Origin of the sequence: Streptomyces thermoalcalitolerans (assembly GCF_039525155.1) — a bacterium.
GTDB classification, from domain to species: Bacteria; Actinomycetota; Actinomycetes; order Streptomycetales; family Streptomycetaceae; genus Streptomyces; species Streptomyces thermovulgaris.
Map to the genome: position 1 here is coordinate 115,343 of NZ_BAAAHG010000001.1, position 115,343 is coordinate 230,685.

The following is a 115,343-nucleotide window of genomic DNA, read 5'->3' on the forward strand; positions in this document are numbered from 1 at the left end:
GCTTCGGCCGAGGCCGGCGCGCCGCCCGGCACGACGGCGCTCCGGTTCCTCGCGTGGGATGACGCGCTGTGCCCCTGACCGCGGGGCAGAGGTCACATACGGCGCAGACCCACGTACTGAACGGTCGCCATGGCGCCCACGACCAGGCCCTGCAGCACGATCCATGCCGTGCCGACAGCCGTGCTGCTCAGTGCGTCGGTGACGGCCGTCAGGATGCTGGCCACGGTCCACAGGGCGTTCAGGGTGATCACGACGCCGACGGCGCCACGGCTGATGCGCTCCTGTCTGAGGACGAACAGGATCCACAGCGCGTACACCGTGAGGAACGCGCCGATGGGGTACTGCACCGAACGCTCCACCCCCAGGACCGGGTCCAGGACGGTGGCCAGTGCGAGATAGCCGAGGCCGTTGACGCCGGTGAGAACCACGTCGACCGCCAGGGCCAGGCGCAGCAATCCGTCAGGGCGGGCGCTGTTCCTCACCGGTGCGGTGTCCGCGGTCCGGGGTGACGTCATGGTGCCTTCCTTTCGTTGTACGCATGCCGTTGTCCAGGGCGTGCGCTGAGCGGATGCGAAGAGACGGGAGCGGCCCGCCGGTACGTGTGCCGGGAGTCGAGGACGGCCCGGGTCGCGGCATCCGCGGGCAGAAACGACTCCAGGGCGATTCGGTCGAGCGCGCCGCGGTCGGGGCGGGGCGAGGGACTGCCGGACCGTGCCGGACGGGTCGACGCCCTCGAAACCCCCGTCATCGATGCATCGGCGTCCTTTCAACCGAATAACCCCCGCTCGCGAGAAGCACTGTCCGGCTCCGCGACCGTAACGACGAGTCTGAAGGCCCCTCAATTACCTGCCAGGTAATGGAGAGCTGAAGGAGACCGCGGTCCGGCAGTGGGTTTCGGTCACCATCGGTGCAGCCGTTCGCCCGTAAGGTCCTCTGTCGCGCCTGCCAGGACGAGGCCCGGTTCTTCCGCGGTGACGTCCCGGTGGACGAAGCCCGGGGCGGCCGGGCCTGCTCCGGGCGGGCGGCCTCCTCCCGGTCAGGGCCGGCACACAGGACAGTCCCCGTTCCTCAGGGCCGAGCCGGAAAGGGGCGCCGGCGCCGTAGCCGGCATCGGCGACCACCCCCGGAGCCGTTCCACCTCCCCCCGGCCTCATGCCAGGACGATGCCCACCACCAGCAGAGAGCACCCAAGACAACGAAGCACTACTGGCCGGCGCGACTGGATTCAACGGCCAAAGGAGCGGGATTCCATGACCAATCGGCGTTGAACAACATCGCGTCACTCCCGCCCCCGGTCAACGGATGATGGCCGAAAGACATCGGGATCTTGTTACCCCCTCCTGCGTACACTCCACGCGGACAGGGACCAATCACACACGTCTCACAAGAGATGAAGAGGCACAATCCTTCACTACGTCATCAAACGGAGCCGGAAGCGGAAGGGAACACCGTCGACGAAAGGTTGCGGAACCTTGTCTGCAAGACGAATACCGGCCTCCACGGAATCTTCATCTCCGCAGGCAGGAGCCCTGGGCGAGCCTGGCCGCCCGCCGATCCTCGCGGAATCTCCGAATGGGTGGCTACGGTTGTGCTAGCCTCACCAACAGCTCGAAGGAGAGCGATCAGAAACGGGGGATGATCGTGCCACGGGGGCGTGTACTCGTTATCGGGGACAGCATTCGATTAGTTTCCAAAGCGAAATCAGCCGGCGTAGACGTCGTCTATATGCAGAAGCCGTCGCAATTCGATCCGGCGTTGATTCCGTACTGCCGGCAGCTCGTTCTGGTGGATTACCAGCATGTGCCCAGTGCTGTCGCGATGGCCACCGCGCTGCATCGGATCGCACCGATCACGAGGATCGTCACACAGACCGAGGCGGCACAGCTGGTGGCCGGTCATCTGACCGACGTCCTGGGGATTCCCGGCACCTCGGAACGCTGTGCCCGGCTGCTGCACGACAAGTCCGCGATGCGGGCCCTGTTGAACGAGAAGGGCATCGGGGCCGTTCCCTACGCGGTCAATCCCACCCAGGAGCAGCTCCGCGCATTCGTCGCCGCGCACGGGGCGTCCATCGTCAAACCGACCAAGGGCTCGGGCAGCCTCGGAGTGCGCCGGATCGAGTCGGTCGAGAACGTCGACGAGGTATGGGCCTGGTGTCAGTCGTTCGAGCTCGGTGAGTTCCAGGTCGAGAAGCTTCTGGTCGGCCCCGAGCTGAGCGTGGAGGCTTTCTCCGAGTCGGGCCGGCACACGATCATCGCGGTGACCGCCAAGGACACCGGGGGCGGCACCGTGGAACTCGGACACGTCATCCCGGCACCCTTGACGGAGGAGCAGTTCGACCGGATCCGCGAGGTGACGGTACGGCTGCTCGACGCGGTCGGCCTCGAGGACGGCCCGTCGCACACGGAGATCATCCTCACCGCCGAGGGACCGCGGATCGTCGAGTCGCACACCCGCCGCGGAGGCGACCGGATCAACGATCTCGTCAGGATGGTGTACGGGGTCGACATGGAGGAGGCCGCCTATCGCCTCGTCGGCGAGGGCGCCCCGCTCGACGGTCATCTGCATCCCGCCCGCGGCGCGGCCGCCATCCGTTTCCTGACCGCGGCCCCGGGGGTCGTCACCTCCGTCACCGGCGTGGACAAGGCGCAGGCCGTCGACGGAGTGGTCGAGGTGTCGGTGAGTGTGGAGGCGGGTTCGGTGGTGCCCGAGCTCCGCTGGTCGGACGACCGCTGCGGGCATGTCATCGTCCACGCCGACGACGCCGACACGGCCGCCCGGCTGGCCCGCACGGCCGCCGACCACGTCTCGATCAGCACTGAGCCCGTCACGGACGACTGTTCGGGTGCGCACACGGCGCCGGACACCCTGAGTTCGGTCCTGCGCCCGTACGACGAGGTGTTCGACCCGTTCCACGAGACGACCGCTTCCTAGCCGCGGTCCGGGTCCGGTCCGCCCTGCCGGGCCCACGGCATCAGTCCCCTGTCGTCGCAAGAACCGGAAAACCCGGGCTCGTCGGCGTGCCGGGACACGGACAGCGACGCCCCACCCGGCCTACCGGACAGGGCACGGCCCAAAGCCGTGTCCGGAGCATCCGGGTGCCCCGGATCTCCCGCGGCGGGGCGCCGATCCCTTGCAGCTCCAGCACATCCCAGCGCACCCCCATCGCCCGTGCAGAGCACGGCACATCAACGGTCAGGTTTCGTTCCACGTTTGGAGTGCGGTATGGCCGGGGAACCGGACACAGGCGCAAGCATGCTCTCGTACACCCAGGAAAGCCTCTGGCTCTTCCATGAACTCGCCGGCTCCGACGAGCCCGCGTACAACGAATCGGTGGCCTTCGAAACATCCGGCGACCTCGATCCGGACGCGTTGTGCCGCGCCATCCGGGCCACCGTCCTGCGGCACGACGCACTCCGCACGACGTTCCACGAGACCCCCGACGGGCCGCGGGCCACGGTGCACCCCGTCGACGACACCCTCGCGGACAGTACGGCCGTGGTCGACCTGCGCACCCTGCCCGCCGCCGAGGCCCGTCTGAGGGCGGAGGAGGTGCTCGCCGAGCACCACCGGCGGCCGTTCGACCTGGGCACGGCTCCCCTGCTGCGGGCGGTCGTGGCGGCGCTGCCCGGCGGCCTCTGGCTTCTCGGCCTGACGGCTCACCACATCGTCATCGACGACTGGAGCCTCCGCCTGGTCCTGGACGAGATCGCGGAGAACTACCGCACCCTGGTGGCCACCGGACGCCTGCCGCAGCGGCCCGTCTCCGGTGCCGCGTTCCGTGCCTTCGTCGCGGAGAGCCGGTCGGAGGCCGCGGCCGAGAAGCAGGCGGCCGCCGTCGAGCGCTGGCGCCGGTCGCTGGCCGATGCCCCGGAACTGCTCGGCATGCCGCTGGACCGCCCACGACCCGCGGTGCAGACCTTCCGCGGCGACAGCACGGTCATCACCGTGCCCGGCGCGGACGTCGAACCGCTGCTGAAGGAATGCGCCCGCAGCTGCCGCAGCACCGCGTTCCCGGTGTTCCTCGCCGCCTATGCGCTGCTGCTGCACCGCTACACCCGTCAGGAGGGTTTCGTCATCGGCACCACGGTGCTGAACAGGCCGGGCGCCGATGACCTGGAACAGGTCGGCTGCTACGTCAACACCCTGCCCCTGTTCGTGCCGGTGGACCCGGACGACACCTTCCGCACCGTGCTGTCCGGCGCCCAGAAGGCCGCCGAGCGTCTGCTGGACGACGGCGACGCGCCGTATCCGAAGATCGTCGAGGCGCTCGGGGCCAGGCGGGCACAGAACCACAACCCGGTCTTCCAGACCATGCTCACACTGCTCGACGGCCGTCCCTCGCTCGACCTCGGACCGGAACTGGTCTGCCGGTACCACCCCGTCCGCCGGACCGCCGCCAAGTTCGACCTGATGCTGTACGTCAACCGGGCCGACGACACGTACGAGTTCGAGCTCGAGTTCAACACGGACCTGTTCACCCGGGACACCGCGGAGCGGATCCTGCGCAACTACGCGCGGCTGCTGGCCTCGCTGGCCGACGCCGGCGTCGACGCACCGGTGGGCACGGTGCCGATGATCCGCGACGAGGAGCGGGAGCTGATCCTCGGCGACTGGAACGACACGCGGGTCGCCCACCCGGACGGTACGGTCGTCGACGTCATCGAGGAGCAGGTCCGGCGCAGCCCCGGCAGTCTGGCCGTCGAGTTCGAGGGCACGACGTACACGTACGACGAGCTGAACCGGCGGGCCAACCAGGTGGCGCACCGCATCCGCGCCCTCCTGAAGGAGACCGGGGCCGGTCCCTTCGTCGGGGTGTTCATGGAGCGCTCCGCGGAGATGGTGATCGCGCTGCTCGCCATCGTCAAGGCGGGCTACGCGTACGTGCCCATCGACCCCGAATACCCGGCCGCCCGGATCGAGTTCATGATCCAGGACGCCGATGTCCCGCTGATCCTCACCCAGGAGCACCACCGCCACACCCTCGACGGCACCACCGCCCGGCTCCTCGTCCTCCCCGACGAGTCCCTGGACCGCGAGGACGACACCGATCCCGTCCGCGACCTGGAGCCCGGCTCCCCCGTGTACATGATCTACACCTCCGGGTCCACGGGGCGGCCCAAGGGCGTGATCAACCGTCATGACGCGCTGGCCAACCGGCTCCACTGGATGCAGTCCGCCTTCCCGCTGACCGGCGGTGCCGGAGGGGACCGGGTGCTCCAGAAGACCCCGTACAGCTTCGACGTCTCGGTGTGGGAGTTCTTCTGGCCACTGATGACCGGGGCCGCCATCGTCGTGGCCCGGCCCGGCGGACACCGCGACCCCGACTGCCTCAAGGAGGTCATCCGGTCCCGGGCCGTCACGACCGTGCACTTCGTCCCCTCGATGCTGAACGTGTTCCTGGAGGCGGAGGAACTCGCCCAGTACTGCGGCTCGCTCAAGCGGGTCGTCTGCAGCGGCGAGGCACTCCCCCGCAAGACCATCGAGGTCTTCTCCGCCACGCTCCCCTTCTGCGAACTGCACAACCTGTACGGCCCGACCGAGGCCGCGATCGACGTCTCGCACTGGCCCTGCCGGACCGACTACCCGGGAGATCTCGTCCCCATCGGCAGGCCCATCCACAATGTGCGGCTGTACGTCCTGGACCGGAACCTGCAGCTTCAGCCGATCGGCGTTCCCGGGGAGCTGTGCATCGGCGGCGTCGCCGTGGCGACCGGGTACCACCGGCGCGACGACCTCAACGCCAAGGTGTTCCTCTCCGACCCCTACGGGACGGCTCCGGGAGCCCGTCTCTACCGCACCGGCGACCTGGCCCGCTTCCTGCCGGACGGTCAGATCCAGTACCTGGGACGCATCGACAACCAGGTCAAACTGCGCGGTCTGCGGATCGAGCCCGACGAGATCGCCGCGGTCATGCGCGACCTGCCCCACGTCCAGGACGCGGCCGTCGTCGTGGACACCTCCGGTCCCACGCAGGCGCTGGCCGCCTATGTCGTGAGCACCGCGTTCGACCCCGACGACCTGCGGGCCCGGCTGCACAAGCTGCTGCCCGAGTTCCTCGTCCCGCAGTACATCGTCGAGGTCCCGCAGCTGCCCACCACTCCCAACGGCAAGCTGGACCGGCGTGCCCTGCCCTCACCGGCGGCCCACGCGGCCCCGGCCGACCGGGCCGGCCGCCCGCCCGCCACGGCCGCCGAGCGGGACGTGGCCCATGCCTGGCAGGAGGTCCTCGGGCTCCGGGCGCCGGTCGGCGCGGACAGCAACTTCTTCGCCCTCGGCGGGGACTCGATCATGGCGTTGCGCGTCAGTTCCCGGCTGCGCGCGGCCGGATACGCGGTCAATCTGCGCGATGTGTTCACCCACACCACGGTCGCGGAGCTCGCCGCCTCGCTGAGGCGCGGGGACCCGGCGTCGCCCGAGCCGGCCGCCACCGAGGCGTTCGGCCTGCTGACGGACGACGACAAGGCGGCGCTCCCCGCGGAGGCGGAGGACGCCTGGCCGCTGACGAAGCTCCAGTCGGGCATGATCTACCACTCGCTGCTCGACGAGGACTCCCCCGTCTACCACGACATCTTCGACTACGAGTTCACCGGTGTGGCCGATCCGGCCGACCTGGCCCGCGCCGTGCGTCAGACCGTGGCACACCACGCCCAGCTGCGCTCCTGCTTCGACCTGGAGCGCTACAGCGAGCCGCTCCAGGTCGTGCTCCGCCCGGACGCGCCCGGCGCCGCGCCGTCCCTGGAGGTCGTGGACCTCACCAATCTGCCCTCCGACGCACAGGACCGGGCGATCGAGGAGTGGATCGACGCCGAGAAGCGCCGCCCGCTGGACCTCGCCAGGCCGCCCCTGCGCTTTTGCGCCCACGTCCGGGGCAACGGCCGTGTCAACCTGGCGTTCTCCTTCCACCACCTGATCCTGGACGGGTGGAGCGTCGCCCTGGTCGTCGAGGAGATCCGGCGCCGCTGCGCCGGGCTCCCGGCCGGCCGGACGGCGGGCGCCGCCCCGGAACCCCGCTACGGCACCTATGTGGCGCTGGAGCGCGAGAGCGCCGGGCGCCCGGCGGAGCAGGAGGCCTGGCGCGGGCTGCTCGACGGCTTCTCCCCGACGCTGCTGGCGGACCGCCTCGGCTCCACGGCGCCGGGGACGATCGAGACCGCGGTGCTGGAGCGGGTCGTTCCGGCGGAGCTGGAGGAGCGGCTGCGGCTGCGCGCCGCGGCCCTCGGGCTCCCGCTCAAGTCGCTCTATCTGGCCGCGCACTGTGCGGCCCTGGCGGCCCTGACCGGCAGGTCGCGCGTGATCACCGGGCTGGTCGGCAACGGCCGTCCGGACGTGCCCGGCGGCAGCGAGATGGTCGGCCTGTTCCTGAACACCCTCCCGCTGCCCGTCGAGGTGCGCGAGGCGGACGACGCCAAGCTGCCGGTCTCGGTCTTCGAGCGCGAGCGGGAACTCGTCCCGCTCCAGCGGCTCCCCCTCGCCGACATCGAGCGGCAGCGGGGCGGGGCGCTCTTCGACGTGGTCTTCAACTACACCGACTTCCACTCCTACGCGGCGGCCGGTGACACCGACGCCGCCACGCGGGGCACGGTGTCGATCGAGAGCGCCCGGTACTTCGAGGTCACCAGCTTCCCGATGACCGTCCATGTGCACCGGGACCACTTCGCCGGCGCGACGCAGCTCGCCGTGTCCCACGACCGGGGGCGGATCACGGCCTCCACCGTGGAGCAGTTCCTGGGCGAACTCCTCGCCGCCCTGGAACGGTACGCGGGAGAAGAAGCCTCCGACGGCGGCCGGGACGCCGCGGAGCGTGCCGTCGCCGCGGTCATCGCGAAGGCGGTCGGCCGCGAGACGCTCGGGGCGGAGGAGAACTACCTCGACGCCGGCGTGGACTCGATCAGCTCCATCCGCATCCTCGCCAAGCTGCGCAAGCAGTTCCCCGGTGCCGCACTGCGCGACGTGATGGAGGCACGCACGGTCCGGGCCCTGGTCCGCAGGCTGGCAACGCGGACGCCCGAGTCCGGGACCACGGAGTCGACGGGCAGCACCGGGGAATCCCCGGACACCTCGCCCGACGGGCTTCCCCCGGGAGTCGTCGACGCCTATCCCCTCACCGCCACCCAGCTCCGGATGATCCAGGCGACGCGGCGGGACCCCGCCCAGTCCGCCTACCACGACGTCTTCGCCTACTCCGTCGCGCTGCCGCTCGACGCCTCCCGGCTGCGCGCCGCGCTGCGGCGGATGATCGCGTCCTGCGAGACGCTGCGCGCCGCCGTCGACCTGGCGTCCCCCGTTCCCCGGCAGCTCGTGTACGCCTCGGTCGAGCCCGATCTCACCGTGGTCGACGCCGTGGACGACCCCGCGGCGGCCGACGAGTGGTTCGAGCAGGAACGCGGTTCGGGCTTCCGCTGGGAGCGGCCCGGCCTCATCAGGTTCGCGGCGCACCGCACCGCGGCGGACCGCTTCGTGCTCTCGCTGAGCTTCCATCACGCGGTCATCGACGGCTGGAGCCTCTCCCTCCTCGTCCGGGACCTCCTCCTGTCGTACGCCTCGGACATCGGCGCATCCGGCGCCTCCACCGCCGGTGCCGCAGCAGGAGGCGAGACCGGGCCTGCCCCCTCCGGCGCCAGGGCCGGCTCCTTCCGCGACTACGTCATGGCCGAGACGGCCGCCCGCTCCTCCGCCGAGTCGCGGGCGTTCTGGCACGACGTCCTCGCGGGCCACCCCGGGGCATGGCAGCCCCGCTGCCCGTCCGACGGCGGCTCCCGCTGGGCCGAGGCGACCGTCGTCCTCCCGCCCGACCGGGAGGCCCGGCTGCGCGAGGTCGCGCGTCGCACCGGGCACCCGCTCAAGCACCTCCTGCTCGCCGCGCATCTGCGGGTGCTGGCCCTGGCCACGGGCGAGCCCGACGTGCTGACCGGGGTGTTCACCCACGGCCGCCCCGAGACCGACGACGCGCAGGAACTGGTCGGGATGTTCCTCAACTTCCAGCCGCACCGGGTCCGGATCGAGGACCAGACATGGCCCCAGCTCATCGAGCAGGTGTTCCGGTTCGAGATGCGTGCGCTCGCCCACCGCCGCTGCGCCGCGGCCGGCGACGGCCCGGACGAATGGCCCCGCTACTCCGCGCTGTTCAACTACACGGACTTCCCCGCGTATGCGGACGCAGTCCACTCCGGCGGGCACCTCACCGGTGTCCGGTGGTTCGAGCACACCGACGCGCCGTTCCTCGCGACCGTGGGCCGTGACCCGAACCGTTCCACGCTGGAGATCACCCTCAACGCCGACGGCAGGCTCCTGCCGCAGGGCGTGGTGGACGACCTGGCGCGCCTGTACGAGGCCGTCCTGGCGCAGATCGCCGAGAACCCCGACGGCTCCGTCCGCGACACCACCGACCGGATCACGACGTGTGTGGACGCCCTCGCCCACGCCGGAACCCGTCCGCTCGAACAGAGCCCGTCCGCCTGACCGAAGCCCGCCCGCCCGAACGGAACCCGTCCATCCGAAAGGGAACAGAGAACCTTCGTGAAGACCTTCCGAAATCCCCGGGGGATCGCGGCACCGCTCGCCACGTACTCGCATCAGGCCGAGATCACCGGTCCGGTCCGGTGGCTCGTGCTCTCCGGCCAGATCGGCATGACCCCCGCCGGTGAGATCCCCGAGGACCCGATCGAGCAGCTCGGCATCGCGCTGGACAACCTCACGGCCAATCTCGAGGCGGCCGGGATGCGCCAGGAGGACCTGGTCAAGCTGACGTTCTGCTTCGCCGGCGAGGTCGACCTCCAGCGCCGGCGCCGGCTGCTGAGCGAGTGGCTGGGCGATCTGCGCCCCTGCATGACCGTCATGACGGTGGCCGCACTGGCCACCCCCGCGCTGCGCGTCGAGGTCGAGGCGCTCGCCTGCACCGAGGACAACCCGGCGCCACAGGACAACCCGGCGCCACAGGACATCCCGGCGTCACAGAGGAGGGAACAGCAGTGATTGCCCAGACCGCCCTGGAGGGCGTGCACACCTTCGAGCAGCCGGACGGCTATGTCACGCACTACCGGCTCTGGGGCGCCGAGAGCGCCGCGGACCTCGTGGTGATGCTGCACGGCGGCATGAGTCACGCGGGCTGGCAGGCACCGCTCGGCACCCGGCTCGCCGGACTCGGCGACGACATCGCCTTCCTCGCCGTCGACCTGCGCGGCTCGGGACTCAACGCAGGCCGCGGCCACATCCCGAACGGCGACCTGGCCGTCCAGGACATCGCGCTGCTGCTGCGCGGCCTCAAGGAGGCCCGTCCCGGCGCCCGTGTCCATCTGGCCGGCTGGTGCTTCGGCGCCCAGGTGGCGACGGTCGTCGCGGCCGAACTCGCCGACCGCGGGATCCTCACGAGCCTGCTCATGGTCTGCCCCGGCTTCTTCTTCAACGACCGCTACTCCGACGTGCTGGACCGCTCGATCGACGCCGCCCTGGGGGTCGTCGAGGAGCTCGGCATCACCGTCGAGCCGACGCGTCCCTTCATCAGGGTGCCGCTGCGTCCGGCCGACTTCACCGACCGTGCGGAGTGGCTCGCGGCCATCGAGGACGACAAGCTGAAGCTCTCCCATGTGACGGTCGGCACGATCGACTCCTGGGAGGCCATCGCCGTCAAGTCGGAGACGGACTACGGGCGCATCGGGTCGCTGCCGGTACGGGCGGTGTTCGGCACCCGGGACAGGCTGGTCGACAACGACCGCGTGCGCGCCTTCCTCCGGAGCCGTCCCGACCTGGAGACGCACGACCTCGACGCCGGTCATGCCGTCCACTTCGAGGAGACGGACGCCCTCGCACGCCTGGTCGCGGGCTTCGTGGCCGAGTCGAAGCGATGACCTCGGGAATCGCGCGCTACCGCACGGTCCTGTCGGTCCCGGGAGCGTGGGGGTTCTTCCTTCCCGGCATGCTCGCCAGGTTCCCGCTGGGCATGACCGGTCTCAGCATCCTGCTCTTCGTCTCCGCGACACGGGACGACTACGGCACCGCGGGTGCGCTGTCGGCCGTCTCCGCGGTCGGGTACGCGGTGGCCGCGCCTCAACTGGCGCGCGTGGCCGACCGGGTGGGGCAGTACAAGGTCCTGCTCTGCTGCGCGGCGCTGTGCGCGGCCGGCGGCGGCGCGTTCGTCGTGAGCACGTTGAACGACGGGACACCGCTGTGGGTCCTGTTCGTCACGGCGGCGCTGACGGGTGCGGCGACCCCCGCGTTCGGCTCGATGGTGCGGGCACGCTGGAGCGGGCTGCTGGAGGGCTCGTCCCTGAAGGGGACGGCCTTCGCCCTGGAGTCCCTGGTCGACGAGATCGTCTTCATCGTCGGCCCGGTCGTCGCCACCTCGCTCGCCGTCGGGGTGAGCCCGGCCGCGGGCCTCGTCTGCGCGCTGGCCCTGGTGTGCGGCGGCAGTGTCCTGCTCTCGCTCAGCCGGCGCACGGAGCCGCAGCGCAAGCCCGGCCCCAGGGCCGGGAAGAGCGCCCTGTTCCTGGGACCGGTGGCCCTCGTGGGGGCGCTGAACCTGTGCTTCGGCGGCATGTGGGGCTCGATCGACGTGGCCACCGTGGCGTTCTCCGACGAGAAGCACCAGCCCTTCATGGCAGGGGTCCTGCTGGGGATCTACGCGATCGGCAGTTCCGTGGCGGGAGTGGCGTACGGGGCGCGGGAGTGGTCGGCTCCGCTGCCGCGGATCCTGTGGGTCTCGGCTTTGATCATGGCGGCCGGGATCCTGCCGATGCTCGTGGTCCACCACGTCGCCGGAGCCGGTCTTGTGCTTCTGCTGGCGGGGGCGAGCTCCAGTCCCGCCATGATCGTCGCCATGATGCTGGTCGTGGACGGCGTGCCCGCCTCCCACCGCACGGAGGCGCTGGCCTGGCAGTCCACGGCTCTCTGGCTCGGGGTGTCCATCGGCTCCTCGATGAGCGGCCACCTCGTGGACTTCCAGGGCTCGCAGGCCGCCTACGCCTTCGCGGCCCTCTGCGGCGGCGCCGGCTTCCTGGTCGCCCTGGCCGGCGGCCGGCGGCTGCGGCCGGCACCGGCCGAACCCGCGGATGCCCCGGCCCCTGATGACCGTCCGAATCTCCCTACTGAGTCAGGTACGCGATGACTTCCCTCAGCATCACCCGTCCTCCTGCCCCTGCCGCCTCTCTCCCCTGGGTGGCCGACCGGATCGCCGCGACGGCCGAGCACCCGGACCCGGCGGTCCGCGAGCGCGTCGCCCTGCGGACCGCCGACACGACCGTCACCTACGCCGAGTTGTGGGAGCGTGTGCAGAAGGCCGCCGGCGAGTTGTCGGCACTCGGAGTCGGCGTCGGTGACGTCGTCGGGCTGAGGCTGCCCTCCGGCCCCGGCGCGGTCGTCGCCATGCTGGCGTGCTGGCACGCCGGCGCCGCCTTCCTGCCCATGGACGCCGCCGCCCCCGATGTGTACCGCGACCGGCTGCTGAGCCGTTCGGGCGCCCGGGCCGTCGTCGAGGCCGACGGCCCCCGGGCACTCGCGGACACGGTCTCCTCCCCGCGTGCGGTGACCGGCGGCCCCCAGGACCGGGCGGCCTATGTCATCTACACCTCGGGGTCGACCGGCACCCCCAAGGGAGTGCTCGTCGGCCAGGACGCCCTCGCCGACCACACCGCCGGCATCGGCGACCTCCTCGAACTGCGCGACACCGACACCGTGCTCCAGTTCGCGGGGCTCGGCTTCGACGTCGCCCAGGAGGAGATCTGGCCGACCCTCGCCGTCGGCGGCACGGTGGCCTTCCTGGACTCCGCCGACCGCGCCCTGAGCCCGGCGGAGCTCGCCCGCCGGGTGCGCGACCTGGGGGTGTCGGTGCTCCAGCTCCCCACCGCCTACTGGCGTCTGGTCTGCGCCCAGATGCAGGGAGCGCGGGGCGCCGGCCTCTCCTTCGACGGCGTGCGCACCGTCGTGATCGGCGGCGAGGGGGCGAGCACGAAGGACGTCCATGTGCACCGGAGCGGACCGCTGGGCCACTGCACGCTGGTCAACGGCTATGGGCCGACCGAGACGGTGGTGACCTGCACGGCCTTCGTCCTGCGGGCGAACGAGCCCGTCCCGGCCACGGCCGGGCTGCCCATCGGCGGCCCGGTGGGCGACCGCCGGCTCTACGTCCTCGACACCGACCGGCGTCCGGTCGAGGACGGAAGCCCCGGTGAGCTCTGGGTCGGCGGGAGTCCGCTCGCCCACGGGTACCTCGGCGACCCGGAGCGCACGGCCGAGCGCTTCCGCCCCGACCCGTTCGCCGCGACGGCCGGTGCGCGGATGTACCGCACCGGCGATCTGGTCGTACGCCACCGGGATGGCGCGCTGGAGTTCCTCGGCCGCCTCGACAACCAGGTCAAGGTCCGCGGCTACCGGATCGAACTCGACGAAGTGGACCGGCACTTGATCGCCACACCGGGCGTCACCGCGGCCGCCGCGGTGGCCCTGGACGACGGGACCGGGACCGGCGGGCGCGTCCTGGCCGCCGCGCTCTCGGTGACCGCGGACGGCCCGACGGCCGAGCAGATCCGCGAGGATCTGCGCACACGCCTGCCCTCCCACCTGGTCCCCGGCCTGATACGGGTCCGCGACGCGCTTCCGCTGACCACCTCCGGCAAGATCGACCGCCGTGCCGTGGCAGCGATGCTCGCGGAGGAGTACGCGGGACCCGCGCCGAAGACCACGGCTCAGGAAGCCCCCGCACCCGCGGACGACGCACCCACGCCCGCTGCGACGCCCGCGGCCGGTGCCGGCACCACGGACAAGGCCGGCACGGCGGACGGGGCCGGCACGACGGACGAGGCCGCGGAACTCACTTTGCTCCTCGACCTGGTCCGCACCCTGCTCCGCGCCCCCGACTTCGGCCCCGACGACGACTTCCTGGCCCACGGCGGGGACTCGCTCGTCGCCCTCCGGGTGAGCGGCGCGCTGCGCGAACGCGGGTGGCGCCTGCGGCCGTCGGACCTCCTGACGGCGGGTGACGCACGGTCCGTGGCGACCCGCATCGTGCCGTGCTGAAGGGGAGCGCCGCGCTGAAGGAGAACGAAGGAGAACGAAGGAGAACAAGGAGAGCACGGTGCCGGGGCGACGGGAAGCGACGAGCGGCGACAAGCAGCGCCGCGCGACCGGCCGAAAGGCATGCAGCCGAAAGGCACGCAGCACAACCGCACCGCACAGCACACCGGCCGGCATACCGAGGAAGAGCTCCGAGGGATCTGAGGGAGAGGTCTTATGACAGCCGTATCCGTCCATGACCAGTTGACGGCCTGGATCGAGAGCGAGGAGTTCTCCTGCCTGGGGGCCAAGTCGGCCCTGCACCGCGGGAGCCTGCGCCAAGCCCATGTGGGGGTCATGGGCACCGAGAGCGCGACGACCGCGCTCCACGGCGCCCTCACCGAGTTCGTCTCGCGCGACCTCCACCCCGAGCAGAACTTCGCCACCCTCGTCGCCGTCTTCGAGGGCCCGCTGGGGCTTTCGGAGCCCGAGTTCCACACCCTGCTGTGGAAGCAGCTGTCCGCTCTGCACGCCTTCGACGCCGACCGCGGCTTCGCCTGGGCGGAGGGCGCGGACCCGGATCCGGACTCCCCGAGGTTCGGCTTCAGTGTGGCCGGACACCCGTTCTTCGTCGTGGGCCTGCACGAGAACGCGTCGAGGATCACCCGGCGCTTCCCGTACCCGGCGATGGCGTTCAACTCGCACCACCAGTTCCGCCGGCTGGTGGAGAACGGCGTCTACGCAAAGCTCCAGCACCGCATCCGTGAGCGCGAGATGCGCCTGCAGGGCTCCATCAACCCGAACCTCGCCGAATTCGGCGAGGCGTCCGAGGCGCGTCAGTACTCGGGGATGCCGACGGACGAGCAGTGGCGCTGCCCCTTCGCTCCCCGGACCACCACTCCTCGGACCCCATCGGCCGCGGGCTCCGAGACGACAACACGCCGGTCCGACGCGTGAACGGCTCGCACGACTCGCACGGCCCGCACGGCTCCGTGCTCAGCGTCAACGTCGGCCGGGCCCGCCCGGTGCCCTGCACGGACGCCCCGAGCGGCACGACGGGGATCGACAAGCGGCCGGTGGACGGGCCGGTCCGGGTGGCCCCGGCAGGGCCACCCGGCCTCGCGGGCAGCGGAGTCAGCGGCGACACGGTGTGCGACCTGCGGTTCCACGGCGGCGCCGACCGCGCCGTGTACGCCTTCGCCCGGGAGGACCTGGACGACTGGCAGCGGGAGCTGAACCGGACGCCGGCCAACGGCTCCTTCGGCGAGAACCTGACCACCCTGGGCCTGGACCTCCGCCACGCGCTGATCGGAGAACGCTGGCGGGTCGGCCCCGACGCCGTCCTGGAGGTGACCGGCGGACGCATCCCCTGCCGCACCTTCGCCGGCTGGCTCGGCGAGAAGGGCTGGGTACGCCGCTTCACCCGCGCCGCGTCCCCCGGAGCGATGCTCCGCGTCCTCGAGGCGGGCGACGTCAGCGCGGGCGACCGCATCACCGTCGTGCACCGCCCGGACCACGACGTGACCGTGTCCCGCCTGTTCCGCGCGGTGACCACGGAACGGGAGACGCTGCCCGACGTCCTCGTGGCCGCCCCCTGGATGGAACGCGAACAACTGGAGATCGCCCAGCAGTACACCGCCAAGTACGCCGCGGGCAACGGCCGGTAGCCGCTTCCCCTGTCCTTGGTCTCCCTGTGCCCCGAGCTCCCCGCGTCCGGGTCCCTGCGCCCCTGGGCCACATCCGCCGAGACGGTGAAGGCCGGCGGCCCGTGCCGAGCGGCGTCCACGGGGCCGCGGCTGTGGAGAAACTCGGTCTCCAGGGCGTCCAGGACATGCGCCTCCGGGTCTTCACCGCGCCGGCACCGGACCGCCGGGGTACCGGGACCGCCCGCTCACCGGCCTCGTGTTCCGGGGCCGAGCCGTTCCCCCAAGCCGTTCCCCCGAGTCGTTCCCCTGGGCCTTTTCCCCGAGCCGGGGCACAGCCGGTCGTCCAGTTGGCTTCCACTGCCGCTGGAGCGGCACCTCCGACACTCGCGGCGACACCTCGGAAAGGGCACTTCATGTCGGACTCAGACATTGTCAGGACGCGTCATGCCATCGATGTGGCAGCCGAACCCAAGACTGTGTACGAGCTGATCGCGGCGGCGGAGAACTGGCCGCACATCTTCCCTCCCACCGTGCACGTGGAGAGGCTCGACGGGGACGGCCGGTCGGAGCGGCTGCGGATCTGGGCGTTCGCGCATGGGGAGGTGCGGTCATGGACCTCCCGCCGCACCCTCGATCCGAGCTCGCTGCGGGTGACATTCCGTCAGGAGATCTCGTCCGCGCCGGTCGCCTCGATGGGTGGCGAGTGGATCGTCGAGGCCGCGCCGGGCGGCAGCAGCGTCGTACTGCTGCACGACTTCACCGTCATCGACAACAACGCAGCGGCCCGCGAGTGGGTGGAACGCGCGGTCGACGACAACAGCGGCTCCGAGCTGGCCGCGCTGAAGGCAGCGGCCGAGTCCCTGGCGGTGGAGCCGAGGGTGCTGCTGTCGTTCGCCGACCATGTCGACATCCCGGGCCCGAAGCGGACGGTGTACGACTTCCTGTGGCGGGCCGACCTGTGGGAAGAGCGGCTTCCGCATGTGAGCCGGCTCGTGCTGACCGAGCCCGGCGAGGACCTGCAGACGGTGGAGATGGACACCCTCGCCTCCGACGGTTCGGTGCACACGACGAAGTCGGTACGGGTCGGTTTCGCGCCGGACCGGCTTGTGTACAAGCAGACCGAGACACCGCCGCTGATGGCCGCCCACACGGGTCGCTGGACCATCGAGGAAATCGAGCAGGGGGTGCGTGCCACCTCGCACCACACGGTCGTCCTGCGCCCCGACCGGGTACGGGAGCTGCTGGGTCCGGACGCCACCCTCGACACGGCCCGCGACCTCGTACGCACATCCCTCGGCAGGAACAGCACGGCCACCCTCATGCTGGCCAAGCAGGCCGCGGAACGAGCCCTGTCCCGCTGACGCCGGGCGAACCGGGAAGGCGGGGCCCCGGAGGTCCGGGGCCCCGCCTTCGGTGTTCTCGTTCAGCTTCCCGACAGGGCCGCGTTGACCAGGTCGACGAAGGCCCGGGGAGTCTCGGCGCCGTCGAGGACCTCGTCGGGGAGAGCGACCCCGTAGTCACGGGCGATCCGGCCGGCCACTTCCAGCAGAGCGAGGGAGTCGTAGCCGAGGTCCGTGAACGGCAGGTCGGCGATGTCCCCGCTCAGATCGACCGCCTCGTCCTCGCCGGCCGACTCGCGCAGGATGCGGGTGAAGTCGTCGATGCTCAGCGCCGTGGCTCCGTTCGTGCTCATGGTGGTTTCCTTTCCCTGGGTGCGTACTCGTCGATGGGGGTGTGCCGGTCGTTACCGGTGGTGCGCGCGGCCCCGTGCCTTTGGAGCCGGGTGGTTCAGTTCGTGCTCGTGACGACCGCGGCCGCGTTGAATCCGCCCTCGCCGCGGGCCAGGACCAACGCCGCGTCACCGGTGAGCGGACGCGCCTCGCCCATCACCAGGTCCACCGGGCAGTCCGCGGCCAGCGAGGTGACGTGCGCGGTCGGCGGGACACTGCCGTCGCGCAGGGTGAGCAGCGCGGAGGCCAGGTCGAGCGCCGCCCCGCCCGCGTAGAGGCGGCCGGTTTGCGCCTTCGGTGCGGCGACCCGCACTCCGCGGGCACCGAACACCGCGGCAAGCGCGGCCGCTTCGGCACGGTCCGCCTCGGGGACGCCGGCCGCGTCCGCGAAGACGACGTCGATGGCCTCGGGGGCGCGATCCGCGTCGGCGAGGGCGTCGCGGATCGCGCGTTCCAGGCCGTCGGCCCCGGGGTCGCGCGGATCGGGGTCGAACGTGGCCGCGTACCCGGCGAGTTCGCCGTACACGCGGGCGCCGCGCTCCGCGGCGGACGCCGGGTCCTCCAGGACCAGGTACGCCCCGCCCTCGCCCGGGACATGGCCCGACGCGGCCTCGTCGAAGGGCAGGTATGCGCGGTCGGGGCGTTCCTCGGTGCTGAGCCGGCCGGAGGCGAGCTGTCCCACGAGGCCGAGCGGGCACAAGGCGCCGTCGACGCCGCCCGCGAGCATCACCTTCGCGCCCTTGCGGATCTGCCGCCGTGCGTGCCCGATCGCGTCGAGCCCGCCGGCCTGCTCGGTGACGACGGCGCTGCTCGGGCCCTTCAGCCCGTGCCGGATGGAGATCTGACCGGTGTTGACGGCATAGAACCAGGCGAAGGACTGGTACGCGCTGACGAACTGGCCGCCCTTGCTCCACAGGTTCTCCAGTTCGCGCTGGCCGAATTCGAAACCGCCCATCGACGCGGCCGAGGCGACGCCCGCCTCGTACGGAGACAGTCCGGTGAGGTCGAGGCCGCTGTCCTTCAAGGCCTCGTCCGCCGCGTACAGGGCGAGCCGGGTCATGTGGTCGGTCTGCGGCAGCAGCCGGCTCGGGATGTGCTCGGCGGCCTCGAAGCCGGGCACCTCACCGGCGAGCCGCACCGGGTAACGGGAGGCGTCGAAACGGGTGATCTCCGCAATGCCGTTCGCGCCCTCGACGATGGCCGACCAGTACGCATCGACGCCCAGCCCGGTGGGAGCGGCGACGCCGATGCCGGTGATCACGGGACGAGTCGCGGCAGCAGTCACGCGGCGCTCCTTTCGGGGCGGGCGAGGACGACGGCGCTCTGGAAGCCGCCGAAGCCGCTGCCGACGCTGAGGACGGAGTCGACCCGGGCCTCACGCGCGGTCAGGGGGACGTAGTCGAGATCGCACAGCGGATCGGGCTCGTGCAGGTTCGCCGTCGGCGGGATCAGGCCGTGCTCCATCGCGAGGACGCATGCGACGAGTTCCAGCGCGCCGATCGCGCCGAGCGAGTGACCGATCATCGATTTGATGGAGCTGACGGGCACGCGGTAGGCGTGCTCGCCGAGCGACGTCTTGAACGCGGCGGTCTCGTGCCGGTCGTTCTGCTTGGTGCTGGAGCCGTGCGCGTTGACGTAGTCGATCTCCTCGGGCGCGAGCCGCGCCTCCGCGAGCGCGACCCGGATCGCCTCGGCCATCTCCGCGCCGTCCGGGCGCAGCCCGGTCATGTGGTACGCGTTGCTGCGCGTGCCGAACCCGGCGACCTCGGCGTAGATCCGGGCACCGCGGGATCGTGCGTGCTCCAGTTCCTCCAGGATCAGTACCGCGGCTCCCTCGCCGAGCACGAGCCCGTTGCGCGTGTTGTCGAAGGGACGGGAGGCGTGCTCCGGGTCGTCATTGCGGGGCGTGGTCGCCTTGATGGCGTCGAAGCAGGCGAGCGTGATCGGGGAGATCGGCGCATCGGTGCCGCCCGCGACAACGACGTCGGCGCTGCCCTCCCGGATCAGGTCGGCGCCGTGGCCGACGGCGTCGAGGCCCGAGGTGCAGCCGTCGGAGACGAGTGACACCGGTCCTCCGGCACCGACCTCACGGGCCAGTTCGGCGGCCAGTGAGCTCGGGACGAAGTGGTGGTAGAGCCAGGGCACCGCGTACTCGTGGTCGACGAGCCAGTGGGCGCCGCCGTCGCTCAGGACGACGTACTCGTTCTCCATCGACGTGGTGCAGCCCACCGCGCAGCCGAGCGACACGCCCGTGCGCGCGGCTTGCGAGGCCGTCAGGTCGAGGCCGGAGTCGGTGAGCGCCTCCCGGGCGGCGACCAGCGCGAACCAGCCCGCGCGGTCGAGCCTGCGCTCCTCCTGCGGGGACAGCCCGGCCGCCGCGGGATGGAAGTCGACCTCGGCCGCGACCTGGGAGCGGTAGGGGGAGGCATCGAAGAGGGAGATCGTGCGGGTGGCCGTCCGCCCGGTCGACAGCAGATCCCAGTACCGCTTGATCCCTGTCCCCCCGGGCGCCACCGCACCGATTCCGGTGATGACGACGCGTCGTTCCATGGGCATCCTCACTCGCTGTCGGCCGGAACCGGCGCTCCGGCCCCTGAACGTGACCGTGTCAAGCCGGTCTGGAAACCCGCTCGAACCGGCCTGGACATGGGCGCGGTCAAGCCGGCCTCCGGTGCGGCGTCGGGGCGCCCGCCAGTGCGGCGAGGGCCTTTTCGAAGGTCGCGCGTTCGGCGTCCGGGCCGCCGGGCCGCGCGGGCAACAGGCCGATCGCCCGGGACTGTCCCTTCGCGACCCTCGGATGGCGGCGCGCGAGCGCGGTGAGCCCCTGTCCGGGACCCGCCTCCGCGAGCACCGCGTCCTGCTCGGCGAGCAGCAGGTCGAGCGCCGGCCCGAACAGCACGGGGCGGGCGGGCTGGAGCGCCCAGAACCGCGGGTCCCGGGCCCGTTCAAACGTCAGCGGGCCGGGCTCGTACGCGGAGTACAGCACCAGCCGGGGCGGACCGATCGGCACCGAGGCGAGCAGCGGCAGCGCGCGCAGGGCCGCCTCCATGAGCACAGGGCTGTGGAAGGGGTTGAGCGCACGCGCCCTGCGGCACGTCAAGCCGTCGGCGCGCATCTTCTCCTCGGCGGTGCGCAGGCCGTCCTCGGGACCGGCGAGCACCACCTGGCGGGGCCCGTTGACGGCGCCGACGACGACCTCGTCCGTGGTGTACGGGGCGACCTCGTCGGGGCCCGCCTGCACGGCGAGCATGCCGCCCGGCGGGGTGCCGTCGAGGTGGGCGATCCGGTCCGCCATCACGGACACGGCGTCGGCCGGGTCGAAGACGCCGGCGAGGGTGGCCGCGACGACCTCGCCGACGCTGTGCCCGAGCAGGGCCGCGGGCCGCACCCCGGCGTCGAGGACGGTCCGCCCGACGGCCCAGTTCAGCGAGAACAGCAGGGGCTGCGCGGTGCGCACGCCGTCGGTCTCCGGGCCGCGGCGGGCGGCGAGCCAGTCGGCGCGCAGGTCGAACCCGTGTGCGCGCCACAGTTCCAGGACCTCGTCCATACGGCTTCTGAAGCCCGGGTGGGCGCGGTACAGGCCGACGCCCATACCGGGCTGCTGCGCGCCCTGTCCGGGAAACAGCAGCACGGGCGGCGGTGCGGTCACGCGGACCTCCTCTCGTCGGTGTCCCGCCATGCTGGGAGCGCCGCCTGGAGCCTCGGTCGACCCCGGGCACAACGGCCGGCCGCTCCAGTGGTCCTGGACCGCTCGTCCACCGGCCGGCCGGAGCGTGGTGCCCGGCCGGAGGCACGCGACCCGTTGCCCCGGTGCGCCGCGGTCGGTACGAGGCCGCCGGGCCGGGCACCACCTGGACCGGCGGCCTCGGCGTCCGCGGGATTCCCTTCTGTACAGCCGGTGAGAGGGCATCGGGACATGAGGTACGACGACGTGTACATCGCCGGGGCGGCCGTGCACCTGGAGGGCAGGAGCACCGTGGAGGAGGCGCTGCGGGACGGGCGGTGCGACGAGCGCACCGCGACCCGCAGCGGGATCGTCTCCGTCGCGGTGTCGGCGGGCGCCTCCGCGCCCGAGCTCGCGGTGGGCGCGGCACGGCAGGTGCTGCGGCGTACGCGGACGCATCCCGCCGACATCGATCTGCTGCTGCACGCGACCGTGCAGTACCAGGGACATGATCTGTGGGCTCCCGCCTCGTACATCCAGCGGTACGCGGTCGGCAACCGGTGCCCCGCGATCGAGGTCAAGCAGCTCTCCAACGGCGGCATGGCCGCGCTGGAACTCGCGTCCGGCTATCTCACCGGCGCACCCGGCCGTACGGCCGCGCTGCTGACGACGGGCGACGTGTTCGGCGAGCCCGGTTTCGACCGCTGGCGCAGCGACCCCGGCACGGTGTACGGCGACGCGGGCACCGCGCTGGTCGTCGGCCGGGAGCGCACGGGCTTCGCGCGGCTGCGCAGCCTCGTGACCGTGTCGGACGCCGATCTCGAGCGGATGCACCGGGGGCGGGACCCGTTCTCGCGGGTGCCGTTCGAGGTGCGGCAGCCGATCGATCTGGGGCTGCTCCAGCGGGCGTTCATCGAGGACACCGGGCGGTCGTACAGCGTCGCCCGGATCACGGCCGGGCAGGACGAGACGCTGAAGCGGGCGCTCGCCGAGGCGGACTGCACGCTCGCCGACATCTCCTGGTTCGTGCTGCCGAACTTCGGGCGCGGCCGGCTGAACTCTGCCTTCCTGCGACGCTGGAGCATCCCGGAGGAGCGGACCACCTGGCAGTGGGGGCGCTCGGTGGGACACCTCGGAGCCGGTGACCAGTTCGCGGGCCTCGCGTTCCTCGCCGAGTCGGGCCGGGTGCGGGCCGGTGAGCTGGGCCTGCTGTTCGGGGTCGGCGCCGGGTTCACCTGGAGCTGCGCGGTCGTGGAGTTCACGGGTACGGCCCCGAAGGCAGCGGACGGATGACCGCCGCTCGCCGCCGGGCCGCGGGTGGCCGCGGAACGGTGGCGGCCCGTGGACGTCGCCGCGCTCACCTCCGGAACGCGGGCGGGCCGCTCGTCGAAAGCGGCCCGCCCTCCGTTCTCGCGTCCGCGTCGTCGCCCGGTGTCAGGGCCTCTCCGGCGGGTTGACGACCGACTTCTCGATGGCCGCCGGTTCCAGCTGCCACTTCTTGAGGATCCTGGCGTATGTGCCGTCCTGGACGAGCTGGTTCACCGCGTCCTTGAGGGGTTCGGCGAGCGGGGAGCCCTTCTTGACGGCGAGGCCGATGTTCTTGCGCTCGATCTCGTTGAGGTAGCGCAGGCCCGGCTGCTGGGTGGCCGCGTAGCGCAGCACACTGGACGTCGTCATCAGCACGTCCACCCGGCCCTGGCGCAGTGCCAGGAAGTGCGCGGCGGCGTCCGGGTAGGTGCTGATCGTGATCGGCTTCCTGCCGTCGGCGGTGCACTCCTTGCTCGCGGCCTGGAGATCGGTCTCGAAGGTCGTGCCCGTACCGGTGCCGACGCGCAGCCCGCAGAGCTGTCCGAGGTCGTCGACCTTCTTCAGCTCGCTGTCGTCCCGTACGGCGAACCCGGTGCCGTCGGTGAGGTAGAGGACGAAGTCGAGGGCCTGTTTGCGTTCCTCGGTCACGGCGAGGTTCGCGGTGCCGACCTCGTAGCGGCCGGCGTTCAGGCCGGTGACGAGGGACGCGCCGCTGACGTGCTTGCGCTCCACCCTCAGTCCGAGGACGCGGGCCACGGCCTCGGAGACGTCGATGTCGACGCCGCGCGGCGGGCCGCCGTCCTCGGGGCTGAACGCGATGGGGGGCACGCCGATGCCGGACCCGACGCGCAGCACCCCGGACTTGCGCAGTTTCGCGGGCAGCGTGGCGGAGAGGGCGGTGTCCTCGTGGACCTCGGAGACCACGTCCTCGCGTCCGAGACCGGCGGCCCGGGTGTCCTCGGGTATCTCCTCCGCGCCGGAGCCGCAGGCGGTGAGGAGCAGGGCGAGCAGGGCCGCCGCGACCGGGGTCCGAGTGGAACGCGTAGCCGGAGTGGGGGACATCGTGCCTCCTCGACGGGCTGGGCGGTGCGGTGAACGAGAGGGTGGGCGAGAGGGGAGGGCGGGGACGGGTTCCGCGTCAGTCGCCGGCCAGGAAGCGGGCCGTGCGGTCGTTGCGCGGGGCGTCGAGGACCTGCTCCGGCGGGCCCGCCTCGACGATCCGGCCGTTGTCCATGAAGACGACCTGATCGGCCACCTCCCGGGCGAACCGCATCTCGTGCGTGACGACGATCATCGTCATCCCGCTGTCGGCGAGTTCCCGGATCACTGTCAGCACCTCACGGGTGAGTTCGGGGTCGAGCGCGCTGGTCGGCTCGTCGAACAGCATCGCCCTCGGTTTCATGGCGAGGGCCCGCGCGATCGCGGCCCGCTGCTGCTCGCCTCCGGAGAGCTGGTGCGGGCGGGAGGTCTCCTTCCCCGCGAGGCCGACCCTGGCGAGCAGGTCGCGGGCCCGCTCCTCGGCCGCGGCACGCTTCAGGCCGAGCAGGGCACGCGGAGCCTCGGTGACGTTGTCGAGGACCGTCATGTGGGGGAAGAGCCGGAAGTTCTGGAAGACCATGCCGGTACGGATGCGCTGCCGGGCGACGGCGCGGCGCGACCGCTCGTAGAGCCGATTGCCGCGCCACTCGTAGCCGACGAGTTCGCCGCCGACGACGATGCGTCCCGCGTCGATGCGCTCCAGCCGGTTGACGCACCGCAGCAGGGTGCTCTTGCCGGACCCGGACGGGCCGATGACACAGGTGACGGTGGACTCGGGAACGGTGAGCGAGACGTCGTCCAGCACGGTCAGCGCGCCGAACGACTTGCGGACTCCGACTGCCTCGATCATTCTCGGTCCCCCGTGGCGTAGTGGCGTTCGACGAAGTGCTGGACGACGCTGAGCAGCGTGGTCAGCAGCAGGTACCAGAGCGTGGCCACCAGCAGCAGCGGGATGACCAGGTAGTTGCGGTTGTAGATCAGCTGGGTCGCGTACAGCAGGTCCTGCACGGCGATGACGCTGACGATGGACGTGCCCTTCAGCAGGCTGATGATCTGGCTGCCGGCGGGCGGCAGGATCGCGGGCATGGCCTGCGGCAGCACAATCCGGCGGAAGATCCGCCAGCCGCCCAGGCCGAGGGCCTCCGCGGCCTCGGTCTGGTCGCGGCCGACGGACAGGATGCCGGCCCGGACGATCTCGGCGAGCTGTCCGGCCTCGTGCAGGACGAGCCCGATGACGGCGGCCGTGAGGCTGCTGATCATCCGTTCGGTGGAGAACTCGGTGAACGCGGGCCCGAACGGGATGCCGAGCGACAGCTTGGGGTACAGCAGCGAGATGTTGTACCAGAACAGCAGCTGCACGAGCATCGGCACGGACCGGAACAGCCAGGTGTAGCCGAAGCTCAGCGTCACGAGGACCGGGTTGCGGGACAGCCTCATCACGGCGAGCGCGGTGCCGAGGACGAAGCCGCCGGTGAAGGCGACGGCGGTGAGCCACAGGGTGGTGACGAGTCCCGCGAGCACCGTCTTTGCGGTGAAGTACTTGGCGACGACGTCCCAGCGGAACGCGTTGTTCGTGACCAGGGCGTTGAGGGCCATCGCCACCAGGACGAGGCCCACCGCGGCGGCCACCCCGCGCAGCGGGCGCGGGCGGGGCCGTGCGAACGCCGCGTCGGCCCCGTCCACCGCCGTCCGGCCCGGCCCGCCGGGCCTGCCCGCCCCGTCCGTACGTACCGTGCGGGCACGGAACACACGGTCCTCCCCGTCGGTGCCGCCGTTCGGGCCGGTGCGGCCGTGCTCGGTGCGCAGAGAAGCCATCGTCGGTCCGTCCTCAGTCGTTCGGCGTGTAGTGCGGCAGGACGTGCTCGGCGAACAGGCGCATGGTGCGGGCGGATTCCTCGAACGGCATGGCGCCGGAGACGACCTGGAGGCTGATCGTGAGGTCGCCGAACCAGCCACGGATGTCGTCGATGGCGGCCCGTACCTCGTCGGGGGTGCCGACGAGCGTCTTGCGTTCGGCGACGGCGCGGTCGAAGTCACCGCGGCCCGCCTTCTCGACGATCTTCTCGTAGCCGGGGTAGTCGGCGCTGCGGGTCCCGCGCCACGCGGACACCGCGGACGCGAGGGCCCGGTTGGCCCGCTCCGACGCCTGTTTGCCCTTCTCGCGGGCTTCCCGGCCGTCCTCGGCGAGGTAGCAGCCGTAGCTCATGTGGATGTCCTCCTCGGTGGGCTTGAAACCCGCGGCGGAGGCGGCGTCGCGGTACAGGGCGAGCGTCTTCCGCACCTGTTCGCGGGGGTTGATGGACGGGACGAGCATCACGCCGTACCCGGCGCGGCCCGCGGCCTCCGCGGACGCGGGCGTCTTCGCGGTGGCGACGAGGATGCGCGGGTGCGGGCGCTGCCAGGTGCGCGGAAGCAGGGTGACCGGGCCGAAGCGGTGGAAGGTGCCCTCCCAGACGACGTCCTCCTCGGCCCACAGCCGGCGGACGGCCTCGACGCCCTCGTCGAAGCGGGCCCGGCTCTCGTCCATCGAGATCTCGAACGCGGTGAACTCATCGGGCAGGAACGCCCGTCCGAAACCCACGTCCAGGCGGCCCCGGGCGATGTTGTCGAGCATGGCGAGCTTGCCGGCGAGCTTCAGCGGGTGCGTGAAGGCGGGCAGTACGGCGCCGGTGACGAGGCGGATGCGGCGGGTGCGGGCCGCCGCGGCGGCGAGGAAGGTCACCGGATCGGGACTGTAGCCGCCGTACTCGTGGAAGTAGTGCTCGACGGTCTTGATGTGGTGGAAGCCGAGGTCGTCGGCGAGCTCGGCCAGTCGCAGCGCCTCCTCGAAGTACTGTCCGGCGGACTTCTCCGCGGGTCCCACGGTGGGGAAGAGGTTGATGCCGAACTTCATGAAGTCCCCTCAGGTGATGGCTGGACGGCGAGGCCGGGCACGGGCCACGGGGTCCGTGACGGCCAGTGGGCCGTCGCGGACCCGGGCAGGGCGGGTACGGGCAGGTGGACGTAGCCGCGTTCGTGGTAGAGCATCGGTGCGCGCCCGTGCACGGCGGCGTCCTCGATCCGGCCCACCAGGACGCTGTGGTCGCCGGCCGGGACCTCCTGGTGCACCAGGCACTCGGCGACGGCGCTCAGGTGGTGCTCGGGCAGCAGCGGGGCACCGGCGGCGCACCCGGAGGGCCGCCAGTCGAGTCCGGCGAACTTCTGGGTGCTCTTGCCGGCGAAGCGCTCCGAGAGCCACTCGTTGTGCCCGGCGAGGAAGTGGACCGCGAAACCGCCCGAGTGCCGGATCGCGGCAAGGGTCCGCGACCCGGTGCCCACGCACACGAGCAGCAGCGGCGGTTTCCTCGACACGGAGGTGACGGCGCTGGTCGTCAGACCGCTCGGCCGGCCTTCGGGGCCCGCGGCGGTGACGATGCAGACCGCGGCAGGATGCGCGCTGAACACCGCGCGGAACAGTTCGTCGTCGATCGCCATGGTCCGTGGGCTCCTCCCTCGCCCGCTCAGGCTGTCCGCGGGCGCTGGAGGGCGGGTCCACGCCCTCTGGAAGACACTGCCGGGCCGTTCTCCTCCAGCACCGTCGCCAGCAGGGCCGTCGCGTTGCGGTGCAGCGGGAAGTCCGTGCCGGGGGGCAGGATGCCGCTCTCCCCGAGCAGCCGGGCCACGCGCGCGGTGACGACGCAGAACCGGTATGCGGCGAACACCTCGTGAAAGGGAAGGTCGCGTGCGGTGCGCCCGACGCGCTCCTCCCAGCGGGCCACGGTCTCGGCCCGGCCGGGCAGCCCGGCGAGCCGGGGCGCGCCGATGCCCTCGCTGAGATGCCGGTCCATGTGCAGATACCAGGCGAGGTCGGCCTCGGCGGGCCCCAGTGCGGCCATCTCCCAGTCGAGCAGGGCGACAGGACGCGTCCCCGCGTAGACGATGTTGCCGATCCGGGCGTCGCCCCAGAGCAGCGACACCGGACCCGTGTCGTCGGGCACGTGGGCGCGCAGCCAGTCGAGTGCGGCGGCCGCGGTCGTGTTGTCGTCGGCGACCCCGTAGAAGTCGAGGTGGTGCGTGAAGCGCCGCAGCAACTGCCCCGAGCCGGTGGGGCCGAACTCGGGCCGGTCCAGGAAGCCGGCCCCGATCTCCCGCACATCGAGGCGGTGGACGGCGGCAAGCGCGTCCACTCCGCCGTTCCACACGGCGGCCCGGTCCCCGGGCGGAAGGTCGGCCAGCCAGCCTTGCCGGTGGTAGGAAGGCAGATCGGCGGGCACCTGTCCGTCCACGCGTTCCATGACGAGGAACGGCGCGCCCAGGTACTCGCCGGAGGGCTCGTCCCAGAGCACCTTCGGCACGGGCAGGCCGGTGCCGCCGAGCAGCTTCAGCAGCCGTACCTGGTCGTCCCAGAAGTCCTCGGGAAGGACCCGGTGCCCGGTCGGGGCGACCCGGACGGCGAGCGCCTGCCGCCGGCGGACGCCGGACTCGGTCCACTCGGCGTCGAACAGCAGGATCTCGCCGGAGAAGCCGGCCTCCTTCGGCACGGTGACAGGTCCGAGCTCGACCGCGCCGATCTCGTCGGAACGGGTGCCGAGCCAGTGGGTGAGCGCGGCACGGGTCAGGTCGGGGTCGCGTTGCGGGGGGACGGGCACGAAGGCCTCCTCACGCCCGGCGCCGGCCGGGCACGGACGGAAAGGCGGACAGGAAGGACGCGTCGACGTCGTCGCCGCGCCGGATCGCGGACAGCAGCCGCCCGATCGCGGGCCCCGGCGTGACGCCCAGGTCGCGGGCGAGCCGGCCGGTGAGCCGGGATGCGACGTCGAGCGCGTCACCGACCCGTCCGGTCTGCCAGAGCGCGGTCATGTAGCGGGCGTGCAGGGCTTCGTGGGTGGGGTGGCGGCAGGTGAGGACGGCGAGTTCGGCGAGCACGTCGCGGAACCGGCCGAGCCGAAGCCGCGCGTCGAGGTACGCCTCGTGGACCTCCAGGCGACGCCGCTCCCAGTGGGTGACGGCCGGCCGGAGCACCGGTCCGATGCGCACGTCGGCGAGGACGGGCCGGTCCCCCAGGGCGAGCGCGCCGCGCAGCAGCCGCGCCACGGCGTCGTCGTCGGCGGCCCTGCCCGCCTGCTCGACGAGCTGCTCGAACCTGAGCAGGTCCAGCTCCTCGGGCCGTACGACGACGAGGTAGCCCTGCCCGGTCGTCCTGAGCAGGTCATGGGCGGCCTCCCGGGATCCGACGGACGGCATCCGGGCGAGCAGTCGGCGCAGGTGCATCACATACGTCTGCAGGGTGGTGGCCGCGCTGGGCGGCGGGTGCTCGCCCCAGATCTCGGTCACACAGGTGTGGACAGGCATGACCTCGCCCGCGTGGAGCAGCAGCAGTCCGAGCAGCTGGCGCTGTTTGGGAGCGGTGGGCAGATGGCGGACGCCGCCGTCCTCGACGGACAGTCCCCCGATCACTCCGAACTTCATCGTGGTTCCTCTCGTCACCGGGTGCTGTGGTCCTGGACGGTTCCGCGGCTCCTCCAGCGGTGCTCCACCGGGTTCCGGCCCAATGGACGGACAAGGAACCGAGGTCGTGCGGGACAGGCGGAGGAGCCGTGTCGGGAACAGTGGTGACGGTGGCCGACGGGGTGCACGCGTATGTGCAGGAGCCGGGCGGCTGGTGCGTGAGCAACGCCGGGATCGTCGTGGGCACGGACACGGTGCTCGTCGTCGACACGGCAGCCACCGAGAAGCGGGCGCTCGCACTGCGGGACGCCGTGGACGCGCTGGCGCCGGGTCCGCGCCGGATCGTGGTGAGCACCCACCACCACGGCGACCACACTTTCGGCAACCATGTGTTCTCCGGTCCGCACACGCTGCTGGTCAGCCATGAGGCCGGTCCGGCCGAACTGGTGCGCAAGGGCACGGCACTGCAGTCGATGTGGCCGCACGTCGAGTGGGGCCACACCCAGGTCGTGCTGCCGACGTGGACGGTGCGCGAGAGGGCCACGCTGCATCTCGGCGGCATCACCGCGGAGCTGATCCACCCCGGTGTCGCACACACACCGGACGACTTGGTGGTGTGGCTGCCCGAGCAGCGGGTGCTGTTCGCGGGTGATCTGGTGTTCTCCGGGGCCGCGCCGTTCGTGCTGATGGGTTCGCTCGCCGGGTCCCTCGCGGCGCTCGCGCGGCTGCGGAAGCTCGATCCGCTGGTCGTCGTCGGTGGGCACGGACCGGTCGGCGGACCCGGACTGCTCACGTTCACCGAGGAGTACCTGCGCTGGGTCGCGGCGCTCGCCGAGAAGGGTCTCGCGGACGGGCTGAGCCCGCTGGAGACGGCGGCACGCGCCGACGAGGGCGCTTTCGCGGCACTGCTGGACCGCGAGCGGCTGGTCGGCAACCTCCACCGTGCCTTCCACGAGGCGGCCGGCGGCGCGCCCGGCGCCCGTATCGAGTCGGCGCCGGTGATGCGCGAGATGGTCGCCTTCAACGGTGGCCGCCCCCTGCGCTGTCTGGCCTGACGGCCGGTGCGGCCCCGGCCGCCACGAGGGGAGGTGTGCATGCCCGCAGCGTCTCCGGGCCCGCTGGAGCGGTACTCCAGGTGCGCTGGACGGCTCCCCGCGCCCCGCCCTCTCCAGTGCCTCTCCGCCGGGGCGCGAGCCGTGACGCACAGGCTCGGCGGAGCCCCGAAGCCGATGCTGTGGAGGAGAGATGAAACTGCGTGGCAGAACCGCGGTCGTCACCGGGGGAACCCGGGGGCTCGGCCGGGACATGGCGCTCGCGCTCGCCGGTGCGGGCGCCACCGTCGTGGTGGCCGCCCGGGAGGTACCGGACGATCCGGGCGGCGGGCTGATCGCGCTGAAGGCGGACGTGACGGCACCGGACTCGGTGGCGGCGCTGATGGACACGGTCCACGAGCGGTACGGGGGGCCGCACATCGTGGTCGCGAACGCGGGTGTGAGCCGGCCCGGCCCGGTCGCCGCGCTGTCCGTGGAGCATTGGGGCGAGGTCGTCGACACCAACCTGCACGGCGTGTTCCACACCGTGCGGGCGGCCCTGCCGTATCTGCGTGGGACACCGGGCGGCCGGATCATCACCGTGTCCTCCCTCCTGGGCTCGCGGGCCATGCCGGGCGCCGCGGCGTACTGTGCGTCGAAGGCGGCCGTCGAGGCGTTCACCGCCGTCGCCGCGCTGGAGCTGGCCGCGGACGGGGTGACCGTGAACTGCGTGGCGCCGGGCTACATCGACTCCGGCATGGGCAAGGAGCTCATCGGCAACGAGACGCTGTGGCCGAGGCTCTCCCCGTCGCTCGCGACCGGGCGTCCCGGTACGGGCGCCGAGGTGGCCCAGGCGGTCCTGTTCCTGGCCTCGCCGGAGAGCAGTTACATCAACGGCCAGGTGCTGCGCGTGGACGGCGGGGTGCGCTGAGCCCGTGCCGCGCTCCGTGGCCGCGTTCCCCTGTCCCGTGCCCCTGTTTCCCGTATCCCCGGACATTTCCCGGGCCCGGACGCCGCGGGCCGGCGCGCGGCACACGCGCCGGCCCGCGGTCCTGTCCGGCTCAGGCCCGGGCGGCCTGCCCCTGCCGCACCGGTACGCTCAGGTGCGGCTCGCCCTTGATGAGCCCGGTGAGCGCGTCGAGCCGGCGGCGGAACTCCGGCTGCGCGAGGGCCTTGCGGAAGGTGGCCTCGTCCTCCCACTCGGCGATGTTGAAGTAGACGGAGTCGTCCTTGGAGGACCGCACGAGGGAGTAGCGGACAAGGCCCGGCTGGGTCTCCATGAAGGCGCCGACGGCCTCGTAGCGGTTCTCGAACTCGTCGGCGTCGCCGATCAGGGTGAGCTTGTTGACGAACACGACGGCCATGGTGGTCTCCTCGGGTGAAGGGTCGTTGACGGGTGGTCGTGAGGCGGCCGGCCGCGCGGTGCCGTACGGACGAGGCCGGCCGCCGGACGCCGGTCAGTCCGTGACGCCCGCCGCGCTCGCGGCGAGGACCGGGTAGTCGGTGTAGCCCCGGCTGCCGCCCTCGTAGAAGAACCGCGGGTCCCAGGCGTTGAGCGGGGCGCGGACGCGCAGCCGCTCGGGCAGGTCGGGGTTGGCGAGGAACTGCCGGCCGAAGGACAGCAGGTCGGCGCCGTCGGTGAGCGCCTTGCCGGCGGCTGCCAGCGTGGTGTCGGTGTCGAGCGGTCCGGTGCCCACGTTGACGACGACGGTGCGTCCCCACCGCCGGCTCAGCTCGTGGACGAGGTCCGTATCGCTGCCCGCGACGAAGTGGACATGGCCGAGGCCGAGCTCGTCGAGCGCGTCGAGCAGTGCCGGGTACACCTCGGCCCGGTCCGGTTCGGACATGTCGTTGAGCGGGAAGCCCGGGGAGAGCCGGATGCCGGTGCGTTCCGGTCCGATCTCCGCGGCGACGGCACGGGCGACCTCGACGGGGAACCGGATGCGTCCCTCGGCGTCGCCGCCGTACTCGTCGTCGCGCACATTGGTCACCGGCGACAGGAACTGGTGCAGCAGGTAGCCGTTGGCACCGTGGATCTCCACGCCGTCGAAGCCGATGTCGGCGGCGGTTCGGGCGCAGCGCGCGAAGTCCTCGACCGTTGCGTCGATGTCGTCGGCGGTCAGGGGCCGCGGCACCGGGTAGGCGGGCCTGCCGCGGAAGACACGGGCGGTGCCGTCGGCCCGGACGGCGGACGGCGCGACGGGTGTCTCGCCGTGCAGGTCGGGGTGGCTGATCCGGCCCGCGTGCATGATCTGGAGGTACATCCGCCCGCCCGCACGGTGCACGGCACCGACGATCCCGGCCCAGGCGCGGGCCTGTTCGGCGGTGTGCAGCCGGACGCTGTGGGCGTGGCCGACGGCGACCGGGCTCGGGTGGGTGGCCTCGCTGATGATGAGTCCGGCGGCGGCGCGCTGCGCGTAGTACTCGGCCATGACCGGCAGCGGTGTGCCGTCGGCGGTGGTGCGGCCGCGGCCCATCGGGGACATGACGAGCCGGTTCGGCAGAGTGAGGCCGCCGAACGGGACCGGGTCGAACAGGCCGCTCATGTCCCGGCTCCCGCGACCGCTTCGATGCCGGTGATCGTCTCGGCGCCGTCGTGGCTGATGTAGCGGCTCCGTACGAACCAGGTCCCGTTCCGGCGCTCCAGGACGTCCTCGGCGGTCGTGCTCAGGTACAGCCGGGGTTCACCGCCCTTCGGGGTCTCGAACACGACGGCGTAGTAGCGGGTGCGCACGACGTCCGGCTCGACGGGTTCCGCGGTGATCATGCCGAACCAGTGGCGGCGGGTCAGACCGCGCGCGGCGAGCGCGTCGATGCCCTTGCGCATGCCCGCGGCGATGTCCGCCCGGCCGCGCTTGATGCCGGGCTTGACGTTCTGGGCGAATGTGCCGTCCTCGGTGAACTGCTCGGCCCACTCCTCCGCCCGGCCGGCGTCCAGCAGCTGCGCGTGCCCGGCGTAGAACTGGATGATGGACGCGTAGTCCAGGTCGGACACGGCCTTGGTGTCCGGCGGTGCGGTCCGTGCCACGGTCTTCCTCCTGTGCTTTGTGGGCGCCGGTCGGGCGCTGGGGTCCGGGCCAGGTTGTCCGGTTCCGGTGGAGGGGGCATGGAGCCCGGCTCCACGCGCACGGCGCTGTGCTCGTGGGATCAGCCGACCGGGCGCAGCGGTACAGGGGTGCTGCCTGGCCCCGGCAGATACACGGACTCGGTGACGGGCGCGGAGTTGAGCAGATCGGTGTGCAGGTCCCTCATCCGGGCCGAGGGCTCCAGACCGAGTTCGGTGCGGAGGGTGCGGCGGAGCCGGGCGTACACCTCCAGGGCGTCGGCGGTGCGCCCGGACCGGTAGAGGGCGATCATCAGCTGGGCGTGCAGGTTCTCGTGCGTGGGGTACTGACGGGTGAGCACGTTGAGTTCGCCGATGAGCTGGTGATGGCGGCCGATCCGCAGATCGGCGTCGATGCGCTGCTCGAGAACGCCGAGCCGGGTCTCCCGCAGTCCGCTGAGCCAGGTGCGCAGCAGCGGTCCGCAGGTGACGTCGGCGAGCGCCCTGCCGGACCACAGGCCGAGGGCACGGTGCAGCAGCTCGGATTCGCGGGCGTGGTCACCGGCGATCCGGGCGAGGGAGGCCTGCTCGACGAGTTTCTCGAACTGGTGCAGGTCCAGCCGGCCGGCACCGACGGCGAGGAGGTAGCCGCGGTCGCGGGTCTCCAGGTGGATGTCCGCGGAGCGGCCGGTGGTGGACACGGCGCTTCTGAGCGTCTTGCGTATCTGCATCACGTACGTCTGGAGCGTGGAATGGGCGCTGAGCGGCGGTGAGTCCGCCCACAGCTCGTCCACGCATTCGTCGACAGCGACGACCTGCCCGGCGTGAAGCAGCAGCAGGGACAGCAGCTGACGCTGCTTCGGGGCCCGGGGAGTGACGTTCCGCAGCCCGTCGAGCAGGGTGAGCGGGCCGAGAATCCGTGCGTACATCTCGCCTCCAGGGTGACTGGACAGGTAGGGCCCCATCCTGTGCCCCGGGTCTTGCACGTCACTTTCGGCGGGCTTTCGCCCCGGGCGGAGTTCCCTTTCACGCCTCGGCGCGGGCCACGGCCGTCATGTCGTCGCAATACGGCGTCGGCAGTCGTAACACGGTGTTGACAAAGGTGACGGCGAAGCGGCAGAAACGAGCAGGGGTGCCCTCGCGGGGCACCCCTGCCGCTTCCTCCGCCCGGTCCCTCACGCATGGCACTCCGGGAACAGCTCACGGAGACCACCGAACACCTCGGACAGGTCCGTGCCGCCGTCGTCCGCGGGCTCGTCACCCGTGGGCGCGGGGTGGTCCCGGCCGGGAACGTGGCCGGTGCGCCGGCACAGTTCCTCGGCCTGGGCACGGAGGAGCAGCAGCCCGGATCTTTCGGCGACGGCGGCCGCGCGCATGCCGAGTTCGTACGCCTCGGCGGGCCGCCCTTCCGCGAGTTCGAGCCGGCCGAGGCCGATGAGCGCGTGGGCCTCGGACTGGGGGTGGCCGATGCGTTCGGCGATGCCGAGGGTGCGGCCGAACTCCTCGCGGGCGTCAGCGGACCGGCCCTGGATGAGGTGCAGTCCGCCGAGGATGTTGCGGGCGTTGGCCTCCAGGGCGGTGTAACCGTGGTCGCGGGCGATGGTGACGGCGCTCTCGGCGTGCTGGTAGGCGAGGTCGACATCGTTGTTGCAGGCGTACACCTGGGCGAGCCCGTAGGAGGCGAGGACCGTGGAGTGCGGGGCGCTGAACTCCTTGCTGAGCGACAGCGCGAGGCTGAGGTTGGCCATGGCCGCGTCCCATGCGCGCAGGTCGGCATGGACGCAGCCGAGCCGGGCCAGTACCTCGGGCCGGAAGCGCTGGGCACCGTCCTCGTCGAGGATCTCGGCGGCGCGGCTGAAGTGGGCCTCGGCCGCGTGCAGCCGGCCCTGGCTGTGCCGGGCCATGCCGAGGTGCATCAGCCCGTGGGCCTCCACGTGCCGCAGCCGCAGTTGACGGCTGATCTCCAGGCTGCGTTCCAGCAGGGTGATGGCGCTGTCGATGTGCTTGGTGGGCCGCTGGAGCTGGTTCATCGCGATGGCGTTCACGGTGACGGCCTCGAAGTCGCGCATACCGAGCCGGATGAACCCGCGGTGCGCGGCGCGCAGTTCGCGGGCCGCCTCCGGGAGCCGGTTGAGGCCCTGGAGGGCGAGTCCGACGCTGAGCCGCATCACGGCGATGATCCGCCGGTCGCCCATCGAGTGCGCGGCGCGCAGCCCGGCCCGGGCGACGGTGAGCCAGTCGGTCTGGAACCGGCCGAGGGCGAAGTAGCCGCGGAGCATGTCGACGAGGCGGACGCACACCTCGTTCAGCTTCTCGTCGGCGGCGCGGACGACGAGGGCGACGAGGTTGGACTGCTCGGCGCGCAGCCAGGCCTGGGCGGCCCGGGGGTCGATCCCGGGCCGCGGCGCGTCGGGGCCGGGCCGGAACACCCGCGGGAAACCCGGGTAGCAGGACTGCACGGCCTCGTCGGCGCGGCGCAGGTACCAGCGGCAGAGCCGGTTCAGGGCCTGGCGCCGGACGTCGGGCCCGTCCTCCTCCACACTGCGTTCGGCCGCGTACCGGGCGATGAGGCTGTGGAAGCGGTACGTGTCCTGGGACGAGACCTCGATGAGCTGGGCCGCCGCGAGCTTGTCGAGGAGCTGGTCGGCCACTTGGGGTTCGCAGTCGGCGAGCTGTGCGGCGGTCAGGCGGGTGAAGGCCATGTCGCCGACGACGCCCAGGAGCCGGAAGAACCGGCGGGACAGCCCGGGCAGCGATTCGTAGGCGACGCTGAACGCGGCTCGTACAGCGGTCGACGGGCTGTCACCGAGAGCGAGAAGATCCAGCGGATCGCCCTCGCGCAGCGCCTCGACGAAGGACTCGACGGAGCGCCAGGGCCGCCCGGCCAGATGTCCGGCGGCGATGCGCAGGGCGAGCGGGAGCCGGCCGCACAGTTCGACGAGTTCGGCGATGGCCGTGCTGCACACGGTCTCCGGGGTCCGGCCGAGGACGGCGGTGAGGACCTGCTCGCTCTCCTTCTGCGACAGCAGGTCGAGGGTGAAGCTGCGGGCGCCGTGGACGGCGACGAGGTCGGGCCGGTACTCGCGGTGCAGGACGAGCACGGCGCAACTCGGCGAGCCGGGCAGCAGGTCGGTGACCTGTTCGCTGTCGTTGACGTCGTCGATCACGATGAGTACGCGCCGGTCGGCGAGACGGCTGCGGAACACGCCGGTGAGCTGGTGCCGTTCGGTCGGCAGTGCGGAGACGTCGGCACCGGAGGACTGGAGCAGCTCGGCGATGACGTCGTGCACGGGCCGGGCCACGCCACGGGCGTCGTGGAGGCGTACGTACCACTGTCCGTCGGGGTAGGCGGAGCTGAGCCGGTGCGCGGCGCGCAGCGCGAGCGCGGTCTTTCCGATGCCGGGCGGGCCGACGAGGCTGACGAGCGGTACGGCCGCGCGCTGGCGCGGGGTGAGCGCGGCGACGACCTCCTCCAGCAGCTCCTCCCGGCCGACGAAGTGGGTGGCCTCGGGCGGGAGCTGGCGTTGCACCACCCAGGGTGCGCTGGGATTGGTGGGCCGCACCCCGGCGGGCCCGGGGGTCTGGCGGGCCGCGTCCGTGACACGGGCGTTCGAGGGTCTGGTCCGGCGGGTGCGCAGTTCGCCGGTCTCGGCGAGCAGCTTCCGGTGCAGTTCCTGGAGTTCCTGTCCGGGCAGCACACCGAGTTCGCGGTCGAGCATCCGGTAGTAGTCGCGGTATTCCTCCAGTGCCGCGGCGACCTGCCCGGTGTGGTGCAGTGCCCGCATCAGGTACTCTCGCAGCCGCTCCCGTACCGGGTGTTCGGCCGTGAGTGCACGCAGCTGCGGGATGATGTCGGCGCCGCCGCCGAGGTCGAGAACGAGTGCGAAGCGCCGCTCGACGAGGGTGAGGCGTTCCTCGACGAGCTGCGGTACGACCTCGGTCTGGAGCGAGACGGAGGGCACGGTCTCCAAGGGATCACCGCGCCATTCGGCGAGCGCCCTTTCCAGCGCGGACAGTTCAAGCGCGGTGTCCCCTCTGCCACGGGCGGCGCGGGCCTCGTCGACCGCCTCCCGGTAGCGGGTGAGGTCGAGCGTGGCCCGGTTCATCACCAGCCGGTAGCCGCCCAGGTGGGTCTCGATGACCGGACGGTCACCGAGGTCGAGCGATGTGCGTAACAGTGTCCGCAGCCGCGTGGTGTGGATGTGCAGCGCGGCGCGGGCGTCCCGCGGCGGCCGGTCGTCCCAGAGCCTGCGGATGAGTTCGTCGAACGTGACCACCTGCTCGGCCCGCAGCAGCAGGGATGCGAGGAGCACTCGCTGCTTGGGGGACGAGACCGTCAGTTCTCTTCCCCCCGTACGGATCGTCAGCGGCCCGAGTACCCGGAATTCGTAGGTTGAAGCGCGTTCCCCGTCCAAGTGCACACACCTACCTGTTCGGTCCCCCGGCGCACGGTTGGCCGTGCCCGGCGACACAGTAGAACGCACTCGTACATCAGGAACGCATCATGTGATCCAGGTCATATCAACAGGGGCGCCGGGTGGCGGAATCAGGACAGCTCCGTCCGGTCACCGCCGCCGTGCCGTCTCACGCGGCCCGGTCGTCGCCGCTTCGCCCGGTCAGTCCGAAGCGCCGCGCGAGCAGTTCGTAGGAGCGCATGCGGTCCTGGGGCGCGTGGATCGTGGAGAGCACCATGAACTCGTCGATCTCCAGTGCCTCGGCCATGGAGGTGAGTACCTTGTGCACGTGGTCGGGATCGCCGACGACGCACCTCGGCCACTCGGCCACCTCGTCCGCGAGCGGTTCCACCTCGCCGCGCAACCCGTCCAACGCCGCCTCCGGGGACGGCAGGGGCAGCAGCAGCCCGCGGCCCATGCGCAACCGGAACAGCCGCTGGCTGGCGAAGACCCGCTGGGCCTCCTCCTCGGTGGGCCCGCAGTACACACCGATGCCGATCTGCACACGCGGCCGGGCCCCCTCACGGCTGTTGAAGGCGGCGCGGTAGGCCTCGACGACGGAGCGGGTGACCTGGGGCCGGCCGAAGTGGGCTATGGACACGGGCAGTCCGAGCCGGGCGGCGAGTTCGGCGCTCTGCGGGCTGGCGACCAGCAGCCACACCTCGGGGGCTCCCGCGGTGGGCATGAGCTGGATACGCGCATACGGGTGCCCTTCGGGAAAGCCGCCGTGCAGGAAGGCGAGAAGTTCGACGAGCTTGCCGGGGAAGTCCACGTCGTTTCCGCCGCTGGAGGAGCCGGGGGCGAGCGCGTGGGCCTCGATGCTTCCGGCGCCGGTGCCGCGGCCGATGCCGAGGTCGATCCGGCCGGGTGAGAGCGCGCCGAGGACCCGGAACACCTCGGCGACCTTCAGCGGGCTGTAGTGCGGCAGCAGCACTCCGCCGGAGCCGACGCGCATGTGGCGGGTCTCGGCCGCGACCCTGGCGACCATGATCTCCGGGGCGGGGCCCGCGAAGGAGGGCGTGGCATGGTGCTCGGCGAGCCAGTAGCGGTGGTAGCCGAGCCGGTCCACGAAACGGGCCAGCTCCAGGGAGTTGTGCAGGGCGGTGGCCGGGGTGGATCCCTCCGGCACGACGGACTGGTCCAGAACGGACAGTTTCACGCTGGTCTCCTTCACGGGTCGGTGCCGGGCTCGTGCGCGCCCCGGCGCCCGCGCACGCCGTACGCGGGGCCGGACCGCCGGGCACGGGCGGGCCGGAAGGAGGGGACGACGTGGCTAAGGGGTGGCGGCCTGGGCCACGGTGTGCCGGAAGCGGGCGACGAGCGAGGCCCAGCGGTCGTCGAACGAGGCGACGTCGAGCAGCCCCGTCAGTTCCTCACGGCAGCGGGCCTCGGCCCGCTCGCCCCGCTCGGCACCCGCCGGTGTGAGCGTGCAGTACACACCGCGGCGGTCGTGTTCGCAGGAGACCCGGGCCGTGAGACCCTTCTTCTCCAGCCGGCTGACGAGTCGGCTCATGGACGACTGATCGAGCCCGACGGCGGCGGCCAGCTCCTGCACCCGAGTGCCTCGCTCATGGCCGCGCCGAAGCTCGATCAGCACCATCAGCTCGGGCAGCGAGATCTGGTACTCGCTCGTGAGCGTCCGCTCCAGCGACTGATTGAGCTGACCGACCATCAGCGTCAGCCGACGCCACAGGTCGAACTCACCGGGACGCCCGGCGCGGTCATCGGCCGACATGTGCGCCTCCCCTTCGTTCGCTCCCCTCCCACTATAGCCGTCTCCATGCACGATACATGTCGATGCATGCATTTATCGTGCGCCTTCCCGGGACAGCCTGCCCCAATGAGCCGTCACCCGGCAAGGAAATCACAGATCTGTCCGAAAATTAGATGCAGGCGCCTGCATTTATGTCTAGGGTTGGACGCACAGAGAGCGCGGCATGTCCAGCGCCGGTTCCCGGCGTGCCCAGCTCCCGTCGAGGCATGCGCCCACCAGCACGGCGCTTCCATGTCCGTCCCCGACTGCATCGATCCCAGGCGGTACGTATGACACGCGGAACTCCCGAATCCTCCACGGCACCCGAGGCGACCACGGAGCCCTCGCACGCCGCTTCAGCGGCAGCGGAGACGGCTGCCGCGACGAGCGACAAACTCGACCCGGCGTTTCTGCGCATGGCCGCCGTCCTGCTGCTCGCCCTGCTGATGGCGCTGCTCGACGAGACGATCGTCAACGTCGGTGTCAAGACGCTCAGCGGTGAGTTCGGCTCGCCGCTCGCGACCGTCCAGTGGGTCACCGCCGGTTATCTGCTCGCTGTCGCCGTCGCCACGCCGTTCGCGGGCTGGGCCGTCGACCGCTTCGGCGGCCGCACGATGTGGCTCACCGCCGTCTTCCTGTTCGTGCTCGGCTCGACGCTGGCCGGCTTCGCCTGGTCGATCGAGTCGCTGATCGTGTTCCGGGTGCTCCAGGGCCTCGGCGGCGGCATGATCGTGCCCGTCGTGCAGAGCGTCCTGGCAACGACCGCGGGCCCCGCGCGGGTCGCCAAGGCCATGGCGCTGATCTCACTGCCGCTCACCCTCGGCCCGATCCTCGGCCCGCTCCTCGGCGGTGTCCTCGTGGACGCCGTGAGCTGGCGCTGGATGTTCCTGATCAACCTGCCCATCGGTCTGGTCGCCCTGCTGCTCGCGCTGCGCACCCTGCCCGCCGACCAGCACGCCGGCCGTCCGGAGGAGCGCCTGGACGTCCTCGGCCTGGTGCTGCTCTCCCCCGGCTTCGCCACGCTGGTCTACGGCTTCACGACGGCCGCGCACTCCGGTGACGCCTCGTCCCCGAAGGTGCTCGTCGCCTTCGCCGTCGGCGCGCTGCTGCTCCTCGGGTATGTGGTGCACGCGCTGCGCACCTCGGTCACGCCGCTCATCGATCTGCGCATGTTCGGCAAGCGCGGCTTCACGATGGCCGTCATCACGATGTTCCTCGTCGGCGGCGTCGCCAACGCCCTGCTGTTCCTGACCCCGCTGTACTACCAGCAGTCCCGTGAGTTCGGCGCCCTGCACGCCGGTCTGCTGCTGATCCCCTCCGGTGTCCTCGGCGCCGCCGGTGCGATCACCTCCGGCAAGACGGCGAACAAGGTCACCGCACGGCTCACCTCCACGGCCGGCATGCTGGTCACCGCGCTCGGCGCGCTCGCCTTCACCCGGATCGGCTCCGACACGAACACCATGTTGCTGTCCGTCGCGTTCGGCCTCACCGGCTACGGCATCGGTCTGACCGCGCCCGGCACGATGGCGTTCATGTACAAAGCCGTCGGCGAGGCCAGCGCGCCGCGGGCCACCAGCGCGCTGTTCATCTTCAACCAGATCGGCGGCGCGCTCGGCATCGCGGTCATCGCGATCACCCTGCAGGAGCGGCTCGGCACGTCCGGCGGGCACCCCGCCGGGGCATACGCCGGCTCGTACTGGGTCATCATCGCCTTCAGCGTGATCGCGGCCCTCGCGGCCCTGACCCTCCCCGGTTCCTTCCGCGCGGAGGCCCCGCCGGAGCAGCCCGCCGAGGGCAAGGACCCCCTCACGGAATCCACCCCCGCCTGATCCCTCCCTCCCCACCTTCCCCGGCCCGCCCAGTCCCCCCTGGCGGGCCGGTTCCCTTCTCACGCCGCCTCCACCGCCGCCTCCACCGCCGCCTCCATCGCCACCTCCCCCGTCGCCTCTCCCGCCGCCCCGACCGCCGCAGGCAGCCGGCCGGCGCGCCCCATGGCCGCTGGACCAGGAATCCAGCGCCCCCGCCTACACCTGGGAGAGCCCACAGCATCCCCTGCTCGCGAGGACAACAGTGAAGGCACTGGTCACCGCCACCCTGAACCCGCTCACCCTTGAGCTGCGCTCCGTACCCGACCCCAGCCCACGCCCGGACGAGGCCCTCATCGAGGTCCACGCGACGGCCCTGAACAGGGCCGACCTCCTTCTCGCGGTCCGCCGCCCGGTCGGCTCCCCCCTGGGTCTGGACGTCGTCGGCACGGTCCTGCGCCCCGCCGCCGACGGCAGCGGCCCACCCGCGGGCACCCGCGTCGCCGGCCTCGCCGTGAACAACGCCTGGGCGGAGCTTGCCGCGGTCCGCACCAACCGCCTGGCGGTCGTCCCGGACGGCGTCACCGACACCGACGCCGCCGCCCTCCCCGTCGCCGGCCTCACGGCCTTGTACGCGCTCCAGAAGGCCGGCTGGCTCCTCGGCAGGCACACCCTGGTCACCGGCGCGAGCGGCGGCGTCGGCCGCCTGGCCGTGCAACTGGCCCGTCTGGGAGGCAGCGAGGTGACCGCCTGGGTCGGCTCCGAGACCCGCGGCGCGGGACTCGCCGGCTTCGGCGCGCACATCGTCGCGGGCTATGACCAGCCGCCCGCCGACCCCGTCGACATCCTCGTCGACAGCGTCGGCGGCGACGTGTTCAGCAGCGGCTACCAGCTGCTGCGCCGCGGCGGTGTGGCCACCGTGTTCGGCAACACGGTCCGCGCCGAACTGCGGCTGCCCGCCGACTGGGGCCACGCCCGCCCCGGCGTCCGGATCGAGTACCTCTTCCTGCTCGACGAGGTCGGCCGGCGCGATGTACCGGCCGACCTCGCCCTGCTGCTCGACCTGGTCGCCACCGAAAAGCTCGTGGCCTCACCGGGCCTGCTCACCCCCTGGACCGACCCGCAGCGCGCGATCGCCGCCCTGCACTCCCGCACGGTCGACGGCAAGGTCGTCCTGTCCATGTGATCCATGTGATCCATGTGACCGCGGCACCCGGACGCGCCACCGCACCGCGGGTACCCGCCCGGCACCGCCTCCGGGTGCCGCGTACGGCGGACCCGGGCGGTACGCGACACCCGGCGCCGTACCCGCCGCACCGTGAGCCCGCCCCTCACTCCCACTCACCGCACCGCGAGGTCCCATGCGACTGATCAGCTACCACGAGCACGGTTCCCCCGACGTCCTGCGGGTCGAGGACGCCCCGGTGCCCACGCCGGGCCCGGGCCAACTGCTTCTGCGCACCGAGGCCGTCGGCGTCAACTTCATCGAGACGCAGTTGCGCGGCGGCACCGCTCCGTTCCCGTCCCCGCTGCCCGGCCGGCCCGGTGGTGACGTGGTGGGCCGGGTCGAGGCGCTCGGCCCGGGCACCGACGGGCCCGCGCCCGGCACCCGCGTCACGGCGTTCGGCGTGCCCGCCGCGTACGCGGACCAGGTCGTCGCCGACGCCGAACGCACCCTTGCGGTGCCCGAGGACATCGACGCGGCCACCGCGACCGCGCTCGGCTCCACCGCGCAGACCGCGTGGAGCGTCCTCGACGCGGCCCGGATCGCCAAGGGCGACACGGTGCTCGTGCACGCGGCGGCCGGTGCGATCGGCCACCTCGTCACCCAGCTCGCGAAGCTGCGCGGCGCGGACCGGGTCATCGGCACGGTCGGCTCGCCCGCCAAGGCCGACTTCGTCCGCGCGCACGGCGCCGACGACGTCGTCTGCTACCGGCGTCCGGGCTGGGCGGACACAGTCCGCGAACTCACCGGCGGCCAGGGCGTCGACGCCGTGCTCGACAGCGTCGAGGGTGCCGTGTTCAAGGACGGCCTGAAACTGCTCAAGCCGTACGGGCGGCTCGTCTACTACGGCTTCGCGGGCGCCGACGGCGAGGTCGCGAAGGTGACGATGACCGAACTCCTCGGTCTCACCTACGTGGTGGGCACCTCACTCGACGCGTGGGCGAAGGCCGACCCGGCACGGGTCGCACAGGCGCGTGCGGAGCTGGTCCGGCTGGTCGCGTCCGGCGGCCTGCGTGTCGCCGTGCACACCACCCTGCCGCTCACCGAAGCGGCCGAGGCCCACCGGATCCTCGAGAGCCGTTCGCAGCTGGGCCGTGTCGTCCTCGTCCCCTGAGCCGTCCCCGAGCCCGCACCCCGAGGGAGCCCATGCCATGACCCGGAGAACGGAACAGCCCGGTTCGACCGGCACACCGCCGCCCGCGCCCCTGCCCGGTCCCGAACCCGACGAGACCGTGCCCGTCCTGATCGCCGGGGCCGGCCCCGGCGGTCTCAGCACCGCGGTCTTCCTCGGCCTGCACGGCGTACCGGCGCTGGTGGTCGAGCGTCACCCGAGCACATCGACCGCGGTGAAGGCCACCGGCCAGTACCCGCACACCATGGAGGCGCTGGCCATCGCGGGCGTCGCCGAGACCGTGCGGGAGCGGGGGCGCGCGTATCGCAGCGACTTCCACATGGTCGTCGCGGAAACCCTGGCGGGCCCGGTGCTGCGCACGCTGCTGAGCGGCGACCAGCTGAGCATGCGGCATGTGTCCCCGCAGGACTGGGGCACCGCGAGCCAGTCCACCGTGGAGGCGGTGCTCGCCGCCCGGGCTACGGAGCTCGGCGCACGGCTGCGCTTCTCGACCCGGCTGACGTCACTCACCCAGGACGCCGACACGGTCACCGCGGTCACCGAGCACACGAAGACCGGCGAGCGGCGCGTGATCCGAGCGCGGTATCTGGTGGCCGCGGACGGCTGGCGCAGCGGCATCCGGCAGTCCCTCGGCATCAAGATGCGCGGCCGGGGCACGGTGGGCAAAGTGCTGCGCGTCCTGTTCGAGGCCGATCTGAGCGAGCCGCTGTCGCACACGGACGGCGCCGCCGACGGCCGCCGCTTCACCGCGCTGCACGTGGGCCGCGCGGTCCTGTTCAACACCGAGATCCCCGGCCTGTACGGGTACTTCCGCGACCTCACGCCCGAACTGCCGGAAGGCTGGTGGACGAGCGAGGACACCGTCGCCGCGCAGATCCGCGCCGACCTCGGCATCCCGGACACCCCCCTGAAGATCGAGGAGATCGGCGACACGGAGATCTCCTGCGGGGTCGCCGAGCGCTTCCGCGAGGGCCGTGTGCTGCTCGTCGGCGACGCCGCGCACGTGATGCCGCCGACCGGCGGCATGGGCGGCAACACCGCCTATCTGGACGGGCTGTACCTGGGCTGGAAGCTCGCGGCCGTGCTGAACGGCACGGCGGGCGACGCCCTGCTCGACAGCCACGACGCCGAACGCCGTCCGTATGCCTCGGAACTGGTGGAGCAGCAGTTCGCCAACCTCGTGGACCGGATCTCGCCCGAGCTCGCCGACGGGTCCCTGGCCGAACCACTGCCGCCGCCGGTGATCGCGTTCGGCTACCGCTTCCCGAAGGGCGCCGTACTCACCGAACCCGACGACGACGGCGAGCTGTTCGAGGACCCCGCCCGGCCCACCGGCCGGCCGGGATCCCACGCCCCGTATGTCCCGCTCACCCGCACGGACGGCTCGGCCACCTCGACGACCGCTCTGTTCGGCCATGCGTTCGTCCTGTTCACCGGGCCGGACGGGGCAGCGTGGGCGGAAGGCGCCGCCGCCGCGGCGAACACGCTCGGCGTCGTCGTCCAGGTGCACCGCGTCGGCCCCGGCACCGGACTGCTCGACACCGACGGGGCGTTCGCCGCCGCGTACGGCATCGGCCCCGACGGGGCCGCCCTGGTGCGGCCCGACCGGTTCGTGGCCTGGCGTTCCGCCGGGGCGCACCCGGACCCGGCGGCCGAGATCGAACGCGTACTGCGGCATGTGCTGCACCGGCCCGCGCCGTGAACACCCCGGTGCGCCGCACCCCGCAGGCCCCGGCACCGCCCTGCGGCGCCCGAGCGCACCGCATCCGACCCTCCGTGAAAGTCGTCGTGAAATCGTCGTGAAATCGTCGTGAGAGGAACCCCCATGGCAGTGGCAGAAGCAGCCGCCCGGAGCAAGAACGCGCAGGCGGGGAACCGGCGGGTCGCGCTGGTCACCGGTGGCACGAGCGGCATCGGCCTCGCCGTCACCGAACTGCTCGCGGAGCAGGGGCACGCGGTGTTCCTGTGCGGCCGGAACAGTGACACGGTCACCGCCGTCGTGGACAAGCTGCGCAGTCGCGGCTTCGAGGTCGACGGCGTCCCCGCCGACGTCACGTCGAAGCCGGACGTCCAGCGCCTGGTCCGCTCCGCTGTGGACCGCTACGGGCCGATCCACGTCCTCGTCAACAATGCCGGGCGGGGCGGTGGCGGCGTGACCGCCGAACTCCCGGACGAGCTGTGGGAGGCGGTCATCGAGACCAATCTCAACAGCGTCTTCCGTGTCACGCGCGAGGTGCTGTCCCACGGCGGCATGCTGGAGCGCGGCCACGGCCGCATCATCAGCATCGCCTCCACGGGGGGCAAGCAGGGTGTCGAGCTGGCCGCCCCGTACTCCGCGTCGAAGCACGGCGTCATCGGCTTCACCAAGGCGCTCGGCAAGGAGCTCGCCCAGTCCGGCATCACCGTGAACGCGGTCTGCCCCGGCTATGTGGAGACACCGATGGCGGCCCGGGTGCGCCAGGGCTACGCGGCGCACTGGGGCATCACGGAGGAGGAGGTGCTGACGAGGTTCCAGGCGAAGATCCCCCTCGGCCGCTACTCGACCCCCGAGGAGGTCGCGGGCCTCGTCGGCTACCTCGCCGGCGACCTGGCCGCGTCCATCACGGCCCAGGCCCTGAACGTGTGCGGCGGTCTGGGCACCTACTGACGGCAGGCGGCTCGGGGCGGGCAGCGCGGCCCCGCCCGCGCCTTGAGCGGTACGCCCCCGGGAATTCCGGGCGCGCCCGGAAACCGCCGGCGCGCCCCCGGCAGAAACGAGAGACCCTGGTGAGGTTCTATACGGCGGACCGGCTGGTCACCGGCGAGCGCGGCAGATGCATCCGGTATGGCGGCGTGCTGGTGGACGGGGGGCTGATCCGGTGGGCGGGGCCCGATCGCGAGGTGCCGCGGCAGCTGCGGCGGAAGAGCGAGCATGTGGAGCTGGGACCACTGACGCTGCTGCCCGGATTCATCGACAGCCACGTCCATCTGGCGCTGGACGGCGCGCCCGGAGCGATGGACCGGATGCGGGCCGCCTCCGACGACGAGCTGTATGCGCTGATGCTGCGCAACGCGTCCGAGCTGCTGTCCGCGGGCGTGACCACCGCCCGCGACCTCGGCGCGCCCGGCGGCCTCGGGGTGCGCGTCCGCGACGCGATCGGTTCGGGCCTCGCTCCGGGGCCCGAACTGATCGTGTCGGGGGCTCCGCTGACCGTGCCGGGCGGCCACTGCTGGTTCATGGGCGGCGCCCATGTCGGCGAACAGGCACTGCGGCAGGCGGTACGGGATCAGGCTCGCGCCGGTGTCGACGTCATCAAGGTCATGGCGACCGGGGGCGCGCTGACGCAGGGGTCGGCCTCGTGGCAGGAGCAGTTCCCGGAGCGGGAGCTCGCGGCAATCGTCGACGAGGCCACCCGTGCGGGCCTTCCTGTCGCCGCGCACGCGCACGGCACGGAGGGGATAGCGACTGCCCTGCGGGCTGGAGTGCACACCATCGAGCACTGCAGCTTCCTCGACGCGTCCGGCGCGATCGCCCCGGACCACGACCTGCTGCGCCGCCTGGCCGCGCGCGGTGTCCACGTCTGTCCGACCATCAGCGTCCGTTTCACCGCGCGCCGGGACCGGCACGACCCGCGTCGGCTGCCCGCCCTGCCGGCCCTGTACGAGCAGGGCATCCCCATCATCGCCGGCACCGACGCAGGCACCGACGGCGCGCCCCACCACGCGTATGTCGAGGGTCTGATCGGCATGGCCCGGCTCGGTCTGCCGCCTGCGGAAATCCTGGAGGCCGCGACATCCCGGGCGGCCCGCGCCCTGCGTGTCGAGACGCTGACCGGCCGGATCGCAGCCGGTCTGCGCGCCGACCTGATCGCGGTCGAGGGCGATCCGCTGCGCGACATCACGGCACTGCGAGCTGTGCGCCTCGTCGTCGCGAAGGGGCAGGAGATCCGCCCACCGTCCCGGCCACCCCGCACCGACGCACGGGCACAGTGAACGGCACGGACGGCTCGGGGCGCTGTGAACGGACGGGACCGCGGGCGAGCACGGCGGGAGTACGAGCACGAAGTGTTGCGGCCGTGGAGACGGCGCCGGAGGCTGAAGCCTCACTCCATCACCTTTCCACCGCCACCGGCGACGTTTCCCTCATGCATGAGGAACCCGAACAGCCCGCGCCCGGCACACCGCCGTCCCCGTCCCCGGCCCCTCTGGCTCTCCCCCTGGCCTGCGCCTTGTTCACCCGGGACGCCGTATCGACCGCCGCCCGGCTCCTGGGGCTCTCCCCGGATCCCGTTCCGTCCCCCGGCTCCTCGCCGTACGCTCGCGCTCTCGGTCTTTGAGCGGGGCGGATCGCACGGCCGTCAGCAGGATCGTGGAGCGCCGCGCGTTTCCCATGACGCGTCATCGGACACTTCGGGGCTCCCATCCGATGGACTACGTCTGTTACCGCCGAGCGCGACCGATGACGCCGACTTCAGCAGATGTCCGTCCGGATCATGCACGGCCCGCGGTTTGTGCCACGGCGTCGGAACGACGGACATCGCCAGATCAAGGCCACTTTTGCGGGTCGTCGCCGCGAGCAGGACCGAGATGACCCGACGACGGCCGATCCCAATGCGTACGCTTCTCTCATGCCGTACTGTGCAAACCTGCGGCACACGGTCGTCCTGCGTGCGCAGGTTCCCTGCTGCGCTCTCTCCTTGAGAGTCGGCACCAACTGCTTGTGCATACATACAGGTCGGTTGGCTGTCGCGATCACCCGGCAGGGTCTTCCGACCGTGACCGCGAGTCCCTGCGCCTGCAGGGGTGGCCCTTGAGAAGCTGGGTCTCCAAAGTGCTCCCCGCCCTATGCGGGGTTGAGATGGCGGTGCGCTGTCAAGAGCCAGCCTAGGGCTGAGAGGCTGATACTTCAGAGCTGGCAACTGAGAAGCTGGTTTCTCCAAGGGCAGGGATAGCAACAGGCTTTTTTCTGAGCAACACACAAGCTGCCCAGCAAGCCAGTAGGCTGCCACCGTAAGCAAGTTGGGCACTACAGCCCGTGTGGCTCCCATGCCCAAAAACGACCGGACCCGCGTATCAACTTCCCGCGTCACCGGGAAGAGCGGGTCCGGTCTGTCCTCGACTCAAGGACGAAAGGAAGTCTACGTGAGCACTGGAAACCTGGCAGCTCATGCCTCCACCCCTCCGCCGGAGCCGTTCTGGCAGGGGCTGCTGATGGTGATGCTCTCCGCCGTTCCGTCCACGGCCGCCTCGTCCGCCACATCCCCCTCCCTGTCCGCGCTTTGCGGGTGCCTGCCCTTTCCGTTCGCGCCATGGGTATGGGTTTTGGTGGTCGTGATGGTGGTGCTTCTGCTGCGGCCGGGCGAGGCAGGCTGGCGCTTCGCCTGACACGCAGGTACTGCGGAGCGTTCACCGCCGTCCTGCGGTGAACGCTCCGCAGCCCTCCACCCCGTTTGTGTTGACAGCCCACTACCACGCCATCCGCAGGCCGGACCCCTTTTGTCGCTTTGTCCGCACAGAAAGAGGACAAGCATGTCTCATGAACGCCCGAGTCCATGGTTGGACCACGTTCTGCTGCCGCTCGACCAGTTGTCGGTAGCCACGCGGCAGGTGTGGGCGAAGCACGAGCGGAAGACGGACAGTTGGCTTCCGCTGTGGCGTCACATGGCGGACAGCGGGGCAGTCGCCGGGCTGCTGTGGCAGCACTGGCTGCCTCGGTCCGTTCGGACACTGGTGGGCGAGGCCCTGCCCGCCGGTGAGGCGGACGCGTATGTCCTCGTACGTTTTCTGGCTGCCGTCCATGACGTGGGGAAGGCCACCCCTGCCTTCGCGTGTCAGGTCGAGTCCCTGGCCGGGGCGATGCGAGACGTCGGCCTCGACATGCCCATGGCGCGCGAGTACGGCCAGGACCGTCGACTGGCCCCGCACGGACTGGCCGGACAGTTGCTGCTGCAGGAGTGGATGGCGGAACGCTTCGGTCTGCGTGGCCGTGCGTCCGGACAGTTCGCGGTCGTCGCGGGTGGTCACCATGGAGTACCGCCCGATCATCAGCAGATTCACGATCTGCAGCTGCGTCCGCACTTGCTGCGGCATCCAGGACCGAGCGAGAACGTATGGCGTCAGGTCCAGTACGAGCTGATGGACGCCTACGCCCAGGCGACCGGGGCCAGGAGCAGACTGCCGGAGTGGGGGCAGGTCCGGCTGCCGCAGACGGTGCAAGTGGTTCTGACAGCAGTGGTGATCCTTGCGGACTGGATCGCCAGTGCGCCCGAGCTGTTTCCCTACGATCCGGAGAGCTGGCAGCCGTCGGGGCCGCTGGGCGAGCAGCGCAGGCTCCGTACCGCCTGGGACGAGCTGGATCTGCCCAAGCCGTGGAGTCCCGAGGAACCTCAGCACTCCCCCGTCGAGTTGTTCGCCCGGCGCTTCCCCAAGCTCAAAGGCTCGGCGATCCGGCCGGTTCAGTCCGAGGCCGTGCAGGCGGCGCGCTCCATGCCCGAGCCGGGGCTGCTGGTGATCGAGGCCCCCATGGGCGAGGGGAAGACCGAGGCGGCACTGGCTGCCGCAGAGGTTCTGGCGGCGCGGTCCGGTGCCGGCGGGGTGCTGGTGGCCCTGCCCACGCGTGCTACGGGGGACGCCATGTTCCCTCGTCTGCTGGAGTGGTTGGAACAGCTCCCCGCTGACGCGGAGGAGGAAAACCGTCGTCTTACGGTCGTCCTGGCCCACGCCAAGGCGGCACTCAACAGGCTGTGGGCAGGCCTCCTGCGCCGGAGGCAGCCGTCCCTCCTCAGTATTGATCCGGATGAACGACACCAGCAGGGTGAAGCGAACGCCAAGCCTTCCGTCCTGCATGCGCACCAGTGGTTGCGCGGTCGCAAGAAGCAGTTGCTGGCGTCTTTCGGGGTAGCGACGATCGACCAGGTGCTGTTCGCCGGACTGAAGAGCCGTCACTTGGCTCTGCGGCATCTGGCTGTGGCGGGCAAGGTCGTGGTGATCGACGAGGTGCACGCCTACGACGCCTACATGGGGCGCTACCTGGAGCGTGTGCTGGAGTGGCTGGCGGCGTACCGGGTTCCGGTGGTGCTGCTGTCGGCCACGCTGCCGCAGGAGCGGCGTCGTGCGTTGGTGGCCGCCTACGCCGGTCCGGCGGCGGACGGCGTGGAGACGAACGTCGACGCCTATCCCCTGATCACTGCCGTCTGTTCGGGACAGCCGGTTCTTTCGACACGGCCGTCGGCTGCCTCCGGCCGGCGAACACAGGTGGCACTGGAGCGGCTGGACGACGACCTGGAGGTGCTGGCCGACCGCCTTGAGCGGGAGCTGGCCGACGGCGGCTGCGCGCTGGTCGTGCGCAACACCGTGGACCGGGTCCTGCAGACCGCGGACATATTGCGGCAGCGCCTGGGCGAGGACGCGGTCACGGTGGCGCACTCACGCTTCCTCGCCGCGGACCGGGCGGCGAAGGACGCCGAGCTGCTGCGCCGGTTCGGCCCGAACGGGAAGGAGCGTCCCGCCCGCCATGTGGTCGTGGCCAGCCAGGTGGCGGAGCAGTCGCTCGACATCGATTTCGATCTGCTGGTGACGGATCTGGCTCCGGTGGACCTGGTGCTGCAGAGGATGGGACGTCTGCACCGGCACCGGCGTCCCCGGCCACGGCGCCTGTCCCAACCGCGTTGCCTGATCACCGGAGTGGACTGGTCCGCGACGCCACCGCAGCCGGTCAAGGGAACGTGCGCGGTGTACCGGAGCGAGTACGTCCTGCTGCGCTCCCTTGCCGTGCTGGAGCCGTACCTCGATGGCGCGGCTCTGGAGCTGCCTGGCGACATCAGCCCGCTGGTGCAGACGGCCTACGGCGAGCAGCCCGTCGGTCCACGGACGTGGGCGCAGAAGCTGAGCGAGTTGCGGGAGGCGCATGAGGAACTGCTCGCCGAGAAGCGGGAGAAGGCCGGCAGTTTCCTCCTCGGTCCGGTCGGGCGACCGGGGCGGCCGGTGTACGGATGGCTGGAGGCCGCCGCCGGTGACGCGGATGACACCCGTGAGGGACGCGCCCAGGTACGTGACAGTGCGGAGACGCTCGAGGTGTTGGTCGTTCAGCGGCAGGCCGACGGTCGGCTGACCACGGTGCCGTGGCTGGACGACGGCCACGAGGGGGGTCGAGGTGGACTGGAGCTGCCGACCGACTTCGCTCCCAGTAGGCGCGCCGCCGAGGCGGTGGCCGCGAGCGCGCTCACTCTGCCGGGTCGTTTCAGCTCGCCATGGTTGATCGACAAAACGATCGCCGAGCTGGAGCAGTTCATGGTTCCCGCCTGGCAGGCAAAGGACTGCCCGTGGCTGGCGGGGGAGCTGATTCTCGTGCTCGACGCCGATTGTCAGTGCCGTCTGGCAGGCTTTCAGCTCACCTACAGCCGTGCCGACGGCCTGCGGGTGACGTCTCCTGGCGTGCCCGCGGTCAGGGACGGTGCAGCGGGGGAAGGCGCGCAGGCGCCACCGGAGGACGACGAATCCCACGAGGGGGGTATGCGTGAGCAGGGTGAGCACGCGGCCGGAGCCGGCTCCGGTACTGCTGTCGCAAGCCGTACGGCATCTGCCGGGGCCGGCGTGGTGAGCGCACAGGGTTCCGGGGCGGACGGTCCGCCGTCCTTCGACCTGGTGTCCATGCCATGGTTGCCGGTGCAGCGCGCGGACGGAACGGTGGAGGAGGTCTCCCTTCTCGATCTGTTCGAACAAGCCGATGGGCTGCGGCGGCTGGTGGGGGACGTACCCACGCAGGAGATCGCCTTGCTGCGGCTGTTGCTGGCGATCCTGTACGACGCATTGGACGGTCCGGCCGAGATCGAGGACTGGGAGGACCTGTGGGTGTCGCCCCGGCCGTTCGCGCCGGTGGCCGACTACCTTGCTCGCCACCGGGACCGGTTCGATCTCTTCCACCCCGAGCGGCCGTTCTACCAAGTCGCCGACCTACGCACAGAAAAAGGAGAGATCGCGCCGCTCGCCCGGATCGTTGCGGATGTGCCGGTGGGGGAGCCCTTCTTCACCATGCGGCAGCCCGGTGTCGAGACGCTGTCGTATGCGGAGGCCGCCCGGTGGCTCGTGCACGCCCACGCCTACGACACCTCCGGCATCAAGTCCGCCATGGTCGGCGACAAGCGAGGAAAGGCAGGCAAGGTCTACCCGCTGGGGGTGGGCTCTTTGGGCAACCTCGGTGGTGTCCTCGCCGAGGGGAAGACGCTGCGCGAGACCTTGCTGCTCAACCTCATTGCCCTGGAGGAGACGGGGACGGACTGGGACACCTCCGAGGAGGACATGCCGGTCTGGCGGCGCCCCGTCCCGCCGGGCCCCGGTGAGCGCGACGGCACCTGCGGCCCGGCCCGGCCCGCAGGTCTTCGCGACCTGTACACCTGGCAGTCCCGCAGGATCCGGCTCCACGCTGAGGGCGGCGCGGTCACCGGGGTGGTGCTCGGCTACGGCGACCCGCTGGTCCTGGCGGCGCCGTGGAAGCTGGAGCCGATGTCAAGCTGGCGGCGCAGCGAGACGCAAGAGAAGAAGCAGGGGCGCAGCCCGGTGTACACACCGCTGCGGCACGACCCGAGCAGGGCGGCCTGGCGCGGGCTGGGTTCCCTGCTCCCGGCTCGCAGGCAGGTGACGGACGGCGGCAAGCGGGGCGAACCCGACCGGGTGCTGCGGTCCGGCATCACCCGCTGGTTGACGCAAGTGATCACGACCAGTGAGTTCTCTCCCGGGACCCTGGTCAGGCTGCGCCTGGTCGGTGCGGTCTACGGCACGCAGCAGTCCGTGATCGACGAGATCGTGGACGACTCCGTGTTCCTGCCGGTAATCACCCTGCACGAGGCGAACCCGGTGTACGGCGCCGCCGCCGTCGACGCGGTCAGCGACGCCGAGCTGGCCGTGGGCGCTCTGGGCCAGCTCGCCGGCAACCTGGCGCGCGCCGCGGGAAGCGACCCGACAGCTCCCGTCGCCGCTGCCCGCGATCTGGGCTTCGGCGCCCTGGACGGTCCCTACCGGGAATGGCTGAAGGACCTGCTGGACTTCTCGGACCTGGAGACGGCTCGCCGACAGTGGCGGGAGACGGTCCGCGAGCATCTCGAACGGCTCGGCCGACAGCTGCTCGACTCCGCAAGCCCCGCCGCGGACGAAGGGCGCATGATCGACGTCCCCGGACAGGGCAGCCAGCTGATGGACAGCGGCCGTGCCGAACAGTGGTTCAGAGCCCGCCTGTACAAGGTCCTGGGCCCGCCGAGCCGGCCCGCCACCGCCCCGGTACAGACCCTGCCGGGCCCTCGCCTCGCCGACCCCGACCGCGCGGAGAGCGCACGATGACGACCACGACACCACACACCGAGCCCGCTCTCGCCACATCGAAGCAGGGCAATGACGACAAGCGCCGTCCCTCCGTGCCCCGCTCCGTCGCCCAGAGGACCGTCGACCGGCTGCAGAGCGGCTACCGCCAGAACGACGCAGCCGCGGTCGCCGCGGTCGCCCGGCTGCGCCGAGAGGCCGGCCGCGACCTCTACACCTCACCCTCCAGCTGGGGCCTGGAATACCTGGACGATCTCGTCCGACTGCGGGAACAGCGCAGGCTGGAAGACCACGGCAGCAGCGATCCGTCGCCGCATCTATCGCACAGGATCAGGCTCCGGCAGGAACAGCAGGAAGAGCGTGAGGAGCGTGCGGTCCACCTTGCCGTGACTCTCTGGGCGCTCCATCAGCAGTCCATTCGGGACCACCCCATGCACGTTTCCGGCTGGTCCCTGGGCCGCGCCGTACGACGGCTCGCCGACGGCGGGACAGGAGCGCAGGACGAGCCGGCCCGCCCGTCGGCCGACAACCGGGCGACCGACCGCGGGGTGCATGCCGACTCACCCGTCCGAACCCGGTTCGTACGCATCGGGACCTCGGTGGACTTCGACATGCTCGGCCGCCGGCTGCGCGAGATGGTGCTGCTGCTGCGCAACGCCCGTATCCCCCTGGACTACGGCCTGCTCGCCGAACAGCTCTGCCACTGGCAGGACGAGGCGCTCCAGGGCAGTGTCAGGCGCTCCTGGGGCCGTGACTTCCACCGCTTCCACCAGATCTCACCGGCGAACGACGAGGAAGAGACTCCCTCTGCTTCCGCTGCCCGGACGCCGGACGCATCACTCGACGACGTCGGCGAGTAGCACACGCCACAGCCGCAAGACGACCGCTGTTCACTTCTTCTGCGCCCTGCCCGGCGCAGCATCCCGACAGAGAAACGGAACCATGGTGACCCGCACCATCCTCGACATCCACGTTCTCCAGACCGTTCCGCCGAGCAACCTCAACCGCGACGACACCGGAACGCCGAAATCCGCTTATTACGGAGGGGTGCGCCGCGCACGGGTCTCCAGCCAGGCCTGGAAGCGCGCGACCCGTAAGGCGTTCAACGACCTGCTGCCTCCCGAAGCACTCGGTGTCCGCACCAAGAAGGTTGCCGAGGCCCTGGCCGAGCGGATCATCGCCAAGGACGACTCCCTGGAGCCGGTGGCCGTCGAGCTGGCCGCCGAAACGCTGCAGGCGGCCACCGGCACCAAGATCGAGTCACCGAAGCGGAAGGGGAAGAACGGCGACGAGCCGGCCGCCTCCCCGACCTCCTCCTACCTGATGTTCCTCAGCCGGCGGCAGCTGGACGCCCTGGCCGACCTGGCGATCGAAGCCGCCGGCGGGACGGGGGACGTCGACGCCCTCAAGAACCACTTCAAGAAGAAGGAGAACAAGGTTGCGGCCCGGCAGGCCGTCGACTCCCGGCACTCGGTGGACATCGCCCTCTTCGGACGCATGGTCGCCGACTCCGCAGACCTGAACGTCGAGGCGGCCACGCAGGTGGCGCACGCCATCAGTGTGCACAAGTCGGACATCGAGTCCGACTACTACACGGCCGTCGACGACCTGAACACCGCCGAGGAATCCGGCGCCGGAATGATCGGCACCGTCGACTTCAACTCCGCCACCCTCTACCGCTACGCCGCCGTGGACGTCGACGAGTTGCAGCGCAACCTCGGGCTCGGGCTCCGGGACGACGAAGCACCCAGCGCACCGGTGGAGAAGGCCGTCACAGCGTTCCTGGAGGCGTTCATCACCTCCCTGCCGACCGGGAAGGTGAACACCTTCGGCAACCACACCCTGCCCTCCGCCGTAATCGTGAAGCTCCGCGACCGCCGTCCGGTCAGCTTCGTGAGCGCCTTCGAGGAGCCGGTGCCGCAGGGTCCCGGCGGCGGATACCTGCGCGAGAGCTGCCGCCGACTCGCCGCGTATGTCCCGGACCTGGAGAGGCAGTACGGCATCGAAACCCCCCAGGACCACAGCTGGGTCTTCCGCGTGGGCGACGAAACCGAAGCGCTGACCGAACTGGGCCAACAGGTCTCCCTGAAGGCGCTGCTGCAGGATGTCGGCAATGCCGTCGCCCAGCGACTCGCCTCCGGAGCCACCGCATGACAGTGCTGTTGCTGCGGCTCGCCGGGCCTTTGCAGTCCTGGGGCTCCGCGGCCCGCTTCGCCCGGCGCACCACGGAGAACGCGCCCACCAAGAGCGGCGTGCTCGGTCTGCTCGCCGCCGCCGACGGCCGTCCCCGCACCGCGAACCTCTCCGACCTGGCGGCCCTCCGGTTCGGCGTACGCATCGACCAGCCCGGTCTGCGGCTGCGCGACTTCCACACCGCCCACCACGCCGACTCCGGCAAGGCCATGCCGCTGTCGGAGCGCTTCTACCTCGCCGACGCCGTCTTCGTCGCCGGTGTCGAAGGCGAGCAGGCCCTGCTGCACCGTCTGTACCAGGGCCTGCTCGCCCCGCACTTCCTGCCCTACCTCGGCCGGCGCTCCTGCCCCCCGTCCCGCCCCCTCGACATGGGCCCGCCCAGGGCGGACATCACCTTGGAGGAGGCCCTGCGCACCGCACCGTGGCAGGCGTCCCCCTGGTACCAGCGGAAGCTGGCACGCCGGAAGAGCCGGAACGATGATGCGGCCGTCCCGGAGTCCCTGGAGATCCTCGTCGACTGCCCGCCAGGACAGCTCCCACACCTGTCCCTGCGCGACACACCGGTCAGCTTCGACCCACGACACCGGCAGTACCAACTGCGTGGTGTTCTCACCGGCCGGGTCGACCCACCGTCCTCCGCAGCACCCGACGTGTCCGAGTCGCACGACCCGACGACCCTGCTGCGCCCCCTCGATACGCCCGCAGGCACCGCCACGGCAGAGAACATCCCGAGGTCCAGCTGATGTATCTGACCCGCTTCCGCATCAACACCGCCCGCTCCGGCGCCCGCCGGCTCCTTGGCTCCCCCCACTTCATGCACGGCGCCGTGAACATGGCCTTTCCCGACGCCCCGTCCCGCAGCGGCGAGGGCCCACGAGTGCTGTGGCGCGTGGACCCGGCCGCCTCTGCCCGCGCCGATCTGTTCATCGTCAGTCCCGACCGCCCCGACCTGACCCACCTGGTCGAACAGGCCGGCTGGCCCAACCTCGACCAGCCGGGCTGGACCACCTTCGCCTACAAGGAGTTCCTCGACCGCCTCACCGTGGGCAGCACCTGGGCCTTCCGGCTCACCGCCAACCCCGTCCACCACATCCGCAAGGAAGGCGACACCGCAGGCTCCGCGACCAAGCGAACCGCCCACATCACGCCCCGCCATCAGATCGGCTGGCTGCTGGCCCGGCAGGAGCGCGCCGGCTTCGAGATCCTCCGCATCCCCCCGGAGCAGCAGCTGACGGAACACGGTCACGAGTATCAGGTGATCGTGCACAATCGGACGCCACTGCGGTTCCGCAAGGGCGCTCATGGCCGCTCCTCCCGCCATGACGTCCGCCTCACCCGGGTCACCTTCGACGGACGCCTGCGCATCACCGACATCGACGCCTTCCGCCGCACCCTCACCCACGGACTGGGCAAGGGCAAGGCCTACGGCTGCGGCCTGATGACTCTCGCCCCCGTACAAGCCTCATGAGCACCGTCAGCCAGCGCGCCGCCTCTTCTCCCCGAGAGCTCACCCGAGTCGGCGACCGGATCTCCTTCATCTACCTGGAACGCTGCACCATCCACCGCGAAGACAACGCCATCACGGCCACCGACGCGGATGGAGTCACCCACATCCCGTCCGCCACCATCGGCACTCTCCTGCTGGGGCCGGGCACCCGGGTGACCCACCAGGCCATGTCCGTACTCGGCGAATGCGGGGCAAGCGTCGTCTGGGTCGGCGAGCAAGGCGTGCGCTTCTATGCGGGCGGCCGAGCCCTGACCCGCTCCTCGCGCCTCGTGGAGGCACAGGCCACGGCCTGGGCAAACCGCCGTACCCGCCTCGCCGTCGCACGGGCCATGTACCGGCTGCGATTCCCCGACGACGATCCCTCCACCCGCACCCGCCAGGAACTGCTCAACATGGAAGGCCGCCGGGTCAAGGAGTGCTACCGCCGTGAAGCCGCCCGGACCGGCGTTCCCTGGCGTCGACGCGAATACCACCACGGCGACTTCTCCGCCGGCGACCCAGCCAACCAGGCCATCACCGCAGCCGCCCAGTGCATGTACGGCATCGCCCACGCCGTAGTGTGCGCACTCGGCTGCTCCCCCGGGCTCGGGTTCATTCACTCAGGCCACGAACGCTCATTCGTCCTGGACATCGCCGACCTCTACAAGACGGACATCGCCATCCCCGCCGCATTCGACGCGGCAGCACAAGGAGAAGACGATGTCGCCACCCGAACCCGCAGAGCACTCAGAGACCGCATCAACCAAACAGGCCTCCTCGACCGCTGCGTACAAGACATCAAAAACCTCCTCCTCGTCCACTACGACGACGGCCAGGAGACAGAGGAACAACCGACCAGGTCACACTCCAGACCGACCACGGCCGACTCGTGGCCGGTGGCCGCAACTACGGCGACACCGAGACCGGCCCCCGCTTGAGTGAGGAGCCGATCTGGTGACCGTCATCGTGCTCACCAACTGCCCTGCCGGGCTACGCGGTTTCCTCACCCGCTGGCTGCTCGAAATATCCCCGGGTGTCTTTCTGGGCTCCCCCACAGCCCGGGTGCGCGACATCCTCTGGGAAGAAGTCCGCCGCTACCGAGGCCAGGGCCGCGCCCTGCTCGCTTACCAGACCGACAATGAGCAAGGATTCACTTTCGCCACCCACGAACACGCGTGGCACCCCACCGACCACGAAGGCGTCACCCTTCTCCACCGTCCCTCACTTCGCACACCAGCCTCCTCCGCCCCTCACCCCGAGCCCGGACGCCAGGGTTGGAGCAAGGCGGCCAAGAGGCGCCGCTTTCGAGGCACCCGATGAGATTGATCCTTATTCAGCAGGTATGACCGTTTCTTTGAAAGGAAGTAAAACTCGGCACCCCTCCATATAAAACCGCAGGTCACGGCCTGTGGTCCCCGCGCATGCGGGGGTGGTCCCGCGGGTGAGTGTCATGCAAAGTGGCACTTTTCGTGGTCCCCGCGCATGCGGGGGTGGTCCCGCAAGCGCGACGTTCCGGCTCAAGCTCACGCTGTGGTCCCCGCGCATGCGGGGGTGGTCCCCGGTCAACTGCCGTAAAAGTCCACATAGTTGGGTGGTCCCCGCGCATGCGGGGGTGGTCCCGCGTCCCGTTCCTCCCGGGCGGTGTCCCGCTCGTGGTCCCCGCGCATGCGGGGGTGGTCCCGGGTCACCGCGCTGCTGGACCACCAGCCGCTCGTGGTCCCCGCGCATGCGGGGGTGGTCCCGCGTCCCGTTCCTCCCGGGCGGTGTCCCGCTCGTGGTCCCCGCGCATGCGGGGGTGGTCCCGGGTCACCGCGCTGCTGGACCACCAGCCGCTCGTGGTCCCCGCGCATGCGGGGGTGGTCCCGGGGCGAGGTCCGCGGCGTGGCGCATGGGGTCGTGGTCCCCGCGCATGCGGGGGTGGTCCCGGCGATCCACGCGGCGGCCAGACCGTCGTCGAGTGGTCCCCGCGCATGCGGGGGTGGTCCCGGCAAGAGCGCCGCCGATGTGGTGCTCACCGCGTGGTCCCCGCGCATGCGGGGGTGGTCCCTGCCGCTGGCTGATGAACGATGCCACGCTCAAGTGGTCCCCGCGCATGCGGGGGTGGTCCCAGTGGCCACCAAATTCGTCGCCGTGAACGTGAGTGGTCCCCGCGCATGCGGGGGTGGTCCCAGTGGCCACCAAATTCGTCGCCGTGAACGTGAGTGGTCCCCGCGCATGCGGGGGTGGTCCTCGCTCAATCCCGGCCAGGGGCCGAGGGGTGAGGTGGTCCCCGCGCATGCGGGGGTGGTCCCCGTTTCCGGTCCCGAACATCCGGGGTGTACGCGTGGTCCCCGCGCATGCGGGGGTGGTCCCCACCACGGGCTCGTCGTGCCGTACACGGGTAAGTGGTCCCCGCGCATGCGGGGGTGGTCCCTGCCCAGCCCATCTCCACGAGCGGCTCACCGAAACTGTGCAGGAGGTCATCACCCGGCCCCATCGCGGTGACGGAGCCGAAGCCGTCCGCATCGTCATCGACGACCGAGCCGCCCCGAACCCGACGACAAGAAACAGCAAGCCTCTTCGAGCTGATCCTCGATCAGGCGACGCCCGCCAAGCATCACGAGCGAGGTCCCGGGCTGACGGTCAAGATGTCTGACGTCTCACCCACGTTGTCCGGGGCCTCGCTGGTCATTCACCTACTCACTCAGCAAGCGGCGGGACTGCTGAAGATCCTGCGCCAGGCCGACCCGGTTCTGTTCTGCCGGGCAGCACCCCACCAGGGCGACCGAGCGGCTGACTTGCGCACGGGCCGCTCCCACAAGCACCTCCGGCGCGGAGGAGTGAACATGCAGGTGCTCGCCGGTCCGGATGGCTCGCTGCCATGGCCCCACCCGCGCTGCCGAGGCAGGCTCAGGCTCATGCATTCGACCTCCCCCTGCCCAAAGGTCGAGGGAGGTCAGGCCGTCGCATCGGCGCGCTCCCCGGTGAGGGCCTCCCAGGTGATGACGCGGTCGCACCAGCGGTGGAGGAGGGTGGGGTCGTGGCCGACGGCGAGCAGGCTCGCGCCGGTGGTGCGGCGGTAGTGCTCGACGGCCGCGACCAGGGCGGCGGCCGTGGAGGCGTCGAGCATGGCGGTCATCTCGTCGCAGATCAGCCGGCGCGGGCGCAGGACGAGGGCGCGGGCCAGGCAGGCGCGTTGGAGCTGGCCGTCGCTGACCTCGTGGGGGCGTCTGGTCAGCAGGTCGGGGGTCAGGCCGACCGCCGACGACAGTTCGGTGACGCGTTCGGGGATCTCCTCGTGCAGTCCGTTGGCGCGCAGTGGTTCGGCGATGAGGTCGGCGAGCCGCAGTCCGGGGTCCGCGGAGAGGCGTGGCTGCTGGAAGACGACGCCGAAGGTGGTGCGCAGTTCGCGCGGGGCGCGGTGGCGCCAGCGCCGTACGGGTTCGCCGTCGAGGAGCAGGGTGCCCGAGTCGGGGCGGTGCAGCAGGGCCGTGACGCGGGCGAGCGTGGACTTGCCGCAGCCGCTGGGGCCCAGCAGGCCCACGGCCTCGCCGGGCTCGATGGTCAGGGAGGCGTTCCGCACCACGGGGGCACGCCGGTCGTATCCGGCTGTGATCTCACGCAGTTCGAGCACGGACGTCCTCCGGGACATGGGGGTGGTGGCAGGCGACGTGGTCCGTCATCGGCGGCAGTACGGCGCAGGTGTCGGTGGCCCGGTCGCAGCGTTCGGCGAAGGCGCAGCCCTCGGGGAGGTTCCCGAGTTCGGGGGGCATGCCGGGGATGGGGGTGAAGGCGCGGTCGGGGAGGGCCTGGAGGAGGCCGCGGCTGTAGGGGTGGCGGGGGCCTGCCGCGCCGAAGAAGGCGGCGGCGTCGGCGAGTTCGACGATGCGGCCCGCGTACATGACGGCGACCCGGTCGGCGATGCGTTCGGCTGCCGCCAGGTCGTGGGTGATCATCAGCAGGGCGCGTCCGGTGCCGTCCTTGGTGTCCTCGGTGTCCACATGGCGCCGTAGTTCGTCGACCGTGCGGTTCACCAGGGGGCGGTCGAGTCCGGTGGTCGGCTCGTCGGCCAGCAGCAGAGGGGCGTCGCCGACGAGGGCGAGGGCGAGAGCGGCTCGTCCGGCCAGGCCGCCGGAGAGTTCGTGGGGGTAACGGTCGAGGTGGTCCGCGGGGAAGGCCGCGCGTGCGGCGGCTGCCTCGGCTGCGGTGCGCAGGGCGGCCCGGCCCCGGGTCCCGGTCAGCGCGGCGACCGTCTCCTCCAGCTGCGAGCGGACGGTGCGGACGGGGGTGAGGTGCACGGCGGGGCTCTGCGGGACGAGGCCGATCAGGCGGCCCCGGACCCGGCGGGCGAGGGTGCGTTCGCCGGCGGAGAGCAGCTCCAGGTCGCCGAGGCGGGCCTCCCCGGCGACCTGGGCGTTGGCGGGGAGCAGGCCGAGGAGGGCGGAGGCGAGGACGGACTTGCCGCAGCCGCTCTCGCCGATCAGGGCCAGGCACTCCCCGGCCGCCACGTCGAAGTGCGCGTCGGTGACGGCGGCGACCTGGCGTTTGCCGGGCATCAGGAAGCGCACCGACAGTCCGCGGACCGACAGGACGGTGGGTCGCTCGTTCACAGCGTCAGCTCCGATCGGCGACGAGGGTTGATCCGCTCCCGCCAGGCTCCGGCGAGACCGGCGAGGGCGAGGGTCGGGACGACGAGGAACAGGCCGGGGAAGAGGGTGGGCCACCACTGTCCGGCGAGGAGGGAGCCCCGTGCGCTCTGGATGAGGGTGCCGAGGCTCGCGGTGTGGGTGGGCAGGCCGAGGCCGAGAAACGACAGGGCCGACTCGTGCCACATGGCGTGCGGCACCATCAGGACGGCCGCGAGCGCGGCCTGGGGCAGTACGCCGGGCAGCAGGTGGCGTACCGCCACCCGCCATCGGGAGGCACCCGAGGAGACGGCGGCGTCGATGTACGGGCGGGAGCGCAGGGACAGGACCTCGGCGCGGACGATCCGGGCCGTCGACAGCCAGTGGGTCGCCGCGACCGACACCACCACCGGCCACACCCCCGGCCGGAACATGGCGACGATGAAGATGCCGAGCAGCAGGTGGGGCACGGACGAGATCGTGTCCACCAGCCGCATGACGATGCGGTCGGCCCAGCCTCCCAGCGCTCCGGCCGTGGCGCCGACGGCGGTGCCGACGACGGTCGCCGCCAGCGCCGCCGCCACGCCGACGAGCAGGGAGACGCGCAGGCCGTAGACGCAGCGCAGCAGCAGGTCCCGTCCGACGTCGTCGGTGCCCAGCGGGTGGGCCCAGGAGGGGGGTTGCAGCTTGGCGGACAGGTCGACGGCCTGCTGGTCGAGCCGGACCAGCGGCGGCACGACCAGGACGGCGAGGACGATCACGGCGACCAGCGTCGCGGAGGTGCGCAGCCGGACGGTGTGCGTGGAGCGGCGGCCGGTGCCGCGGGAACGCCATACGGGCTCGACTGCCGCCTCAGCCATGGGAATCACGTCCCGCATCACATGTCATCGAGCTTCACCCTCGGGTCGATCAGTCCGTACAGCAGGTCCGCGAGGAGGTTTCCGGCCAGGACGGCGGCCGTGGCCAGCGTGGTCAGGGCGGCCAGCAGCGGGAAGTCGACGGCGGTGGCCGCCTCCACGGTCGCCGCGGCGATGCCCGGCCAGCTGAAGACGCTCTCCACGAGCAGGGCGCCGGTGATGAGTTCGGGGACGCGGGAGCCGATCAGGGTGAGGACCGGCAGCAGTCCGGAGCGCAGGGCGTGGCCGAGCAGGACGGTGCGCTCGCTCAGGCCCCGGGCGCGGGCGCCGCGCACCGGCTCCTCCGCCAGCGCGTCGGCGACGCCCTGGCGGACGTACAGGGTGAACCAGGGCAGCTGGGAGACGGCGAGCACACCGGCCGGCAGGACGAGGTGGCGGGCGACCTGTCCCGCGGTGACCTGCTCGCTGGCGGTGTCCGTCAGGCCCGCGGCCGGAAGAACGCCCAGCTGGAGGGCGAACAGCCAGACGGCGAGCAGGGCGATCCAGAAGACCGGGGCGGCCTCCAGGACGTAGGCGAGCGAGGTGATCGTCCGGTCCGTCCAGGAGCCGGGCCGGCGGGCGGCGAGCACTCCGAGCAGGGTGCCGGCCACCACGGCGACGGCGAAGGCGACCGCGCACAGCAGCGTGGACCATACGAGGCGTTCGCCGATGACCTGGGCCACCGGCTGCCGCAGCACGGCCGACTGGCCCAGGTCGCCGGTGAGAGCGCCGGCCAGCCACCGTCCCCAGCGCACGACGAAGGGTTCGTCGACGCCGAGGTTGGCCCGCAGCCGGTCCAGGGTCTCCTGGTCGGCGCCGAGCACGGCGGTGCCGCCGTACGCCTTGACCGGGTCGAAGGGGGATGCGGCGGCGATGGCGAAGACACCGAAGGTGACGACGAGCAGGACCGGGACGGCGAACAGCGCCCGCCGTCCCACCAGTCGGGCCATCGCTCCCCAGGGCAGCGGGCTCACTTCTTCGGCCGCCAGGTCTCCGCGTTCCACCAGGGGCCGCTGGCGAAGCCGTGCTCGTGCGGCTCCAGCTGCGTGGTCAGGCCGTCCCAGCGGTCGGCGAGCACATAGACGTGGTCGAGGTGGGTGAGGAAGGTGTAGCCCGGGTTCGCCACGAGTGCGCGCTGGACGGTGGCGTAGGCCGTCCTCCGGGTGGCCTGGTCCTGGCTGCGGCGGCCGGTGTCCAGGGCCCGGTCCACCGCCGGGTCGTCGTAGCGGGCCATGTTGTTGAAGCCGTTGCCGGCGAGGGAGGAGTGCAGCAGGGTGTACAGGCCGAAGTCGGGGTCGCCGACGCTGCCGAACCCGGCGAGGACCGCGTCGTTCTTCATCCGGGGTTCGATGACCTCCCAGGTGGCGCTCTCGGCCCTCACCTCGATGCCGGCCTTCTTCGCGTCGGAGGCGTAGGCGAGGGCGTGGTCCTGGCGGACCTTGTCGCCCGAGGGGTAGAGCAGGGTGAAGGAGGCCCGCCGTCCGTCCTTGACCCGGATGCCGTCCGCCCCGGGCTTCCAGCCGGCGTCGTCCAGGATGCGCCTGGCCCTGGCGAGGTCCTGGGAACGTTCGATGTCCTTGGTGTACCAGGGGTCGTCGACGGGCAGCGGCCCGTACGCCGGGCGGCCCGCGCCGTCGAGGATCTTGTCGACCATGGCCCGGCGGTCCACGGCGGCGTCCAGGGCCCGGCGGATCGCACGGTCGCCGGTGACCTTGTGGGCGGTGGGGAGGGTGACGGTGCGGACGTCGTAGGACTTCGCGCGGTAGGTCTTCTTGTCCTTGTCGTTCTTGAAGGTGGCGGCGAGGTTGGGCGGGAGGACCGCGCCGTCGAGGTCGCCGGAGCGCAGCCGGGTGGCGCGGACGTCGTCGTCCGGGACGATGGCCATGGTCAGCTTCTTGACCTTCGGCTCGCCGCCCCAGTAGTGGGGGTTGGCCTTGAACGTGAGCTTCTCGCCCTTGGACCAGCCGGTCAGGACGTAGGGGCCGGTGCCGACCGGCTTGGTGTTGAAGGAGCCGGTGTTGGGGTCCTGCTTGCCCGCGACGTGCTCGGGGACGATGGGCAGCACCGTGCGTGCCGCGAAGGGCGCGTACGGGTACTTGAGAGTGAAGACGACCTTGTCGTCGCCCTCCGCCCGCACCTCCTTGATGGCGTCGAGTTCGCTCCGGGAGGGGTTGTTCGTCTTCTTGTCGAGGATGGTGCGGTAGGTGAACACCACGTCGGCGGCGGTCAGCGGTTCGCCGTCGCTGAACTTCACCCCGTCCCGGAGGGTGTAGGTGTAGGTGAGGCCCTTGTCGTCGACCTCGGGGAGCGCCTTCGCCAGCGCGGGCTTCAGCTTCAGGTTCGCGTCACGTGCGAGCAGTCCGTCGAAGATCTTGGAGTTGCCGTCCTTGCCGTAGCCCAGCAGCGGGCTGAGGGTGTCCGGTTCCGAGGCCACCCCGATCACGACGGAATCGGCGGCTCCCCCGCCGCCTCCGCCGCCCCCGCTGCCGGTGGGGGCGGAACAGGCCGCCAGCCCTGCCACCAGCGCCGTCGCAACGACGGCAGCTCCGGCGGCTCGTGTGCGTCGGGTCGTCGCCATGTTTCCCCACCCTCTATTACGAGTCATTTGTTCTTGCACATCATATGCAAGTGAGTATGTACGCAGAACTGCCGGTCGAGCAGGCGGGGCAGTGAGAGGCCGAAGCGGAACGCGGTTCCCGGTCGCGGGCCGGGGCGTCTCTCGGGCGAACGGAGCTCCGCAGCAGCGGTGTCGGCGACGGCGGGTCAAGGGCTCCCCTGCGCGCCGGAGCGGCCGAGAACATCGGCACTGTCGGGCACGGGAGCCGACGGCCGGTCAGCGCCGGGTACCGCCGGGGCGGTTCCGTGGGAAACGCGGACTCCGCCCTCCCCTCGTCGACCACCAACACCAACCACGGCTGGAACCACGACGCGCAGTTCGTCATCCGGCTGCCGGACCGCTGGAACGGCGGCCTGGTGGTGGCCGGTACCCCCGGCAACCGGGAGCAGTACGCCAACGACCGGGCCATCGCCGACTGGGTGCTCGCCCGCGGCTACGCCTATGCGGCCACCGACAAGGGCAACACCGGTCCCGCCTTCCACCGTGACGGCGCCCGGCCCGGTGACGCCGTCGCCGAGTGGAACACCCGGCTCACCCAGCTGACCCGGGCCGCCCGCGCGGTGGCCGCCCAGCGGTACCACCGGCCGCCCGCGCGCACCCTGGTCACGGGGATGTCCAACGGCGGTTACCTCGTGCGGTGGCGGCTGGAGAACCACCCCGAGCTGTACGACGGCGGTGTCGACTGGGAGGGCGCCCTCTGGCACGCACAGGGTCCCAATCTGTTCACCTTCCTGCCGCCCGCCCTGCGCCACTACCCCGTCCACGCGGCGGGCGGCCGCGCCGCCGAACGGGCGCGCCGGGAACTGCACCGCGCGGGCTTCCCGGCCGGCTCGGAGTTCCTGTGGCCCTTCCACCACCAGGTCTACTGGGACCTGGCCCAGCGCATCTACCGCGAGGAGTTCGACCCCGGCTTCGACGGCGCGACGGAGGCCGGCACTCCGTACTGCGCCCCCGGGACCCCCGCCTGCGACGCCGACTACGACTACGCCGCCCGTCCCGCCGAGGTCCACCGGGCCGTGCAGCGCGTCGCGCTGACCGGCCGTATCGGCAAACCGCTGATCACCGTCCACGGCACCCTGGACGTCCTGCTGCCCATCAGCAAGAGCTCCGACGTCTATTCCCGCATGGTCCGCGCCTCGGGCCGCGGCTCTCTGCACCGCTCCTACCGCATCGAGGACGGCACGCACACCGACTCCCTCGTCGACGGCTTCCCCGGCCGGCTCCGGCCCCTTCTGCCCTGTCACCGCTCGGCCTTCACCGCCCTGGAGAGCTGGCTCGGCGACGGGCAGCGCCCGCCCTCGAGCCGTACCGTCGCCCGGCCCGAGGACGCCACCTACTCGGAGCTGCTCACCGAGTGCGGCCTCACAGGATGATCACCGCGGTGGCCGGGGCCTGCCGGGACCCACGCCACGGCCGCCCCGTGCCCGCCCTGTGCCCGCTCCGGGCCGCCCCGTGCCCGGTCCGACCTGAGCACCACGGCCTGTAGTGGATGCCCCTACAGATCAACTCCCCATTGTGTTGGCCACATACATAGGTGTGACGTGGCGACCTCCCTACTGTTTCCGGCCATGACAAGCGAATTCCTTGCTCCCAGCGCCCGTTCGGCACTCCCAGGTGCCGATGTGGGTCCGGCGTTCCGAGCCGCTCTGGTCACCGGCGACGGCCGGGGAGCCGGCTGACGACCCGCCCCCTTCGGTGACGCCCCCGCACCGCCCTCGTCCCCACGCCCGCCTCTACGCCCGTCCCCACAACCGGCCCCCCTGTCCGCCCTCACGGCCGCCGCCCCCCACGTCCGTCCCCGTCCCCGCACCCGCACCCGCACCAGAGAACCGGTGATCCCATGACCGAGACCGCAACCGTCAAGCCGGGCGAGCCCCGCTCCGGCGGCATCGCCCGCATCGTCAGTGCGAGCCTGATCGGCACCACGATCGAGTGGTACGACTTCTTCCTCTACGGCTCCGCCGCCGCGCTGGTGTTCAACACCCTCTTCTTCCCGACCGGCGACCCGCTGGTGGGCACGCTGATCGCGTTCGTCACCTACGCGATCGGGTTCCTGGCCCGGCCGCTCGGCGGCGTGGTCTTCGGGCACTTCGGTGACAAGATCGGCCGCAAGAAGCTGCTGGTGCTCAGTCTGCTGATGATGGGCGGCGCCACCTTCGCCATGGGCCTGCTGCCCACCTACGGCACCATCGGCGTCGCCGCCCCGATCCTGCTCACCGTCCTGCGTCTGGTCCAGGGCTTCGCCCTGGGCGGCGAGTGGGGCGGCGCCGTGCTGATCGTCTCCGAGCACGGCGGCCCCGAGCACCGCGGTTTCTGGGCCTCCTGGCCGCAGTCCGGGGCTCCCGGAGGCAACCTGCTGGCCACCGGTGTCCTCGCGCTGCTGGCCGCCGTCCAGTCCGAGCAGGCGTTCCTGTCCTGGGGCTGGCGCGTCCCGTTCCTGCTCTCCGGCATCCTGGTCGTGATCGGACTGTGGATCCGTGTCTCGGTGTCCGAGTCACCAGTCTTCCTCGCCGCCCAGGCCACGGCGGAGGCGGAGGCCGCCAAGGGGGTCAAGGAGAAGGCTCCCGTCGTCGAGGTCTTCCGCCGCAGCCGGCGCGAGGTGCTCGGGGCCGTCGGCGTCCGGTTCGGCGAGAACATCTCCTACTACATCCTCACCTCCTTCGTGCTGGTCTACGTCACCACCCACCTGGACCTGCCGAAGAGCACCGCGCTGAACGCCGTCCTGATCGGCTCCGTCCTCCACTTCTTCACCATCCCGCTGTGGGGAGCGCTCTCCGACCGTCTCGGCCGCAGGCCCGTGACACTGATCGGCTCGGGCGGCATGGCCGTATGGGCGTTCGTCTTCTTCACCCTGGTCGACTCGGAGTCCTTCGCCGTGATCACCCTCTCGGTCACCGTGGGCCTGCTGCTCCACGGCGCGATGTACGGGCCGCAGGCCGCCTTCGTCTCCGAGATGTTCGACACCAGGGTCCGCTACTCCGGGGCCTCCATGGGCTCCCAGCTCGCCTCCATCGTCGCCGGTGCCCTCGCCCCCGTCATCGCCGTCGAACTCCTCAGGAGCTACGACTCCTCGACGCCCATCGCCCTGTACCTCTCCTTCGCCGCGGTGGTCACCACCCTCACCGTCGTCGCCCTCAAGGAGACCCGCGGCCGTGACCTGACCCGCCCGGCGACGGACTCCACGCCGGCCCCACGGGCACAGGAGGCGCCGATCGCCCGTACCGACCCGGCCTGACAGCGGCCACCGGGTGCGGTCCGCCCTGCCGAGGAGGCACTGCCGAGGAGGCACGGGCGGACCGCACGGGCCATCCCCCGTCTCCGGCCCGCGCCGGCGACGGGAGCCGCACTCTCCGCCCTGTTCGACACACGCATTCGGCACGTGGATTCGACACACGAACGGCCTGGCTCCGCCCGGACGCACCCCGGGACGCCGTTCGCGCAACACCCTTCCCCAACAAGTCGGTTGTGATCGCCGAACCGTCCCTCACCGGCATTCTTCGATCAGCGGACGTCACTCCTGAAGACCTTCCCTCGAACACCGGGACGCGCCCCTACGGTGCGGTCACCGGGCGGGACGGCGGCGGCCGCCGTGCTCAGCCGCCCGCCGCATCGACAACCGAATGGGGAGGCCACCAATGGCAAGTGTGGAAGTGTCGCTGAAGGAAATGATGACCGCGATCGAGGGGGCGCTGGGCGCGGCGGTCGTCGACTACACCAGCGGGATGGCCCTGGGAACCCTGGGCGGGGGCAAGGATCTGGACCTGACCGTCGCCGCGGCGGGGAACACGGACGTCATCCGCGCCAAGGTCCGCACCATGGAGCAGCTGGGCCTGCAGAGCCAGATCGAGGACATCCTGATCACGCTCACCGGCCAGTACCACCTGATCCGCCTGGTCACCGGACGCAGCGGCAACGGCCTGTTCCTCTACCTCGTCCTGGACAAGAACCGCTCGAACCTGGCGATGGCCCGCCACCAGCTCAAGCGCATCGAGGAACAGCTCGAGATCTAGGACTTTCCCGCGCCTCGGCCGACGTGCACCCACGACATGAAGACTTCTTCAAGTCACCACATCAGCATGATGCCAAGTCGTGGATGCACACGGCCGGGGGCGAGAAGGATCGGCTGTGCACAGCACATTCCGCGGCGGCGCTCTCCGGGGTGCCGTCGCATCTTTGGACCATTCCCGGTCCTTGGGCCATTCCCGGTCTTTGGACCACCCCCGACGCGACAGGGAGCGAGCACGCATGCAAGTCCCCCTTTACCAGGCCAAGGCGGAGTTCTTCCGCATGCTCGGACACCCTGTGCGCATCAGGGTCCTGGAACTGCTCCAGCACGGTCCCGTGCCGGTGCGGGACCTGCTCGCCGACATCGAGATCGAGCCGTCCAGCCTCTCGCAGCAGCTGGCGGTGCTGCGGCGGTCCGGCATCGTCGTGTCCACCCGGGAGGGATCCACCGTCCGCTACGCGCTCGCCGGCGGCGACGTCGCCGAGCTGCTGCGCGCGGCCCGGCGCATCCTCACCGACCTCCTGGTGGGCCAGAACGAACTGCTCGCCGAACTCCGCCAGACCGACGACGGCCGCACCGCCCCGGCCACCATGCCCACCGGCACCGGCCCTTCGTAGCATCTGGCCGGCCAGGGCCGGTTCCACCATGGTGCTGCGACAGAGGGCGTACGCCGGCCCGAATCACGAGGAGTGACCGCGGCCCCGTCTGGGGCCGCCCCTCCACGACGCCTCCCGCGACCGCGTCGGCGCCACATCATCACAGGCCCACCCCTCATTCCCTCGCCTTTCGGCGGCGGCGAAACAGGACGACGCCTTCGACCGCGTCGAGACACTCACACCGAAGCGGCCGTTTCAGCCCGCGTCGCAGAGGCGGACGTCCACGACCAGAAGGCGAGGGACGGGGAAAGAAATCGGCGTCCCACGTCCACCGCGCACAGCGCACCGTGCATCGGCACCGCTGTGCACCACTCCCCTGTCAACCACTCCCCTTTCAAGAGCCAAGGGGAGACGATGAACCTCCTGACCGACACCACTGACCGCTTGTCATCCGACACCCCACCAACAGTCCGTTGATAACGTCAACGTAAAGATCTGACCCCTGTCAACAGACGAAGGTGTACGCTCCCTGCGGGGATGCCCCACTGTGCAGGTGACAGGTGAAGCGGGGAGGGCCAGTGAGTCTGGAGACGGTCGCCGGACGGTTCCGGATCACGGGAATCGTGGGGCGCGGGAACATGGGCGAGGTGCACCGGGCCGAAGACCTCCAGGCCGCCCCGGACTCCCCGCACCGGGAGGTCGCGGTGAAGACCGTGCTGCGCAGCCGGACCGGCGTCGCGGTCGACACCACCGGGACCGGCAAGGAGATCGACCGCTTCCGCCGCGAAGTGCGGATCATGCGCATGCTCTCCCAGGGCCACCCGAACCTCACCCTGCTGATCGACGGCGGTGTGGACCGGGCGCCGGGCGGCAGCGGCCTGCCCTATCTGGCCATGGAACTGCTGGACGGTCATCCGCTCGCGGACCTCATCGCCGAGGAGCCCCAGCTCCCGGTCTCCTGGACCGCGGCCGTCGGGGCGCAGATCGCCGCCGGTCTCGCCGCCGCGCACACCGCCGGGGTCGTCCACCGCGATCTGAAGCCGGCCAATGTGATGCTGACCCGCGACGGCACCGTCAAGGTCCTCGACTTCGGCATGGGCTCGGTCGTCGACGATCCCGACCAGACACGGCTGACCAGCACCGGAGTCGGCGTCGGCACGGCCCGCTACATGGCGCCCGAGCAGTTCCGCGCCGAGCGGGTCTTTGCCGCGGCCGACCTCTACGCACTCGGCTGCATCCTGTACGAACTGCTGGTGGGACGGCCGCCGTTCTCCGCCAGGACCGCCTATGAACTCGCCGAACAGCACCAGCACCAGCAGCCGCCGCGCCTGACCCTGGTGCGCCCGGACCTGCCCGCCGAACTGGTCCGGCTGGTGGACCGCCTCCTGGAGAAGGACGCCGACCTGCGCCCCGAGAACGCCGCCCTGGTGCGCGAGGCGCTGGTCCCGCTCGCGCTCGCGCCGGACGACACGGCCGCCCTGCTGGCTCCGTACTGGCAGGAGATGGACCCGGTGGCGCGGCTGCGCGCGCTGGTCTCCGAGCCCACCACCCCCGCCGCCCCGGCGCCCGCGCCGCGCAGACAGCCGCGTCTGCCCGAGACGATGGACGTCTTCGGCATCCACGCCGACCTGATCGGCGAGTACGAGAAGTTCACCAAGAGCGGGACCGTGATCCGGGACGCCCGGATCGCCGAATTCGTCGAGAACGACCTGGCGGCGAAGTCGCAGTGGCCCGACCCGTGGCTGTCGCTGAATCCGTTCTTCGCCGACGGCGGCCAGGTCACCGATCTGGTGCGGGACGGGGTGCTGCACCCCAAGTGCGCGGAGATCTTCCAGGCCGGCAAGAAGGAGAACTCGCCGCGTCCGGACGGCCGGCCGCTGACCTTCCACCTCCACCAGCGTCAGGCGATCGAGGCGGCGCAGGCGGGCGACTCCTATGTGCTCACCACCGGCACCGGATCCGGCAAGTCGCTGGCGTACATCGTCCCGATCGTCGACCGGGTGCTGAGGGAACGCGAGGCGGCGGGGCCGGACGCGGGGGGCCGGGTCCGCGCGATCGTCGTCTACCCGATGAACGCCCTGGCCAACTCGCAGCTCGGTGAGCTGGAGAAGTATCTGCGCCACGGTTTCGGCAAGGGCCGCGAGCCGGTCACCTTCGCCCGCTACACCGGTCAGGAGTCCGAGGAGGAGCGCCGGGAGCTGCGGAAGAACCCTCCGGACATCCTGCTGACCAACTACGTGATGCTGGAGCTGATGCTGACCCGGCCGGACGACCGCTCCAGTCTGATCCGCATGGCCGAGGGGCTGCAGTTCCTCGTCTTCGACGAGCTGCACACCTACCGGGGCCGGCAGGGCGCGGACGTGGCGTTCCTGATCCGCCGGGTCCGTGAGGCCTGCCGGGCCTCCGAGACCCTGCAGTGCATCGGCACCTCGGCGACCATGTCCACCGAGGGCACCTGGGAGGACCAGCAGCGCGAGGTGGCCAGGGTCGCCGGCCGGCTGTTCGGGACGACGGTGCTGCCGAAGCGGGTCATCGGCGAGACCCTGGTCCGGGCGACCGAGGAGGCTCCCGAGACCGTGCCCGCCGAGCGGCTGCGGCTGCCCGCCCCGCCCCGCGCGTACGAGGCGCTGACGAAGGACCCGCTGGCCCGCTGGCTGGAGTCCCGGTTCGGCCTGGAGCCCGAGGAGGGCACCGGGCGGCTGCGCCGCCGTGCCCCGGGCACCGTAGAGGAAGCGGCGGCCGAGCTGTCCGCGCAGTCCGGGGTGCCCGAGGAGACCGTGCGCGAGGCGATCCGGTCGACCCTGGAGGCGGGTGCACAGGCCATGAATCCGAGGACGGAACGGCCGTTGTTCGCGTTCCGGCTGCACCAGTTCCTCTCCAAGGGCGACACCGTCTACACGACGCTGGAGGATCCGCTCACCCGGCCGCTGACCCGCACCTACCAGGTGGAGCATCCGGACAGCGACGGCAAGCCGCTGTTCCCGCTGGCGTTCTGCCGTGAGTGCGGCCAGGAGTACCTGACCGTCTGGCGCACCGAGGAGGGCGGCACGTTCCGGTACGAGCCGCGCCGGGACACCTCCGCCTCCGGGGGCCGCGAGGGCGAGGGCTACCTGTACCTGGGCGTGCCCGGGGAGGACTACGAGTGGCCGGCCGATCCGCAGAAGGCCGTCGACGACCGGCGGCTGCCGGAGGCGTGGCTGGAGCCGGACGCGCAGGGCGTGATGGTCGTCAGGAAGTCCTACCGGCACCGGGTGCCCAGGCGCGTCGTCGTGGACGCCCACGGCAACGAGTCGGGCGAGGGCCTGGCGGCGGCGTTCATCCCGGCGCCGTTCCTGTTCTGCGTGCACTGCCAGGTCTCCTACGAGCAGACCCGCGGCCGGGACTTCGCCAAGCTGGCCACCCTGGACCAGGAGGGGCGTTCCTCGGCGACCTCGCTGATCTCCGCGTCGATCGTGCGGTCCCTGCGGGCGGTGCCCGAGGAGAGCCTGAGCAAGGAGGCGCGCAAGCTCCTCACCTTCGTCGACAACCGGCAGGACGCCTCGCTCCAGGCCGGGCACTTCAACGACTTCGTGCAGGTGACGCAGTTGCGCGGCGCCCTGTACCAGGCCGCGGTGCAGGCGGGCGAGGAGGGGCTGCGCCACGACGACCTCGCCAAGGCCGTCACCGAGGTGATGGGGCTGACGCCCCGTGACTACGCGGCGGGCACGAACCTGACTCCGTCCCTGGAGCGCAGGGCGACGAAGGTCTTCCGGGACGTCGTCGGCTACCGCCTCTACCGCGACCTGGAGCGCGGCTGGCGCATCACCATGCCGAACCTGGAGCAGACGGGGCTGCTGCGGATCGACTACGAGGACCTGAGATGGGTCGCCGAGCAGCCGGACCGCTGGCAGAGCACGCACAAGGTGCTGCGCACGGCGGATCCGGCGCTGCGCGAGGAGGTCTCCCGTACGCTGCTCGACCACATGCGGCGGCACCTCGCCATCGATGTGCAGTACTTCCGTGACGACTTCGACGTCCTCAAGCGGGCCAGCGAGGAGCGTCTCACCGGGCCGTGGGTGCTCAGCGACAGCGACCAGCCCGCCGTCGGCACCGCCTACCCGTACGGGTCGAAGCCGGGCATGGAGCGTTCCGCGCTGTTCCTGTCGGCGCGCGGCAAGTTCGGCAGGTATCTGCGCCGGAACATGCCCGAACTGCGCGGCCTTCCCCTGGAGGACGTCCAGACCGTCATCGAGGACCTGCTGAAGGTGCTGCGGGACGCGGACCTGGTGCGCGAGGTGGACACGACTCCCGAGCCCTCCGGGCCGGTCCGCCGCCGTCGCACGACGGAGCGGCGCACCGGCTACCGGGTGGCGGCCTCCGCCCTGATCTGGCGGGCCGGCAGCGGGGAGCGGGGCGTGATCGACCCGCTGGAGCGCACCTACAACAGCGGCGAGGGCCCGCGCGTCAACCCGTTCTTCCGCGACCTGTACCGCACCGCGGCCGCCGAGCTGGCCGACCTGTACGCGCGGGAGCACACCGCCCAGGTCGCCCCGGAGGACCGGCTGGAGCGCGAGCGGCAGTTCAGCGACGCGAAACTGCCCCTGCTGTACTGCTCGCCGACGATGGAACTGGGCGTGGACATCTCCGACCTCAACGCGGTGCTGATGCGCAACGTACCGCCGACTCCGGCGAACTACGCGCAGCGCTCGGGCCGGGCGGGCCGCTCGGGTCAGCCCGCGCTGGTCGTCACGTACTGCGCGACGGGCAACAGCCACGACCAGTACTACTTCCGCCGCTCGCAGGACATGGTGTCGGGGCAGGTGGCCCCGCCGCGCCTGGACCTGGCCAACGAGGACCTGGTGCGCTCCCATCTGCAGAGCATCTGGCTGGCGGAGACCGGCATGAAGCTCGGCACCGCGATCCCGGACGTCATCGACGTCGCCTACGACCCCGAGGGCGGCGACCGCCCCGACCCGCGGATGGAGCTGCCGCTCCACCCCCACATCCGCGACCTGTCCCTGGACGAGGGCGCCCGCAGGCGCGCGATCGCCGCCGCCCGCACCGTCCTCGCCCCGCTGATCGCGGACTTCGAGGCCACCACCTGGTGGTACGACGAGTGGATCGAGGACCGGATCGAGCAGGCCCCGAAGGAGTTCGACGCCGCCTTCAACCGGTGGCGCGACCTGTTCCGGGCGGCCGTGATCGACCAGTACGAGCAGAACAAGCGCGTCGTCGACCACACCCTCTCCCCGGGGGAGCAGAGCCGGGCGCGCTCCCGTCGCCGGGAGGCCGAGACACAGACGAATCTGCTGCTGAACCGCTCCGTCGACAGCAAGTCGATCATGAGCGACTTCAACCCGTACCGCTATCTGGCCTCCGAGGGATTCCTGCCCGGCTACAGCTTCCCGCGGCTGCCGCTGGCCGCGTACATTCCCCGCTCCGGCAACCGCCGCAACGCCGACGGGGACTATCTGCAGCGTCCCCGGTTCCTGGCGATCCGTGAGTTCGGCCCCGGCGCGCTCATCTACCACGAGGGCGCCCGCTACCAGGTCACCCGGGTCCAGCTGCCGCCGGACGCCTCGGGCGAGCTGCCGACGTCGGAGGCACGGCGCTGCGACGGCTGCGGCTACCACCACGAGGTCAAGGCCGGCACCGACATCTGCGTGATGTGCGGCGAGCAGCTGAAGGGCAAGCGCACCGGCCTGCTCCATCTGCACACCGTGTACACCACGCCGCGCGAGCGGATCTCCTCCGACGAGGAGGAGCGCCGCCGGGCCGGTTTCCGTCTGGAGACATCGTACGCGTTCCAGGACCACGGCGCCCGCAAGGGACGGCTGACCTCGCACGTCACCGATGCCGAGGGCGCCCCCGTCCTCGACCTGGACTACGGCGACTCCGCCACCGTCCGCATCACCAACCTCGGCCGTGTCCGTTCCAAGGAGGGCGAGCCGGACGGCTACTGGCTGGACCTGGGTGACGGCCGCTGGCTCAACGACCGGGCCGCCGCGGACGCCATCGAGGACACCGGCATGTCGGTGGTCGACGAGGACGGCAACGAGAAGCACCGCAAGAAGCGGGTCCTGCCCTTCGTGCAGGACCGCCGCAACATCCTTGTGGTCACCCTGGACGAGCCGCAGCCCGAGCCGGTGGCCCTGTCGTTCCTGTACGCGCTGGAGCGGGGCATCGAGGCGGCGTTCGAGCTGGAGGACTCCGAGCTGACCGCGGAGCTGCTGCCGCCGGAGAACGGCCCGCGCCGCCGCATGCTGTTCACCGAGGCCGCCGAGGGCGGCGCCGGTGTGCTGCGCCGCATCCAGCACGACAAGGACGCCCTCGCCAAGGCCGCCCGGACCGCCCTGGAGATCTGCCACTTCGACCCGGACACCGGCGAGGACGAGGGCGGTCCGAAGGGCGGCGAGAAGTGCGCCTGCGGCTGCTACTCCTGCCTGCTGACGTACGCCAACCAGACGCACCACCGCCAGCTGGACCGGCACGCGGCCCGCCCGTTGCTGCTGCGGCTGGCCGGTGCCCGCACCGAGCGGGAGGACCGCGGCGAGTCCCGCAGCGAGCGGTTCCGCAGGCTCGCCCCGGCGGCCGGCACCGCGCCCGCCGCCTCCGCGGGCGCCGCCCCGGCGTCGGCCCCGACCCCGGTGGAGGCGGACCTGGCGGACCTCGTCGCACGCGGCGACCTGCTGGGCTGGCTGAAGGCGAAGAACTACCGGCTGCCGGACGAGGCGGACACCTACATCGAGGCGGCGAAGGCGCGCCCCGACTTCGTCTTCCACCTGGACGGCGCCGACCTCGCCGTGTTCGTCGACATTCCCGGCCGCCCGGCCGACTCCACCCGCGACCTCGAGGCCGGCTACCGCCTGGAGGAGGCCGGCTGGGACGTCCTGCGCTTCCCGACGGACGCGGACTGGGACGCCATCGTCGACCACAACGCCTCCTACTTCCACCTCCGTTGACCGCCCGCCCACGCTTGACCCCGAGGAACCGAGACATCTCATGAGCCCCACGTACACAGCCGGCTCGCTGGTCGCCGCCCGCGGCCGGGAATGGGTGGTGCTGCCCGAGAGCGCCCCCGACATGCTGGTGCTGCGCCCGCTGGGCGGGAGCGAGGACGACATCGCGGCCGTCTTCCCCGCGTTCGAGGACGTACGCCCCGCCGAGTTCGCGGCGCCGAGCCCGGACGACCTGGGCGACCAGCGGGCAGCCGGACTGCTGCGCACCGCGCTGCGCATCGGATTCCGGTCCGGCGCGGGCCCGTTCCGCTCCCTGGCGTCGATCGCCGTGGAACCCCGCGCCTACCAGCTGGTGCCGCTGCTGATGGCGCTGCGGATGCGGACGGTGCGGCTGCTGATCTCGGACGACGTCGGCATCGGCAAGACCGTCGAGGCGGGCCTGATCGCCAAGGAGCTGCTCGCCCAGGGCGAGGCGACCCGGCTGGCCGTGCTGTGCTCCCCGGCGCTGGCCGAGCAGTGGCAGACCGAGCTGCGGGAGAAGTTCGGCATCGACGCCGAACTGGTCCTGGCCTCCACGGTGTCACGTCTGGAACGCGGCCTGGACCTGGGCCAGTCCCTGTTCGACAGGCACCCCTTCACGATCATCTCGACGGACTTCATCAAGGCGGCCCGCCACCGCGAGGACTTCGTACGGCACTGCCCCGACCTGGTGATCGTCGACGAGGCCCACACCTGCGTGGCCGACGACGAGCAGGGCGGCACGTCCTCCGCCTCGCACCAGCTCCGCTACGAGCTGCTGCGCAGGATCTCCGCCGACACCGACCGCCATCTGCTGCTGCTGACCGCGACCCCGCACTCCGGCAAGGAGTCCGCGTTCCGCAACCTGCTCGGCCTGGTGCGGCCCGAACTGGCCGGCCTGAACCTGGAGACCCCGGCGGGACGGGCGAAGCTCGCCGAGCACTTCGTGGCCCGCAAGCGCGCCGACGTCCGCCACTACCTCACCAAGGAGGACGGTCTCTCCGACGACTCCCTCGCGGAGCGGACGGCCTTCCCGTCCGACCGCTGGACGAAGGACGAGCCGTACCGGCTGACCCCCGCCTACCGGGCGCTGCTCGACGACGCCATCGCCTACGCCCGGGACCGCGTCGAGGCGGCCGGCGAGCAGGGCAAGCGGGAGGCCCGGATCGCCTGGTGGTCGGTGATCGCGCTGCTGCGCTCGATGGTCTCCTCCCCGGCGGCCGCCGCGCAGACCCTGAGGACCCGCTCCGAGTCCGCCGCCGCCCGCACCGCGCACGAGGCGGACGTGCTCGGCGCCCCGGTGGCCGCCGACTCCGCGGACAGCGACCGGCTGGAGGGCATGGACGTCGCGCCGGGCGCCGCCGAGTCGGAGCAGGCCGGGGACCGGCTGCTCGAACTCGCCCGGCGCGCCGAGGAGCTGGCCGGTCCGGCGCAGGACGCGAAACTGAAGGCGCTCATCCGCCATCTGAAGGACCTGCTCGCCGACGGCTACCACCCGATCGTCTTCTGCCGCTACATTCCCACCGCGGAATACCTCGCCGAGCAGCTCGACGGGAAGCTCGGCAAGAAGACGAAGATCGCCGCCGTGACCGGCACCCTCTCCCCGCAGCAGCGCCTGGAGCGCATCGAGGAACTCGCCGCCGGATCCGCCGAGGAGGCTGACGACCCGGCCGTGCACCGTGTGCTGATCGCCACCGACTGCCTCTCCGAGGGCGTCAACCTCCAGCACCACTTCGACGCCGTCGTCCACTACGACCTCGCCTGGAACCCTACCCGCCACGACCAGCGCGAGGGCCGTGTCGACCGCTACGGCCAAAAGCGCGACCACGTCCGCGTCATCACCATGTACGGCGAGGACAACGGCATCGACGGCAAGGTCCTGGAGGTGCTGTTCAAGAAGCACCGGCAGATCAAGAAGGACCTGGGCATCTCCGTCTCCGTCCCCGACGAGACCGCCTCCGGCGTCACCGACGCCGTCGTGGAGTGGCTGCTGCTGCACGGCCGGCAGGGCAGCCAGGAGAGCCTGTTCGAGCTGCCCGGCCACCAGGAGTCGTTCGACCGCCTCGAACGCGAGTGGACCTCGGCCGCCGAGCGGGAGAAGACCTCCCGCTCCAAGTACGCCCAGCGCGCCATCCACCCGGAGGAGGTGGCCCGCGAGGTCGCCGCCGTACGGGCCGCGCTCGGCGGCGCCGAGGAGGTCCGCGAGTTCGCCCTGGAGGCGCTGCGCGACCTGGACGCCCTGGTCCGCGACCCGCGCGACGGCTCCGGCGACTTCACCGCCCAGGTCGGCGGCACTCCGGCCGGGCTGCGCGACGCGCTCGCCGCCGTCCTCGGCGGCCGGCTCGTCGAGGAGGACCGCGAGATCCCGTTCCGCACCACTCCGGCGATCGCCCGCGGCGAGGCCGCCCTGGTCCGCACCGACCCGGTGATCGGCGCCCTCGCCTCGTACGTCCTGGACTCGGCGCTGGACGCGAACACCCCCGGCCCTCGCCCGGCCCGCCGCTGCGGTGTGATCACCACGGACGCGGTCAGCATCCGCACCACGCTGCTGCTGGTGCGCTACCGCTTCCACCTCACTCTGCCGTCCCGTTCCGGCGAGCGGCAGCTGGTCGCCGAGGACGCCCGTCTGCTCGCCTACGAGGGCCTGCCCTCGCGCGCCCGCTGGCTGGACGACGACGCGGCGACCGCGCTCCTCTCCGCCCGCGCCACCGCCAACACCCATGAGCAGCGGGCCCGCAACCAGATCACCCGCGACCTGGACGGCCTGCCGGAGCTGGCCGGCCACCTCGCCGAGTACGGCAGGCGCCTGGCCGCCGAGCTCGACGCCTCGCACCGCCGGGTGCGCAAGGCCAACGAGGAGATCGTCCGCGGCCTGAAGGTCGTCCCGCAGGAGCCCGCCGACGTCCTCGGCGTGTATGTGTACCTGCCGCAGCAGCCCGCCACGCCCGTCTCCCCCGCCGCGTCCGCCTCTACCGTGTCCGGAGCCGAAGCCTGATGTCCGCCGCCACCCGCACCGCCCTGGCCTTCACCGCCGTCACCACGGTCGGCGGTCTGCTCCCCGCCGACATGCTGCTGCGCATCGCCGAGGCGCGGAACCTGCCGGGCACCAAGTCCGCCGACTACGGCCTGCCCGCCTCGGTGCCCGTGCGCGACGAGGCCGAGCGCGCCTGGGAGTACCTCAAGCCGCTCTGGCGCGACCTGCGCACCGCCCTGCCCTCCGACCCCACGACCGGCGCACCCGCCGCCGACCCCACCGGCCGGGCCCACACCGACTGGCTCGCCCAGCTCTTCCGCAAGCTGGACTTCGGCACGCTGACGGAGGTCGGCCCGGACGGCATCCCCGCCGACTCCGACCCGGACAAGCGCTTCCCGGTCTCCCACCGCCACGGCCCGGCGCTGATCCACCTCATCCCCTGGAACCAGGAGCTCGACAAGCGCCCGGCCCCCGGCCAGGTCCCGGCCCAGTCCATGCTCCAGGACTGCCTCAACCGCACCGAGGCCCACCTGTGGGCGATCCTCACCAACGGCCGCCGCCTGCGCCTGCTGCGCGACTCCTCGTCCTTCTCCACGGCCGCCTACGTCGAGTTCGACCTCGAAGCCATCTTCGACGGCGAGCTGTTCAGCGAGTTCGTACTGCTGTACTGCCTGCTGCACGCGTCTCGATTCGAGGTGCCGGAGGGGGCGGCGCCTTCGGGGTGCTGGCTGGAGAAGTGGCGCACGGTCGCCATCGAGTCCGGCAGCCGGGCCCTCGACCACTTCCGCGACGGCGTCCAGGCCGCCCTCACCGCCCTCGGCACCGGCTTCCTGAAGCACCCGCACAACACCGCGCTCCGCGAGAACTTGGACGTCTACGCCTTCCAGAAGGCGCTGCTCCGGCTCGTCTACCGCATGATCTTCCTCTTCGTCACCGAGGATCGGGGCGTCCTGCTGGACCCCGAGGCGGACGAGCGGACCCGGGAGCGCTTCACCCGCTACTTCTCGACCGCTCGCCTCCGCCGGCAGGCCTTGCGCCGCCTGGGCACCGCCCACGACGACCAGTACCGCGTCCTGGAGCTGCTGTTCGAGGCGCTGGGCTCCGAGGAGGGCCGTCCCGAGCTGGGCTTGAAGGGACTCGGCGGTCTCTTCAACAACAGCCCCGACGACGCGCCCCTGCACGGCGCACGGCTGGCCAACCGCCATCTGTTCGAGGCCGTCAAGCACCTGGCACGCGTGCGGGACGCCGGCTCCGGCCGCTGGCGCCCGGTCGATTACGCGCACATGGGGGCCGAGGAACTCGGCTCGGTGTACGAGGCGCTGCTGGAGCTGGTGCCCAAGCACAGCGCCGCCGACCGCACCTTCGAACTGGTCGACCGTATCGGCAACGACCGGAAGAAGACAGGCAGTTACTACACCCCGTCCCCGCTCACCGAGGCACTGCTCGACTCGACGCTGAACCCGGTCATCGACGACGCCGTCAAGCGCGGGGAGCAGCGCGCGAGCGCCGAGAAGTGCCCGGACCCCACCGACACGATCGTCAAGGAACTTCTCTCCCTCACGGTCTGCGACCCCGCCTGCGGGTCGGGCCACTTCCTCGTGGCGGCGGCCCGCCGCATCGCCAAACGCATTGCCGCCGTGCGCGAGCACACCCCCGAGCCCACGGCCAAGTCCGTGCGCCACGCCCTGCACGAGGTCGTGGCACGGTGCGTGTACGGCGTCGACCTCAATCCCATGGCGGTCGAACTGGCCAAGGTGTCGCTGTGGCTGGAAGCCATGGAACCGGGCAAGCCCCTCAGCTTCCTGGACGCACACATCAAGCACGGCAACGGCCTGATCGGGGCGACCCCGGCCCTGATGCGGGACGGCATCCCGGACCGGGCGTTCAAGAAGACCGAGGGTGACGACGAAGGGTGCGTCAAGAGGCTGCTAGCCGACAACGAGAAGCAGCGTGCTGGCCAGGACAGCCTGTTTGATTTCGAGACAGAGACGAAGGTCACCAACACATCCTTCGCTCGCGGACTGCGTCGCATCACCGCAGCCCCGGCCGACAGCCTCACCGACATCCGCCGCAAGGAGGCCGCTTACCGCGAATGGTCGACCTCCGCTGAATACAAGCACGCCCTGCATCTGGCGAACGCCTGGTGCGCGGCCTTCGTCTGGCTCAAGCGCGAGGACGCGCCTCCGGCCATCACGCACAAGGTGTTCCGGGGCCTGGAGGACCCTGAGGGCAAGGCCGCACCGAAGTCGACCCACGACGAGATCGACCGCTTGCGCAAACAGTACGCCTTCTTCCACTGGCACCTGGAGTTTCCCGAGATCTTCACGGTCCCGGAGAACGGCGAGACGTCGACGGATGCGGGCACGGTCAACCCCGCCACGGGATGGTCCGGCGGTTTCTCGTGTGTAGTGGGCAATCCACCGTGGGATCGTTCCGAATTCGAGGACAAGAAGTACTTCAGCGTGGTGGAACCGTCCATCGCGGAACTGTCAGGCGCTGCCATGCGCAGGCGGATCACTGAATGGCTTCAGGAAAACCCAGAAGAAGCAGAACGGTATCAGACCGCCCGTCGAACACTGAAGTCAACCTTCATGTTCGCAGCGAATTCAGGCGTCTTCCCTCTGTGCGCACAGGGACTCACGGCTGGTGGAGTCACCAAGCTCCAAACGGACCAGTTGTTCACCGAGCTCTTTTCATCCTTGTGCAGCCCAACCGGTCGCTTCGGCTCCATCATCCCGACCGCCATCGCCACGAACGCTGGTGGGCAGTTCCTGTTTGGTGACTTTGTGCGCAGAGGAGTACTGGCGTCGCTACTGGACTTCGAGAATCGACGCCCCAAGTCTCCCGCATTGCCGAAGGGAGGAAAGTGGTTCGAGAGCGTGCACTCCAGCTACAAATTCTGCTTGCTCTCCCTCACAGGGCGAGCTGCACGCGCGGACACCAGCCGTATTGGCTTCTTCCTCTCCGACATCACCGACCTGGACGATTCCGAACGTGTCTTTGCAATGACACCGGAGGACCTCGCACTCATCAACCCAAACACTGGAACTTTGCCGATCTTCCGCAATCGGCGAGACGCAAATCTTACAACAGGAGTCTACCGGCGCTTCCCAGTACTACAGAACGAAGCAGCACGAGACGGTAACTCCTGGAAAATCGATTTCAAATACATCTTCCGTAGCGCCAACGATAGAGATATCCTGCGCACGCGCGACGAATTGGAGGAAGATGGCTGGCAGCTGCAAGGCAACACCTTCGTGCGTGGCGACGAACGTATGCTGCCTTTGTACGAGGCAAAAATGGTTGACTTCTTCAATCACCGTGCTGCCGACGTCGTCAAGAGCCTGACCGCTGTCAACCGGCAGAATCAGCCCAGGTACCTGTCTGCGAAGGAACTACAGGACCCGACGCGACAAGCCCTGCCTCTCAACTGGGTTCAGGACACTGGAACAGTTTCAACACCGCGGAATGGCCGCGACGTCGAGGTACCCGGAGTCAGTATGCGTCTGGCAGAGGCTCGCTGGGAACGCGACTGGCTCTGCGGCTGGTGTGATGTGACTGCTTCAACCAACGAACGCACCGCCATTCCCGCCTTCATTCCCCGGGTAGCTACGCTACACACTTACCCGCTGATGCTGCCCCGTGTCGCGCCTCCGCTGGTCGCAGCCCTAATTGCCGCTCAATCCTCCTTGGTCTTCGACTTCGTTAGTCGTCAGAAGATCAGCGACGCCCACATGAAGCTCTTCATCTGGAAGCAGCTTCCTGTCCCTACCCCCGCACAGCTCGGACCCCACCTCCCATTCCTCCTCCCCCGTGTCCTTGAACTCGTCTACACCGCTTACGACATGACCCCGCTCGCCCGTGACCTGGGCGACGAGGGCGAACCGTTCCAGTGGGACGAGGACCGTCGTGCGCAGCTGCGCGCTGAGCTGGACGCATACTTCTTCCACCTCTACGGGATCTCCCGCGAGGACACCGACTACATCCTGGAGTCCTTCCAGTCGGAGTCGGGCGGTCTGAAGAACAACGAGATCGCCAAATTCGGCGAGTACCGCACCAAGCGGCTCGTCCTCGCCGAGTACGACCGGATGGCTGCTGCTGGCCTGACGTTGGAGAACCCTCTTGTTGAAGGCGAGGGGGGCAACTATCGCTCCACTCTCAACCCGCCGCCCGGCCAGGGGCCCCGGCACGGCTGATCCACAGGTGCCCAGAGGAGCGAACCTCTCGTGGTACGTCGAAGCTACACCAGCAACCCGCGCTCGGCCGTCGTGCTGACGGCCGGCGCGGGCTGGAGGATTCGCGCCGCCAAGCAGCGCCGAAGCTCCGGAGCCGAGGCTCCGATGCCCCGGCGGCAGGCGGGGAAGCTTAAGGCGTTGCGGCAGACACTCGACCTCATACACGTGCTGATCATCACCGAGCGGTGACATCAGGCCCGCTACGAGTTGAGCCGCGCCCAGGCCTTGGTCAACGCGCTACCCGCCGACCAGACCACTGGGTGCCGCAAGCAACTCGCGGAGCTGCGGAAAAGGTTTGCAGCGCGCAAGACGCCTGTGGCGAAGAAGGCCGCCCAGGCGAAGGCTCCCGCCGCGCCCGAGGTGCAGCAGGAGCAGAAGAAGCAGGCCGGCCAGAAGCAAGCCCAGAAGCCCGCTCCTCGCAAGGCGGCGCCGAAGTCGGTCTTCCCCGACCTCGGCAACCGCTACATCAACCGAGCCACGCTCGGCTACTCCTCGGAACCCTCCGCAACGAACCTCACGAAGGGCACCCAGCCCTCACGCGCCACAGCGAAGGGCGGGCGGGACAAGTCCTTGGAGTCCCGTACATGAACAGCCTGCTCGGCGATCGCGACCTCCACGCAGCTGTCGCCCTGGCTGCCGCTGTAGCTGGACTTGAACCAGGTGAGTTCCGTCGTACCGCTGCTCATAGCTCTCCTCGCAGTCGCTCCAGCAAGGCCCGGGATTCCGTGGGGTTCAGGGCCTGCGAGCGCAGTGTTTCATAGCGTTGGCAGAGCAGACTCACCTCTTTCGGGTCGGAAATCAACCGCCCGTTTTCCTGTCCCTCGGAGTACCCGAGCCGCCGCCTCTCCGGGGTCTCCAGAACCTGTACGGGCCCATCCAGGCACGCGTGCAGCCCTGCCTCCAGCGGCACCACCTGAAGTGTCACGTTACGCGGACCAGTGAGCTCAAGAACATGGTCAACCAGCTCGCGCATCGCCTCCGCATCGCCGAACCGTCGCCGGAACACGTGCTCCTCGACGATGAAGCTGAACGACACCTTCGGCCGCTCCCGCATCATCGCCTGCCGTTCCATCCGGGCGGCGAGCTGCATTTCCAGTTCCTCGTCGGTCCGCAGCGGAAGCGTGCCCTCGAACACCGCCCGCGCGTACGCCTCCGACTGCAACAACCCCGGCACCACCCGGCACTCGTACGTGCACAGGCTCACCGCCTCCCGCTCCAGCCGTGCCCACCGGCGGAACCACGCCGCGAGTCCCGCCTCGCCCCGTGTCAGATGCCGGGCGGCCTTCCGCAGCGCGCCGGTGTTGCCGAGGGCTTCCTCCGCGCGCTCCACGAACGCCTCGTCCGGCATCCGGCGCCCCAGCTCCACCGACTCCACCGTGTGCTTGGAGTACTGGACAGCGGCGGCGAGGTCGGCCCGGCTGAGCCCCGCGTGCTCGCGCAGTGCCTGGACGACCGCGCCGAACGTGCGCAGGCTGTCCGACGGATGAGGCTCCCGTTCCCTCTCCCTCGCCGGAACCGTCTGCGCGCCGGCATCCCCGGCCGCCTCCCCCTCGACTCCGACGTTCTCCATTCACCGCCCCTTTCCTCCGTACCGCCCCGCGGCGGCTCCTCACGCCGCCCGTGCTCGCGGTCCAGCGTGGCGGAAAATCAGACGTACCGTCCACTCTTCGTGTCCGTACGCTGACTCAGCGTACGGAGTGCCACACTCGTCCCCGCCCCGTTCGGCCGCCAATCTGACGTCATGGAGAGCGAGGAGAAACCGTCCGTTCCCGTCGTCCGGAGCCACGGCGGGAGCGTCCGGGGCCGCCGTCGCCCCTCCGTGGACTCCCGCCCGGTGCGGGCGGCGGCGGCCGGGACCGGCCGCGTTCAGACGAACAGGAAGAAGGTCAGTGATGCAGGACGGAACCACTCTGTACGCGCTCGACATCAGCGGGGCCTCGTTCGTGAAGCCGTGCGGCGGCCCCTGCACCGAGGGGTGCGTGACCCTGGCCCGGATCGGTGAGGACGCCTGGGCCCTGGGCGACAGCAAGCGGCCGGACGCGCAGCCACTGCGGTTCACCACGCAGGAGCTGAACGCGGCCGGTATCGACCCGGCGCGTTTCGGCCTCGGCGCCTGATCCCCCTCCCCTCCCGCCGGCCGGGCCGGGTCCGTTCCCGCGCCCGGCCGGCGCCTCTCGAAACGGGAACGGCTCATGCACCACCACGCCTATCTGTGGACCGGCCCGAAGGAACGCTTCGACGACGAGGCCCTGCGGCGGCCCCCGCACCCCGATCCGCCCCCGGCCGGAAGCAGGCCGGAACTGATCCAGCGCTACCAGCAGGTGGCCGCGGAGTTCCCCACGTCGGATCTCCCGCCCCTGGAGACGGCGTACTGGCTCCTCAAGCCCCGCTCGCTGGTGCGGGGCACCTGGGACGAGGCGAAGGAGGCGGCGGCCTGGCTCGGTGAGCGGCTGGCCGAGTACGCTCCCCGGTTCATGTCGGAGAGCGACCGGGACACCGCGCGTCTGGCCTGGATGGTGAACGCGGCCGCCGAGCGCCTGCGTTCGGGTGGCGACGTGTCGTACGGCTGCTACCTCGAACGCCCCCTGTACCTCTCCCTGGCCGTGGTGACGTGCTCCCCGAACCGCGCGATGCCCGACCTGCCCTGCCCGTGCCCGTAGCCGGAACCCGGAACACCCCCGCCCCGCACCCGCCACCCGGCGTGACGGAGGAAGCGGCGCACTGGCCACTCTCCGCGTCCGTACGCTGACTCGGTGTACGAAGCGTGGCACTCGTCCCCGCCCGCGTCCGGCCGCCACTCTGGCGTCATGAACCACGCAACGCCCCACGTCGGCGCTCCCACCCGCACCTTCACGCAACTGCTGTCGTCCACGCGGCGCGGCGCCCGGCTCGCCCGGCTGCTCGCCGTGACCGAGCTGCGCCGTTGGGGCGCCCCGCATGACCTCACCGAGCGGGCCGAACTCGTCGTCGCGGAGCTGGCCGCCAACGCCGTCCTCCACGGCCGCGTGCCCGGCCGCTGCTTCCGGCTCACACTCGTCCTCGACCCGACCGCCGGCCGCCTCCGCATCGAGGTCAGCGACGCCCGCGGGGATCTCCACCCGCGGATCGCGACGGATGCCGCCGAACCCGACGCACTCCGCACCGGCGGGCGCGGCCTGACCCTCGTCACCGCCCTCGCCGACCACTGGGAGTGCGTCCCGTACCCACCGACCGGCAAGACCGTCCGGGCCGTGCTCTCCGCACCGGCCGGCGAAGCACGAGCGTGCCGGGCGTGGGCCCACGGCGCGGGGGACACCGGGGCCGGGGCAGCCCGGCACCCCGCCGGAGGCACGCCCGGCTTCCTCTGGCAGCATGCCTGAATCAGGATTACGATGATTGATTCACGGGATGGTGCGGGGGCAGTCATGAAGCTGGAAGAGCTGGAAAAGGTGGGTCGGTACATCCGGCAGGAGCGGACACGCGCGGGCCTGAACCAGCGTGATCTGGCAGAACACGCCGGGCTCAGCCAGCCGACGATACACAGGATCGAGCAGGGCACCCGACCGGCGCTGAGCGTCACGGAGCTGGACCGGATCGCGCGGGCGCTGGGCGTGCCCATGCGGTACCTCCTGCGGGGCAATCCCGTCGCCGACCGGGCCCGCGTCGCTCCGCGCACGGCGCGGGAAGCCACTGACGAAGATCTGAACGAGGCGAGGAGGCTGGCCATCGATCTCCTGGCGCTCGACGACCGGCTGGCGGGGTCCCGTCCCGCCCCTAGCCCGTCCGTTCCGTCCGCGCCCCCGTCCGGTCGACCGGTCCCCGTCACCGACGCGGAGGAAGAGGGAAGGGCCGCCGCGACGGCCCTGCGCGCACGGCTCGGACTGGGCCTCGCGCCTCTGGCGGATCTTCCCGAACTGCTGGAGACCACCACGCACCTCGACGCCGGTGCGATGGCGATGCCCGGAACCGTCAGCGGCATCTCCGCCGTGGACCCCGCCCGAGGAGTGGCTGTCGCGCTCGTCAACGTCGGCGACGTACCCGAGCGGCAGCGCTTCTCCTACGCGCACGAGCTCGGCCACGTCGTCCTCGACGACGGAGTCGCCGTCGACCACCTGCGCTGCGGCCGCTCCCCACGCGAGATCCGGTGCGACGCCTTCGCCCGGCACTTCCTGGCGCCGCTGGAGGGGGTCCGCCAGGTATGGGAGCGCACGGCGGCGGCCCGCGGGCCGGCGGGGGAGGACGGCGACATCGACCCGTTGCGGCGTCTCGCCCAGGTCGCGCGTCATTTCCGCGTCTCGCTCCCCGTCGCCCGCATCCAGTGCATGAAGCTCGGCTTCGACCTGCCCCCGCAGTGCCAGGACGCTCTCCCCACCAACCGGGAAGCAGCCTGGCGTTTCGGCTGGGGACCCGAGTACGAGGCCGAGGTCAGTGCCGCGCAGCAGATCAGCCCCCCGCGCAGGATCCTCGAATGTGCGGTCCGCGCCTACGAGGCCGGTTCCCTCGGTCTGAAGCCACTGGCCCGTCTGCTGTGCACGGAACCGCATGACGCCGAAACCCGGCTGGAGAAGGCCGGTATCCGGCCGCCCGCAGCACCGGAGCCCCGACGGATCGACGCACGGTCGATGGCAGCCGCGCGCCGGAGGAGCTTGCACAGGAACGACAAGGAGCCATCACGAGCGTGAACGTCAGGGCGAACGAGAACGGGGAGGCGGCGAGTGACGCCGAACCCGTTGTCTCCATCCTCGACGCGGTGGTCTGCGTGTACTTCGCCGGCGCGAACCTGGTCGACATCCTGCTGAGGGCACTGGACTTCGCGGGCTGGCAGATCCAGGTTCCGCACGAGGTGTGCGAGGAAGTCAAGGGCAAGGACGCCAAGTTCCCCGGCCTGCGCAGGCGTTGGTCGGCGGTCGAGCGCAGCTCCCGGATCACGGTGCTGCCCGAGCTGACCCTGATATCCACCGACCCCGACCTGCTCGACCGGTTCTGCGAGATCCGCGACAACGACTTCGAGAGCGCCCATGAACAGCGGCAGCACCTGGGCGAGTGTGTCGTCGTCGCCCACGGCTCGTACCTGGCGGAGCGCGGACGAACCGTCTATGTCGGCATGGACGATCGCGACGGGCAGCGCATGGCCGCCCGTTACGGGCTCACCTGCTTCACCGTCGAGGACGTCATGCACTACGCCGTTCACGCCGGCTGCTTCCCGGACCAGGCAGCCTTAAAAGCCGCGTGGGATCGCCTGCAAAGGTTCGGTGACGGGCTGCCTCCCTTCGACCGGACCGGCTTGCCCGGCACCTGGCAGGATTACCGCACCTGAGGGCGACCGCTCGGCTCGCGGTACTCGGAAGACCGGCCTGCTCAACGGGACAAGGTCCGTCGTTCGGCCGTTGCTTCCGGCTCACGCTCGTCCTCGACCCGACCGCCGGCCGCCTCCGCATCGAGGTCGGCGACGCCCGCGGGGACCTCCACCCGCAGATCGCGACGGACGCCGCCGAACCCGACGCACTCCGCACCGGCGGGCACGGCCCGACCCTCGTCACCGCCCTCGCCGACCACGGGGACTGCGTCCCCTACCCGCCGACCGGCACAACCGTCCGGGCGGTGCTCTCGGCCGGAGGGGGCGCGGCGGCCGTCACCGTGTGACCGTTCCGCACAGGCCGGTTGACGGGCGGTCAGAAGACCTCGATCCACCGGCCCTGCCGGAGCCGTTCCAGGACCGGGCTCAGCCAGGGGCTCCGGGCCACGGGCAGCCGGGCAACGGTGCTGTCGAAGATGCGCCAGTCGGGCCGGAACAGCGCGCCGGGAGTCTGCGGAGGCTCGTCCTCGTCGAGGACGTCCCGCGGTACGTGGCTCGTCGTGCTGATCAAAGTGCGCTGCTCGGGCTCGACCAGCCGGCGCCACACACCCAGCGGCAGGGGCACCCGGTGGGCCGAGGCGGCGGGACCGTCGGGAGCCCACATGTCGCCCGTCCGGGGATGGATCGGCACGAGGAGGATCTCGGCATCCGGGTCCGGGGCGGGCTGTCCCGGTCCGGCGAGGGCGGCGTGCCGTTCCGGGCCGTCCTCGGGCAGCAGGACGTCAAGCACGCGCTGGAACATGTCCGTTGTCAGGCCGTCGGGGACCCGTACGGGGTGCCCCTCGGAGGCTTCCAGCAGGTGGGCGAGGGCGTGGCCGGCTGCTGCCTCCCACCGGGGGCTCCACGACCAGAAGTGGTTGTGTTCCGGCCGCCCTCCCCAGGTGGCGACCGGCTCGACCGGGGGCGTCTTCTCGCCGTGTTCGGCGAGTTCGGCCCAGGACAGGGGCGCGGGTCCGGGGCCGTCGACGGGGATGCGGCGCACGGCGTCGGGGTCGAGCCGCACCGACTGCCAGAGCGAGCAGTCGTCGATGCGGGTCGCCACGAGGAGACCGCAGGCCGAGCAGGCCGTGTTGGGGCCGTCGGCGCCGCCGAAGCCGCAACAGGCGATGCCGCGGGCCTCGGGAAGCAGCCGCGTGCCACGGATGTCGCCGGGCGCGATGACGTACGCTCCGGGCGTGCCGTCGGACAGGGCGGGGACGGGTGCGTGGACACCGCGCTCCTCGGCCTCGGCCGGATCGCCCTCGTCCCGCATCCGCCGGGGCCGTCCCCACGACTCCGGGTCCACGGCGAACGTCCCCGGCTGCATGAGCACCGGAAGCTGGACCCCGTTTCCGTAGCTCTGATGGGCGTGGACCGGCAGGGCGACCTGGGTCAGTGGAGCGGTCAACTCCGCGCCGCACCCCGCGCACACGAAAACGAACACATGCCCTCCCCTGGGAACCAGAGGCATCTTCGCAGCTCGCCGGCGGCCGGGCGGCACCCGATGCGCACGCCCCGTCGGGTGCCGCTGAGGGGCCTGGGGGATCGGACGGCCCTCGCCGTGCGCAGCCGTCCCCCGTCGGCCGGCCGGTCGGTACGGTGGTCGGAATCGTGGTGCACCGCTACGGGAGCGCAGGGAGGTCCCGGTAGCCCGCGACGCCCCGCCGGGGCGTGGAACGCGCGACCGGGCAGCCCCGGGACGCCCGGGCTCGTACGGCTCGGGTAACTCGCCGCCCAGGGCCGCGGCGAGTCCGCGCCGGCGGGCACGCCCACCGGCGGGAGCGTCCTGCCGCCCGGGCGCCGACCGCTACGCGGGTCGCGCCGGGAACACGATCACCGAGCCGTCCTTGTGGCGGGCCATGTCGATGGCCACGTCCGTCGGGCGGCTGTCGAGCCTGACCCCGCTGCCCAGCCGGTGGATGCGGTGGGCGGCGCGCAGCAGGCGGTCGACCTCGTTCGTGGTGAGGACGGGGCGGCGACCGGCCGGACGCGCCAGTTCCAGGGACGACAGACGCACCAGGACGGCGGCGATGCCCGACTCCAGTGCGTCGAGGCTCTCCTGGTCGCGCTTGAGTGCGGCCATGAAGTGCCGGAACGGGTTGCCGGGATCGTCCTGGGCGTGCTCGACGGCCTGGACGACGGCGACTCGCCGTTTCAGCGCGATGGCCAGGGAGGCGAGTTCGAGGTGGGTGCGGAACGTGCCGCCGTCGTCGTCGATGCCGGGGAACGACTGCGCCAGTGCGGCCAGTTCGACGGGCTGGTCCTCGGGCAGCGCGTCGAGCGCCTTCTGCCAGCCTTTGAGGCGGGACTCGGCCTTGCTCAGCGCCGTGTCGATGGTGTGCACCGCCGAGTCCAGCCCCAGCGACAGCCCGAGCTTGCCCTGGTCGAGGAGGACGGCCGTGGCCTTGTCGATCGCGGGACGGCAGCCGTTGAGTGCGTTCAGCTCGTCGTCGAGCTTGTCCTGCAGCACCTGCTCCAGCAGTTCCGTGATGTGCTCGATCGCCAGTTGCCGTTGACGGTCCGCGTGCGCGCTGACCCCGGCCGCCACGGCCATCAGCACGAGTGGGGCCGCCACGGTGAGCGCCGTACCGCCGACGGCCGCGGCACCGGCCGTCACGCCGGCCCCGCCGACCGTACCTGCGGCTGCCGCGCCCTGGACGGGCACGAGCTTGGCTTTGGCGACGATCTCGCCCGTCCCGTCGACGAGGGAACTGTAGAAGCCCCCGCCCTTCGCCGCCATCGGGCGGACAAGGCCCTGACCGAACTGGGCGGCGACCTTCGACGGGATCACCATCTGGTACAGGTTCTCGCCGGACGCGGTCGCCCGGGCCGTCGTGAGAGAGGTGCGCGCCGATCGGGTGACGAACTCCGTCAGGTGCTGTGCCAGAGGGCTCGCGGCGCTGAGCAGGATGCCACGGCTGCGGTCGAGCTTGTCGGGCAGCGGATGCACCTCCAGGGTGACGATGGGCTCCTCGGCCAGGGCGGCCAGCGCGCCGCGCAGTTCGGCCAGCCGCTCGGCCGTCATCGGCTCACCGGCGGTCAGCCCCGGCACCCGGACGTCGGCGGTCGCCAGCGTCCACACCGGCACAGTGGTCTTGCGGTCGTCGGTCATCGTTCCCCCTGGTTTTCCATGGGATCCTACGGCTGTCGTCCGACGGGAACGGCGGATTCTCGTTCCCTCGGGCTCCCGGATCGCGGCGCTCGGACGTCACTCGTCACACGTCGGACCGTTCCGGGACCGGGCCGGCTTCGTCGTGTGCTCGTGGTCCCGGTCGCGTCGTCACCGCATCCGCGCCCGTCCGCGTAGCCCTCCGGTCGATGTACGACGCACACGGCTTCGCCTCTCTCACCTCGTCACGGGTGCCGGTACCACACCCCGCTCACCGTCGGTGACGCCAAAGCTGCCGCAACCGGAGAACCGCCATGGCTCGATGGGATTCGAGTTCCGTGGCGGGGACAGGCTCCCGGCCGAGCCCCAGGCGCACCTGGTGGTAGAGCCGGTGCGGGGCGGCGGCGGAACCGTCGACCAGCGCGGACAGGAGCGGCGTGTCGGCCGGTGTGTCCCGATCCACCTCGACGAGCAACGCGACTTGGTCGTCGAGGTGCAGGAAGGGAAGCTGTCCGCCCGCCCTGCGACGAAGATCGCCCCAGTTCAGGGGGGTGCCGTCGGCACGGGCCAGTTCCTCGAGGACGCCACGGACGGTGAGGGCCAGCTTGGCGATCCTCTCGGCCGGCAGGCGGTCATCCCGCGGTGACTCGGCGGTACGGCCCGCCGACGACGGGTTCCGCGGGGCGGCCGCGGGTTGGTCGGCGCGCTCGGCGGACATCCGATTCTCCAGCCTGCGCCGCAGGCGTCTGACCTGCTTGGCATCCTTGAGCGGCAGTGGCTGGGCGTACTGTTCGCACTGCTTCCCGATCTCGTCGAGCAGCCGCTGCAGGTCCTGGGTGGACCGGTGCTCGTGAGTCCGGTTCAGTTCGTCGAGCAGACGTCTGATCTTCCTGAGATGCGGATTCTTCGTCTCGGCCGGTTTCGGTTCGACGGTCTTGGCCGGTTTCGGTTCGACGGCCTTGACCGGTTTCGGTTCGGGAGAGACGGTTCGGTGTTCCGTCCTGTCCTGGGGGACGGTGACCGGGCGGCCGATCAGGCGGTCGAGACGGAACAGAACGCTGTCGCTCTCACTCAGCCAGGCACGGAGGGTCCGCCTGTGGGAGCAGGCCTGCTCGTACTGTCGGAGAAGCGCCTCGCCTTGTTCCATCGCCTCCGACAGGCGCTGGACGCGCATCCCTTTCGTCCGGGCCCGGGTCTTCGCCGCCTCCTCCAGCTTCTCCCGCATCCGCGCACGCCTCCGGCGCGCCTGACGCAGGTCGTTCTCGGAGGGCGCCGCCCCGGCGGCCGACCGGTTCGTACCGGACGACGGGGCGGCCGGCCCGCGCGTCGGCCGGCTCCCGTACGCCGTATGCGTCTTCTTGGCCTCGGCCACCGCCCACTGCTGCAGAGCGAACTCCGAGACCGGTTCGGCCAACCCGAGCCGGGTCAGTACCTGGCCCAGGTAGGGAAGGGGCCTGCCCAAGTGGGTGACGATCAGGACGCTCAGCAGCGGGCGGTCGGGCACCCGCGGCTTGTCCACCTCGATCAGCAGTTCCTGGCGTTTGGGGTCCGACAGGTCGTAGACCCACCTGCCGAGCCGTTCGGCCAGTTCGCTCCAGGTGATCGTGGCGCCCTTCGCCGCGACCTCCTCCAGCACTTTCCCGAGTGCCTCGGCCGGCTTCCCCGGTGCGGTCTCCGGCACCTCGGGCTCACTGGACACGGGTTCGGTGAGCGGTGTCCGCTCACATGTGCTGGAGGCGCGGGGCGCCGGGACGTGCTTCTCGTCGAGTGCGACACTGGGACGCCACAGACCGGTGCGTTCCGCGTCCAGGCCGTTGAGCCGGACCAGGGCGTCGGCCTGGACCGCCCACGGGGAACCGTGTTCCCCGGCGATGTCCGTGACCAGCAGCCGAACCGGGCCCGCAAGACGGTAGACGTACTGGTCCGTGGGCATCGGCACCGTGTCGGGCAGGGACAGATGGGCCCGAACGATGCGGCTTCCCGCCGTCTTGACGAAACCGGGGACCAGGTACCGGCCGGTCATGGCGAACGGCGACGAGGACGGGAGCGCCGACTCGGTGTCCACCGCGAACACGACCCGTTCACCGGTGAGGGGCAGGCTGCCGGGGAGCGGCGCGCAGTCGACGCCGCCGTCGCGGACCAGTCCCTTGACGCGCAGTTCCTCGAGCGCGGGCGTGACAAGGCCGTTGCCGGTCATACGGCAGTGTTCCAGTGGGGTCCAGTCCGTCTTCGTTCCGTCGGCCGTGGTGCCGATGAGCACTCGACGGTCGTTGCCCTCGGTCCTGCACCGCACGAGCAGCGCGTATCCGCGACGCGCCGCCATGTCGCGTGCGAGGACGTCGTCCCGGCCGAAGACCCACTCGATACGGCCTTCCTTCGCGCTCAGGCTGTCCGCCGCCTTGCGCCAGCTTCGGTAGTCCTCGGGGTGAAGCTCGAACCGAAGGTGCATGTTCGCGCGACGCAACCAGAAATCCACGGCATCACCGTGGCAGTGCCCAAAAGTGCGCAACTCCCCCTGGACCTCGTGCCCCTGTGTCGCCAGCCAGCGGGTGACATGGGCCTTGATGAACAAGTGGTCGGCGCTGTCCACGCTGTGAGTGGTCCGGTGACATTCCCCACGGCCGGGTCTGGCCTCGTGGGCGAAGTGGCAGACCCTTGTCACATACCGTTTGGGGCGCAGCGGTTCTCCGCAGCCGCCGAGAAGCGTGCCGCACCAGAAGTCGTCTCTCCCGAACTGGCGGAGGAACTCGTCGAAGTTGTGCGGCTCTTCAGGAAGGATCACCGGCTGGTCCGAATCACGGCCTCCGATGACCGCGGTCTGAATGAGACGAGTGTCGATCTGCCCCAACTCTGGATCCTCCGAGAACACGCGAGCCAACCGCCTCGAGAGACAAGAAGGTGGAACGGGCTTTGCCCCGTGTACGCCGGGGCCACTACACGCCTTGGATGCGAAAAGCCTGGTCAGGGCAGAAGCCGAGGCGCTCGGAAGCCGCTCGTCGTGCGCTGCTTCTCCCTCCGGACACCGACTGCGGCCTGCAAGGACCGATCACGCCCCTTCGCCCCGTCATCAGCGACACGGGAGGGCGGCCCTTGCCGAGTTCGGCGAGCCCGTCACGCAGCTTCTGCCTCTGCTCGTCGGTCGTGAGCCCGAGCCGGTCCGCTTCCTGGCTGAAGGCCCGCCAACTGACGCCCCCCGCACGAGAGGCGCAACGCCTGAGCCTGTCGATGACGGACGGCGACTCCGCCTCGACCGCGCGCCGTTCGGCCGCGGCGGTCGACTCCCCACCCATGGCACCCCCACTTCGGCAATCCGGCGTCGAATCGCCCCAAAGGAGACCGGCCGGATACGTTCACACCTTAGAGCCCACCCGTTTACAGCGTCAACACATGAGTGATTAAACTTCAATCGCAATCAAAGTTCAATTGACAGTGTCAACAGGTAAAGTGTGCGGGGTCCGCGCAGACCGAGTCCTGTCCGGAAGGTCCTCATGCCGCAGCACGAACGCCTCCCCGGCACACCTGAGTTCCGCATCAGGCTTCCCAAGGGAGGCGGTGAGGCGCGTGGGTATCCGCTCACCGAGTTCGGCGACAACGGCACGCACAAGTTCCTCCTGCGGGAGGGTTCGGCGGTGTCCGCCGAGTCATGGCCCAGACTCAGCGGATACGTACGCCGGTTGCGTGAGGAGCTGCGCGCGGACGGCGGACTCGTCGATGCCCCCGCCGGTCCCGACGGGCCGCAGACACCGCCGTGCTGGGTGACGACCCGGGACATCGCGTGCAACTCCTCATCGGCCGCCGCCTCGCTGGTGTACGGCTACGACGCTTCGGGCCCGGAGGCCTGGCGGACCGACGAGGGTCACCCGCTCGTCGACTACCAGGCGCCCAGCTGGCGTGCCCCGCGCAAGGCGTGGCTGGTGCGCGGCAACAACGTCTCCGGGCACAACCTGGTGCGGCAGCTGTGGCTGAAGGAGGGGTTCGTCTCGCTCGCGGCCACGCATCTGCCGCGCCTGGAGGAGACCGACCCGACCAAGAGCGCACTGCGCCGCTTCGTCGAGGAGGGGTACGAGCAGGCGGCTTCGTACCACCAGAAGCGGAGCTTCGTCGATGAGTTCCACGCCTTCCTGACCCAGATGCGCGTGGGCGACACGGTGGCCACCTTCTCCGACGGCCGCCTGTACATCGGGGAGATCACCGGGGACGCCGTGCAGACCGCGTCGCCGGACGGGCTGTCCAATCTGCGCCGGACCGTGGCCTGGGAGGCGGACAGCCACGTGTACGAGGACCTGCCGGACGACGTGCAGCAGAAGCTGTCCCTGCAGCACGACGTCGTCGACCTGACCGGTGTCCTGGAGGCGCTGGACAGGCTGCCCGGGCGCAGCGGGAGCACGGATCCGGCGACGGCCGGCAGCGGACTTCCCGCCGTGGACGGGCAGGCCCAGCAGGAGGTGTCGCTGCCGCCCGTCACCGACGCGCTCGCCGACAGGCTCCTCGTCCACGACCGGGCCTGGCTGGAGGAGCTGCGCGAAATCCTCCTCGACGAGAAGCAGCTGGTGTTCCACGGTCCGCCGGGCACGGGCAAGACGTATCTGGCGCTGGAACTGGCCGAGTACTTCGGCGGCGGCCCGGAACAGGTCAAGATCGTGCAGTTCCACCCCTCGTACACCTATGAGGACTTCTTCGAGGGGTTCCGGCCCGTGGAAGACCCCGAGACACAGGAGGTGGCCTTCCGGCTGACGGCCGGTCCGCTGCGGGAGCTCGCCGACCTCGCCCTGCGCGAGGGCAATCAGCACGTCCCGTACTTCCTGGTCATCGACGAGATCAACCGCGCCAATCTCGCGAAGGTCTTCGGCGAGCTGTACTTCCTCCTGGAGTACCGGAGGAGGTCGGTCCGTCTGACCTACTCGGGGGACGACTTCGCGCTGCCGCCCAACCTCTTCGTGATCGGCACGATGAACACCGCCGACCGGTCGATCGCCCTGGTCGACGCGGCGATGCGGCGCCGTTTCGCGTTCGTGGAACTCTCGCCGCGCAGCGAGCCGACCGCCGGACTGCTCGCGCGCTGGCTGAAGCGCGAGGGCAGGGACCTGGAGCCCGCCCGTCTCCTCGATGCGCTCAACGCCCGTATCGGGGACGCCGACTTCGCGATCGGCCCGTCGTATCTGATGAAGCCCGGGGTCTACCGCGACGGCGGCCTCGAACGGGTCTGGCGCACGAAGATCCTGCCCCTGCTGGAGGAACACCACTACGGCGAGGGCCTCGACGTCGCCGCCCGCTACGGCCTCGACGCGCTGCGCGGACAGCGCCCGTCGGCATGAGCGCGGCGGGCACGGGCCCGGCGGCTGCGGGCGCGCACCCGGCGATGCCCGTGGGCGAGGTGACGCTGCGCGAGTACGGGCCCGCCGTCTCCGTCCCCCTGGACGCCGGCGCCGGGCGGGCCCTTGCCGCCTCCGGCATCCTGCGGAGCGCCACCCCGGACCCCGGCCGGGACGGGCACTGGCTGCTGCGGGCGGGCAGCCTGGTCGGTGCCGTGCGCACACCCGGCGGTCCGGTCGTACGGATCATGCCCAAAACCCCGGTGCGCCGGCTGTTCTTCCTGCTCGGGTTCAGCCTCGACCCGGCACGCGCCTGGCGCGACAGCCGGGAGGGCACCATCGACACCGGCACGTACGACGACGTCGTCCCCGCGCTCGCGCACGCCGTGGAGCGGCAGATCGACGCGGCACTGCGCCAGGGGGTCCTCCAGGGCTACCGGGAGGTGGAGGAGTCCGCGCTGGTCGTACGCGGGCGGATCCGTGAGGCCGAGCAGATCCGGCGGCACTTCGGCCGCACCCCGCCCGTGGAGATCGCCTACGACGCGTACACCGCCGACATCGCCGAGAACCGTATCCTGCGCGCCGCCGCCGAGCGGCTGCTGCGGCTGCCGGACGTCCCCGGTCCCGTCCGGCGGCGCCTGGCCCATCAGCGCGTCCGCCTCGCCGACGCCCGGCCGCTGGTGCGGGGGCAGGAACTGCCCCGGTGGCAGCCGTCCCGCCTCAACTCCCGCTACCGGCCCGCACTGCGGCTCGCCGAGGCCGTCCTGCGCGGCACCTCGCCGGAGCACCGGCCCGCCGGGGCCGAGCCGCTCGCCGTGGACGGCTTCCTGCTCGACATGAACCAGCTGTTCGAGGACTTCGTCACCGTCGCCCTGCGCGAGGCCCTGCGGGAGCACGGACTGACCGCGCGGCTCCAGGACATCCACCACCTCGACACCGCGGGCCTCGTCCGCATGCGTCCCGATCTCGTCGTCCGCACCGGCGACGGCCGCACCCCGCTCGCCGTCGTCGACGCCAAGTACAAGGTCGAGAAGGCCGACGGGCTTCTCAACGCCGACCTGTACCAGGCGCTCGCGTACGCCACCGTGCTCGGTCTGCGCGAGGCACATCTGGTGTACGCGGCCGGACGGCACCCCGAGCGCTTCCACGAGGTGCGCGGAACGGCGGGACCGGACGGGCGAGGGACAAGGCTGTACCAGCACAGCCTCGACCTCTCCCGCGAACCGGGACAACTCCTGGCCACCCTCCGGGGGATCGCCGGCCGGCTGGCCGGTGCCGCCCCGCACTCGCGATCGTGAAACACCGTCGGACGGAAGGGAAGAGACCTCATGCCCCGGCTCGCCCTCGCCCAGAGTTTCTGGGACAGCTACGACACACTCGAAAAGCCGGTACGGGCCGGAGTGCGCAAGGCCATGGCGAAGTTCCAGGCCATGAGCGTCGCCGAACTCAACGCGGACAAGGGACTGCACCTGGAGTCCGTCGAGAACGCCCGTGACCGGCGGATACGCACCATTCGCATCACCGACTTCTGGCGGGGCGTCGTCCTCGCCCCCGACGACGGCAGTGATGTGTTCCTGCTGGTCAACGTTCTGCCGCACGACGACGCCTATGCCTGGGCGGCGAAGCGCCTGTACAGCACGAACACCGCGACCCGTGCCCTGGAGGTGCGCGACGCCGTCGCCCTGGACGAACTGACACCGGTGTACGAGACAGCCGCGCGCACGGCCCCCCGACGGCTGTTCGCGGACATCTCCGACGGCACCCTGCGCGAACTCGGCATCGACGACCAGGTGCTGCGCGCCGCGCGGTCCATGGTGGACAAGGCCCAGCTGGAGGCGTTCTCCGCGCTCCTGCCGGAGGACCAGCGGGAGGTTCTGGAGTACCTCGCCGAGGGCTTCGACCCGGAGGATGTCTACCGGGACGTCGTCGCCGTCCGCCGGCCCGCCGACGCGCCCGCCGAACCGGTCGAGGACCTGGCCACGGCGATCGCCAACACCCCCGCGCGCATCCGCCTGGTCACCGGGCCGCAGGAGCTGGAGGACATCCTGGAGAAGCCGTTCGCCGCCTGGCGGATCTTCCTCCACCCCTCCCAGCGGCGCGTCGCCTACCGCACCTCGTACGGGGGTCCCGCCCAGGTCACCGGCGGACCCGGGACGGGCAAGACCGTGGCCGCCCTGCACCGGGTCAAGCACCTGCTCGGCCGTTCCGGCGACGGCCGCATCCTGCTCACCACGTACACGAACGCACTCGCCGCCGGGCTGCGCGAGATGCTCGGTCTGCTCCTCGACGAGGACGAGAAACTGCTGGCGCGGGTCGACGTGACGACGGTCGACGCCTACGCGCACAGCGTCGTACGCGCGAGGTCGGCGAACACGCCCAAGCCGATCGGGGACCGGGAGCAGCAGCAGCTGTGGGAGAAGGTCGTCAAGCAGCTCGGTCTGCCGTTCACCGCCCAGTTCCTGGCCCAGGAGTACCGGCACGTCGTCCTCGGCCAGGACCTTCGCGATCTCGACTCCTACCTCGGCGCGAGCCGCCGCGGCCGCGGCACCGGCCTCGGGCCCGCGCGGCGCCGGGAGGTGTGGAGCGGCGTGGAACGGTTCGAACAGCTTCTGCGCGACCGCAAGGAGACCACACATCTGCGGGTCTGCGCCCGCGCGGCGGAACTCCTCGCCGACGGGCCGGCCCCGTACGCCCATGTCGTCGTCGACGAGGCCCAGGACCTGCACCCCGCGCAGTGGCGTGTGCTGCGCGCCGCCGTCTCCCCCGGCCCCGACGACCTGTTCATCACCGGCGACCCGCACCAGCGGATCTACGACTCCCGGGTGTCACTCGGCTCCCTGGGCATCACCACGGCCGGCCGCAGCTTCCGGTTGCGTGTCAACTACCGCTCCACCGAGGAGATCCTCGCCTGGTCGACGCAGCTCCTCGCGCCCGTCACCGTCGACACGCTCGAAGGCGAGGGAACGGACTCACTCGCCGGATACCTCTCCCTGCTCCACGGGCGCCGCCCCCAGGTGCAGGGCTACGCGACCCGGCAGGAGGAGACCAAGGCCCTGGTGGACCGGGTCCGAACCCTGCTCGCCGAGGGCCTGGCACCGCACGAGATCGGCGTGTGCGCGCGCTTCAACCTCTCCCTGGACGCGGCCGAGGAGAAGCTGAGGGCCGCCGGCATCCCGGTGCTGCGGGTCAAAGGACAGGTCGACCAGGGCACCGAGGGGGTGCGGCTGGCGACGATGCACGCGATGAAGGGGCTGGAGTTCCGGGCGGTGTCCGTCCTCGGTGTCAGCGAGGGCGCCGTCCCGTTCCCCCGTGGGATCACCCCGCGCGAGGCGGACCCGCTGCAGCACGAGGCCGACCTGCTCCGGGAGCGCTGTCTCCTCTTCGTCGCCTGTACACGCGCCCGTGAAGCGCTGAGTGTGACGTGGAGCGGGACTCCGAGCCCGTTTCTGCCGCAAGCCGCCTGACCGGCTGCCCGGCGCGGATCAGTGCGGAGCACCCGTCAAGGTGCTCCGCACGGCCCTCGCTCCTCCGGCACCAGGACGCCCGTGAACCGTCGCCCTCGCCCCTTCGACCGGGGCGGCTCGCCCACGGCATCCTTCCTGGACGTCAGCGCTGTCAGCCGACCTCGAGCGGGAGGGCCGGGTCGGCGGCCCACTCGGTGAGGGAACCGTCGTAGACGGCGGCGTCGGGGCGGCCGAGGAGGGCCAGCTGGAAGGCCAGGGTGGTGGCGGCGATGCCGCTGCCGCAGTACGTGATGACCTTCTTGGACTCGTCCAGGGTCCCGGCCTCGCCGAGGAGCCCGCGGATCTCGTCGGGATCGTGGAGGAGGCCGTCGGAGTCGGCGAGGTCGGGGAAGGGGACGTTCGTGCTGGAGGGAATGCGGCCCGGCCGGGCGCAGGTCCTGCGGGTGCCGGTGAAGGTGGGGCGGTCGAGGCAGTTCACCAGCTGGATGCCCGGGTCGTCGATCGCGGCGAGGACCGTGTCCTTGTCGGCGTGGAGCTCGGGACGGCGCCGGGCGGTGAACACGGCGGGCTCGTTGGACTCCACGCCGCTCCTGACCGCGTGGCCCGCCCGGGTCCAGGCGGCGAGGCCGCCGTTCAGCACCGACACGTCGTCGAAGCCCTCGTACCGCAGGTTCCACCACAGCCGGGTGGCCCAGATGTTCATGCCCTGGTCGTAGACGACCGCATGGGTGCCGGGGCCGACGCCGAGGGCGCCGATCCGGGCGGCGAAGGTCTCGCTGTCGAGCGCGGTGAACATGGTGGCCGCGTCGGGGTCGGCGAGATCGTGCAGCAGGTCGGCGAAGACGGCGCCGGGGATGTGGGCCTTCTCGTACGCCCGGCGGCCCGATTCGAACTCGTAGTAGCCGTCGCCCTCGGGCTGGGTGAGGAAGGTGGTGGCGTCGAGGATCCGGAGCGCGGGGTCCTCGAGGCGCTCGTGCAGCCAGGCCGGGTCCACCAGCAGGGGAGGGGACATACGTGCCTCCTTTGTTCTTGCAGCCCGGGTTCTTGCAGCCCGGACAGGACACCGAGGCGCCCTGCACATGCCCTCTTTGTGCAGTATGTCCCACCTTGCTTCTTCTGGGGATCCGGACAGCTCGAGGGGCCCGGGTCCCACCCGTGGCCGTGCGGGTGCGTCACCGGCCGACGCCAGCCGGGCCACAGCGAGTCCGCGCCGGCTCCTGCGGGTTCTTCCGCTCCTTCCGCCGGACTGCGAGCGGTGCGACAACCCGATGAATCCGATGAATCACCACTAACGTGATCATATGCGCGTACTGGTCACCGGCGGTGCCGGGTTCATCGGGTCCCATGTCGTGTCCGTGCTCCGGGAGCGCGGACATGAGCCGCTCGTGTTCGACGTGCGGGAGGATCCCCGCGCCGACGTGCGGGACCCGGAAGCCGTCAAACGCGCCCTGTCCGGAGTGGACGCCGTGTGCCACCAGGCCGCGATGGTCGGGCTCGGCAACGGGATCTTTGACGCGGCGGAGTACGTCCTGCGCAACGACCTGGGCACCGCCGTGCTGCTCGCCGCCATGGCGGAGGCCGGTGTCAGGCGCCTCGTGCTGGCCGGATCGATGGCCGTCTACGGGGAAGGGCGGTACACGTGCCCGCGGCACGGGAACGTACGGCCCGGACCGCGTTCCGTCGCCGACCTCGACGCGGGCCGCTTCGAGCCCACCTGCCCGGTGTGCGGGGACGCCCTCTCCCCCAGCCCGGTCGACGAGGACGTCCCGGCCGATCCCCGGAACGTGTACGCGGCGACCAAGCTCGCCCAGGAGCACCTGGCCGCCGCCTGGGCCCGCTGCACCGGAGGGTCGGCGGTGTCGCTGCGCTATCACAACGTGTACGGCCCCGGAATGCCGCGTGACACCCCGTACGCCGGTGTCGCCTCCTTCTTCCTCTCGGCGCTCGCCCGGGGCGAGGCACCGCGCGTGTTCGAGGACGGGCGGCAGCTGAGGGACTTCGTGCACGTCCGGGACGTGGCGGCGGCCAATGCGGTGGCGCTGGAGGCGGAGGCCGCCCCGGGGGTGCTCACGACGTACAACACCGGCAGCGGTGAACCGCACACCGTCGGCGAGATGGCGCGGGCGCTGGCCGCCGCGTACGGCGGGCCCGAGCCGGTGGTCACCGGCGAGTACCGGCTCGGGGACGTACGGCGCATCGTCGCGGACTCGTCGCGCCTGCGGGCCGAGCTGGGGTGGCGGCCTGAGATCGGTTTCGAGGAGGGCATGACGGAGTTCGCGCGGGCCGGGATGCGGGAGACATAGGACCTGGCGGACCGGCGGTACTGCCCGCGCCGCGTCCGAGAAGCGCTGGCGGGCGGGCCGCGCGCCCCAGGGGACTCCGGGGTACTTGTACAACCGCTGCCGCTGCCGGTACCCCCGGATGCCTTCCCGGCGGCCCTGGGTATCCGCGTCTCACCGGGAACAGGAGTCTTGTATGCCCGATTCATCCTTGTGGGGTGAGAGCGTGACGACGACTCCTTCGGACGGCGATGTCGATGTGGTGCTGCCCTGTCTGAACGAGGCCGAGGCCCTTCCCTGGGTCCTCGCACGGATCCCGCCGGGCTGGCGCGCGCTCGTCGTCGACAACGGTTCCACCGACGGCTCGGCCGAGGTCGCCCGCGCGTGCGGCGCGACCGTCGTGCACGAGCCGCGCCGGGGCTTCGGCGCCGCCTGCCACGCCGGGCTGACCGCCGCCACCGCCGACGTGGTGTGCTTCTGCGACGGCGACGCCTCTCTCGACCCGTCGCTCCTCGTCCCCTTCGTCCGTGAGGTCCAAGGCGGCGGAGCCGACCTGGTACTCGGCCGACGGTGTCCGCGCGGCCGGGGCGCGTGGCCCGTGCACGCCCGCGCCGGCAATCTGGCGCTCGCCCGGATGCTGCGCCGCCGCACCGGGCTGCGCCTGCACGACCTCGGTCCCCTGCGCGCCGCCCGCCGCAAGCCCCTGCTCGCCCTCGGCCTCACCGACCGGCGCAGCGGTTATCCGCTCCAGATGGTCGTCCGCGCGGCCGACGCCGGCTGGCGGATCGTCGAGCACGACGTGCCGTACCTGCCGCGCACCGGGGCCTCGAAGGTCACGGGCACCTGGCGCGGCACCTGGCAGGCCGTGCGGGACATGAGCCGCGTGCTGGGCGAACCTCCCAGCGCACCTCCCGCACACGAAGGAGGACGCGTTCGTTGACCACGCTCCTCGTCATCGCCAAGGAGCCTCGGCCGGGCCGGGTCAAGACCCGGCTCACCCCGCCGTTCACGCCCGGTCAGGCGGCGGAGCTGGCCGAGGCCGCCCTCGTGGACACCCTGCGGGCCGTGGCGGCCGCGCCCGCCTCCCGGCGCGTCCTCGTCCTCGACGGCACCCCCGGCCCCTGGCTGCCACCGGGCTTCGACGTCGTGCCGCAGTGCGCGGGCGGGCTGGACGAACGGCTGGCGGACGCCTTCGCGCACTGCGACGGCCCGGCCCTGCTCATCGGCATGGACACCCCACAGGTGACGCCGGAGCTGCTCACCGTGGACTTCACCGACTGCGACGCCCACTTCGGCCCGGCCGAGGACGGCGGCTTCTGGGCCCTCGGCCTGGCGCGCCCCGATCCCGGGCTGCTGCGGGGCGTGCCCATGTCGGCCCCGACGACGGGAGCGGTCCAACGGGACCGGCTCCTCACCGCCGGTCTGCGGGTGCGTGACCTGCCGCTCCTGCGCGACGTCGACACCGCCGCCGACGCCCGTGCCGTCGCCGCCCTGGCCCCGCACGGCCGTTTCGCGGCCCGGCTGGCCCGGTGCACGGCGGCCGTCACCGGCCCCTGACCCGCCGCGGAGCCGCCCCGACCCGCGCATGGCACATCCCGGGAGGGGCCGGTCAGCGGGCGTCCGGCTGACGGTGCTTCGCCGTTCCGCGCAGCCGCAGCACCAGCAGCAGCGCCGAACCGCCGAAGAGGGCGGCGGTGATCAGCAGCCAGCGGGCGAGGAACACATCCGTCGACATCCCGGTGACGAGCCGGTAGCGCCGCTCCACCATGCCGCTGATCAAGGGGAACCACACCAGAAGGAGCAGCCCTGATAGGGCCGCCGGTACGCGCACGTACAGCGTCCACTCCCGGCGCCGGGCCGCGTCGAGCCCCCGTACGACCGCCCGGTCCGCGACCGTGTACAAGGGCAGCAGCACGAGGTCGTGCAGCAGCGCCGCCCCCACGAACCACAGCGCCACGCCGAACCAGTCGCCCGCGAGCAGCCGCACCCCCGCATAGGCGGTGAGCGCGAACGAGCAGGCGAGCAGCAGGATCTGCAGGGGGCTGCCGATCGGAATACGGGCGAGCGGCGGGCGCATCACAGGTCTCCGAACGTCAGCCGGGCCACCCACTTGGTGTTGAGCACACCGGGCGCGGCGGGCACGATGACCCGCGCCGGCCGGCCGTGGTCGAGGGACAGCTCCTCGCCGTTGACGTACAGGGCGAGCAGGGAACGCGGGTCGGCCACCTGGTTGGCGCGCAGCGCGGCCTTCCGGAAGGCGCCGCGTCGCTGGAGGGACTCGACGAACACGTCCGGCGGGTCGTCGTACCCGACGAGCGCCGCGAGGTCGCGCAGCCGCACCCCGCGCCACCACTGGTCCGACGTCGACCAGCCCTCCACGCAGGCGATGGGCAGTGCCGCGCTGTGCAGGGGGAGCCGGAGCAGCTCCTCCCGGCCGAGACGCACGGTGCCCGTGCGTCCGGTGACGACGAGCCGCCATGCGTCCTCGCCCGTCTCCGCCGCGTCGATCCCGGCGTACGCGGCGGTCTTGTTGATCTGGAAGCCGTTCGGACCCTCGCCGGGGTCGCCACCGCCGTGCGGTGCGAGGAGGGCGGTGCGCCGCAGCGGACCGTCGGTGTTCTGCCCCGCCGTGGTGGCGAACAGCAGCAGTGAGCCGCCTCCGACGAACCACAGGGCGCCCCGCCGGGAGACAGTCGGCTCGGCGGGGCGCGGGGACACCAGGTCGTCCCTCTCCTCCCGCGGGTCCTCCCGCGGGCCCTCCCGCGGGCCTTCCTGCGGGCCCTCCTGCGGGCTCTCCCGTGGGCCCTTGCGCAGGTGCCGCAGAGTGCGCAGCGCCGTGGGCATCCTCAGCAGCACATGGACGACGAACGCGGCGAAGAACACCCACGCTCCGTAGAAGTGCAGCGGGTAGAAGGAGCCGGGGAAGACATAGTCGAGCTGGATGTTGAGCACGCCGGTCACGAACTGGAACAGTGCGCCGCCCACCAGGAACAGCAGCGAGATCCGCTCCAGGGCGTGCGCGAGCGATCGGGCCGGCGGCAGCGCGAACAGCCGCGGCACCACGGACCACAGCTTGGCGAGCAGGACGGGGACCAGGGTGATGCCGAGGGTGACGTGAACGCCCTGGTTGAGCCGGTACAGCCAGTGCGGGTTCGTCGGCCAGGCGAAGAGGTAGAAGCCGAGGATCCCCTTGTCCGGTGTCATGTCGTTCACCGGCGACAGGTCGGGGTTGTAGGCGGCGTACGAGACCAGTCCCGTCACGAACAGCACGGTGATGCCGGCGAACAGGACCAGGCCCAGCACCGAGGTGAACCGGAGGCCGCGCAGGGGGCTGCGCCAGAAGCCGGGCGAGGAGGGAGACCTCGGGGCGTCGGGATCGCGCATGTTCCGACGGTATGCCGGGAGGGATCACCCCGCGAAAGGACGCGTGCTCCTGGGCGAAACGCTGACACCGGGCCCGGACGGCGGGCCATGGCCGGCCGCGCGGCCTAGCGTTCCGGTGTGACCCGCACCCCGCCCTCCCCTGGGCCCGGCGCCCCGTCCTCTCCCGGGCCCGGCACCGCGCACTCCCGCGTGCCCCGCGGCCCAAGCCGCGACCTGGGCCGTGATCTGTGCGCAGCCGGGGCCGCCGTGCTGCTCGTGACCGCGGCCGTGCTGGCCGGCCACCGCATCCAGAGGACCAGCCGTACGCTGTTCGCCGACTGGCCCCCGCTGCTGGCGTCCTGGGAGCCCCATCTCGGTCCCGGCACTCCGGCGGCCGTTCTGGTGGCGGTCGCCACCGTGGCGTACGGGCCCTCCCTCGCGGCCCGTCTCCCCTGGCGGGCTCTGGTCCCCCTGACCTGGGGCGCGGCCATGGCGTGGACCTACTCCCTCGCCCTGGTCGACGGCTGGCACCGGGGCATCGCCGTCCGGCTCACCACCCCCCACGAGTACCTCCGGGCCATCGACCGCTTCCACGACATCCCGGCGGCACTGCGGGGCTTCACCGGGCACATCCTGCTCGGCTCCCCCGACCACTGGCCCGCCCATGTCGCCGGTCATCCGCCGGCGGCCACGCTCACCTTCGTCCTGCTCGACCGGATCGGACTGCGGGGCGGGGGCTGGGCCGGGGTGTGGTGCATCACCGTCGGGGCGACGGCCTGCGTGGCGGTGCTGGTCACGGTCCGCGTCCTGGCCGACGAGGGACTCGCCCGCACAGCGGCGCCCTTCCTCGCCCTGGCCCCGGCCGCCGTGTGGATGGGCACCTCGGCCGACGCGTACTTCGCGGCGGTGGCCGCGTGGGCGGTGGCGCTGCTCGCGCTGGCGGTCACCGGGCGGTCCTGGGGGCGGGCGGGGGCGTCGGGACTGCTGTCCGGGCTGCTGTTCGGTCTGACCTGCTATCTGTCGTACGGTCTCACGCTCGTCGCACTGATCGCGGCGGCGGTCCTGGTGCTCGGCCGGCGCGGGATCCGGGAGCGCCCCGCTCTGCTGGTGCCCCTGCTCGCCGGGCTGGCGGTGGTCCCGACGGTGTTCACGCTCGCCGGGTTCGACTGGTGGGAGGCGTACCGGCTGCTGGTCACGCGCTATCACCAGGGCGTGGGGGACATCCGTCCCTACGGCTACTGGGTGTGGGCCGATCTCGCCTGCACGGTGCTCGTCACGGGCCTGGCGACGGCGGCGGGTCTGCGGCGGGCCGGTGCGGTGCTCGTCCGGCGCCGTGGCGACGTGCTCTCCCGCCCCGCGGGTGCCGTTGCCGACGCCCGTCTCGCGCTCCTTGTGTGCGCGGCGCTCCTCGCGCTGCTGGTCGCCGATCTGTCCGGCATGAGCAAGGCGGAGACGGAACGCATCTGGCTGCCCTTCACGCTGTGGCTGCTCCCGGCATGCGCGTTCCTCGCCCTCCCTTGTGCTTCCGGCTTCTCCCTCCCCCGTGCTTCCGGCCCCTCCCCCTCCCTTGCGTCCGGTTCCGCTCCGGCAGGGGGCGTCCCCCTCCGTGCCTGGCTCACCGCCCAGGCGCTGCTCGCCCTGCTCCTCAACCATCTGCTGATCACCCGGTGGTGACCGCTTCCGCGGGAAGCACGGCCGACGGGCCGCCCGGACCGGTTCAGCGGGTCCGGCCGGCCCGTCCGCCGGCCGTCACGGCAGGACCGCGAAGCCGTCCAGTTCGACCAGGGCCTTCTCGTCCCACAGGCGGACGACTTCGACGACCGCCATCGCCGGGTAGTCCCGGCCGGCGAGCCGGCGCCAGCAGCGGCCGAGTTCGGGGGCGTGGGCGCGGTATGCGGCGAGGTCGGTGGTGTACACCGTGACGCGGGCGAGGTCGGCGGGGGTGCCGCCGGCGGAGCGCAGGGCGGTGAGAAGGTTGGCCAGGGCGCGTTCGAACTGTTCGGGGAGGGTGTCGCCGACCACCTTGCCGTCCGTGTCCAGCGCGGTCTGGCCGGCCAGGAACAGGACCCGGGAGCCGGTGGCGACCACGGCGTGGGAGAAGCCCGTGGGCGGGGACAGATCGGGCGGGTTGACGCGTTCGACGGTCATGGGGCCTCCCCGGTGGGATGCGGCTCGGCGTACAGCTCCCTGGCGATGATCTCCCGCTGCACCTCGCTCGCCCCCTCGTAGACGCGGGGCGCGCGGACCTCGCGGTAGAGGTGTTCGAGGAGGTGGCCGCGGGCCAGGGCGCGGGCGCCGTGCAGCTGGACAGCGGTGTCGACGACGTACTGCGCGGTCTCGGTGGCGAGCAGTTTCGCCATGGCGGCGCGCCGGGGGACGTCCGGGGCACCCTCGTCGTACGCCGTCGCCGCCGCGTACACCATCAGCCGGGCCGCCTCCGTGCGCAGGGCCATCTCGGCGACCTGGTGGGCGACCGTCTGAAGGTCCTTCAGGGTGCCGCCGAAGGCCTTCCGGCGCGCGGTGTGGGCGAGGGTCGCGTCCAGCGCCGCCTGTGCCATGCCCACGGCGAACGCGCCGACGCTGGGACGGAACAGGTTGAGTGTGTTCATGGCGACCCGGAAGCCGCCGTCCACCTCGCCGACCACGTCGTCCGCCGTGACGGGGACGTCGTCGAAGTCGAGCGCGCCGACGGGGTGCGGGGCGAGCATCTCCAGCGCGGTACCGGTCAGGCCGGGACGGTCCGCCGGAACCAGGAACGCGGTCACCCCCCGGGACCGGACGTCCGGGGTCGTGCGCGCGAAGACGATGTGGACGTCGGCCTCGGGGGCGTTGGAGATCCAGCACTTCCGTCCGGTGAGCCGCCAGCGGCCCTGCCCCTCCGGTGCGGCGCGGAGGGTCAGCGCCGCCGCGTCCGAGCCCGCGTCCGGCTCGCTGAGGGCGAAGGCCGCCACCGCGCTGCCCTCGATCACCCGCGGCAGCCAGCGGGCGCGCTGGGCCGGGGTGCCGTGGGCGTGCAGCGGGTGGGCTCCCAGGCCCTGGAGGGCGAGGGCGGTCTCGGCCTCGGTGCAGACGTACGCGAGGGACTCCCGCATCAGGCACAGGTCCAGCGCGCCCGAGGTGAACAGGCGCTCCAGCAGGCCGAGTCGGCCGAGTTCCGCGAGCAGCGGGCGGTTGACGCGGCCCGGCTCGCCCCGGTCCGCGAGCGGACGCAGCCGGTCGGCGGCCAGAGCGCGCAACTCGGCGCACCAGGCGGCCTGTTCGGGTCCGAGCGAGAATGCGGGCATACGCCGGTCCTCCTCCGCGACGGTCCCGTGCGACCGGGACACAGCGACCGGAACGCAGTCACCGTATCGCGCACCATTGACTGTCGTCATCAGCGCGCTACGCTCCCGATGCGAGCCCACCACGGCAAAGGGGGCGAACCATCATGGATCCGACCAGGACCGGCATACAACCGCCGACGGCCTCGGCCCATGTCGACACCTTCGCACGCGACCGTCTCCCACCCCCGGACCAGTGGCCCGAACTCCGCTTCGACCTGCCCGAGCTGCGCTATCCCGACCGGCTGAACTGCGCCGTCGAACTGCTGGACCACGCCGACGCCGACCGCCCGGTCTTCCGCACCCAGGCCGGAGAGACCTGGAGCTACGGCGAGCTGCGCACCCGTGTCGACCGCATCGCGCACCTGCTCACCGGCGCCCTCGGCGTCGTCCCCGGCAACCGCGTCCTGCTGCGCGGCCCGACCACCCCCTGGCTGGCGGCCTGCTGGCTGGCCGTGCTGAAGGCCGGCGCGATCGCCGTCACCGTCCTGGCCCAGCACCGCCCGCACGAGCTGCGCACGATGTGCGAGATCGCCCAGGTCCGGCACGCGCTGTGCGACATCCGGTCCGTCGACGACCTGGCCAAGGCGGAGATACCCGGGCTCGCCGTGACCACCTACGGCGGCGACGCCCCCGACGACCTCCTGCGCCGCCCGGCGCCCGAAGCCCCCTTCCCGGCCGTGGACACCGCCGCCGACGACGTCGCGCTCATCGCGTTCACCTCGGGCACCACCGGACGCCCCAAGGGCTGCGTGCACTTCCACCGGGACGTGCTGGCAATCGCCGACACCTTCTCGAAGCATGTGCTCAGACCCCGCGCGGACGACCTCTTCGCGGGCAGTCCCCCGCTGGGGTTCACCTTCGGGCTCGGCGGGCTCGTCGTCTTCCCGATGCGCGCCGGCGCCTGTGCGCTGCTGCTCGAACAGGCCGCTCCGCGGCAGCTGTTGGCCGCGGTCGCCGAGCACCGGGTGTCCGTGCTGTTCACCGCGCCCACCGCCTACCGGGCGATGCTCGACGGGCTCGACGCCCACGACGTCTCCTCGCTGCGGCGCTGTGTGTCCGCCGGGGAGAATCTGCCCGCGGCCACCTGGCACGCCTGGCACGAGCGGACCGGGCTGCGCATCATCAACGGCATCGGCGCGACCGAGCTGCTGCACATCTTCATCTCGGCGGCGGACGAGGACATCCGGCCGGGGACCACGGGCGTGCCCGTACCGGGGTGGTACGCGCGCGTGCAGGACGAGCGGGGCGTCCCCGTGCCCGACGGACAGCCGGGCCTGCTCGCCGTCCAGGGGCCGGTCGGCTGCCGCTACCTCGCCGATCCACGGCAACGCGAGTATGTACGGGACGGCTGGAACATCACCGGGGACACCTACGTCCGCGAACCGGACGGCTACTTCCGCTACCTCGCCCGCGCCGACGACATGATCATCTCGGCCGGGTACAACATCGCGGGACCGGAGGTCGAGGAGGCGCTGCTGCGCCACCCGGACGTGCTCGAGGCGGCGGTCGTCGGACGGCCCGACGAGGCCCGCGGGCAGATCGTGGTGGCCCACGTCGTGCCGCGGCCGGGCGCGCCGCGGGACCCGGAGGCGCTGCGCGCACATGTGAAGTCCGAGCTGGCCCCGTACAAGTGCCCGCGCGAGATCGTCTTCCTGGACGCGCTGCCGCGCACAGCCACCGGCAAGCTCCAGCGGTTCCGGCTGCGCGACCGGGGCGGCGGAAGCGGGTGACCGGGGTGACGGAGGCGGGTGACCGGGGCGGCGGGAGCGTGCGCCGCTCCCCAAGCGCCCGCGACGACGGACCGGAGGGCACATCCGTGCGGCGAGGCCGGTGTGACCAGCAGTGATGCCGACGACCTAAAATGATCACCGTGTCCGAGCAGCAGGCGCTACATGCCCCGAGGTCCTTGATCGTCACGCTCTACGGTGCGTACGGCCGCTTCGTTCCGGGCCCGGTGCCCGTCGCCGAGCTGATCCGGCTGCTGGCCGCCGTGGGGGTGGACGCGCCGTCCGTGCGGTCCTCGGTGTCACGGCTCAAGCGGCGCGGCCTGCTGCTGCCGGCCCGTACGGCACAGGGCGCCGCGGGATACGAACTCTCCGCCGAGGCACGGCAGTTGCTGGAGGACGGCGACCGCCGCATCTACGCCACGGAGCAGCCCGGGGACGAGGGCTGGGTGCTGGCGGTGTTCTCCGTGCCCGAGTCCGAGCGCAACAAGCGGCATGTGCTGCGCTCCCGGCTGGCCGCGCTCGGCTTCGGCACGGCGGCACCGGGGGTGTGGATCGCCCCGGCCCGGCTGTACGAGGAGACCCGGCACACGCTGCAGCGGCTGGGCCTGGACCCGTACGTGGACTTCTTCCGCGGCGAGCACCTGGGCTTCACCCCGACCGCGGAGGCGGTCGGACGGTGGTGGGACCTGCCGGCGATCGCCCGGCAGCACGAGGCGTTCCTGGAGCGGCACGCGGGCGTGCTGCGCGCCTGGGAGCAGCGCACGGACACCCCTCCCGAGGAGGCCTACCGCGACTACCTCCTCGCCCTGGACTCCTGGCGTCACCTGCCGTACGCCGACCCGGGTCTGCCCGCCCGGCTGCTGCCCGCCGACTGGCCGGGCACCCGCTCGGCCGCCGTCTTCCGCGGGCTGCACGAACGGCTGCGGGACGCGGGGGCCGAGTTCGTGGGGCTCTGAGCCGCACCGGGCCGCATCCCCTGTCATCTCCCCAGGCTCAGGCGGGGTTTGGGCGCGTCCGTGCGGCCCGTCTGCGGACGGCGGCTGCCCGCACGGTAGGGCGCCGGCCACACGGCGGCGGGGCCGGTGTAGCCCTGCTCGACGGCGGCGTGCAGCGTCCAGTGCGGGTCGTACAGGTGCGGGCGGCCCAGGGCGCACAGGTCCGCCCGCCCGGCCAGGATCAGGGAGTTGACGTCGTCCCAGGAGGAGATCGCGCCGACCGCGATCACCGGGACGCCCACCGCCTGGCGGATGCGGTCGGCGAACGGCACCTGGTACGAGCGTCCGAACTCCGGTTGTTCCTCGGCCACCACCTGCCCGGTCGACACGTCGATCGCGTCGGCGCCGTGCGCGGCGAAGGCGCGTGCGATCTCCACGGCCTCCTCGGCGGTCGTCCCGCCCTCGGCCCAGTCGGTGGCGGAGATCCGCACGGTCATCGGGCGTTCCTCGGGCCAGACCTCCCGTACGGCGTCGAAGACCTCCAGCGGAAACCGCAGCCGCTTCTCCAGCGAGCCTCCGTAGGCGTCCGTGCGGAGGTTGGTGAGCGGGGAGAGGAAACCGGAGAGCAGATAGCCGTGGGCGCAGTGCAGTTCGAGCAGGTCGAAGCCGGCCCGGGCGGCCCGGACGGCGGCGTTCACGAACTGCTCGCGGATGTCGGTGAGCTGGGCCCGGGTGAGTTGGCGCGGTATCTGGCTGCCGGGTTTGTACGGCAGCGGGGAGGCGGCCACCAGGGGCCAGTTGCCCCGCGGCAGCGGCTCGTCCATGCCCTCCCACATCCGCTTGGTCGACCCCTTGCGTCCGCTGTGGCCGAGCTGCACGCCGATCGCGGTGCCCGGCGCCTGCCGGTGCACGAACTCGGTGATCCGCCGCCAGGCCTCGGCCTGCTTCCCGGACCACAGACCGGTGCAGCCCGGGGTGATCCGGCCCTCGGGGCTGACGCACACCATCTCGGTCATCACCAGGCCCGCGCCGCCCAGTGCCCGGGCGCCCAGATGCACGAGGTGGAAGTCGCCGGGGACGCCGTCGACCGCCGAGTACATGTCCATGGGGGACACCACGACCCGGTTGCGCAGGGTCAGGCCGCGCAGCCGGAACGGGGTGAACATCGGGGGCGTGCCGGGCGGGCAGCCGAACTCGCGCTCCACGGCCTCGGTGAAGCGGGGGTCGCGCATCCGGAGGTTGGCGTGGGTGACGCGGCGGCTGCGGGTGAGCAGACCGAAGGCGAACTGGCGGGGCGGCCGGTCGAGGTGGAGGGCCAGGTCCTCGAACCACTCCAGGCTGGCCCGCGCGGCACGCTGGGTGGAGGCGACGACCGGTTTCCGCTCCTCCTCGTAGGCCGCCAGCGCCTCGGGCAGGGAGGGCTGTTCCTCCAGGCAGGCGGCCAGGGCGAGGGCGTCCTCGACGGCGAGTTTGGTGCCGGAGCCGATGGAGAAGTGGGCGGTGTGGGCGGCGTCGCCGAGCAGCACCAGATTGCCGTGCGACCAGCGTGCGTTGACCACGGTGCGGAAGGTGGTCCACACGGATCTGTTGGAGCGCAGGGGGCGTCCGCCGAGCGCGTCGGCGAAGATCTTGGCGCAGCGTTCGACGGACTCCCGCTCGTCCAGGGCGTCGAAGCCGGCCGCGCGCCACACCTCCTCCCGCATCTCGACGATCACGGTCGAGGAGCCGGCCGCGTAGGGATAGCCGTGCAGCTGCATCACGCCGTGCTCCGTCTCGGCGATCTCGAAGCGGAAGGCGTCGAAGGCGAGATCGGCGGCAAGCCAGATGTAGCGGCAGCGGTGACTGCTCACCCGGGGGCGGAAGACGTCGGCGTATCTCTCGCGGGTGGCGCTGCGCACTCCGTCGGCGGCGACGACCAGGTCGTACGTCTCGCGGAGCAGGTCCGGGGGCGGGGCCGGGGTGCGAAAGCGCAGCTCGACGCCGAGGGAGCGGCAGCGCTCGTGGAGGATGTGCAGCAGGCGCCGTCTGCCGAGCGCGGCGAAGCCGTGGCCGCCACAGGTGTGCCGGATGCCGCGGTGCACGATGTCGATGGCGTCCCAGCGCACGAACTCCTTGCGCAGGGCCTCGTACACCACCGGGTCGGCGTGCTCGATCCCGCCGAGCGTCTCGTCGGAGAGCACGATCCCGAATCCGAAGGTGTCGTCGGGCGCGTTGCGCTCCCAGACGGTGATCTCGCGGTCCGGGTCGAGCCGCTTCAGCAGGGCGGCGGTGTACAGACCGCCGGGGCCGCCGCCGACGACCGCGACCCTCAGGGCACCGGTCACCGTCCCTCTACCTCCCCCGCCACTTCGGCGGGCGCTTCTCGGTGAAGGCCGCGTGGAACTCGGCGTAGTCCTCGCCGCGCATCAGCAGGGCCTGGGTG

The 115,343-nt window shown here is 71.5% G+C and carries 84 protein-coding genes, 1 pseudogene and 1 CRISPR repeat array (1 of these 86 cut by a window edge); of the genes and pseudogenes, 48 read left to right on the plus strand and 37 right to left on the minus strand.

Annotated features, from left to right (window positions below; translation table 11 throughout):
- Positions 1–92 precede the first annotated feature (92 nt).
- Positions 93–515: a hypothetical protein gene (locus tag ABD224_RS00495; RefSeq protein WP_344045433.1), complete on the minus strand. Its 423-nt coding sequence runs from the start codon at positions 513–515 to the stop codon at positions 93–95.
- Between the two features lie 327 nt (positions 516–842).
- Complete coding sequence (locus ABD224_RS00500) at positions 843–1,154, minus strand: transposase (protein ID WP_344045435.1); 312 nt, start codon at positions 1,152–1,154, stop codon at positions 843–845.
- Positions 1,155–1,635: 481 nt separating this feature from the next.
- Here ABD224_RS00500 and ABD224_RS00505 point away from each other — a divergent pair, with 481 nt between their 5' ends.
- The 9 genes from ABD224_RS00505 to ABD224_RS00545 all read left to right on the plus strand — a co-directional run bounded on the left by ABD224_RS00505 (position 1,636) and on the right by ABD224_RS00545 (position 16,993).
- Positions 1,636–2,934, plus strand: coding sequence for an ATP-grasp domain-containing protein (locus ABD224_RS00505; RefSeq protein ID WP_344045437.1), 1,299 nt, complete (start codon positions 1,636–1,638; stop codon positions 2,932–2,934).
- Between the two features lie 321 nt (positions 2,935–3,255).
- On the plus strand, positions 3,256–9,462 hold the full coding sequence (locus tag ABD224_RS00510; protein ID WP_344045439.1) for an amino acid adenylation domain-containing protein: 6,207 nt from the start codon (positions 3,256–3,258) through the stop codon (positions 9,460–9,462).
- A 57-nt stretch (positions 9,463–9,519) separates the two neighbouring features.
- The gene (locus ABD224_RS00515; RefSeq protein WP_344045441.1) at positions 9,520–9,975 is read left to right on the plus strand and encodes a RidA family protein; all 456 of its coding nucleotides are present in this window, start codon (positions 9,520–9,522) and stop codon (positions 9,973–9,975) included.
- On the plus strand, positions 9,972–10,847 hold the full coding sequence (locus ABD224_RS00520) for an alpha/beta hydrolase (RefSeq protein ID WP_344045443.1): 876 nt from the start codon (positions 9,972–9,974) through the stop codon (positions 10,845–10,847). The genes ABD224_RS00515 and ABD224_RS00520 overlap by 4 nt, the downstream gene beginning before the upstream one ends.
- A complete protein-coding gene (locus tag ABD224_RS00525; protein ID WP_344045445.1) occupies positions 10,844–12,103 on the plus strand; it encodes an MFS transporter in 1,260 nt (419 codons plus the stop codon). The genes ABD224_RS00520 and ABD224_RS00525 overlap by 4 nt, the downstream gene beginning before the upstream one ends.
- Complete coding sequence (locus ABD224_RS00530) at positions 12,100–14,010, plus strand: non-ribosomal peptide synthetase (RefSeq protein WP_344045447.1); 1,911 nt, start codon at positions 12,100–12,102, stop codon at positions 14,008–14,010. The genes ABD224_RS00525 and ABD224_RS00530 overlap by 4 nt, the downstream gene beginning before the upstream one ends.
- A gap of 213 nt (positions 14,011–14,223) precedes the next feature.
- Positions 14,224–14,943 carry a guanitoxin biosynthesis heme-dependent pre-guanitoxin N-hydroxylase GntA gene (gntA, locus tag ABD224_RS00535; RefSeq protein ID WP_344045449.1) on the plus strand — a complete coding sequence of 240 codons (720 nt, stop codon included), beginning with the start codon at positions 14,224–14,226 and terminating at the stop codon, positions 14,941–14,943.
- Positions 14,940–15,653: an MOSC domain-containing protein gene (locus ABD224_RS00540; RefSeq protein WP_344045451.1), complete on the plus strand. Its 714-nt coding sequence runs from the start codon at positions 14,940–14,942 to the stop codon at positions 15,651–15,653. The genes gntA and ABD224_RS00540 overlap by 4 nt, the downstream gene beginning before the upstream one ends.
- A 392-nt stretch (positions 15,654–16,045) precedes the next feature.
- Complete coding sequence (locus ABD224_RS00545) at positions 16,046–16,993, plus strand: aromatase/cyclase (RefSeq protein WP_344045453.1); 948 nt, start codon at positions 16,046–16,048, stop codon at positions 16,991–16,993.
- A 62-nt stretch (positions 16,994–17,055) separates the two neighbouring features.
- Here ABD224_RS00545 and ABD224_RS00550 read toward each other — a convergent pair whose 3' ends face one another.
- The 4 genes from ABD224_RS00550 to ABD224_RS00565 all read right to left on the minus strand — a co-directional run bounded on the left by ABD224_RS00550 (position 17,056) and on the right by ABD224_RS00565 (position 21,011).
- Complete coding sequence (locus tag ABD224_RS00550; protein WP_344045455.1) at positions 17,056–17,325, minus strand: acyl carrier protein; 270 nt, start codon at positions 17,323–17,325, stop codon at positions 17,056–17,058.
- 95 nt (positions 17,326–17,420) lie between these two features.
- A complete protein-coding gene (locus ABD224_RS00555) occupies positions 17,421–18,647 on the minus strand; it encodes a ketosynthase chain-length factor (protein WP_344045457.1) in 1,227 nt (408 codons plus the stop codon).
- Entirely contained in the window at positions 18,644–19,912 is a 1,269-nt protein-coding gene (locus ABD224_RS00560; protein ID WP_344045459.1) for a beta-ketoacyl-[acyl-carrier-protein] synthase family protein, read from the minus strand. The genes ABD224_RS00555 and ABD224_RS00560 overlap by 4 nt, the downstream gene beginning before the upstream one ends.
- A 106-nt stretch (positions 19,913–20,018) precedes the next feature.
- The gene (locus ABD224_RS00565) at positions 20,019–21,011 is read right to left on the minus strand and encodes an acyltransferase domain-containing protein (RefSeq protein WP_344045461.1); all 993 of its coding nucleotides are present in this window, start codon (positions 21,009–21,011) and stop codon (positions 20,019–20,021) included.
- Between the two features lie 267 nt (positions 21,012–21,278).
- Between ABD224_RS00565 and ABD224_RS00570 the strand changes: the two genes are divergently transcribed.
- Complete coding sequence (locus ABD224_RS00570; protein WP_344045463.1) at positions 21,279–22,319, plus strand: ketoacyl-ACP synthase III family protein; 1,041 nt, start codon at positions 21,279–21,281, stop codon at positions 22,317–22,319.
- Positions 22,320–22,460: 141 nt separating this feature from the next.
- Here the strand turns inward: ABD224_RS00570 and ABD224_RS00575 are convergent, their stop codons facing one another.
- The 7 genes from ABD224_RS00575 to ABD224_RS00605 form a co-directional block, all read right to left on the minus strand.
- Positions 22,461–23,396 (minus strand): ABC transporter substrate-binding protein, encoded by a 936-nt coding sequence (locus ABD224_RS00575; RefSeq protein WP_344045465.1) that lies wholly within the window; start codon positions 23,394–23,396, stop codon positions 22,461–22,463.
- A gap of 76 nt (positions 23,397–23,472) precedes the next feature.
- Positions 23,473–24,222, minus strand: coding sequence for an amino acid ABC transporter ATP-binding protein (locus ABD224_RS00580; protein ID WP_344045468.1), 750 nt, complete (start codon positions 24,220–24,222; stop codon positions 23,473–23,475).
- Complete coding sequence (locus ABD224_RS00585; RefSeq protein ID WP_344045470.1) at positions 24,219–25,187, minus strand: amino acid ABC transporter permease; 969 nt, start codon at positions 25,185–25,187, stop codon at positions 24,219–24,221. Before ABD224_RS00585 ends, ABD224_RS00580 begins: the two co-directional genes overlap by 4 nt.
- A 13-nt stretch (positions 25,188–25,200) precedes the next feature.
- On the minus strand, positions 25,201–26,265 hold the full coding sequence (locus tag ABD224_RS00590) for an LLM class flavin-dependent oxidoreductase (RefSeq protein ID WP_344045472.1): 1,065 nt from the start codon (positions 26,263–26,265) through the stop codon (positions 25,201–25,203).
- Positions 26,262–26,846 (minus strand): flavin reductase family protein, encoded by a 585-nt coding sequence (locus ABD224_RS00595; protein WP_344045474.1) that lies wholly within the window; start codon positions 26,844–26,846, stop codon positions 26,262–26,264. Before ABD224_RS00595 ends, ABD224_RS00590 begins: the two co-directional genes overlap by 4 nt.
- A 26-nt stretch (positions 26,847–26,872) precedes the next feature.
- Entirely contained in the window at positions 26,873–28,000 is a 1,128-nt protein-coding gene (locus tag ABD224_RS00600) for a phosphotransferase family protein (protein WP_344045476.1), read from the minus strand.
- Between the two features lie 10 nt (positions 28,001–28,010).
- Positions 28,011–28,820, minus strand: coding sequence for an AfsR/SARP family transcriptional regulator (locus ABD224_RS00605; RefSeq protein ID WP_344045478.1), 810 nt, complete (start codon positions 28,818–28,820; stop codon positions 28,011–28,013).
- A 128-nt stretch (positions 28,821–28,948) separates the two neighbouring features.
- On the opposite strand from ABD224_RS00605, the gene ABD224_RS00610 reads away from it, so the two are divergent.
- Both ABD224_RS00610 and ABD224_RS00615 read left to right on the plus strand, forming a co-directional pair.
- Positions 28,949–29,854 (plus strand): MBL fold metallo-hydrolase, encoded by a 906-nt coding sequence (locus ABD224_RS00610; RefSeq protein ID WP_344045480.1) that lies wholly within the window; start codon positions 28,949–28,951, stop codon positions 29,852–29,854.
- A 190-nt stretch (positions 29,855–30,044) separates the two neighbouring features.
- The gene (locus ABD224_RS00615) at positions 30,045–30,761 is read left to right on the plus strand and encodes an SDR family NAD(P)-dependent oxidoreductase (RefSeq protein ID WP_344045482.1); all 717 of its coding nucleotides are present in this window, start codon (positions 30,045–30,047) and stop codon (positions 30,759–30,761) included.
- Between the two features lie 130 nt (positions 30,762–30,891).
- Here the strand turns inward: ABD224_RS00615 and ABD224_RS00620 are convergent, their stop codons facing one another.
- The 7 genes from ABD224_RS00620 to ABD224_RS00650 all read right to left on the minus strand — a co-directional run bounded on the left by ABD224_RS00620 (position 30,892) and on the right by ABD224_RS00650 (position 39,062).
- Complete coding sequence (locus tag ABD224_RS00620; protein ID WP_344045484.1) at positions 30,892–31,194, minus strand: antibiotic biosynthesis monooxygenase family protein; 303 nt, start codon at positions 31,192–31,194, stop codon at positions 30,892–30,894.
- 93 nt (positions 31,195–31,287) lie between these two features.
- Positions 31,288–32,376, minus strand: a complete 1,089-nt coding sequence (locus ABD224_RS00625; protein ID WP_344045486.1) for an alkene reductase — start codon at positions 32,374–32,376, stop codon at positions 31,288–31,290.
- Complete coding sequence (locus ABD224_RS00630; protein ID WP_344045488.1) at positions 32,373–32,858, minus strand: nuclear transport factor 2 family protein; 486 nt, start codon at positions 32,856–32,858, stop codon at positions 32,373–32,375. Before ABD224_RS00630 ends, ABD224_RS00625 begins: the two co-directional genes overlap by 4 nt.
- Positions 32,859–32,977: 119 nt before the next feature.
- On the minus strand, positions 32,978–33,802 hold the full coding sequence (locus ABD224_RS00635) for an AfsR/SARP family transcriptional regulator (protein ID WP_344045490.1): 825 nt from the start codon (positions 33,800–33,802) through the stop codon (positions 32,978–32,980).
- Between the two features lie 246 nt (positions 33,803–34,048).
- Positions 34,049–37,345: an AfsR/SARP family transcriptional regulator gene (locus ABD224_RS00640; RefSeq protein WP_344045775.1), complete on the minus strand. Its 3,297-nt coding sequence runs from the start codon at positions 37,343–37,345 to the stop codon at positions 34,049–34,051.
- Between the two features lie 112 nt (positions 37,346–37,457).
- The gene (locus ABD224_RS00645; RefSeq protein ID WP_344045492.1) at positions 37,458–38,486 is read right to left on the minus strand and encodes an LLM class flavin-dependent oxidoreductase; all 1,029 of its coding nucleotides are present in this window, start codon (positions 38,484–38,486) and stop codon (positions 37,458–37,460) included.
- Between the two features lie 114 nt (positions 38,487–38,600).
- Positions 38,601–39,062: a MarR family winged helix-turn-helix transcriptional regulator gene (locus ABD224_RS00650; protein WP_344045494.1), complete on the minus strand. Its 462-nt coding sequence runs from the start codon at positions 39,060–39,062 to the stop codon at positions 38,601–38,603.
- Between the two features lie 308 nt (positions 39,063–39,370).
- Between ABD224_RS00650 and ABD224_RS00655 the strand changes: the two genes are divergently transcribed.
- The 14 genes and pseudogenes from ABD224_RS00655 (at position 39,371) to cas2e (ending at position 58,531) form a co-directional block, all read left to right on the plus strand.
- Complete coding sequence (locus tag ABD224_RS00655; RefSeq protein WP_344045496.1) at positions 39,371–40,909, plus strand: MDR family MFS transporter; 1,539 nt, start codon at positions 39,371–39,373, stop codon at positions 40,907–40,909.
- Between the two features lie 241 nt (positions 40,910–41,150).
- Entirely contained in the window at positions 41,151–42,071 is a 921-nt protein-coding gene (locus tag ABD224_RS00660) for a zinc-binding dehydrogenase (protein WP_344045498.1), read from the plus strand.
- A gap of 175 nt (positions 42,072–42,246) precedes the next feature.
- Complete coding sequence (locus ABD224_RS00665) at positions 42,247–43,224, plus strand: quinone oxidoreductase family protein (protein WP_344045500.1); 978 nt, start codon at positions 42,247–42,249, stop codon at positions 43,222–43,224.
- A gap of 37 nt (positions 43,225–43,261) precedes the next feature.
- The gene (locus tag ABD224_RS00670) at positions 43,262–44,944 is read left to right on the plus strand and encodes an FAD-dependent monooxygenase (RefSeq protein ID WP_344045502.1); all 1,683 of its coding nucleotides are present in this window, start codon (positions 43,262–43,264) and stop codon (positions 44,942–44,944) included.
- A gap of 123 nt (positions 44,945–45,067) precedes the next feature.
- Complete coding sequence (locus tag ABD224_RS00675; RefSeq protein ID WP_344045504.1) at positions 45,068–45,889, plus strand: SDR family NAD(P)-dependent oxidoreductase; 822 nt, start codon at positions 45,068–45,070, stop codon at positions 45,887–45,889.
- Between the two features lie 119 nt (positions 45,890–46,008).
- Positions 46,009–47,214: a metal-dependent hydrolase family protein gene (locus tag ABD224_RS00680; RefSeq protein ID WP_344045506.1), complete on the plus strand. Its 1,206-nt coding sequence runs from the start codon at positions 46,009–46,011 to the stop codon at positions 47,212–47,214.
- Between the two features lie 1,149 nt (positions 47,215–48,363).
- The gene (locus ABD224_RS00685; RefSeq protein ID WP_344045508.1) at positions 48,364–48,606 is read left to right on the plus strand and encodes a hypothetical protein; all 243 of its coding nucleotides are present in this window, start codon (positions 48,364–48,366) and stop codon (positions 48,604–48,606) included.
- A 144-nt stretch (positions 48,607–48,750) separates the two neighbouring features.
- Positions 48,751–53,553 carry a type I-E CRISPR-associated protein Cse1/CasA gene (casA, locus tag ABD224_RS00690; RefSeq protein WP_344045510.1) on the plus strand — a complete coding sequence of 1,601 codons (4,803 nt, stop codon included), beginning with the start codon at positions 48,751–48,753 and terminating at the stop codon, positions 53,551–53,553.
- Positions 53,550–54,392, plus strand: coding sequence for a type I-E CRISPR-associated protein Cse2/CasB (gene casB / locus ABD224_RS00695; protein WP_344045513.1), 843 nt, complete (start codon positions 53,550–53,552; stop codon positions 54,390–54,392). The genes casA and casB overlap by 4 nt, the downstream gene beginning before the upstream one ends.
- Before the next feature lie 85 nt (positions 54,393–54,477).
- Positions 54,478–55,686 carry a type I-E CRISPR-associated protein Cas7/Cse4/CasC gene (cas7e, locus tag ABD224_RS00700; RefSeq protein WP_344045777.1) on the plus strand — a complete coding sequence of 403 codons (1,209 nt, stop codon included), beginning with the start codon at positions 54,478–54,480 and terminating at the stop codon, positions 55,684–55,686.
- On the plus strand, positions 55,683–56,468 hold the full coding sequence (gene cas5e, locus ABD224_RS00705) for a type I-E CRISPR-associated protein Cas5/CasD (RefSeq protein WP_344045515.1): 786 nt from the start codon (positions 55,683–55,685) through the stop codon (positions 56,466–56,468). Before cas7e ends, cas5e begins: the two co-directional genes overlap by 4 nt.
- Complete coding sequence (gene cas6e, locus ABD224_RS00710) at positions 56,468–57,193, plus strand: type I-E CRISPR-associated protein Cas6/Cse3/CasE (RefSeq protein WP_344045517.1); 726 nt, start codon at positions 56,468–56,470, stop codon at positions 57,191–57,193. Before cas5e ends, cas6e begins: the two co-directional genes overlap by 1 nt.
- Positions 57,190–58,169, plus strand: a pseudogene (gene cas1e / locus ABD224_RS00715) (type I-E CRISPR-associated endonuclease Cas1e). The gene cas6e and the pseudogene cas1e overlap by 4 nt, the downstream one beginning before the upstream one ends.
- The gene (cas2e, locus tag ABD224_RS00720) at positions 58,166–58,531 is read left to right on the plus strand and encodes a type I-E CRISPR-associated endoribonuclease Cas2e (protein ID WP_344045519.1); all 366 of its coding nucleotides are present in this window, start codon (positions 58,166–58,168) and stop codon (positions 58,529–58,531) included. Before cas1e ends, cas2e begins: the two are co-directional and overlap by 4 nt.
- 88 nt (positions 58,532–58,619) lie before the next feature.
- Positions 58,620–59,624: a CRISPR direct-repeat array (repeat unit 29 nt; unit sequence GTGGTCCCCGCGCATGCGGGGGTGGTCCC).
- Between the two features lie 522 nt (positions 59,625–60,146).
- Here cas2e and ABD224_RS00725 read toward each other — a convergent pair.
- The 5 genes from ABD224_RS00725 to ABD224_RS00745 are packed head-to-tail and all read right to left on the minus strand — an operon-like array spanning position 60,147 to position 65,289.
- Entirely contained in the window at positions 60,147–60,824 is a 678-nt protein-coding gene (locus ABD224_RS00725) for an ABC transporter ATP-binding protein (RefSeq protein WP_344045521.1), read from the minus strand.
- Positions 60,808–61,746 (minus strand): oligopeptide/dipeptide ABC transporter ATP-binding protein, encoded by a 939-nt coding sequence (locus tag ABD224_RS00730; protein WP_344045778.1) that lies wholly within the window; start codon positions 61,744–61,746, stop codon positions 60,808–60,810. The genes ABD224_RS00725 and ABD224_RS00730 overlap by 17 nt, the downstream gene beginning before the upstream one ends.
- Before the next feature lie 50 nt (positions 61,747–61,796).
- The gene (locus ABD224_RS00735) at positions 61,797–62,675 is read right to left on the minus strand and encodes an ABC transporter permease (RefSeq protein WP_344045523.1); all 879 of its coding nucleotides are present in this window, start codon (positions 62,673–62,675) and stop codon (positions 61,797–61,799) included.
- A gap of 17 nt (positions 62,676–62,692) precedes the next feature.
- Entirely contained in the window at positions 62,693–63,661 is a 969-nt protein-coding gene (locus tag ABD224_RS00740) for an ABC transporter permease (RefSeq protein WP_344045525.1), read from the minus strand.
- Between the two features lie 20 nt (positions 63,662–63,681).
- Positions 63,682–65,289, minus strand: a complete 1,608-nt coding sequence (locus ABD224_RS00745; RefSeq protein ID WP_344045527.1) for an ABC transporter substrate-binding protein — start codon at positions 65,287–65,289, stop codon at positions 63,682–63,684.
- 284 nt (positions 65,290–65,573) lie between these two features.
- Here ABD224_RS00745 and ABD224_RS00750 point away from each other — a divergent pair, with 284 nt between their 5' ends.
- The 8 genes from ABD224_RS00750 (at position 65,574) to ABD224_RS00785 (ending at position 84,284) form a co-directional block, all read left to right on the plus strand.
- Positions 65,574–66,701, plus strand: a complete 1,128-nt coding sequence (locus ABD224_RS00750) for a 3-hydroxybutyrate oligomer hydrolase family protein (RefSeq protein WP_344045529.1) — start codon at positions 65,574–65,576, stop codon at positions 66,699–66,701.
- 467 nt (positions 66,702–67,168) lie between these two features.
- Positions 67,169–68,563 (plus strand): MFS transporter, encoded by a 1,395-nt coding sequence (locus ABD224_RS00755; protein WP_344045531.1) that lies wholly within the window; start codon positions 67,169–67,171, stop codon positions 68,561–68,563.
- A 400-nt stretch (positions 68,564–68,963) separates the two neighbouring features.
- Positions 68,964–69,338, plus strand: coding sequence for a roadblock/LC7 domain-containing protein (locus ABD224_RS00760; protein ID WP_344045533.1), 375 nt, complete (start codon positions 68,964–68,966; stop codon positions 69,336–69,338).
- A gap of 235 nt (positions 69,339–69,573) precedes the next feature.
- Positions 69,574–69,951: an ArsR/SmtB family transcription factor gene (locus ABD224_RS00765; protein ID WP_344045535.1), complete on the plus strand. Its 378-nt coding sequence runs from the start codon at positions 69,574–69,576 to the stop codon at positions 69,949–69,951.
- A gap of 557 nt (positions 69,952–70,508) precedes the next feature.
- A complete protein-coding gene (locus tag ABD224_RS00770) occupies positions 70,509–76,871 on the plus strand; it encodes a protein kinase domain-containing protein (RefSeq protein ID WP_344045537.1) in 6,363 nt (2,120 codons plus the stop codon).
- 40 nt (positions 76,872–76,911) lie between these two features.
- A complete protein-coding gene (locus tag ABD224_RS00775) occupies positions 76,912–79,881 on the plus strand; it encodes a DEAD/DEAH box helicase (RefSeq protein WP_344045539.1) in 2,970 nt (989 codons plus the stop codon).
- Positions 79,881–84,056 (plus strand): Eco57I restriction-modification methylase domain-containing protein, encoded by a 4,176-nt coding sequence (locus ABD224_RS00780; protein ID WP_344045541.1) that lies wholly within the window; start codon positions 79,881–79,883, stop codon positions 84,054–84,056. The genes ABD224_RS00775 and ABD224_RS00780 overlap by 1 nt, the downstream gene beginning before the upstream one ends.
- A 30-nt stretch (positions 84,057–84,086) precedes the next feature.
- Positions 84,087–84,284 (plus strand): hypothetical protein, encoded by a 198-nt coding sequence (locus ABD224_RS00785; protein WP_344045543.1) that lies wholly within the window; start codon positions 84,087–84,089, stop codon positions 84,282–84,284.
- 296 nt (positions 84,285–84,580) lie between these two features.
- Here ABD224_RS00785 and ABD224_RS00790 read toward each other — a convergent pair whose 3' ends face one another.
- Both ABD224_RS00790 and ABD224_RS00795 read right to left on the minus strand, forming a co-directional pair.
- Complete coding sequence (locus ABD224_RS00790; RefSeq protein ID WP_344045545.1) at positions 84,581–84,781, minus strand: DUF397 domain-containing protein; 201 nt, start codon at positions 84,779–84,781, stop codon at positions 84,581–84,583.
- Positions 84,778–85,665 carry a helix-turn-helix domain-containing protein gene (locus tag ABD224_RS00795; protein ID WP_344045547.1) on the minus strand — a complete coding sequence of 296 codons (888 nt, stop codon included), beginning with the start codon at positions 85,663–85,665 and terminating at the stop codon, positions 84,778–84,780. The genes ABD224_RS00790 and ABD224_RS00795 overlap by 4 nt, the downstream gene beginning before the upstream one ends.
- Before the next feature lie 322 nt (positions 85,666–85,987).
- On the opposite strand from ABD224_RS00795, the gene ABD224_RS00800 reads away from it, so the two are divergent.
- From ABD224_RS00800 to ABD224_RS00820, 5 genes are all read left to right on the plus strand, one after another.
- Entirely contained in the window at positions 85,988–86,212 is a 225-nt protein-coding gene (locus ABD224_RS00800) for a DUF397 domain-containing protein (RefSeq protein WP_344045549.1), read from the plus strand.
- A 75-nt stretch (positions 86,213–86,287) separates the two neighbouring features.
- Positions 86,288–86,755 carry a hypothetical protein gene (locus ABD224_RS00805; RefSeq protein ID WP_344045551.1) on the plus strand — a complete coding sequence of 156 codons (468 nt, stop codon included), beginning with the start codon at positions 86,288–86,290 and terminating at the stop codon, positions 86,753–86,755.
- A gap of 147 nt (positions 86,756–86,902) precedes the next feature.
- Positions 86,903–87,454: an ATP-binding protein gene (locus ABD224_RS00810; RefSeq protein ID WP_425580894.1), complete on the plus strand. Its 552-nt coding sequence runs from the start codon at positions 86,903–86,905 to the stop codon at positions 87,452–87,454.
- A gap of 45 nt (positions 87,455–87,499) precedes the next feature.
- Positions 87,500–88,756: a helix-turn-helix domain-containing protein gene (locus tag ABD224_RS00815; protein WP_344045553.1), complete on the plus strand. Its 1,257-nt coding sequence runs from the start codon at positions 87,500–87,502 to the stop codon at positions 88,754–88,756.
- On the plus strand, positions 88,753–89,391 hold the full coding sequence (locus tag ABD224_RS00820) for a PIN domain-containing protein (RefSeq protein ID WP_344045555.1): 639 nt from the start codon (positions 88,753–88,755) through the stop codon (positions 89,389–89,391). Before ABD224_RS00815 ends, ABD224_RS00820 begins: the two co-directional genes overlap by 4 nt.
- Before the next feature lie 355 nt (positions 89,392–89,746).
- Here ABD224_RS00820 and ABD224_RS00825 read toward each other — a convergent pair whose 3' ends face one another.
- The 3 genes from ABD224_RS00825 to ABD224_RS00835 form a co-directional block, all read right to left on the minus strand.
- A complete protein-coding gene (locus tag ABD224_RS00825) occupies positions 89,747–90,853 on the minus strand; it encodes a hypothetical protein (RefSeq protein ID WP_344045557.1) in 1,107 nt (368 codons plus the stop codon).
- 363 nt (positions 90,854–91,216) lie between these two features.
- The gene (locus tag ABD224_RS00830) at positions 91,217–92,521 is read right to left on the minus strand and encodes a hypothetical protein (RefSeq protein WP_344045559.1); all 1,305 of its coding nucleotides are present in this window, start codon (positions 92,519–92,521) and stop codon (positions 91,217–91,219) included.
- Positions 92,522–92,789: 268 nt separating this feature from the next.
- On the minus strand, positions 92,790–95,300 hold the full coding sequence (locus tag ABD224_RS00835) for a competence protein CoiA family protein (protein ID WP_344045561.1): 2,511 nt from the start codon (positions 95,298–95,300) through the stop codon (positions 92,790–92,792).
- Positions 95,301–96,006: 706 nt separating this feature from the next.
- Between ABD224_RS00835 and ABD224_RS00840 the strand changes: the two genes are divergently transcribed.
- The 3 genes from ABD224_RS00840 to ABD224_RS00850 are packed head-to-tail and all read left to right on the plus strand — an operon-like array spanning position 96,007 to position 101,294.
- Positions 96,007–97,833: a DUF4357 domain-containing protein gene (locus ABD224_RS00840; protein WP_344045563.1), complete on the plus strand. Its 1,827-nt coding sequence runs from the start codon at positions 96,007–96,009 to the stop codon at positions 97,831–97,833.
- Complete coding sequence (locus ABD224_RS00845; protein ID WP_344045565.1) at positions 97,830–99,128, plus strand: McrC family protein; 1,299 nt, start codon at positions 97,830–97,832, stop codon at positions 99,126–99,128. Before ABD224_RS00840 ends, ABD224_RS00845 begins: the two co-directional genes overlap by 4 nt.
- A gap of 30 nt (positions 99,129–99,158) precedes the next feature.
- Positions 99,159–101,294: a UvrD-helicase domain-containing protein gene (locus ABD224_RS00850; RefSeq protein WP_344045567.1), complete on the plus strand. Its 2,136-nt coding sequence runs from the start codon at positions 99,159–99,161 to the stop codon at positions 101,292–101,294.
- 151 nt (positions 101,295–101,445) lie between these two features.
- On the opposite strand, the gene ABD224_RS00855 is transcribed toward ABD224_RS00850, so the two are convergent.
- Positions 101,446–102,306: a sulfurtransferase gene (locus tag ABD224_RS00855; protein WP_344045569.1), complete on the minus strand. Its 861-nt coding sequence runs from the start codon at positions 102,304–102,306 to the stop codon at positions 101,446–101,448.
- Positions 102,307–102,595: 289 nt separating this feature from the next.
- Between ABD224_RS00855 and ABD224_RS00860 the strand changes: the two genes are divergently transcribed.
- The 3 genes from ABD224_RS00860 to ABD224_RS00870 all read left to right on the plus strand — a co-directional run bounded on the left by ABD224_RS00860 (position 102,596) and on the right by ABD224_RS00870 (position 105,130).
- Entirely contained in the window at positions 102,596–103,597 is a 1,002-nt protein-coding gene (locus ABD224_RS00860; protein ID WP_344045571.1) for an NAD-dependent epimerase/dehydratase family protein, read from the plus strand.
- Between the two features lie 172 nt (positions 103,598–103,769).
- Positions 103,770–104,513 carry a glycosyltransferase family 2 protein gene (locus tag ABD224_RS00865; RefSeq protein ID WP_344045573.1) on the plus strand — a complete coding sequence of 248 codons (744 nt, stop codon included), beginning with the start codon at positions 103,770–103,772 and terminating at the stop codon, positions 104,511–104,513.
- Positions 104,510–105,130, plus strand: coding sequence for a TIGR04282 family arsenosugar biosynthesis glycosyltransferase (locus tag ABD224_RS00870; RefSeq protein ID WP_344045575.1), 621 nt, complete (start codon positions 104,510–104,512; stop codon positions 105,128–105,130). Before ABD224_RS00865 ends, ABD224_RS00870 begins: the two co-directional genes overlap by 4 nt.
- Before the next feature lie 52 nt (positions 105,131–105,182).
- On the opposite strand, the gene ABD224_RS00875 is transcribed toward ABD224_RS00870, so the two are convergent.
- Both ABD224_RS00875 and ABD224_RS00880 read right to left on the minus strand, forming a co-directional pair.
- Positions 105,183–105,650, minus strand: a complete 468-nt coding sequence (locus ABD224_RS00875; RefSeq protein ID WP_344045577.1) for a hypothetical protein — start codon at positions 105,648–105,650, stop codon at positions 105,183–105,185.
- The gene (locus ABD224_RS00880; RefSeq protein ID WP_344045579.1) at positions 105,650–106,957 is read right to left on the minus strand and encodes a molybdopterin-dependent oxidoreductase; all 1,308 of its coding nucleotides are present in this window, start codon (positions 106,955–106,957) and stop codon (positions 105,650–105,652) included. Before ABD224_RS00880 ends, ABD224_RS00875 begins: the two co-directional genes overlap by 1 nt.
- Positions 106,958–107,146: 189 nt before the next feature.
- On the opposite strand from ABD224_RS00880, the gene ABD224_RS00885 reads away from it, so the two are divergent.
- The gene (locus ABD224_RS00885; RefSeq protein WP_344045781.1) at positions 107,147–108,610 is read left to right on the plus strand and encodes a hypothetical protein; all 1,464 of its coding nucleotides are present in this window, start codon (positions 107,147–107,149) and stop codon (positions 108,608–108,610) included.
- A 75-nt stretch (positions 108,611–108,685) separates the two neighbouring features.
- Here ABD224_RS00885 and ABD224_RS00890 read toward each other — a convergent pair whose 3' ends face one another.
- Together ABD224_RS00890 and ABD224_RS00895 are read right to left on the minus strand one after the other, a co-directional pair.
- Positions 108,686–109,084, minus strand: a complete 399-nt coding sequence (locus tag ABD224_RS00890) for a RidA family protein (RefSeq protein ID WP_344045581.1) — start codon at positions 109,082–109,084, stop codon at positions 108,686–108,688.
- On the minus strand, positions 109,081–110,220 hold the full coding sequence (locus tag ABD224_RS00895; protein WP_344045583.1) for an acyl-CoA dehydrogenase family protein: 1,140 nt from the start codon (positions 110,218–110,220) through the stop codon (positions 109,081–109,083). Before ABD224_RS00895 ends, ABD224_RS00890 begins: the two co-directional genes overlap by 4 nt.
- Positions 110,221–110,363: 143 nt before the next feature.
- On the opposite strand from ABD224_RS00895, the gene ABD224_RS00900 reads away from it, so the two are divergent.
- Together ABD224_RS00900 and ABD224_RS00905 are read left to right on the plus strand one after the other, a co-directional pair.
- Positions 110,364–111,989, plus strand: a complete 1,626-nt coding sequence (locus ABD224_RS00900; RefSeq protein ID WP_344045585.1) for an AMP-binding protein — start codon at positions 110,364–110,366, stop codon at positions 111,987–111,989.
- Positions 111,990–112,120: 131 nt separating this feature from the next.
- Entirely contained in the window at positions 112,121–112,942 is an 822-nt protein-coding gene (locus tag ABD224_RS00905; RefSeq protein WP_344045587.1) for a PaaX family transcriptional regulator, read from the plus strand.
- Positions 112,943–112,965: 23 nt separating this feature from the next.
- Here the strand turns inward: ABD224_RS00905 and ABD224_RS00910 are convergent, their stop codons facing one another.
- Together ABD224_RS00910 and ABD224_RS00915 are read right to left on the minus strand one after the other, a co-directional pair.
- The gene (locus tag ABD224_RS00910) at positions 112,966–115,245 is read right to left on the minus strand and encodes a bifunctional salicylyl-CoA 5-hydroxylase/oxidoreductase (protein WP_344045589.1); all 2,280 of its coding nucleotides are present in this window, start codon (positions 115,243–115,245) and stop codon (positions 112,966–112,968) included.
- Positions 115,246–115,252: 7 nt separating this feature from the next.
- Positions 115,253–115,343 carry the 3' portion of an enoyl-CoA hydratase family protein gene (locus ABD224_RS00915; RefSeq protein ID WP_344045591.1) on the minus strand. The gene runs 737 nt beyond the window's last position, so only the last 91 of its 828 coding nucleotides appear in the window; its start codon lies beyond the right edge, outside the window; it ends in the stop codon at positions 115,253–115,255.

Excerpts from the sequence above, each read along its gene's own strand:
- ABD224_RS00495 (WP_344045433.1), bottom strand. The coding sequence starts at position 515 with ATGACGTCACCCCGGACCGCGGACACCGCACCGGTGAGGAACAGCGCC.
- ABD224_RS00500 (WP_344045435.1), bottom strand. The coding sequence starts at position 1,154 with ATGAGGCCGGGGGGAGGTGGAACGGCTCCGGGGGTGGTCGCCGATGCC.
- ABD224_RS00505 (WP_344045437.1), top strand. The coding sequence starts at position 1,636 with ATGATCGTGCCACGGGGGCGTGTACTCGTTATCGGGGACAGCATTCGA.
- ABD224_RS00510 (WP_344045439.1), top strand. The coding sequence starts at position 3,256 with ATGCTCTCGTACACCCAGGAAAGCCTCTGGCTCTTCCATGAACTCGCC.
- ABD224_RS00525 (WP_344045445.1), top strand. The coding sequence starts at position 10,844 with ATGACCTCGGGAATCGCGCGCTACCGCACGGTCCTGTCGGTCCCGGGA.
- ABD224_RS00530 (WP_344045447.1), top strand. The coding sequence starts at position 12,100 with ATGACTTCCCTCAGCATCACCCGTCCTCCTGCCCCTGCCGCCTCTCTC.
- gntA (WP_344045449.1), top strand. The coding sequence starts at position 14,224 with ATGACAGCCGTATCCGTCCATGACCAGTTGACGGCCTGGATCGAGAGC.
- ABD224_RS00545 (WP_344045453.1), top strand. The coding sequence starts at position 16,046 with ATGTCGGACTCAGACATTGTCAGGACGCGTCATGCCATCGATGTGGCA.
- ABD224_RS00550 (WP_344045455.1), bottom strand. The coding sequence starts at position 17,325 with ATGAGCACGAACGGAGCCACGGCGCTGAGCATCGACGACTTCACCCGC.
- ABD224_RS00560 (WP_344045459.1), bottom strand. The coding sequence starts at position 19,912 with ATGGAACGACGCGTCGTCATCACCGGAATCGGTGCGGTGGCGCCCGGG.
- ABD224_RS00570 (WP_344045463.1), top strand. The coding sequence starts at position 21,279 with ATGAGGTACGACGACGTGTACATCGCCGGGGCGGCCGTGCACCTGGAG.
- ABD224_RS00575 (WP_344045465.1), bottom strand. The coding sequence starts at position 23,396 with ATGTCCCCCACTCCGGCTACGCGTTCCACTCGGACCCCGGTCGCGGCG.
- ABD224_RS00580 (WP_344045468.1), bottom strand. The coding sequence starts at position 24,222 with ATGATCGAGGCAGTCGGAGTCCGCAAGTCGTTCGGCGCGCTGACCGTG.
- ABD224_RS00585 (WP_344045470.1), bottom strand. The coding sequence starts at position 25,187 with ATGGCTTCTCTGCGCACCGAGCACGGCCGCACCGGCCCGAACGGCGGC.
- ABD224_RS00590 (WP_344045472.1), bottom strand. The coding sequence starts at position 26,265 with ATGAAGTTCGGCATCAACCTCTTCCCCACCGTGGGACCCGCGGAGAAG.
- ABD224_RS00595 (WP_344045474.1), bottom strand. The coding sequence starts at position 26,846 with ATGGCGATCGACGACGAACTGTTCCGCGCGGTGTTCAGCGCGCATCCT.
- ABD224_RS00605 (WP_344045478.1), bottom strand. The coding sequence starts at position 28,820 with ATGAAGTTCGGAGTGATCGGGGGACTGTCCGTCGAGGACGGCGGCGTC.
- ABD224_RS00615 (WP_344045482.1), top strand. The coding sequence starts at position 30,045 with ATGAAACTGCGTGGCAGAACCGCGGTCGTCACCGGGGGAACCCGGGGG.
- ABD224_RS00620 (WP_344045484.1), bottom strand. The coding sequence starts at position 31,194 with ATGGCCGTCGTGTTCGTCAACAAGCTCACCCTGATCGGCGACGCCGAC.
- ABD224_RS00625 (WP_344045486.1), bottom strand. The coding sequence starts at position 32,376 with ATGAGCGGCCTGTTCGACCCGGTCCCGTTCGGCGGCCTCACTCTGCCG.
- ABD224_RS00635 (WP_344045490.1), bottom strand. The coding sequence starts at position 33,802 with ATGTACGCACGGATTCTCGGCCCGCTCACCCTGCTCGACGGGCTGCGG.
- ABD224_RS00650 (WP_344045494.1), bottom strand. The coding sequence starts at position 39,062 with ATGTCGGCCGATGACCGCGCCGGGCGTCCCGGTGAGTTCGACCTGTGG.
- ABD224_RS00655 (WP_344045496.1), top strand. The coding sequence starts at position 39,371 with ATGACACGCGGAACTCCCGAATCCTCCACGGCACCCGAGGCGACCACG.
- ABD224_RS00665 (WP_344045500.1), top strand. The coding sequence starts at position 42,247 with ATGCGACTGATCAGCTACCACGAGCACGGTTCCCCCGACGTCCTGCGG.
- ABD224_RS00670 (WP_344045502.1), top strand. The coding sequence starts at position 43,262 with ATGACCCGGAGAACGGAACAGCCCGGTTCGACCGGCACACCGCCGCCC.
- ABD224_RS00675 (WP_344045504.1), top strand. The coding sequence starts at position 45,068 with ATGGCAGTGGCAGAAGCAGCCGCCCGGAGCAAGAACGCGCAGGCGGGG.
- casA (WP_344045510.1), top strand. The coding sequence starts at position 48,751 with ATGTCTCATGAACGCCCGAGTCCATGGTTGGACCACGTTCTGCTGCCG.
- casB (WP_344045513.1), top strand. The coding sequence starts at position 53,550 with ATGACGACCACGACACCACACACCGAGCCCGCTCTCGCCACATCGAAG.
- cas5e (WP_344045515.1), top strand. The coding sequence starts at position 55,683 with ATGACAGTGCTGTTGCTGCGGCTCGCCGGGCCTTTGCAGTCCTGGGGC.
- cas6e (WP_344045517.1), top strand. The coding sequence starts at position 56,468 with ATGTATCTGACCCGCTTCCGCATCAACACCGCCCGCTCCGGCGCCCGC.
- ABD224_RS00730 (WP_344045778.1), bottom strand. The coding sequence starts at position 61,746 with ATGCCCGGCAAACGCCAGGTCGCCGCCGTCACCGACGCGCACTTCGAC.
- ABD224_RS00735 (WP_344045523.1), bottom strand. The coding sequence starts at position 62,675 with ATGGCTGAGGCGGCAGTCGAGCCCGTATGGCGTTCCCGCGGCACCGGC.
- ABD224_RS00740 (WP_344045525.1), bottom strand. The coding sequence starts at position 63,661 with ATGGCCCGACTGGTGGGACGGCGGGCGCTGTTCGCCGTCCCGGTCCTG.
- ABD224_RS00745 (WP_344045527.1), bottom strand. The coding sequence starts at position 65,289 with ATGGCGACGACCCGACGCACACGAGCCGCCGGAGCTGCCGTCGTTGCG.
- ABD224_RS00755 (WP_344045531.1), top strand. The coding sequence starts at position 67,169 with ATGACCGAGACCGCAACCGTCAAGCCGGGCGAGCCCCGCTCCGGCGGC.
- ABD224_RS00760 (WP_344045533.1), top strand. The coding sequence starts at position 68,964 with ATGGCAAGTGTGGAAGTGTCGCTGAAGGAAATGATGACCGCGATCGAG.
- ABD224_RS00765 (WP_344045535.1), top strand. The coding sequence starts at position 69,574 with ATGCAAGTCCCCCTTTACCAGGCCAAGGCGGAGTTCTTCCGCATGCTC.
- ABD224_RS00775 (WP_344045539.1), top strand. The coding sequence starts at position 76,912 with ATGAGCCCCACGTACACAGCCGGCTCGCTGGTCGCCGCCCGCGGCCGG.
- ABD224_RS00780 (WP_344045541.1), top strand. The coding sequence starts at position 79,881 with ATGTCCGCCGCCACCCGCACCGCCCTGGCCTTCACCGCCGTCACCACG.
- ABD224_RS00790 (WP_344045545.1), bottom strand. The coding sequence starts at position 84,781 with ATGAGCAGCGGTACGACGGAACTCACCTGGTTCAAGTCCAGCTACAGC.
- ABD224_RS00795 (WP_344045547.1), bottom strand. The coding sequence starts at position 85,665 with ATGGAGAACGTCGGAGTCGAGGGGGAGGCGGCCGGGGATGCCGGCGCG.
- ABD224_RS00800 (WP_344045549.1), top strand. The coding sequence starts at position 85,988 with ATGCAGGACGGAACCACTCTGTACGCGCTCGACATCAGCGGGGCCTCG.
- ABD224_RS00805 (WP_344045551.1), top strand. The coding sequence starts at position 86,288 with ATGCACCACCACGCCTATCTGTGGACCGGCCCGAAGGAACGCTTCGAC.
- ABD224_RS00810 (WP_425580894.1), top strand. The coding sequence starts at position 86,903 with ATGAACCACGCAACGCCCCACGTCGGCGCTCCCACCCGCACCTTCACG.
- ABD224_RS00815 (WP_344045553.1), top strand. The coding sequence starts at position 87,500 with ATGAAGCTGGAAGAGCTGGAAAAGGTGGGTCGGTACATCCGGCAGGAG.
- ABD224_RS00830 (WP_344045559.1), bottom strand. The coding sequence starts at position 92,521 with ATGACCGACGACCGCAAGACCACTGTGCCGGTGTGGACGCTGGCGACC.
- ABD224_RS00840 (WP_344045563.1), top strand. The coding sequence starts at position 96,007 with ATGCCGCAGCACGAACGCCTCCCCGGCACACCTGAGTTCCGCATCAGG.
- ABD224_RS00845 (WP_344045565.1), top strand. The coding sequence starts at position 97,830 with ATGAGCGCGGCGGGCACGGGCCCGGCGGCTGCGGGCGCGCACCCGGCG.
- ABD224_RS00850 (WP_344045567.1), top strand. The coding sequence starts at position 99,159 with ATGCCCCGGCTCGCCCTCGCCCAGAGTTTCTGGGACAGCTACGACACA.
- ABD224_RS00855 (WP_344045569.1), bottom strand. The coding sequence starts at position 102,306 with ATGTCCCCTCCCCTGCTGGTGGACCCGGCCTGGCTGCACGAGCGCCTC.
- ABD224_RS00860 (WP_344045571.1), top strand. The coding sequence starts at position 102,596 with ATGCGCGTACTGGTCACCGGCGGTGCCGGGTTCATCGGGTCCCATGTC.
- ABD224_RS00865 (WP_344045573.1), top strand. The coding sequence starts at position 103,770 with ATGCCCGATTCATCCTTGTGGGGTGAGAGCGTGACGACGACTCCTTCG.
- ABD224_RS00875 (WP_344045577.1), bottom strand. The coding sequence starts at position 105,650 with ATGCGCCCGCCGCTCGCCCGTATTCCGATCGGCAGCCCCCTGCAGATC.
- ABD224_RS00880 (WP_344045579.1), bottom strand. The coding sequence starts at position 106,957 with ATGCGCGATCCCGACGCCCCGAGGTCTCCCTCCTCGCCCGGCTTCTGG.
- ABD224_RS00890 (WP_344045581.1), bottom strand. The coding sequence starts at position 109,084 with ATGACCGTCGAACGCGTCAACCCGCCCGATCTGTCCCCGCCCACGGGC.
- ABD224_RS00895 (WP_344045583.1), bottom strand. The coding sequence starts at position 110,220 with ATGCCCGCATTCTCGCTCGGACCCGAACAGGCCGCCTGGTGCGCCGAG.
- ABD224_RS00900 (WP_344045585.1), top strand. The coding sequence starts at position 110,364 with ATGGATCCGACCAGGACCGGCATACAACCGCCGACGGCCTCGGCCCAT.
- ABD224_RS00905 (WP_344045587.1), top strand. The coding sequence starts at position 112,121 with ATGATCACCGTGTCCGAGCAGCAGGCGCTACATGCCCCGAGGTCCTTG.